At 32.7% G+C, this 115,343-nt stretch carries 104 protein-coding genes, 4 pseudogenes and 5 riboswitches (2 of these 113 running past the window's edge); of the genes and pseudogenes, 10 read left to right on the top strand and 98 right to left on the bottom strand.

Annotation, left to right across the window (positions count from 1 at the left end; all coding sequences use genetic code 11):
* The 13 genes from typA to HALSA_RS11090 all read right to left on the bottom strand — a co-directional run.
* Positions 1 to 690, bottom strand: the 5' portion of a protein-coding gene (gene typA / locus HALSA_RS11030; RefSeq protein ID WP_013406633.1) for a translational GTPase TypA. The gene continues 1,116 nt to the left of window position 1, outside the view; the window shows 690 of its 1,806 coding nt (coding positions 1–690); its start codon is at positions 688 to 690; the stop codon falls past the left edge of the window.
* 176 nt (positions 691 to 866) lie between these two features.
* Complete coding sequence (locus tag HALSA_RS11035) at positions 867 to 1,067, bottom strand: cold-shock protein (protein ID WP_202943528.1); 201 nt, start codon at positions 1,065 to 1,067, stop codon at positions 867 to 869.
* Positions 1,068 to 1,269: 202 nt separating this feature from the next.
* A complete protein-coding gene (locus tag HALSA_RS11040) occupies positions 1,270 to 1,473 on the bottom strand; it encodes a cold shock domain-containing protein (RefSeq protein ID WP_013406635.1) in 204 nt (67 codons plus the stop codon).
* A 95-nt stretch (positions 1,474 to 1,568) separates the two neighbouring features.
* A complete protein-coding gene (gene trpA, locus HALSA_RS11045; protein ID WP_013406636.1) occupies positions 1,569 to 2,360 on the bottom strand; it encodes a tryptophan synthase subunit alpha in 792 nt (263 codons plus the stop codon).
* Complete coding sequence (trpB, locus tag HALSA_RS11050; RefSeq protein WP_013406637.1) at positions 2,353 to 3,576, bottom strand: tryptophan synthase subunit beta; 1,224 nt, start codon at positions 3,574 to 3,576, stop codon at positions 2,353 to 2,355. The genes trpA and trpB overlap by 8 nt, the downstream gene beginning before the upstream one ends.
* A 40-nt stretch (positions 3,577 to 3,616) precedes the next feature.
* Complete coding sequence (locus HALSA_RS11055) at positions 3,617 to 4,255, bottom strand: phosphoribosylanthranilate isomerase (RefSeq protein WP_013406638.1); 639 nt, start codon at positions 4,253 to 4,255, stop codon at positions 3,617 to 3,619.
* A gap of 3 nt (positions 4,256 to 4,258) precedes the next feature.
* Positions 4,259 to 5,011: an indole-3-glycerol phosphate synthase TrpC gene (trpC, locus tag HALSA_RS11060; RefSeq protein WP_013406639.1), complete on the bottom strand. Its 753-nt coding sequence runs from the start codon at positions 5,009 to 5,011 to the stop codon at positions 4,259 to 4,261.
* Between the two features lie 2 nt (positions 5,012 to 5,013).
* Positions 5,014 to 6,030, bottom strand: a complete 1,017-nt coding sequence (gene trpD, locus HALSA_RS11065) for an anthranilate phosphoribosyltransferase (protein WP_013406640.1) — start codon at positions 6,028 to 6,030, stop codon at positions 5,014 to 5,016.
* Between the two features lie 27 nt (positions 6,031 to 6,057).
* The gene (locus HALSA_RS11070; RefSeq protein WP_013406641.1) at positions 6,058 to 6,630 is read right to left on the bottom strand and encodes an anthranilate synthase component II; all 573 of its coding nucleotides are present in this window, start codon (positions 6,628 to 6,630) and stop codon (positions 6,058 to 6,060) included.
* Positions 6,611 to 8,119: an anthranilate synthase component I gene (trpE, locus tag HALSA_RS11075; protein ID WP_013406642.1), complete on the bottom strand. Its 1,509-nt coding sequence runs from the start codon at positions 8,117 to 8,119 to the stop codon at positions 6,611 to 6,613. The genes HALSA_RS11070 and trpE overlap by 20 nt, the downstream gene beginning before the upstream one ends.
* 551 nt (positions 8,120 to 8,670) lie before the next feature.
* A complete protein-coding gene (locus tag HALSA_RS11080; RefSeq protein WP_013406643.1) occupies positions 8,671 to 9,414 on the bottom strand; it encodes a ZIP family metal transporter in 744 nt (247 codons plus the stop codon).
* Between the two features lie 100 nt (positions 9,415 to 9,514).
* Positions 9,515 to 10,258: a ZIP family metal transporter gene (locus tag HALSA_RS11085; RefSeq protein ID WP_013406644.1), complete on the bottom strand. Its 744-nt coding sequence runs from the start codon at positions 10,256 to 10,258 to the stop codon at positions 9,515 to 9,517.
* 239 nt (positions 10,259 to 10,497) lie between these two features.
* Positions 10,498 to 11,568, bottom strand: a complete 1,071-nt coding sequence (locus HALSA_RS11090; RefSeq protein ID WP_013406645.1) for a glycerol dehydrogenase — start codon at positions 11,566 to 11,568, stop codon at positions 10,498 to 10,500.
* A 271-nt stretch (positions 11,569 to 11,839) separates the two neighbouring features.
* Here HALSA_RS11090 and HALSA_RS11095 point away from each other — a divergent pair, with 271 nt between their 5' ends.
* Positions 11,840 to 14,125 (top strand): family 65 glycosyl hydrolase domain-containing protein, encoded by a 2,286-nt coding sequence (locus HALSA_RS11095; RefSeq protein ID WP_013406646.1) that lies wholly within the window; start codon positions 11,840 to 11,842, stop codon positions 14,123 to 14,125.
* A 77-nt stretch (positions 14,126 to 14,202) separates the two neighbouring features.
* Here the strand turns inward: HALSA_RS11095 and HALSA_RS11100 are convergent, their stop codons facing one another.
* The 6 genes from HALSA_RS11100 to HALSA_RS11125 all read right to left on the bottom strand — a co-directional run bounded on the left by HALSA_RS11100 (position 14,203) and on the right by HALSA_RS11125 (position 20,784).
* Entirely contained in the window at positions 14,203 to 14,925 is a 723-nt protein-coding gene (locus tag HALSA_RS11100) for an HAD family hydrolase (protein WP_013406647.1), read from the bottom strand.
* A gap of 15 nt (positions 14,926 to 14,940) precedes the next feature.
* Entirely contained in the window at positions 14,941 to 15,426 is a 486-nt protein-coding gene (locus HALSA_RS11105) for a GAF domain-containing protein (protein ID WP_013406648.1), read from the bottom strand.
* Positions 15,427 to 15,480: 54 nt separating this feature from the next.
* Positions 15,481 to 16,404, bottom strand: coding sequence for a LysO family transporter (locus HALSA_RS12680; protein ID WP_013406649.1), 924 nt, complete (start codon positions 16,402 to 16,404; stop codon positions 15,481 to 15,483).
* A 28-nt stretch (positions 16,405 to 16,432) separates the two neighbouring features.
* Complete coding sequence (locus tag HALSA_RS11115) at positions 16,433 to 17,506, bottom strand: alanine racemase (RefSeq protein ID WP_013406650.1); 1,074 nt, start codon at positions 17,504 to 17,506, stop codon at positions 16,433 to 16,435.
* Between the two features lie 194 nt (positions 17,507 to 17,700).
* The gene (locus HALSA_RS11120; protein ID WP_013406651.1) at positions 17,701 to 18,138 is read right to left on the bottom strand and encodes an Hsp20/alpha crystallin family protein; all 438 of its coding nucleotides are present in this window, start codon (positions 18,136 to 18,138) and stop codon (positions 17,701 to 17,703) included.
* Positions 18,139 to 18,339: 201 nt separating this feature from the next.
* Positions 18,340 to 20,784 carry a Lon protease family protein gene (locus HALSA_RS11125; protein ID WP_013406652.1) on the bottom strand — a complete coding sequence of 815 codons (2,445 nt, stop codon included), beginning with the start codon at positions 20,782 to 20,784 and terminating at the stop codon, positions 18,340 to 18,342.
* A 258-nt stretch (positions 20,785 to 21,042) separates the two neighbouring features.
* Between HALSA_RS11125 and HALSA_RS11130 the strand changes: the two genes are divergently transcribed.
* Complete coding sequence (locus tag HALSA_RS11130; RefSeq protein WP_013406653.1) at positions 21,043 to 21,684, top strand: redox-sensing transcriptional repressor Rex; 642 nt, start codon at positions 21,043 to 21,045, stop codon at positions 21,682 to 21,684.
* Between the two features lie 6 nt (positions 21,685 to 21,690).
* Here HALSA_RS11130 and HALSA_RS11135 read toward each other — a convergent pair whose 3' ends face one another.
* The 7 genes from HALSA_RS11135 to tnpA all read right to left on the bottom strand — a co-directional run bounded on the left by HALSA_RS11135 (position 21,691) and on the right by tnpA (position 28,755).
* Positions 21,691 to 23,082: an amidohydrolase family protein gene (locus tag HALSA_RS11135; RefSeq protein WP_013406654.1), complete on the bottom strand. Its 1,392-nt coding sequence runs from the start codon at positions 23,080 to 23,082 to the stop codon at positions 21,691 to 21,693.
* Positions 23,083 to 23,097: 15 nt separating this feature from the next.
* Positions 23,098 to 23,829, bottom strand: a complete 732-nt coding sequence (locus HALSA_RS11140) for an ATP-binding cassette domain-containing protein (protein ID WP_013406655.1) — start codon at positions 23,827 to 23,829, stop codon at positions 23,098 to 23,100.
* The gene (locus HALSA_RS11145) at positions 23,816 to 24,520 is read right to left on the bottom strand and encodes an ABC transporter permease (protein ID WP_013406656.1); all 705 of its coding nucleotides are present in this window, start codon (positions 24,518 to 24,520) and stop codon (positions 23,816 to 23,818) included. The genes HALSA_RS11140 and HALSA_RS11145 overlap by 14 nt, the downstream gene beginning before the upstream one ends.
* 58 nt (positions 24,521 to 24,578) lie before the next feature.
* Positions 24,579 to 25,409, bottom strand: coding sequence for an ABC transporter substrate-binding protein (locus HALSA_RS11150; protein WP_013406657.1), 831 nt, complete (start codon positions 25,407 to 25,409; stop codon positions 24,579 to 24,581).
* A 93-nt stretch (positions 25,410 to 25,502) separates the two neighbouring features.
* Positions 25,503 to 25,625: riboswitch (molybdenum cofactor riboswitch) on the bottom strand.
* A gap of 44 nt (positions 25,626 to 25,669) precedes the next feature.
* Positions 25,670 to 27,337 (bottom strand): glycoside hydrolase family 13 protein, encoded by a 1,668-nt coding sequence (locus HALSA_RS11155; RefSeq protein WP_013406658.1) that lies wholly within the window; start codon positions 27,335 to 27,337, stop codon positions 25,670 to 25,672.
* Between the two features lie 13 nt (positions 27,338 to 27,350).
* Positions 27,351 to 28,346, bottom strand: coding sequence for a LacI family DNA-binding transcriptional regulator (locus HALSA_RS11160; RefSeq protein ID WP_013406659.1), 996 nt, complete (start codon positions 28,344 to 28,346; stop codon positions 27,351 to 27,353).
* A 148-nt stretch (positions 28,347 to 28,494) separates the two neighbouring features.
* The gene (gene tnpA / locus HALSA_RS13375) at positions 28,495 to 28,755 is read right to left on the bottom strand and encodes an IS200/IS605 family transposase (RefSeq protein ID WP_041595834.1); all 261 of its coding nucleotides are present in this window, start codon (positions 28,753 to 28,755) and stop codon (positions 28,495 to 28,497) included.
* Between the two features lie 40 nt (positions 28,756 to 28,795).
* On the opposite strand from tnpA, the pseudogene HALSA_RS13380 reads away from it, so the two are divergent.
* Positions 28,796 to 30,113 (top strand): annotated as a pseudogene (locus tag HALSA_RS13380) (RNA-guided endonuclease InsQ/TnpB family protein).
* Between the two features lie 128 nt (positions 30,114 to 30,241).
* Here HALSA_RS13380 and HALSA_RS11175 read toward each other — a convergent pair.
* The 8 genes from HALSA_RS11175 to HALSA_RS11205 form a co-directional block, all read right to left on the bottom strand.
* Positions 30,242 to 31,528 carry an ABC transporter substrate-binding protein gene (locus tag HALSA_RS11175; RefSeq protein WP_013406660.1) on the bottom strand — a complete coding sequence of 429 codons (1,287 nt, stop codon included), beginning with the start codon at positions 31,526 to 31,528 and terminating at the stop codon, positions 30,242 to 30,244.
* A gap of 170 nt (positions 31,529 to 31,698) precedes the next feature.
* Positions 31,699 to 32,769 (bottom strand): IS30 family transposase, encoded by a 1,071-nt coding sequence (locus tag HALSA_RS11180; protein ID WP_013404838.1) that lies wholly within the window; start codon positions 32,767 to 32,769, stop codon positions 31,699 to 31,701.
* Between the two features lie 173 nt (positions 32,770 to 32,942).
* Positions 32,943 to 33,083, bottom strand: a complete 141-nt coding sequence (locus HALSA_RS12820; RefSeq protein WP_160143074.1) for a hypothetical protein — start codon at positions 33,081 to 33,083, stop codon at positions 32,943 to 32,945.
* 183 nt (positions 33,084 to 33,266) lie between these two features.
* Positions 33,267 to 34,070 (bottom strand): nitrilase-related carbon-nitrogen hydrolase, encoded by an 804-nt coding sequence (locus HALSA_RS11185; protein ID WP_013406661.1) that lies wholly within the window; start codon positions 34,068 to 34,070, stop codon positions 33,267 to 33,269.
* Positions 34,071 to 34,100: 30 nt separating this feature from the next.
* Complete coding sequence (locus HALSA_RS11190; protein ID WP_013406662.1) at positions 34,101 to 35,921, bottom strand: TonB-dependent receptor plug domain-containing protein; 1,821 nt, start codon at positions 35,919 to 35,921, stop codon at positions 34,101 to 34,103.
* A 30-nt stretch (positions 35,922 to 35,951) separates the two neighbouring features.
* Positions 35,952 to 36,722 (bottom strand): ABC transporter ATP-binding protein, encoded by a 771-nt coding sequence (locus HALSA_RS11195; protein WP_013406663.1) that lies wholly within the window; start codon positions 36,720 to 36,722, stop codon positions 35,952 to 35,954.
* Entirely contained in the window at positions 36,719 to 37,798 is a 1,080-nt protein-coding gene (locus tag HALSA_RS11200) for a FecCD family ABC transporter permease (protein ID WP_013406664.1), read from the bottom strand. The genes HALSA_RS11195 and HALSA_RS11200 overlap by 4 nt, the downstream gene beginning before the upstream one ends.
* 40 nt (positions 37,799 to 37,838) lie before the next feature.
* Entirely contained in the window at positions 37,839 to 38,846 is a 1,008-nt protein-coding gene (locus HALSA_RS11205; RefSeq protein WP_013406665.1) for an ABC transporter substrate-binding protein, read from the bottom strand.
* A gap of 104 nt (positions 38,847 to 38,950) precedes the next feature.
* A riboswitch (cobalamin riboswitch) is annotated at positions 38,951 to 39,167 on the bottom strand.
* A gap of 108 nt (positions 39,168 to 39,275) precedes the next feature.
* On the opposite strand from HALSA_RS11205, the gene HALSA_RS11210 reads away from it, so the two are divergent.
* Positions 39,276 to 40,040, top strand: coding sequence for a hypothetical protein (locus HALSA_RS11210; RefSeq protein ID WP_013406666.1), 765 nt, complete (start codon positions 39,276 to 39,278; stop codon positions 40,038 to 40,040).
* A gap of 31 nt (positions 40,041 to 40,071) precedes the next feature.
* On the opposite strand, the gene cobS is transcribed toward HALSA_RS11210, so the two are convergent.
* The 19 genes from cobS to HALSA_RS11305 form a co-directional block, all read right to left on the bottom strand.
* On the bottom strand, positions 40,072 to 40,833 hold the full coding sequence (gene cobS, locus HALSA_RS11215; RefSeq protein ID WP_013406667.1) for an adenosylcobinamide-GDP ribazoletransferase: 762 nt from the start codon (positions 40,831 to 40,833) through the stop codon (positions 40,072 to 40,074).
* Positions 40,830 to 41,423, bottom strand: a complete 594-nt coding sequence (gene cobU, locus HALSA_RS11220; RefSeq protein ID WP_013406668.1) for a bifunctional adenosylcobinamide kinase/adenosylcobinamide-phosphate guanylyltransferase — start codon at positions 41,421 to 41,423, stop codon at positions 40,830 to 40,832. The genes cobS and cobU overlap by 4 nt, the downstream gene beginning before the upstream one ends.
* Positions 41,424 to 41,450: 27 nt before the next feature.
* Entirely contained in the window at positions 41,451 to 42,506 is a 1,056-nt protein-coding gene (gene cobT / locus HALSA_RS11225; protein WP_013406669.1) for a nicotinate-nucleotide--dimethylbenzimidazole phosphoribosyltransferase, read from the bottom strand.
* A gap of 47 nt (positions 42,507 to 42,553) precedes the next feature.
* Positions 42,554 to 43,654 carry a threonine-phosphate decarboxylase CobD gene (gene cobD / locus HALSA_RS11230; protein ID WP_013406670.1) on the bottom strand — a complete coding sequence of 367 codons (1,101 nt, stop codon included), beginning with the start codon at positions 43,652 to 43,654 and terminating at the stop codon, positions 42,554 to 42,556.
* Entirely contained in the window at positions 43,599 to 44,534 is a 936-nt protein-coding gene (locus tag HALSA_RS11235; protein WP_013406671.1) for a GHMP family kinase ATP-binding protein, read from the bottom strand. The genes cobD and HALSA_RS11235 overlap by 56 nt, the downstream gene beginning before the upstream one ends.
* A gap of 69 nt (positions 44,535 to 44,603) precedes the next feature.
* The gene (gene cbiB, locus HALSA_RS11240; protein WP_013406672.1) at positions 44,604 to 45,569 is read right to left on the bottom strand and encodes an adenosylcobinamide-phosphate synthase CbiB; all 966 of its coding nucleotides are present in this window, start codon (positions 45,567 to 45,569) and stop codon (positions 44,604 to 44,606) included.
* 2 nt (positions 45,570 to 45,571) lie between these two features.
* Entirely contained in the window at positions 45,572 to 46,996 is a 1,425-nt protein-coding gene (locus tag HALSA_RS11245; RefSeq protein ID WP_013406673.1) for a cobyrinic acid a,c-diamide synthase CobB, read from the bottom strand.
* Positions 46,989 to 48,101, bottom strand: coding sequence for a cobalt-precorrin 5A hydrolase (locus tag HALSA_RS11250; protein WP_013406674.1), 1,113 nt, complete (start codon positions 48,099 to 48,101; stop codon positions 46,989 to 46,991). Before HALSA_RS11250 ends, HALSA_RS11245 begins: the two co-directional genes overlap by 8 nt.
* Before the next feature lie 13 nt (positions 48,102 to 48,114).
* Entirely contained in the window at positions 48,115 to 48,882 is a 768-nt protein-coding gene (gene cobK / locus HALSA_RS11255; protein WP_013406675.1) for a precorrin-6A reductase, read from the bottom strand.
* Entirely contained in the window at positions 48,879 to 49,622 is a 744-nt protein-coding gene (gene cobJ / locus HALSA_RS11260; RefSeq protein ID WP_013406676.1) for a precorrin-3B C(17)-methyltransferase, read from the bottom strand. The genes cobK and cobJ overlap by 4 nt, the downstream gene beginning before the upstream one ends.
* A 37-nt stretch (positions 49,623 to 49,659) precedes the next feature.
* Positions 49,660 to 51,189 carry a precorrin-4 C(11)-methyltransferase gene (gene cobM, locus HALSA_RS11265; RefSeq protein ID WP_013406677.1) on the bottom strand — a complete coding sequence of 510 codons (1,530 nt, stop codon included), beginning with the start codon at positions 51,187 to 51,189 and terminating at the stop codon, positions 49,660 to 49,662.
* Complete coding sequence (cobI, locus tag HALSA_RS11270; RefSeq protein WP_013406678.1) at positions 51,190 to 51,915, bottom strand: precorrin-2 C(20)-methyltransferase; 726 nt, start codon at positions 51,913 to 51,915, stop codon at positions 51,190 to 51,192.
* Positions 51,915 to 52,508 carry a precorrin-6Y C5,15-methyltransferase (decarboxylating) subunit CbiT gene (gene cbiT, locus HALSA_RS11275; RefSeq protein ID WP_013406679.1) on the bottom strand — a complete coding sequence of 198 codons (594 nt, stop codon included), beginning with the start codon at positions 52,506 to 52,508 and terminating at the stop codon, positions 51,915 to 51,917. Before cbiT ends, cobI begins: the two co-directional genes overlap by 1 nt.
* The gene (gene cbiE / locus HALSA_RS11280) at positions 52,505 to 53,155 is read right to left on the bottom strand and encodes a precorrin-6y C5,15-methyltransferase (decarboxylating) subunit CbiE (protein WP_013406680.1); all 651 of its coding nucleotides are present in this window, start codon (positions 53,153 to 53,155) and stop codon (positions 52,505 to 52,507) included. The genes cbiT and cbiE overlap by 4 nt, the downstream gene beginning before the upstream one ends.
* Entirely contained in the window at positions 53,148 to 54,278 is a 1,131-nt protein-coding gene (cbiD, locus tag HALSA_RS11285; RefSeq protein WP_013406681.1) for a cobalt-precorrin-5B (C(1))-methyltransferase CbiD, read from the bottom strand. Before cbiD ends, cbiE begins: the two co-directional genes overlap by 8 nt.
* Positions 54,279 to 54,280: 2 nt before the next feature.
* Complete coding sequence (locus HALSA_RS11290; RefSeq protein WP_013406682.1) at positions 54,281 to 54,901, bottom strand: precorrin-8X methylmutase; 621 nt, start codon at positions 54,899 to 54,901, stop codon at positions 54,281 to 54,283.
* A 35-nt stretch (positions 54,902 to 54,936) separates the two neighbouring features.
* A complete protein-coding gene (locus HALSA_RS11295) occupies positions 54,937 to 55,449 on the bottom strand; it encodes a cob(I)yrinic acid a,c-diamide adenosyltransferase (protein ID WP_013406683.1) in 513 nt (170 codons plus the stop codon).
* A 53-nt stretch (positions 55,450 to 55,502) separates the two neighbouring features.
* A complete protein-coding gene (locus HALSA_RS11300; protein WP_013406684.1) occupies positions 55,503 to 57,026 on the bottom strand; it encodes a cobyric acid synthase in 1,524 nt (507 codons plus the stop codon).
* A gap of 2 nt (positions 57,027 to 57,028) precedes the next feature.
* Entirely contained in the window at positions 57,029 to 58,585 is a 1,557-nt protein-coding gene (locus HALSA_RS11305; protein ID WP_013406685.1) for a cobyric acid synthase, read from the bottom strand.
* Positions 58,586 to 58,843: 258 nt separating this feature from the next.
* Positions 58,844 to 59,039: riboswitch (cobalamin riboswitch) on the bottom strand.
* Positions 59,040 to 59,399: 360 nt separating this feature from the next.
* Between HALSA_RS11305 and HALSA_RS13080 the strand changes: the two genes are divergently transcribed.
* The gene (locus HALSA_RS13080) at positions 59,400 to 59,855 is read left to right on the top strand and encodes a hypothetical protein (RefSeq protein ID WP_238524756.1); all 456 of its coding nucleotides are present in this window, start codon (positions 59,400 to 59,402) and stop codon (positions 59,853 to 59,855) included.
* Between the two features lie 424 nt (positions 59,856 to 60,279).
* Here the strand turns inward: HALSA_RS13080 and cobC are convergent, their stop codons facing one another.
* The 10 genes and pseudogenes from cobC to HALSA_RS11365 all read right to left on the bottom strand — a co-directional run bounded on the left by cobC (position 60,280) and on the right by HALSA_RS11365 (position 70,351).
* Positions 60,280 to 60,894, bottom strand: coding sequence for an alpha-ribazole phosphatase (cobC, locus tag HALSA_RS11315; RefSeq protein ID WP_238524757.1), 615 nt, complete (start codon positions 60,892 to 60,894; stop codon positions 60,280 to 60,282).
* Positions 60,895 to 60,915: 21 nt separating this feature from the next.
* On the bottom strand, positions 60,916 to 62,001 hold the full coding sequence (tsaA, locus tag HALSA_RS11320; RefSeq protein WP_013406687.1) for a tRNA (N6-threonylcarbamoyladenosine(37)-N6)-methyltransferase TrmO: 1,086 nt from the start codon (positions 61,999 to 62,001) through the stop codon (positions 60,916 to 60,918).
* 26 nt (positions 62,002 to 62,027) lie between these two features.
* Positions 62,028 to 62,789 carry an ABC transporter ATP-binding protein gene (locus tag HALSA_RS11325; RefSeq protein ID WP_013406688.1) on the bottom strand — a complete coding sequence of 254 codons (762 nt, stop codon included), beginning with the start codon at positions 62,787 to 62,789 and terminating at the stop codon, positions 62,028 to 62,030.
* On the bottom strand, positions 62,789 to 63,865 hold the full coding sequence (locus HALSA_RS11330) for a FecCD family ABC transporter permease (RefSeq protein WP_013406689.1): 1,077 nt from the start codon (positions 63,863 to 63,865) through the stop codon (positions 62,789 to 62,791). The genes HALSA_RS11325 and HALSA_RS11330 overlap by 1 nt, the downstream gene beginning before the upstream one ends.
* A gap of 12 nt (positions 63,866 to 63,877) precedes the next feature.
* Positions 63,878 to 64,951, bottom strand: a complete 1,074-nt coding sequence (locus HALSA_RS11335) for an ABC transporter substrate-binding protein (RefSeq protein WP_013406690.1) — start codon at positions 64,949 to 64,951, stop codon at positions 63,878 to 63,880.
* Positions 64,944 to 65,366 carry a nickel-responsive transcriptional regulator NikR gene (nikR, locus tag HALSA_RS11340; RefSeq protein ID WP_013406691.1) on the bottom strand — a complete coding sequence of 141 codons (423 nt, stop codon included), beginning with the start codon at positions 65,364 to 65,366 and terminating at the stop codon, positions 64,944 to 64,946. Before nikR ends, HALSA_RS11335 begins: the two co-directional genes overlap by 8 nt.
* Positions 65,367 to 65,533: 167 nt before the next feature.
* Positions 65,534 to 66,750 (bottom strand): annotated as a pseudogene (gene larC, locus HALSA_RS13385) (nickel pincer cofactor biosynthesis protein LarC).
* A gap of 50 nt (positions 66,751 to 66,800) precedes the next feature.
* Complete coding sequence (gene larB / locus HALSA_RS11355; RefSeq protein ID WP_013406692.1) at positions 66,801 to 67,571, bottom strand: nickel pincer cofactor biosynthesis protein LarB; 771 nt, start codon at positions 67,569 to 67,571, stop codon at positions 66,801 to 66,803.
* Positions 67,564 to 68,382, bottom strand: coding sequence for an ATP-dependent sacrificial sulfur transferase LarE (larE, locus tag HALSA_RS11360; RefSeq protein ID WP_013406693.1), 819 nt, complete (start codon positions 68,380 to 68,382; stop codon positions 67,564 to 67,566). Before larE ends, larB begins: the two co-directional genes overlap by 8 nt.
* 154 nt (positions 68,383 to 68,536) lie before the next feature.
* On the bottom strand, positions 68,537 to 70,351 hold the full coding sequence (locus tag HALSA_RS11365; RefSeq protein WP_013406694.1) for a YgiQ family radical SAM protein: 1,815 nt from the start codon (positions 70,349 to 70,351) through the stop codon (positions 68,537 to 68,539).
* A 129-nt stretch (positions 70,352 to 70,480) separates the two neighbouring features.
* Here HALSA_RS11365 and HALSA_RS11370 point away from each other — a divergent pair, with 129 nt between their 5' ends.
* From HALSA_RS11370 to HALSA_RS13415, 3 genes and pseudogenes are all read left to right on the top strand, one after another.
* Positions 70,481 to 71,386 (top strand): P1 family peptidase, encoded by a 906-nt coding sequence (locus HALSA_RS11370; RefSeq protein ID WP_013406695.1) that lies wholly within the window; start codon positions 70,481 to 70,483, stop codon positions 71,384 to 71,386.
* A gap of 30 nt (positions 71,387 to 71,416) precedes the next feature.
* Positions 71,417 to 71,632 (top strand): AbgT family transporter, encoded by a 216-nt coding sequence (locus HALSA_RS12825; RefSeq protein ID WP_274377490.1) that lies wholly within the window; start codon positions 71,417 to 71,419, stop codon positions 71,630 to 71,632.
* Between the two features lie 168 nt (positions 71,633 to 71,800).
* Positions 71,801 to 72,241, top strand: a pseudogene (locus tag HALSA_RS13415) (RNA-guided endonuclease InsQ/TnpB family protein); the annotation flags it as partial.
* 525 nt (positions 72,242 to 72,766) lie between these two features.
* Here the strand turns inward: HALSA_RS13415 and phoU are convergent.
* From phoU to HALSA_RS11490, 23 genes and pseudogenes are all read right to left on the bottom strand, one after another.
* Entirely contained in the window at positions 72,767 to 73,420 is a 654-nt protein-coding gene (phoU, locus tag HALSA_RS11380; protein ID WP_013406696.1) for a phosphate signaling complex protein PhoU, read from the bottom strand.
* A 122-nt stretch (positions 73,421 to 73,542) separates the two neighbouring features.
* The gene (locus tag HALSA_RS11385) at positions 73,543 to 74,583 is read right to left on the bottom strand and encodes a threonine aldolase family protein (RefSeq protein ID WP_013406697.1); all 1,041 of its coding nucleotides are present in this window, start codon (positions 74,581 to 74,583) and stop codon (positions 73,543 to 73,545) included.
* A 27-nt stretch (positions 74,584 to 74,610) separates the two neighbouring features.
* Positions 74,611 to 74,934, bottom strand: coding sequence for an AzlD domain-containing protein (locus HALSA_RS11390; protein ID WP_013406698.1), 324 nt, complete (start codon positions 74,932 to 74,934; stop codon positions 74,611 to 74,613).
* A complete protein-coding gene (locus tag HALSA_RS11395; protein ID WP_049773904.1) occupies positions 74,921 to 75,622 on the bottom strand; it encodes an AzlC family ABC transporter permease in 702 nt (233 codons plus the stop codon). The genes HALSA_RS11390 and HALSA_RS11395 overlap by 14 nt, the downstream gene beginning before the upstream one ends.
* A gap of 53 nt (positions 75,623 to 75,675) precedes the next feature.
* Positions 75,676 to 76,707, bottom strand: coding sequence for an ABC transporter permease (locus HALSA_RS11400; RefSeq protein WP_013406700.1), 1,032 nt, complete (start codon positions 76,705 to 76,707; stop codon positions 75,676 to 75,678).
* A 22-nt stretch (positions 76,708 to 76,729) separates the two neighbouring features.
* Positions 76,730 to 77,668 carry an ABC transporter permease gene (locus tag HALSA_RS11405; RefSeq protein ID WP_013406701.1) on the bottom strand — a complete coding sequence of 313 codons (939 nt, stop codon included), beginning with the start codon at positions 77,666 to 77,668 and terminating at the stop codon, positions 76,730 to 76,732.
* Between the two features lie 107 nt (positions 77,669 to 77,775).
* On the bottom strand, positions 77,776 to 79,314 hold the full coding sequence (locus HALSA_RS11410; RefSeq protein WP_013406702.1) for an ABC transporter substrate-binding protein: 1,539 nt from the start codon (positions 79,312 to 79,314) through the stop codon (positions 77,776 to 77,778).
* A gap of 42 nt (positions 79,315 to 79,356) precedes the next feature.
* Entirely contained in the window at positions 79,357 to 80,124 is a 768-nt protein-coding gene (locus HALSA_RS11415) for a gamma-glutamyl-gamma-aminobutyrate hydrolase family protein (RefSeq protein WP_013406703.1), read from the bottom strand.
* Positions 80,125 to 80,208: 84 nt separating this feature from the next.
* On the bottom strand, positions 80,209 to 80,520 hold the full coding sequence (locus HALSA_RS11420; RefSeq protein WP_013406704.1) for an XdhC family protein: 312 nt from the start codon (positions 80,518 to 80,520) through the stop codon (positions 80,209 to 80,211).
* Positions 80,520 to 81,296 (bottom strand): XdhC family protein, encoded by a 777-nt coding sequence (locus HALSA_RS11425; RefSeq protein ID WP_013406705.1) that lies wholly within the window; start codon positions 81,294 to 81,296, stop codon positions 80,520 to 80,522. The genes HALSA_RS11420 and HALSA_RS11425 overlap by 1 nt, the downstream gene beginning before the upstream one ends.
* 38 nt (positions 81,297 to 81,334) lie before the next feature.
* Positions 81,335 to 82,114, bottom strand: coding sequence for an ABC transporter ATP-binding protein (locus tag HALSA_RS11430; RefSeq protein WP_013406706.1), 780 nt, complete (start codon positions 82,112 to 82,114; stop codon positions 81,335 to 81,337).
* Positions 82,114 to 83,139, bottom strand: coding sequence for a FecCD family ABC transporter permease (locus tag HALSA_RS11435; protein WP_013406707.1), 1,026 nt, complete (start codon positions 83,137 to 83,139; stop codon positions 82,114 to 82,116). Before HALSA_RS11435 ends, HALSA_RS11430 begins: the two co-directional genes overlap by 1 nt.
* A gap of 14 nt (positions 83,140 to 83,153) precedes the next feature.
* The gene (locus HALSA_RS11440) at positions 83,154 to 84,194 is read right to left on the bottom strand and encodes an ABC transporter substrate-binding protein (protein ID WP_013406708.1); all 1,041 of its coding nucleotides are present in this window, start codon (positions 84,192 to 84,194) and stop codon (positions 83,154 to 83,156) included.
* Positions 84,195 to 84,270: 76 nt separating this feature from the next.
* Positions 84,271 to 84,633, bottom strand: coding sequence for a winged helix-turn-helix domain-containing protein (locus HALSA_RS11445; RefSeq protein WP_013406709.1), 363 nt, complete (start codon positions 84,631 to 84,633; stop codon positions 84,271 to 84,273).
* A 43-nt stretch (positions 84,634 to 84,676) separates the two neighbouring features.
* Positions 84,677 to 85,309 (bottom strand): nucleotidyltransferase family protein, encoded by a 633-nt coding sequence (locus tag HALSA_RS11450; protein WP_160143075.1) that lies wholly within the window; start codon positions 85,307 to 85,309, stop codon positions 84,677 to 84,679.
* 13 nt (positions 85,310 to 85,322) lie between these two features.
* Complete coding sequence (locus tag HALSA_RS11455) at positions 85,323 to 86,753, bottom strand: alpha-amylase domain-containing protein (RefSeq protein ID WP_013406711.1); 1,431 nt, start codon at positions 86,751 to 86,753, stop codon at positions 85,323 to 85,325.
* Between the two features lie 201 nt (positions 86,754 to 86,954).
* A complete protein-coding gene (locus HALSA_RS11460) occupies positions 86,955 to 87,155 on the bottom strand; it encodes a cold shock domain-containing protein (protein WP_202943531.1) in 201 nt (66 codons plus the stop codon).
* 109 nt (positions 87,156 to 87,264) lie between these two features.
* Positions 87,265 to 87,387, bottom strand: a pseudogene (gene nrdD / locus HALSA_RS12830) (anaerobic ribonucleoside-triphosphate reductase); the annotation flags it as partial.
* An 84-nt stretch (positions 87,388 to 87,471) separates the two neighbouring features.
* A complete protein-coding gene (locus tag HALSA_RS11470; RefSeq protein WP_013406713.1) occupies positions 87,472 to 88,164 on the bottom strand; it encodes an anaerobic ribonucleoside-triphosphate reductase activating protein in 693 nt (230 codons plus the stop codon).
* A 5-nt stretch (positions 88,165 to 88,169) separates the two neighbouring features.
* Entirely contained in the window at positions 88,170 to 91,400 is a 3,231-nt protein-coding gene (locus tag HALSA_RS12695; protein ID WP_013406714.1) for a ribonucleoside triphosphate reductase, read from the bottom strand.
* A 188-nt stretch (positions 91,401 to 91,588) separates the two neighbouring features.
* Positions 91,589 to 91,776, bottom strand: a riboswitch (cobalamin riboswitch).
* A 118-nt stretch (positions 91,777 to 91,894) separates the two neighbouring features.
* Positions 91,895 to 95,641, bottom strand: coding sequence for a DUF445 family protein (locus HALSA_RS11480; RefSeq protein WP_013406715.1), 3,747 nt, complete (start codon positions 95,639 to 95,641; stop codon positions 91,895 to 91,897).
* 164 nt (positions 95,642 to 95,805) lie between these two features.
* On the bottom strand, positions 95,806 to 97,656 hold the full coding sequence (locus HALSA_RS11485) for an HD domain-containing phosphohydrolase (protein WP_013406716.1): 1,851 nt from the start codon (positions 97,654 to 97,656) through the stop codon (positions 95,806 to 95,808).
* 31 nt (positions 97,657 to 97,687) lie between these two features.
* Positions 97,688 to 98,569 carry a cation diffusion facilitator family transporter gene (locus HALSA_RS11490; protein WP_013406717.1) on the bottom strand — a complete coding sequence of 294 codons (882 nt, stop codon included), beginning with the start codon at positions 98,567 to 98,569 and terminating at the stop codon, positions 97,688 to 97,690.
* 178 nt (positions 98,570 to 98,747) lie between these two features.
* Between HALSA_RS11490 and HALSA_RS11495 the strand changes: the two genes are divergently transcribed.
* Positions 98,748 to 99,929, top strand: a complete 1,182-nt coding sequence (locus HALSA_RS11495; RefSeq protein WP_013404695.1) for an IS256 family transposase — start codon at positions 98,748 to 98,750, stop codon at positions 99,927 to 99,929.
* A 439-nt stretch (positions 99,930 to 100,368) separates the two neighbouring features.
* On the opposite strand, the gene HALSA_RS11500 is transcribed toward HALSA_RS11495, so the two are convergent.
* Genes HALSA_RS11500 through purD form a run of 10 tightly spaced genes read right to left on the bottom strand, consistent with a single transcriptional unit; the run spans position 100,369 to position 111,796 of the window.
* Positions 100,369 to 101,748, bottom strand: a complete 1,380-nt coding sequence (locus HALSA_RS11500) for an ankyrin repeat domain-containing protein (RefSeq protein ID WP_013406718.1) — start codon at positions 101,746 to 101,748, stop codon at positions 100,369 to 100,371.
* Between the two features lie 42 nt (positions 101,749 to 101,790).
* Positions 101,791 to 103,368, bottom strand: coding sequence for a bifunctional phosphoribosylaminoimidazolecarboxamide formyltransferase/IMP cyclohydrolase (purH, locus tag HALSA_RS11505; RefSeq protein WP_013406719.1), 1,578 nt, complete (start codon positions 103,366 to 103,368; stop codon positions 101,791 to 101,793).
* A 1-nt stretch (position 103,369) separates the two neighbouring features.
* Positions 103,370 to 103,984 (bottom strand): phosphoribosylglycinamide formyltransferase, encoded by a 615-nt coding sequence (gene purN / locus HALSA_RS11510; protein WP_013406720.1) that lies wholly within the window; start codon positions 103,982 to 103,984, stop codon positions 103,370 to 103,372.
* A 4-nt stretch (positions 103,985 to 103,988) separates the two neighbouring features.
* The gene (gene purM / locus HALSA_RS11515; RefSeq protein ID WP_013406721.1) at positions 103,989 to 105,053 is read right to left on the bottom strand and encodes a phosphoribosylformylglycinamidine cyclo-ligase; all 1,065 of its coding nucleotides are present in this window, start codon (positions 105,051 to 105,053) and stop codon (positions 103,989 to 103,991) included.
* Positions 105,053 to 106,564, bottom strand: coding sequence for an amidophosphoribosyltransferase (gene purF, locus HALSA_RS11520; RefSeq protein ID WP_013406722.1), 1,512 nt, complete (start codon positions 106,562 to 106,564; stop codon positions 105,053 to 105,055). Before purF ends, purM begins: the two co-directional genes overlap by 1 nt.
* 56 nt (positions 106,565 to 106,620) lie before the next feature.
* The gene (gene purC, locus HALSA_RS11525) at positions 106,621 to 107,340 is read right to left on the bottom strand and encodes a phosphoribosylaminoimidazolesuccinocarboxamide synthase (RefSeq protein WP_013406723.1); all 720 of its coding nucleotides are present in this window, start codon (positions 107,338 to 107,340) and stop codon (positions 106,621 to 106,623) included.
* Between the two features lie 29 nt (positions 107,341 to 107,369).
* A complete protein-coding gene (locus tag HALSA_RS11530; RefSeq protein WP_013406724.1) occupies positions 107,370 to 108,761 on the bottom strand; it encodes a lyase family protein in 1,392 nt (463 codons plus the stop codon).
* Complete coding sequence (purE, locus tag HALSA_RS11535) at positions 108,751 to 109,281, bottom strand: 5-(carboxyamino)imidazole ribonucleotide mutase (protein WP_013406725.1); 531 nt, start codon at positions 109,279 to 109,281, stop codon at positions 108,751 to 108,753. The genes HALSA_RS11530 and purE overlap by 11 nt, the downstream gene beginning before the upstream one ends.
* A gap of 48 nt (positions 109,282 to 109,329) precedes the next feature.
* Positions 109,330 to 110,493, bottom strand: a complete 1,164-nt coding sequence (locus HALSA_RS11540) for a 5-(carboxyamino)imidazole ribonucleotide synthase (RefSeq protein ID WP_013406726.1) — start codon at positions 110,491 to 110,493, stop codon at positions 109,330 to 109,332.
* A gap of 28 nt (positions 110,494 to 110,521) precedes the next feature.
* Positions 110,522 to 111,796: a phosphoribosylamine--glycine ligase gene (gene purD, locus HALSA_RS11545; protein WP_013406727.1), complete on the bottom strand. Its 1,275-nt coding sequence runs from the start codon at positions 111,794 to 111,796 to the stop codon at positions 110,522 to 110,524.
* Between the two features lie 203 nt (positions 111,797 to 111,999).
* Positions 112,000 to 112,101: riboswitch (purine riboswitch) on the bottom strand.
* A gap of 427 nt (positions 112,102 to 112,528) precedes the next feature.
* Here purD and HALSA_RS11550 point away from each other — a divergent pair.
* Entirely contained in the window at positions 112,529 to 113,674 is a 1,146-nt protein-coding gene (locus HALSA_RS11550; RefSeq protein ID WP_013406729.1) for a PQQ-dependent sugar dehydrogenase, read from the top strand.
* 46 nt (positions 113,675 to 113,720) lie between these two features.
* Here the strand turns inward: HALSA_RS11550 and HALSA_RS11555 are convergent, their stop codons facing one another.
* Both HALSA_RS11555 and HALSA_RS11560 read right to left on the bottom strand, forming a co-directional pair.
* The gene (locus HALSA_RS11555; protein ID WP_013406730.1) at positions 113,721 to 114,875 is read right to left on the bottom strand and encodes a YibE/F family protein; all 1,155 of its coding nucleotides are present in this window, start codon (positions 114,873 to 114,875) and stop codon (positions 113,721 to 113,723) included.
* Between the two features lie 99 nt (positions 114,876 to 114,974).
* On the bottom strand, positions 114,975 to 115,343 hold the 3' end of the coding sequence (locus HALSA_RS11560; RefSeq protein WP_013406731.1) for an alkaline phosphatase. 1,176 nt of this gene lie beyond the right edge of the window; the window shows 369 of its 1,545 coding nt (coding positions 1,177–1,545); its start codon lies beyond the right edge, outside the window — the gene reads right to left on this strand; its stop codon occupies positions 114,975 to 114,977.

Genomic DNA, 115,343 nt, shown 5'->3' on the forward strand with positions numbered 1-115,343 from the left:
ACCCTGATATACTCGTCCAATCCCTATTCTTCCCAAATAATCATCATAAGCAAGGTCATAAACCTGCATCTGTAGGGGCTTATCATCAAGATCAGGATAAGTGTTAACACTTTTGATTATAGTTTCGAACAGAGGTGATAAATCTTCACTTTCTCCATCTAATTTATAAAATGCTTTACCTTCAACTGCAATTCCATAAATAACTGGAAATTCAAGTTGCTCATCATCTGCAGCAAGATCAATAAACAAATCAAGAATTTCATCACGAACTTCTTCTGCTCTTTGATTATTTTTATCAATCTTATTAATAAATACTATGGGCTTAATGCCTTTTTCTAAAGATTTTTTTAAAACAAATCTGGTCTGGGGCATTGGACCTTCTGTCGCATCTACAATTAGAATGGCAGAATCTACTGCTTTAATAACTCTTTCAACCTCAGAAGAAAAATCTGCATGTCCTGGAGTATCAACTATATTAATTTTTACCCCATTATATTCTATTGCACAATTTTTAGAATAAATTGTAATACCACGTTCGCGTTCAAGATCATTACTATCCATTACACAATCAATAATTTCCTGGTTTTCTCTAAAAACACCGCTCTGATTTAAAAATGCATCCACTAGAGTAGACTTGCCTGCATCTACATGGGCAATCACAGCTATATTTATTATTTCTTTTTTGTTCATTTTAAATTCCTTTCTCTTATAAAGTCAACTTAACTTCCTTATTTTTAAGTCCAATATTCAATTTGCTTTTAATAATATTGCAAAATATTCTTTTAGGGAGCTTTAATGCAGAAAAACCCTGACCACTTAAAAAAGCAATCAGGGCTTTCAATTCTATTATAAAACTTTTATTTGCTTTATAACTTTACAATGTTAGCAGCTTGTGGGCCGCGGTCGCCTTCAACGATTTCGAATTCTACTTCTTGACCTTCTTCAAGATTTTTGAAACCGTCTTCTTGAATTGCGGAAAAGTGTGCGAACACGTCGTCTCCATCTTCTCTTTCAATAAAGCCAAAACCTTTTTTCCCATCAAACCACTTAACTGTTCCTGTGTAAATCATTTAAATAATTCCTCCTATTTTTCACGATGGAATTGTTACTTGTATTTTGTTTTCCATCTAATACAGTTTAGCATGATAATAATCTCATGTCAACCATTATTTTATATTTTTTTCTTCCTTTAAAATCTGCGTGAAAAAGCCCTGAGCACTTAAAAAAGTATTCAGGGCTTTCAATTCTATTATAAAACTTTTATTTGCTTTATAACTTTACAATATTAGCAGCTTGTGGGCCACGGTCGCCTTCTACAATTTCGAATTCTACTTCCTGTCCTTCGTCGAGGTTTTTGAAACCTTCCTCTTCGATAGCTGAGAAGTGTGCGAACACGTCGTCTCCATCTTCTCTTTCAATAAAGCCAAAACCTTTTTTCCCATCAAACCACTTAACTGTTCCTGTGTAAATCATTAAATAAATTCCTCCTAGTTTTTAACGATGGAACTGTTTCTTATTTTTTTCTCCATCTCCCATAGTATAGCATTCTGATATCTCTCTGTCAACTATTATTTATAATTAGCTAAAACTTTTTTTATATTTCTTACGAATTCTCCTGCATTCTCCAGTTTTTCTTTTTCTGTTTGTCCGGCTGTAATAGCTTTTATTAAGGCACTGCCGATGATAATCCCATCCGGATAATCAACAATCTTTTTAACTTTTTCTGGACCATCGATTCCAAAGCCCAGTCCAAGGGGGATATCTCCTGCTGTTTTTCGAACTCTTTTTAAATAACTTTCTAATTTTGGATATGGACCTCTAGCATCACCGGTAGTTCCCAATAAAGCAACACAATAAAGAAAACCAGAGCTTAAACTACTTATTTCTTTTAAACGCTCATCTGATGTATTAGGAGTAACAAGCAAAATCTGATCTAAATCCGCCTCTTTTAAATAATATGATAATTTAGCTTTTTCATCAACCGGCAAATCCGGAATAATAACTCCGGAAACTCCTGCTTTTTTAATAGCTTCTACAAATTCTTTTTCCCCATAATTTAAAACCGAATTATAATAACCCATTAAAACCAGCGGAACCTTAACTTTATCTTTAATGTCTGTCAGCATCTCAATTAACTTTTTTAGAGTACATCCATTTTTTAAAGCACGCTGTGAAGCCTCCTGAATAACAGGGCCATCTGCAAGTGGATCAGAAAATGGGATCCCGATCTCTATAATATCAACCCCCTCATCCTGAAGGCGATAGATTAATTTTTCGGTCATTTCCAGACTGGGATCTCCTCCACTAATATAGGTTATTAACGCTTTTTTGTTTTTAAATTGAGCTGTTATTTTAGACATTTTCTTCTGCCTCCTTAACCTTTTTGAAATTATTGATATCTTTATCTCCCCGACCCGAGAGATTAACAACTATAATCTTCTCCTTAGATAGCTGAGGAGCTAATTTTTCCAGATAAGATAAGGCATGTGAGCTTTCAAGAGCTGGAATAATCCCCTCTTTTTCTGATAATAGTTTAAAAGCTTTAATAGCCTCAATATCAGTGGCAGAATGATATTCTACCCTTTCAATTGTTTTTAAATAACTATGTTCAGGTCCAACCCCAGGATAATCCAGACCTGCAGAAATAGAATAAGCTGGAATTATCTGTCCATCTTCATCTTGAAGCAAAAATGATTTACTGCCATGTAAAACCCCAACCCTTCCAGCAGAAAGAGTTGCTGCATGTTTTCCACTTTCAATTCCTTTACCAGAGGCTTCAATCCCGATCATCTTAACTTCTTTATCATTTATAAAAGGATAAAATATACCCATCGCATTACTTCCGCCCCCAACACAGGCTAAAATATAATCAGGAAGACAACCTTCTTTGGCTTTGATTTGTTTTTTGCATTCATCACCAATTATTCTTTGAAAATCTCTAACCATCATTGGATAAGGATGGGGCCCAACTACAGAACCGATAATATAGTGGGTATCTTCAACATTACGCACCCAATCCCTGATAGCTTCATTTGTTGCATCTTTAAGGGTTTGAGTCCCTGAATTAACTTCAGTGACCTTAGCTCCTAACATTTCCATCTTATATACATTAAGAGCCTGTCTTTCCATATCTTCTGCCCCCATGTAAATTTCACAATCTAAATTAAATCGAGCTGCAACGGTAGCAGTAGCTACACCATGCTGTCCAGCACCAGTCTCAGCAATAATCCTTTTTTTACCCATTTTAACTGCCAGTAATATCTGACCTAAAGTATTATTTATTTTATGAGCACCGGTGTGATTTAGATCCTCTCTTTTTAGGTATATTTTAGCTCCCCCATAATATTTGCTCAATTGTTCAGCATAATATAAAGCGGTGGGTCTTCCACTATAATCTGCTAAGAGTGATTTTAATTGTTTTTTAAAAGCAGGATCATTTTTATAGTGATTATAAACCTCTTCTAATTCATCTAGAACCGGTATCAAGGTTTCTGGAACAAAACGACCTCCAAATTCAGAAAAATAACCTTTATTTAAATCATTTTTTACTCTCAATTTTTTTGCCTGATTTCTCATAATCATTACTCCTTTCTAATCTGATACCCTTTTAATTAACTTAATGATTGTTTTTTTCAAAGGCTCTTATCTTTGCAATGGTTTTGTTTATAAGTACTTCATTTTTAATACCTGGAGAACTTTCCAGCTGACTATTTAAATCTACAGCTGCAGGTTCTAAGGTTTTTAAAGCAAGTTCAATATTTTGCGGCCCTAAACCACCTGCTAAAATGAAATTATTCTTAACAGCTTTATCTTTAAGCAGTGACCAGTCAAAACTCTGACCTGTACCCCCAATTTGTTCAGCAATTTTAGTATCAAATAAAAAATAATCCACAATATTTTTGTACCTCTTCAATCTATCCAGGTCTTGAGCTTCATTAATAGAAATAGCTTTAATTGTTTTAAGAGGTGTTTTTTCTATCAATAAAGGTGATTCATCACCATGAAACTGAATATAATCAAAAAGTCTGCTTGCCAGTATTTTTTCCAGCTCATTGTCCTGAGGATTTACCACTACAGCAACCCTATTAATAAATGGAGGTAGATCTTTAGTAAGTTCTTTTGCCTGGGCCAGAGTTATCTGCCTGGGACTTTTAGCAAGTATAAAACCAAGAGCATCAACTCCTGATTCAACAGCAAAGTCAACATTTCTTTTTAATGTCATCCCACATAATTTAATCATTACTCTAGAACTCATTTTCTAATTCTCCTTTTTGATACCCAACTCTTTTATTTTAGTTGCTGGGTCTTCAGCCCTCATCAGTGTTTCTCCGATAAGAACTCCATCTACACCCAGCTCTTTTAAATAACTTATATCTTCAGCACTTTTTATTCCACTCTCGGCAATAATATAATAGTTTTCACGTCGAGCCTTCTCTTTTAATAATTTGAGCAGTTTAGAAGTTGTCGATAAATCTACTTCAAAATTATTTAAATTTCGATTATTGATACCAATTATTTCTGCATCACTTTTTAAGACCATTTCTAATTCTGACTCATTATGAACTTCTACTATTACCTCAAGTTTTAATTTTTCAGCAGTACTTAAAAGTTCTTTTAACTGATCTAAATCTAAAACAGCTGCAATTAACAAAATAACATCAGCGCCAATAAAGAAACTTTCATAAACCTGAAGTGGATCAATTATGAACTCTTTACGTAAAATCGGTAAATCGGTTAATTTTCTTAAGGATTCTAAAAGTTGATTACTTCCCTGAAAAAATTTTTGATCTGTCAGAACAGAAATTGCTGAAGCTCCACCGGCCTGATAAGCCATTAATTGTTCAACAGGTTTAAAATCTTTTCTAATCAGACCTTTACTGGGTGATGCTTTTTTTATTTCAGCTATTAAACTTAACTGCTCTTCTTTTAATTTTTGCTTTAAAGAATGTCTGCCTTTTTTTAGTGCTTTAACTTCTTTTTCTTTTTCTTTTATTATCTTATCTAAGATCATCGCTAAACCACCGCATTACTACAACTGACAAGTTCATTCAATTTAGCTTTTGCTTTTCCAGAGTCAATGATTTCAGCTGCAAGTTCTACTCCTAATTTTAGCTGTGAAACTTTATTGTGGACCAAAAATGCCGCTGCTGAATTAAGGAGAACCACATCTCTTTTAGGGCCGTTTTTACCATTTAATATATCAAGAGTTATCTGTTTGTTTTGTTCTGGTGCTCCACCCAGGATTTTAGTTATTGGAGCAAAACTCAAGCCTGCATCTTCTGGTGTGAAATTAAATTCTTTTATTTCTCCATCTTTTAAATAAGCAGTTTTGTTTAATCCTGCCAGAGATAATTCGTCAATCCCACCTGCACCATGAACTACCATAGCAGATTTTAAACCAAGATTTTTTAGCACATGGGCCAGGGGCATTACTAGTTCCTCCTTATATACACCAAGAATCTGATAATCTGCTCGAGCTGGATTTGTAAGTGGTCCCAAAATATTAAATATAGTCCTTAAGCCAAGTTCTTTACGAGGCCCAACAGCATATTTCATCGCCTTATGAAAATAGGGGGCAAATAAAAATGATATTCCAATTTGGTCAAGGCATTTTGCGGCTGCCTCAGGACTTAAATCAATTTTTACTCCCAGTGCTTCTAAAAGATCAGCACTTCCACTCTGAGAAGATACTGAACGATTACCATGTTTAGCAACATTTAACCCACCTGCTGCCATAACAATCGCGGTTGTGGTAGAAATATTAAATGTACCTTTTTGATCTCCACCTGTTCCACAGCTGTCTATTAAATCTACAGCAGAAGTATTAACTTGAGCAGCTTTATTTCTCATTACACTTGCTGCCCCTGTAATTTCATCTATGCTTTCACCTTTCATTCTCAAAGCAATTAAAAAGGCTGCTAACTGACTATCTGTTGTTTTACCTTCCATTACCATTGACATCGCATCTTCCATCTCAGCTAAGCTTAAATTCTCTCTGCTAACTACCTTTGCTAAATGTTTATTAAACATTATCTCTCCTCCTCTATACTATCTACTCTAATTTTTATTGGTTATAAAATTTTCTAAAATTATTTTTCCTGCTTCTGTCAAAATAGATTCCGGATGAAACTGAACTCCATATACTGGATAATCTTTGTGTTTAATAGCCATTATTTCTCCTTTTTCTGTTTCTGCTAATATATTTAATTCTTCAGGCAGATTTTTTTTGTTGACTAAAAGCGAATGATAACGAGTTGCAGAAAAATTATTATCGATTCCTGCAAATAATAGATTATCCTTATCAAGCAGATTAATCTTGGAAACTTTACCATGAACTAGCTCATCAGCTATTACAACTTCAGCTCCAAAAACCTCAGCAATACACTGATGGCCTAAACAAACTCCTAATATCTCAATTTTATCTTTAAAATAGTCTATTATTGTTTTAGAAATTCCTGCATCATCTGGCCGGCCAGGCCCAGGAGAAATAACTATCTTATCAGGTGCCATAATAGCAATATCTTCTACTGAAATTTTATCATTACGGATAACTTTTACCGTATCAAATTCTTCCAAAATATGAACCAGGTTATAGGTAAAAGAATCATAATTATCTATTACTAAAATCACGGATACCATCCTCTCTAACTACTTTTAGTGCATCAAATAAAGCTCTCCCTTTATTTAATGTTTCCTGATATTCTTTCGCTGGATCAGAATCTGCAACTATACCTGCACCAACCTGTAGGTTGAGTTTCCCATCTGTCAGCGAAAAAGTTCTAATTGTTATACAGCTATCAAGATTACCATTAAAACTTAAATACGCAACAGTTCCAGCATATACTCCTCTTGCTTCTTTTTCCAGGTCATTAATTAATTCTATAGCTTTTATTTTAGGTGCTCCAGAAACAGTACCAGCTGGGAAAACTGCCTTAAGAACATCAAGACTGTCCAGCCCTTCTTTTAAGTCAGCTTCTACCTGAGAAACAATATGCATCACCTTTGAATAATACTCAACTTCCATCAATTCTGTTACCTCAACACTGGAAGGAGCTGCAATTCTACTTAAGTCATTTCTACCTAAATCAAGCAACATGGTGTGTTCAGCCTTTTCTTTTTCATCACTGAGTAGATCAGTTTCTAATTCAAAATCTTCTTTTTTGTTTTTTCCTCTGGGCCTGGTACCTGCTAAAGGACGCGTCATAACTCTATTGTCTCTAACCCTTACTAATACCTCTGGTGAAGACCCAATAATTCTTGTTTCAGGAAAGTTCAAATAAAAAGAATATGGTGATGGATTTACTGAACGAAGAGCCCGAAAAATTTTAAATGGAGGTAGGTCATTTTCTATAGAAAATTTTTGCGAGAGAACAATCTGAAAAATATCCCCCTCTCTAATATGCTCTTTTGCTTTTTTAACCATTTCTTCAAATTCTTCTTTACTGGTATTTGATATTAATTCAGCTTTTTCACTACTGTATCTTTCACCAACAACTGCCATTTTGCTTTTAGTATTTTCAATTTTATCTTTTAGTTTTTTAAGTTCAAATTGAGCCTGAGCATATAACTTTTTCTTTTCTTCTAAACTCAAATCTGCCTCTAACTGCAGATTGTTGATTATCTTAACTGTATTATGCAGATGATCATAGGCTAAAATCATTTTAGTCATGACTAAAATACTTAATGGCTTATCATCTTTTATCAAACTTTTACCCTTTTCAGCATGGAATATATCTTCCCATTTTTCTATCATTTCATAATTAAAATAGCCAACAAACCCTCCTGAAAAAGGTGGGAGTTTTTCATTTTGATATACACTAATATTATTTAAATAATTTTGTAAATAAGAAATTAAATCTTGATCACACTTTTTTTCTATTTTACCCTGTTTTAGGATTTCAAAATAGTCTTTGTGATTTTTAAAAACTGCTGCTGGTTCTAAACCAATAAAGGAATAGCGATCATTTTCTGAACTTTCCAGTAGATAGGAATAATCTTTATCAGCTGCCAACTTTTTGTAAAGAGAAATTGGTGTTTCAGTATCAGCTATAAATTCATCATAAATAGGAATAATATCATATTTTTCTGCCTGTACTAAAAACTCTTTTAAATTTATCATTTTTACCTCCCTGGACGAGAACCCAATTGATTTATTTAGAAAACAAAAAACGGCCAAAGCTTATATAAAGCCTGACCGTAGAATTTAAAATTTAATATTATTGAGTTATAGACAGATTATTTTTAGTTTAATAGTTTAAAAAGCTCTAAAAAAAGTTAAACTGCTCCCTTATTTAAACTAATTATCTAAACTAAAAAAACAAAAACCACGCTGTTATACCAGCCTGGCCCCTCTAAATAATCTATCTGCTCATCTAATCTCAACTAAATCTCATCTCTACTAAGCTGGGCTCTTCTCATCTCTAATTTTTTTAAGTATATAAGATTATGATAATCTTGTCAAGAACTTTTGCAAAAGCAAATTTTAATTATTTTACTGATTTAACCCAACTTTGCAGTAATTGAAACTGAAAATTCCCCTCTTTGAACTAAAGAAATTCCCCCTCTAAGTGCTGCTTTTTTACTCAAAGCAAATGCCTTACCACCAATAATACCAACTATTATTTTACCTATTATGGCCCAGACAAGTAAAAAGACTAAAGGAGAATTTGTTTATAGGATCATAAATCCCATTAATATTCCAATTAGTATTCCTGCATTAGCAAAGTGACTGTGTATATTATTTGACTGGGGTATTAGTTCATCATTCACTATATAAAGCATAGCACCAGCTGCAAAAGCCAGTGAAGCTCCTACAAACAGGGCAGAAATATTGAAAAAGAATTGGGCTATTATAGTACCTAAAGGTATCATAAGCCCAGCAAATAATGTAAATAATAATATTTTAGTATTAGAAGCTCCTCCAGATTTTAAAGGCCCTGCTATTGCTAAACCTTCCGGTATATTGTGCAGTCCAATTGCCATTGCAATATACATTCCTGCTTCTGGACTTGATTCAAAACCTGCTCCAATAGCCAAACCTTCTGGTAAATTATGGAGAGCTATCCCCAAAAAGATTAAAAAACCTGTTCTTAGAAGTGGAGACTGTACTTTCAATTTTTCTGGATTTTCTGTTACTAAATGGCCAGCAGAAGACAGGTGAGAGTGAGGTAACAATTTATCAAAACTGTACATTAGAAGCGCTCCTAAAATAAATGCCACAACCGTATTTGTTAATGATGATAATTCAAGTGCTTCCGGAAGCAGTTCAAATACTGAAATTGCCGTCATAATACCTGCAGCAAAACCGATTAAAATCGCTAATATCTTTTCACTTGGCTCACCAAAGATCATCAATATTACTGCTCCAAGCGAAGTTGATAAACCAGCTAAAAAACTATACATTAAAGTACTCATCTTTATACCTCCAGAAATAAATAATATTTGCTAGAAAAAGGGCTCCTACTGCGATTAAAACCAATACAGCACCAAAAGCCCTTTTGTATTTACTCGATTCCTATAATATTGTAAAGCCCATTAACAAACCACCAATCATGCCTGCATTGGCAAAATGACTGTGCATATTATTTGACTGAGGTACTAATTCATCATTTACAATGTAAACCATCGCTCCAGCTGCAAAAGCCAGTGAACCTCCAACAAATATCGGTGATACATTAAATATAAACATTCCAATCATGGTACCCAAAGGTGTCATAAGACCAGCTAAAAGAGTAAATCCAAATAACATAGCTGTTTTAGTACCACCAGATTTTAAAGGTCCTGCTATAGCAAGTCCTTCCGGAATATTATGGAGAGCAATTGCCATTGCAATATAAATACCTGCTTCTGGACTTGACTCAAAACCTGCTCCAATCGCTAACCCTTCTGGTAAATTATGGAGAGCTATCCCCAAAAAGATCAAAAACCCTGTTCTCAGCATCGGATCTTTAACTTTTAATTTTTCCGGGTTTTCCACTTCTAACTTTTCCGAAGATGAAAGATGAGAATGAGGAACAATTTTATCAAGGCCAAACATCATAAATGCACCCAATAAAAACCCGATTAACGCTATCCCAAGTGAACCAAGCTCGACCGCTTCTGGCATTAATTCAAATACAGAAATCGCCAGCATAATACCTCCAGCAAATCCCAGCAAAGATGCTAATACTTTTTTGCTCGGTTCACCAAATATAATCAATACAAAAACTCCAAGTGAAGTTGATATTCCAGCTAAAAAACTATACATTAACGTGCTCATTTCTATACCTCCTGTTTTAATTTTTTTCTGAATTATATATATATATTATTTTAATTGCTTAGATAGTTAAAAATTTGATTTGAAACTGACTCTCAATTAATATAATTATATATTAGTCATCTTTTTTTTGCAAACTTAAATAATTAAAAAATATTCCCCTCAAAATCATAAAAACCCGCAAATATTAAAATTAATACTTGCGGGTTTAATATCATAGTTTGTTTTGTTTAAGAGTCTTTTTAGAGATTATTAGCAGCCAAAATAGCATCTTTAACCATTTCTGCATCTACTTCAAATGGCATATTGTGGATTGTTTCTCCTTCGGCAGTACTTGCTTTTGCAACTTCTAATATTTTATCTTCACTAACCTCAGTTACACCAAGGTCAGCCAGAGTTGTTGGTAAGCCAACTGTTTTGCAAAAAGCAATAGCTCTTTCAATTTCTACAGGATCTCTATCTTCTAAAACCATCTGCACTATAGTAGCAAATGCTACTTTTTCACCATGGGTATTGCTGTGAGTTTCTTCTAATACAGTCAAACCATTGTGAATTGCATGAGCTGCAGCTAATCCACCACTTTCAAAACCTAAACCACTTAAAAGTGTATTTGCTTCTACAACTTTTTCAAGAGCTTCTGTAACCACACCTGCTTCTGCTGCTGCTTTAGCAGATTTGCCGTACTTTAATAAGGTGTCATAGCTCAATCGAGCAAGACTTACAGCGGTCATTGTCTGGCTTCCACCAGCAATTGTTGGAGCTTTAGTTAAATCACAGGCAGCTGCTTCAAAATAAGTTGCTAGAGCATCCCCCATACCAGAAACTAAAAATCTAACCGGAGCATCAGCAACAATTTGAGTATCAATAATTACAACATCAGGATTTTTTGGTAAAAATAGATATTCTTCAAATACTCCTTTTTCTGTATAGATTACAGATAAAGCACTACAAGGAGCATCAGTTGCAGCAATGGTAGGGACAATAACTACAGGAAGATTAGTGTAGTGTGCAACAGCTTTAGCAGTATCTAAGGTTTTTCCACCACCGACTCCAATGACCATCTCTACCTCTTCGTCTTCGGCAATATCTTTTAACCTGTCAATTTCCACCTTAGAACATTCACCATTAAACTCTTCCATTACTACTTCTTTTCCTTTTAAACCTGATTCTAGCTCTTCTGAAAATAGTTCATCTACAACTGGATCAGCAATAACCAGCACTTTTTCTCCAAAATCCTGAAGATAATCTGCCATTTCTGCTAATACATTTTTTCCCTGAACATATTTGCCAGGAGACTGTAATACTCTTGCCATAAACAACCACTCCTTAATATGAATTATTTTTCACAAATCTTCTCTTGTTAATATAAATTAAAGATTTATCTTTGTTTTCCTGCCTCAAAACATAATTATTATATTATTGGACAAAAAATTATTGGATAAAAAGCATTGTTTTATTTTCTGGTATTTTTTAGAATTTTTTACTCTAAAATACTTTTGCAGCTTTTCAATATATATATTCATCGCAAATACTTTTATTAAATAGTTATTTTTGATATAATTTTTAGAAAGGTAGGTGTTGAATTTGAAAAAATACTTTAAAGTTGATGACTGGAAAGTTATAGAAGAAGGTTTTGATAAAAATTATAATAGAGTAACAGAAAGTATAATGAGTTTAGCTAATGGACATATGGGATTAAGAGGTAATTTTGCTGAACAGTATAGTGGTGACAGCCTTCAGGGAACATATATTGCCGGTGTATATTATCCTGACAAAACAATTGTAGGCTGGTGGAAAAATGGTTACCCGGAATATTTTGCGAAAATAGCTAATGCAACAAATTTTATTGGTATTGATTTGAAAATAGATGACACTATAATTGATTTAGCGCAAGTTGAATTTAGTTCTTTTAAAAGAGTCCTGAATATGAAAGAAGCTTATTTAGAAAGGTCTTTTATCGTTAAAGTAAACGATGATCAGCTTGAAATTAATGAAAAACGATTTTTAAATCAAGAAAAAAAAGAAACTGCCGCAGTTAAATATTCAATTAAAGCACTTGAAGGAAACCATTCGGTACAGTTAACTCCTTATCTAGACGGTAATGTAAAAAATGAAGATGCAAATTATGGTGATTTTTTCTGGAAAGGTGAAGAACAGCTTAATAATAAACAGCAGTCATTACTAAGCATGAAAACTAAAAAATCACATTTTAAAGTAAGTACTGCTATGGAATGGAAAATAAATAAGGAATATAATCGGCTTGAAAAAATAAATGAAGAAAATTACATTGCCGATAAAATAACTTTAAAGCTAAACAAAGGAGAAAAAATTAATCTCGAAAAATTTATTGCTGTCTGTACAAGTCGGGATTATGAAAAAAATTTAGTTAATACTAAAGCGGTAGAAAAAGCTGCTGAGGCTGTATCACTGGGCTTTGATAAACTTTTTGCTGAACATAAGAATGCCTGGGCAAAAATCTGGCAGGAAAGTGACATTAAAATTGAAGGGGACCTGGAAGCTCAACAGGGCATTAGATTTAACATTTTTCATTTAAACCAAACTTATACAGGCCATGATCCCCGATTAAATATAGGGCCTAAAGGTTTTACCGGCGAAAAATATGGTGGTTTAACCTACTGGGACACAGAAGCTTACTGTTTACCATTTTATTTAGCTACCCACAGTCAGAAAGTTGCAAAGAATTTATTAATCTACAGACATAATCACCTCCAAAAGGCTATAGAAAATGCAGATAAACTTGGTCTTAAAGGTGCTCTTTATCCAATGGTAACCATCAATGGAGAAGAATGCCATAATGAATGGGAAATTACTTTCGAAGAGATTCATCGCAATGGAGCAATTGCCCATGCAATCAAAGATTATATTGATTACACAGGTGATCAGGAATATATTAGAGATTATGGTTTTGAAGTTTTAGCAGAGATTTCTCGTTTTTGGGCTGACCGCGCTCATTACAACCCCCGCAAAGATAAGTATATGATTATTGGGGTTACAGGGCCTAATGAGTATGAAAATAATATTAATAATAATTGGTATACCAATAAAATAGCCGCCTGGACACTTAAATATACTTTAAAAAACAGGAAATATTTAAAAGAAAATTATCCAGAAGCTTACAATGATTTAATTGATAAACTTCAATTAAGCGAAAAAGATTATCAGCTCTGGCAGGATATGATAGAAAAAATGTACTACCCCTATCTGGAAGAATATGATATTTATGCCCAACAGGATGGCTATTTAGATAAAGAACAAAAGCTGGTTTCTGATTTAAATGAAGAGGATATCCCACTTCACAAAAACTGGTCCTGGGATAAAATTCTTCGCTCTCCATATATAAAACAGGCTGATGTTCTCCAGGGAATTTATTATTTTGAGGATGAATTTGATCAAGATAGTATGGAAAGGCATTTTGATTTTTATGAACCACGAACTGTTCATGAATCTTCTCTATCACCCTGCATCTATTCTATTATTGCTGCAGAAATAGGTAGAAAAGAAAAGGCCTATCAGCTTTATCTCAGAACTGCTAGATTAGATCTTGATAATTATAATTATGATACAGATGATGGACTGCATATTACCAGTATGGCAGGAACCTGGATGTCAATAGTTGAAGGCTTTGCTGGATTTGAAGTTAAAAATAGTCAGGCCCAGTTTAGGCCCTTCCTACCAGAAGCATGGAACTCCTATAATTTTAAGATAATGTTTAAGGAAAGAAGAATTAAAATTGAAGTTAATCAAGAAAAAGTCGTTTTTGAACTAGAGAAAGGTAAAAAGCTTGAAATAAAAGTTTATGATAAAGAATATAAACTTAAGCCTGAACAAAAATTAATAATTGAAAACTGAATATGATATGATTTTCTCTTAAAAAAAGGTTGTAATTAGAAATTCTCTTTTGAGAAGTTAATTACAACCTTTTTTAATTATAGTTGGCTTTTTATTAAAGAATAAAATTCATCTAAACTACCCTGCCAGACTAAATCCAGATCTTTTGCTTCATTTTCAATTAAATGATTATTGATTATTAAAGTTGGAATACCAATATCCTGGGCTGCAGTATCATCTTCCAGATCATTACCTATCATTAAACAATTATTAGGACTTGCCCCAATTTTATCGAGTATCTCCTGATAATAATTAGGATTTGGTTTCGCATAACTCATATTTTCATAACTACTGATAAAATCAAAATCTTCTGCTGCTATTCCGGCCCAATTTAATCTTTCCACAACAGCCTGTCGAGGAAAAAGCGGATTGGTTGCCAGGACAAGACTTTTATTTTTTTCTTTTAGATAAGAAATAATATTAGCTGGAGTCTGTTTATCTATTTCAAAATCTTTTTCTAAAGAAGGAAAAACATTTTGATAAAAGTCGTGGAAACGTTTTTTTATTTCTTCTCGATCTTCTCCATTTAAATGAGCTAAAAAATCTTCCATAAATACCTCGCGGTTGGTCTTTTTACCATCATTTTTAATCATTTTTTGGGTTGAAGCCATCAAGTTAGAGATAAATCCCTGTTTATCTGGATATAGATCATCAAACTCAGCAGATAAAGCAGCAAAATAACGGTTTAAAAATTTATCAATATTAATTGTTAACAAAGTCCCATCTAAATCAAATAAATATCTTTGTCTATTCTTTAACACATTTAAGACCTCCAATTAAAATTTCTCCATTAAGGGTAAAAAATTAGTATTTTCAATCAATATATCAGTAAATTCTGCTAAATATTTACGCTCAAGCTCTCCGAAACGAGCTAATTTAGGACTATCAATATCAAGTACTGCAATAGCTTCTCCTGCCACAATTATAGGTAACACGATTTCTGATTTAGAAAGAGGATCACAAACTATATGACCGGGAAATTCACTGACATCTTTAACAACTAAAATTTTGCGCTGGGTATATGCCTTTCCACAGACACCTTTATCTTCATCAATCCTCACACAGGCAGTTTTGCCCTGGAATGGGCCTAAAATTAATTGATCATTTTTCCAGATATAATAACCTGCCCAATTAATATCATCCATAAATTGAGATAAAATAGCTGTACTATTAGCAAGATTTGCCAGCCAATCAGCTTCAGATTCTAGTAAGGCTTTAAAGGCTTTATTCATCTCTTTTAATTTTTTTTCTTGCTTATTCATAATTTTCAACTCCTCCAGAAAATTTACAAAAACCATTATTATAAGCAGCTTAAGTTAGAACCCCAAAAAAAATGGTACTAAAATAGGAACTAAAGTTGACAGTACAGCTCCACTAATAAAAGCTGGGATTACAACAGATTCTCCTCCTGCTTCTTTAATTAAAGGTAAAGTAACATCCATTGTGGTAGCTCCTCCAGGTGCAATTGCAGCCAAACTACCAAAATATTTTGCCACAATTGGGATTAAAATAACAGTTAGTAACTCCCTAAAAACATTTGTCAGAAATGCTAAGGAACCAAGTTCTGCTCCATGTAAATTTGAAATCAATACCCCAGAAAGACTGTACCAACCAAAACCAGAACCGACTGCAGCTGATTCTCCTACAGCAAAACCAAGCAAAACCCCAATTAAAACAGAACCTATTAAAGTTCCTATTGCGATCAATAAAGGAATTGCTAGAATCTTCCACCCTAATAATTTAAGATCTTCTAATATTTCTCTGCTGGCACCAATATCAACTCCTACCCCAAATAATAATAGGGCTAGCGAATAATTTATTATTGGTGCTAAAAAGCTATAAAAATCTTCTCCAAGCCAAAAACGTCCAATAATAATACCGGAAATGACCGAAATGAATATTAAAAAAGTCATATTGCTTTCATTTTTTTGTGTGTCAGGATGTTTTTTAAAGTCTGAATTAAAGCTGTTACCAGCGATCAATTTAGCAAAAAAATAGATTAACATTACACTAAAAACAATAGTAAAAATAGCAAATAATAATGCCTGCAGTCCAATCCTACCTAACTGTCGATAAATTTCTTCATTACTACCTAAATCCGCCCCCATTGCAGCCAAAAGAATAACTAAACCCAGTTTAGTTATTTTATCAGATAGCTTAAGAAAATAATTATCTTTATTTACCTTCCAGCCCAAAAAGATACCGCTGAATAGAAAAAATAAGATCAAATAAAAATCCAAAAAAATCCCTCCAAAAAAGGCCAGCTAATTATTTGTTTAAATAATTTTTTTTAACATACACAGAAGTCATAGCTCTTAACATTGCACTATAATTCATTTTAAATGTTAAGATATCTCCCACAGCTATTTTCCTCTTTAAATCTGTTACATCCATTATCAAGTGATCACTGCTTGCCCCAAGTACTTCTATTCCTTTATCAAGCGGGTATAAACCATGATAATCAATGTCCTGTTTTCCAACTGCTGCTATTGCCCTTTGCCTGAGCCCTTGATCTTTTAAAATCTGATTTCTACCCTTACCACCAAATGCCATCTCACCTTCTGGGTTAGAAGGTTTAGCCTTTAGCTCTATTATTTCTGCCCGTAAACGAAAATTATAATGATTTAAATTGTTAAATAACCGCTCATTAATAATATCAGTTCCCAGCAAAATACCTTCGCCAATCCGCAAGTTATTAATTGAAGAGCTAAGTTCATTGTTATTTAACAAAATAGTAGTAGCGGTATTACCGGCAGAAATTCTATTTATCTTAATTGAAAATTCTTTTTCTAATTCTTTCTTATATTTTATAAGTTCTTTTGTGTTTTTTTCATCTGGTAATACTCCAGCAAAACAACCTAAGTTAGTGCCAATTCCGTCTAATTTAAGACCATCAAGTTTTATTATCTCTGCAGCCAGCTCTTTTAAGTTTTCAGCTAAAACCCCTTCTCTCCTGTCTCCTAAATCAACCATAATAATAACCTTGATTTCTTTGTTTAATTTAACTGCAGCTTTAGCAGCTGCTCGAGCAGTTTCGATCTCACTGATCAGAGTTGTATCTATGTATTTTACTGCTTCTTCAAGTTCAGAACACATAGGAATTCTAAGCATCATTATTTCTCCCTGATATCCTGCCGCCCTATATTTTTTTATGTTCTGTAGTCTAGAGTCAGCAATACTATTGATAGCAGCTTTTTGAAAACAGTTAAAAACTTTTAAGTCACCAGCAAAACCTTTAACTACTGCAGTCAAATTAATATTATTATCGTTTAGCATTGCCTTCATCTGCAGTGCATTTTCTTCTATTTTATTTAAATATATATCAATAACAGGAAAGTCCAAGTAAATTCCTCCTAATTTAATATTCTCTAATATAATTTATATCATATTTGACAGATTATATACAGTAATTTCATAAAAAAATGGTAGATTAAATATCACATACTGCTTAGTTAACAAAATAACCCGGCAGTAAACTGCCGGGTACTCAATTAATGACTTATATTTTATTTTATAAAACTTTTATCTCTGCAGAGTTAATTTATATCAATTGTGCGTTTCTTAACAACTTTTTTCTCTACTTTTGGCAGATCAATGGTTAAAATACCATCATTATATTCTGCAGTTATTTCATCCTGTTTAACATTTTCCAGATAGAAACTACGAGCATATCTGCCATGCCTTCTTTCACGACGAATATAGTTTTCATTTTCTTCTTTTTCTTCTTCTGTATGATCTACAGAAATTGTTAGATAATCATCATCAAGTTCGAGCTGAATATCTTCTTTATTAATACCAGGCATTTCTGCTTCTATGATATATTTATCATCAGTTTCTTTAATGTCAGCTCTGAAACTACGATCAGCAAAGTCCATCACTTCATTAAATAATCCTGATACCATGTTAAATGGATCATCATCATGTTCAGCAACACTTCTACGCTTGCAGTTTCTAAATGGTACTAAATCAAACATAAAAACACCTCCGGTATTTTTTATATAATTATTGTTAATCTTTATTCTACTTATATTATAGGACTAAAGTCAGAGAAGGTCAAAAACGAACAGGGCTTTTAAACTATTGTTATAGCATATTATAAGCGATTAGAGATGTTTAAGTCTTTAAATCACAGTAAAACTGCCCTTTTTATTTCTAAACTTATTAAAGAATATTTTCTATTCAATTTCTTCTTCATCATCATTATCTTCTTTTCCATTTTCCTTTTCATTTTCCTCGTTTTCTGTTTCAGAATCTGCTGAATAATTATCAGCTTCAAGTTCAGCATATCTCTGCAGTTTATCCTGAACAGCAGAATGAACTGTTTCTGCTTTTTCGCCTAACATTATTTCTAAAATTTCATCAATATCTTCTACAATATATATCTGAAATATATCATTTCTAACTGCTTCGATAATATCATCATCTAACATTAGGTTATCAAGATTTCGCCTGGGAATAATTACACCCTGTTTCCCTGTTAAACCTTTAGATTCACATACTTTAAAGAAACCTTCTATTTTTTCATTAACACCACCAATTGGCTGTACAACACCCTTTTGATTCATAGACCCAGTGATTGCAATATCCTGCCTAACTGGAATTTCTGATAGTGAAGAAAGCAGTGCTACAACTTCTGCACAGGTTGCACTGTCACCATCAACTCCACCATAACTTTGTTCAAAAGCAACTGAAGCTGTTAGACTCAAAGGATAGTCTTGAGCATATTTACCACCTAAATAGCCAGTTAAGATCATTACTCCTTTACTGTGTATTCTTCCGCTCATTTTTGCTTCTCGTTCAATATTGATTACTCCCTCTTTACCAAGATAAGTTCGGGCGGTAATTCTTGCTGGACGACCAAATGTATAATTGCCTGCCTGATGAACCGACAGGCCATTTATCTGTCCAACTTCTTTTCCACTTACATCAAGTAAAAGATGATCCCTATCAATTTGTTCCTGTACCTTCTCCTCTAAGAGATTTGCTCTAATTTCTTTTTCTTCAATAGCTTTTCTAACAGACCTGGCTTTTACTCTTGCTTCTCCAGCCTGATCAGCCCAGACATCAGCTTCAAATAATATTTCAATTATTTCATTAAACTTCGTGGATAGTTTTTCGCGATCTCCTGTTAAGCGCGAACTAAAATCGATCATTGCTGCAACAGCTCCGGCAGTAAATTCTCTAATCTCATAGCGATTAATAACTGAAGAAATAAAATCTGCAAACCTATCAATATTTTCTTTGTTTCTTTCCATTACAGTATCAAAATCTGCCTTGATTTTGAATAATTCAGAAAATTCTTCATCAAAATTATAAAGAAGGTAATATATATATGGTGTACCAATCATAATTATTTTAAGATCTAATTCAACCGCTTCTGGTTTTAAAGTGATAATTGGTACACTTCTATATTGTTCACCAATATTTTCAACTGTTATTTCCTGATTTATTAAAGCTCGCTTTAATGTATCCCAGCAAAAAGGATTTCTCAAAAGATCTTTAGCATGTAAAATTAAAAATCCACCATTTGCCCTGTGCAATGAACCACTCTTTATCATGGTAAAGTTCGTGGTAATGGTTCCAAACTGACTTCGGCCTTCAATTTTACCAAATAAATTATAGTAAGTTGGATTTTTTTCGTATATTACAGGTGCTCCCTCAGTTTTACTGTTATTTACAAAAACATTTATTTTATAACGATTAAAAAAGTCCCCATCTTCATCTCTTTGAATAGGCATAAAACTTCTTTTTTTACTTTCTTCATCATCATTTCTAAAACGATCTATATGATCTACAATATCTTCCTGTACTTCCTGTAAATATTCTAATATAACTTCTGATTCATTATATTTTTCTTCAAGATGACAAATTATAGGTTGAACAACTGATAATCCAATCTTCTTCTCAAGGGCAGATAGTTCCTCCTGAGCCTTTTCTTTTATAGATCTAATTTCTCGCATAACCTGAGAAATTTCATTCTGGATTTCTTGACTAATTTCTCTTATTTTTTCTCTTTTATCTTCATCCATTTCTTGAAAATCTTCTCGACTGAGAGGTTCACCATTTTCATCTACTGGCACAGGCACTAATCCCTGTGAAGTATTCTGCAGCATAAATCCTTTTTCTTTAGCAGATTCTTCAAATTCTTTCATAATCTTGTTCGATTTAGGTTGGTATTCATTAATTATTTCTTTTCTTTCTTTATCATATTCTTCTCCCTCAAAAGCTCTAGGTATTTCTTCTTTTAGTTCTTCTACAATTTTTTCCATATCAATTTTAAGTTCACTACCTGTGCCAGCTTCAACTTTCATTACTCTTGGCTTTTCTGATTCAGAAAAATTATATACATATAATATATCCGGTGGCTTTTCCATTTCAGCCGATCTTTCTTCAGCAATATTTTCAGCATAGGTTGATTTCCCAGTTCCAGATTCACCGGCCATAAAGATATTATAACCTTTTTTTTCAACTCTCATCCCAAAACCTAAAGATTTAGCAGCCCGATTCTGGCCCACAATTTTTTCATCAATCGGTGACAATTCTTCAGTACTTGCAAAATTAAGTTCGCTTTCTTTATAGCTATAGTCTAATTTAGAAATCGGAATTTTATATTTATCCATTTTAATCCTCCTCAACACATAAAATATTGGTTTTCTTGTTTATCTTATATATACTTAATTCTTGAAAAAAATTTTTAATCCTGCCTTTTTTAAAATTCTTAAATTATTAATGATTTCAAAAATCGAGATAATATTAAATAGAAATATAGTAATTTAAAAGAAAATTGTGTAAATATATTTGAAAAGACTAATGAAATAAGATAAAATAGAAACAATAAGTTATTTTTTTAACAAAGTTAATAAAAAGGGGTTTTTACTATGGAAAAAAACTCAGAAACCATTCCAGATATTATTGTAAAAAGACTTCCAGTATACTTTAAGCATCTTAAAAAACTTAAAAAAAGTACCAAAGAATACATATCTTCCTATGAATTAGCAGAACTCACTGGCTTTAGTAGTTCTTTAATTCGAAAAGATCTCAGCTATTTTGGTAATTTTGGTCGTAAGAGTTATGGCTATGATATTTATTGTCTTTTTCAGGAATTAAATATTATTATGGGTTTTAATTATACAAAGAAGTTAATCATTGTAGGGGCCGGACATCTGGGCCAGGCATTAATATATAACAAGGGATATCAAGAAAGAGGCTATGAATTAAAAGCAGTTTTTGATAAAAATCCTAAATTAATCGGTCTTTATATAAATGAATTTGAAATACTAAATATCGAACAAATGTTAAAGTTTGTGAAAAAAGAGGAAATTGATATTGCAGCATTAACTGTTCCTCAGGGAGCAGCTCAAAAAATTACCAATCTGCTTATAGAGGCTGGAATTAAAGGCATCTGGGATTTCACCGAGGTACCCCTTAAAGTTCCAGAAGATGTTTTGTTAGAAGAACAACATATAAATGAGGGGCTCTGTAAATTATCATGCAAAATTAATCAAAATATTGAAGAATAAAAACATTTAAGAGAAAAGAGAAGATGTCTGAGCTGGGATAAAGCGTCCACTACCTTTTTCAGCCCTACTTTTTTTAGAAAAGATGATTTCACCTCTTCTAATAGTTATAACTGGATAACCTTTAACCTGAAAATTGCTATAAGGACTATATTTAGCTGCAGAATGTAAGTTATCTGCAGTCAATTTTTTTTCTAAATCTGGGTCAAAAATAGTTAAATCAGCATCACTACCTACCTGTAATGATCCTTTTTGAGGATATAAGCCAAAAATTTTGGCAGGATTCACACTCAGCATTTCAATCATTTTCTCTAGAGAAATATAATTTCTACCAACCCCATAGCTATACATAAGAGCTAAAAGGGTTTCTGTACCTGGAATCCCTGGCAGAATATCAAAAGCACTTGCTGACTGAAATTTTTGTTCTTTAGTAAAAGCACAATGATCAGTAGCAAAAATTTGAATTTCATTTCTGCTTACAGCTTCCCATAATTTTTGATTATCATAACTGCTGCGAAGTGGTGGAGTCATAAAGTATAACTGAGAATCTTCGCCTTTTAATAAAGAATTATCAAGCATTAAATAATGGGGGGCAGTTTCTGTGTAAATATCCACACCTTTTTCTCGCAGATACTTTACAGCCTGATTTCCATCCGCTGAAGATAGATGAACTATGTAAATAGGAATATTTGTCTTTAAAGCAGCATCGCCAAGTTCAATTACAGCTAATTTTTCTGCTAAAGAAGCTCTTACTGCAGGATGAACCGCCGGTTCAGTCAGATTTCGTTTTTTATAAACCGCCTCTAATTCCTGAATTAAAGCATCATCTTCTGCATGTACTGTTGGCAGAATCTTTAACTCTTTAAGCCTTTTAAACAGATCAGCATAAAGCTCTTTATCAAGCATATAACCGGCCTTTTTATATGTAGTAAATATTTTAATACTTGCTAAAGCAATTTCTTTTAAATCTTCTAATTTTTTAGAGATATTCTGATCAAAATCTTCTATTACCTGATGAAAGCTGTAATCTATGATAGAATCTTCTGCTTGCTTAGAACGCTCCTTAAAAGCCCTTTTAAAATCTCCATCTTCAGGAAAATCGATATAATCAATTATAGTTGTTACTCCACCTGCAGCTGCAGCAATACTTCCCTTATAAAAATCATCAGCACTCACAGTTCCTCTAGAATATAAAGAATAATGGGTATGCGCATCAATAATACCGGGGAATAAATATTTACCTTGCAAATCTATAAACTCAAGCTTACTATCTTTTTCCAGCGAGGAAAAAGATCCTCTTTTTTTGCTAGCTACAATTTTTTCTCCTTCAATAAGGAGGTCATTTTTGTAAATACCTTTATCATCTACCAATTTACCGTTTTTAAGCAGTAATTTATTCATATTTTCCACCTCTCATTAAACTATTTCTTCTATAGAGCGGCAAATACCTTCTCCTAATTGATTAAAATCAAAATCTTCTACTGGTCTAGAAGACAGAATCCTGCCTTTTTTGAGATAAGCTATTCTATCAGCCAGCTCTTTTATCTGTCTTCTGTCATGGCTGACCATTACCACAGTCATTTCATCAGTTACAAGATCAGCAAAATGAGAGTTAAAAAAATTGATACTCTCTTCATCCAAATTAGTGGTTGCTTCATCAACAAATAAGATTTCCGGCTCAGTAATTAATGCTCTAGCAATGGAAACTTTTTGTCTTTCTCCACCTGAAAGTGTGTAAACTGATTGCTTAAGCAAATTTTTTATCTCTATTTTATGACTGATATCTTTTACCTTTTTATTTATAATATTTTTATTAAAACCTCTTAATTTAAGTGGTAGAGCAATATTATGATATACATTACCCCTATATAGATAGGGTTCCTGCCAGATAACAGAAAATTTTCTCCTCAGCTCACAATTAATTTCCTTTTGGCTAATTATTTTTCCTTTATAATATATTTTTCCCTGATAATCATTATCTATCATACTTAAAATATTAAGTAGACTTGTTTTGCCAGAACCGTTAGCACCTATAATAAAATTAAATTTCCCCTTTATCACAGAGTATTTTTTTATCTTAAGAATCTGTTTATTGTTAATATTTTTATCAATATTTTCTACCTTAAGTATTTTATTACCTCTGTTCATAATGTTCTCCTTCCTGGAGAAAATATACTAAAAAATTAATAGTAAAAGAAAGAATAAGTAATATTATTCCCAAAGCAAGAGCAAAAGAAAATCTTCCTTTATTGGTTTCTAGTGCCATTGCTGTTGTCATTGTTCTAGTAACCCCTCTGATATTTCCTCCCAACATCATAGAAATACCAATTTCTCCTAATACTCTACCAAATCCTGCTATAACAGCTCCAATAATCCCATACCTTGCTTCCATAATCAATAATTTAAACTGCTGCTTTTTTGTTGCTCCCAATGATTTGGCAGTTTTATAAAGCTTTTCATCTAAAGAAAAAATAGTGTTTCTTACAAGAGCGGTAATCAAAGGTAAAATCAAAATTGTCTGGCCCATAATAATTCCAAAAGAGGTAAACAATAATTGATATTCACCAAAAACACCTCTTCTGGAAATCAATGAATAAACAAATATCCCAATAACAACTGTTGGTAAACTTAAAAGAGTATTTAAAATTACATTAAAAAATTTCTTGGCAGAGAAATCTTTTCTGGCTATTATTACTGCCAGAGGAATGGCGATAGTTGAAGCAATTATTGTTGAAGTTGTAGAAAGTCTAAGTGAAGTAGCTATAACATTTAATAACTCTTGATCCATTGCTATAATAAGATTAAAGGCTTCGCTAAATGCTTCAGTATAATAATTCAAGTTTTATCCCCCTGTCAATTTCACCGAACTAAATAAAGTTTAAAACAAAATAAAAATTTTAATCAATTAGCTTTTCTGCACTAATAGCATCTGCAAAAAATAATTGTTCTCCATAACTGCTAAAACTATTAATTATGCTCTGACCTTCTTGAGAGGTTAAATAACCTACAAAAGCCATTGCCATTTTATAGTTTACATGGCTGTGATAAGCAGGATTAACAGGTATTATACCATAAGAATTAAATAAAACAGGATCTCCACTGTTTAAAACCTCCAGGTCAATTTCTCCACTATAGGCTAAAAAAGTTCCCCGGTCAGCAAGTATATAAGCTTCTCTCTCATCTGCCATATTAATACTTGCTCCCATTCCCTGACCACTCTCTATATACCAGCTTTGATTTATGTCTATTCCTGCTTCTTCCCAGATAGATAATTCTTTTTTATTGGTACCTGAATCATCTCCCCGGGAAATAAATTCTGCTTCTGAATTTGAGATTGCTAAAAAAGCATCTACTGCCAACTCTATTTCAGAAATACCTGCAGGGTCAGCTGGTGGACCAAGAATTACAAAATCATTATACATTACATCACGGCGGTTAACACCATACCCGCCCTCTATAAATTCTGCTTCAGCTTCAGGAGCATGAACAAATATAATATCAGCATCACCATTAGCACCCAACTCTATAGCTGCTCCAGTACCAACTGATATCACATCTACTCTAATACCAAAAGTTTCTTCAAAGGGTGGTATCAACTCATCTAATAAACCGGAATTTTCTGTGCTGGTAGTGGTTGCAAAAATTAATCTATCTTGTGCAACAGATGATGCTGTAAGAGCAAGAGTAAATATTAAAATCAAAAATATAGGTAAATATATTCTTTTCATCATTCTCCTCCTTTATTAACAATACAAAAAAATAAACTTCCAGTTTTAAATAAATCAACCGGAAGCATTGAAGGTAGAGTAAAATTAATATAAATCATTAAAAATAATACTCCTTTCCATTCCGGGAGGCCAATCCGTTTCCAAATTGACCCTATCGGCATATTTCCCATAATAACTAAATTACTCAGGTAAATATACTCGGAGTTTTTTGATTATTTCAAATATAATAATATATTTATTTTAGTATATTGTCAAGCTATTTACTGAAAAAGGTAAATCCTTGCTTCATATGGGTTAAGTTGTGATTTTGATCTAAATTCTGGCTCATTATTATAATTATTTATGAGCAGTTCAGCATTCTGAATTTCAAGCTCATCTTCTAGATCAACTTCAGCTAACTGCTCACTAAAATTAAGCATTATAAGTAGATTGTTTTCTTTTCCTTCTCTAATATAGGTATAGATATTTTGGTCATCTTCTAATAATATTTTATATTTTCCATAAACAAAAACAGGATATTCTTTGCGAAGTGAAATCAACTTTTGATAATATTTAAAAACTGAGTCGTCGGACTTTAGATCTCTGGCAACATTAATCTCTGGATAATTATCATTCATTTGAAGCCAGGGTTCTACATTGCTAAAACCTGCATATTTAGAGTCATTCCAATGCATAGGTGTTCTCGCATTATCTCTACTCCTATAATTGGCCATTTTAAGCATCTCTTCGTTTGTCATCTCGCCTTTTTTCTTTAGATCATTTAAATAACCTCTGGTTTCTATATCATCAAAATCATCTAAGTTTTCAAAACTAACATTAGTCATCCCTATTTCTTCTCCCTGGTAAATAAAAGGGGTTCCTCTTAGAGTATGCAATAATGTGCCAAGCATCTTTGCTGATTCTTTTCTGTATTTACCATCATCTCCATAACGCGAAACAATTCTTGGCTGGTCATGATTGCAGAAATAAAGACTTGTCCAACCATTATTTTCCTGTAGTTTATACTGCCATTCAGTCATTAAATCTTTTAATTCACTTAACTGCCAGTCAGATATTTTTTCCCAGCCCTCTTTGCGGTCAAATTCTACATGTTCAAAAGGGATAACCATACTGAATTCCTGGCGTTCTTCTTTAACAAATTTTATTGCTTCATCTTTATCTACAAAAGGAGTCTCACCAACTGTCATTGCATCATAATTATTGTATGTCTTTTCAGCCATTTCCTGAATAAATTCATGAACCCTTGGTCCATTAGCAAAATGTTCATGACCACAAAGACCATTTTCTTTTCCATCTGGAAAATCCTGATTTTTAGAAATAAGGTTAATAACATCAAGTCTGAAGCCATCTATTCCTTTTTCCAGCCACCAATTTATCATATCATAAAGTTCTGATCGCAGCTCTTTATTTTCCCAATTTAAATCCGGCTGTTTTTTAGAAAATAAATGGAGATAATATTGGTCAGTTTTTTGGTCATATTCCCAGGTTGAACCACCAAAAAAAGACTTCCAATTATTTGGTGGACCATCATTTTTTCCATCTTTCCAGATATAATAATCACGATAGGGATTATCTTTACTTTTAGCTGATTCTTTATACCAGTGATGCTCATCAGAAGTGTGATTTATCACTAAATCCATAATTATTTTTATATTTCTTTCTTTTAAAAGAGCTATTAATTCTTCTAAATCTTCCATTGTACCAAATTCATCCATGATAGCTCGATAATCACTAATATCATAGCCATTATCATCGTTTGGGGACTTATAAACCGGGTTTAACCAGACTGCATCTACCCCTAATTTATCAAGATAATCTATTTTTTCTATAATTCCTCGTAAATCTCCTATTCCATCATCATTACTGTCATTAAAACTGCGGGGATAAATTTGATATACTACCGCTTCTTTCCACCATTGTTTTTGCATATATATTGCCTCCTCAAGCTGTTTCTCTTTTGATTAAACTTAAAGCTAATTCTTTTTCAAAGCGCTCTTTTAGTTCTCCTTTGATTTCTTTAAGAAGAACCTCTATTGTTAACTGACCAAGTTTATACATCGGCTGCCAGATCGTAGTTATTTTTAGATATTTGGCCAATTCTATATTATCATATCCTATTAATGCAATATCATCAGGAGCTTTTAAACCTCTTTCTTCTATTGCCTGCAGAGCACCTATGGCTTGATTATCAGATGCTGCAGAAACAGCACTTGGCCATTCAGATTGCGGCATTTCTAATAATTCCTGCATAGATTTATAGCCATCTTCTGTATAAAAATCACTAGCTTTGATATATTTATCTTCAATTATGAGTTGATGTTTTTTTATTGCCTTTTCTACCCCTTTTAGTCTTTCCTGAGCATTGTAATGCTCAAGATTCCCATTTATAAAAGCAATTTTTTGATGCCCGGAATTAACTAAATAATCAACTGCCATTTCTGCTCCTTTTATATTATCAAAATATATAGAATTGAAATTTTTAGATTTTTCATCTGCTAAAACAACCGGCATCTCGCTTTGCAGAAGTTCCCGATAATTACTATTTGAAATATTCATTGTAACAGCTGCAATTCCATCAACCTTACGGCTGTGGACTATATCCATAATCTTAGAAATCCTGTTTTCATCTACATTTATTTTATATAATATCAGATCAATCTCTTCTTTTTCCAGGGTATCCTGGATCCCCTTTAAAACCTCAACAAAAAAATGATCGACAAAACTGGGTAAGATAACTGCTATAGCATTTGATTGTTGTTTTGCTAGATTTTGAGCAACTTTACTGGGTCGATAATCCATTTCGTTCATTACCTTAATAATTTTTTCTCTTGTTTCTTCTTTAACATTCTCACTATTATTAATAACTCTTGAGACTGTTGCAATTCCGACCCCTGCTTTTTTTGCTACATCATAGATATTTGTTTTATCTTTAGCCATAATAGAATTATCCTTTCATAAATTCTATAAAAAATCACTTTAAAAATCAGGACCCCGTAATGAGATCCTGATTTTAACTATTAAGTAATTTATCTAAAACTGCCAAGAAAACTCCATCCAAGCTATGCATTGGGTGGAGATGAATTGGCTATTTATTCTGATTTTCAATATACTTTTTAATTGTCTCAATAGTAGCACCACCAGTAGACAAAATGCAGTAGCTTCTAGACCAAAAAGCAGGTTTCCAATAATATTTTTTCAGATGGTGTTCATATTGCTTTTTGATAAGTCTTGAAGATACTGTTTTTAATATATTAACTAACTTAGATAATTGTACCTGAGGTGGAGTTTCAAAGAGGATATGCACATGATCTTTTTCTCCTCCATTTTTTCTTTTACAAGCAAACATATGTATGATATAATTATAGTAGGATGGAGGTGAAAAATCAATGCGATTATCATTTAAATTCAACCCTAAATTAAGCCATAAGCAATTAGTAATAATTAATGAATTAGCCTGGCATTGCTCTAAATTATATAATACAGTCAATTATCAGATTAAAAATAATAAAGATGTAAAAGCTGTCTATACTGAATTAGAAACTAGATATAAAAATAACTGGCATAATGACTACCTTCACTCCCATAACAGACAGCAGGCATTAAAGCAGTTAGCTCAGGACTGGAAAAGTTTTTTTAATTCTCTCAAAGATTATAAAAAGAATCCTCAAAAATATAAGGGTCAGCCAGGATCACCTAATTTTAAACATATGAACAGTAATCCCTGTGAAATAATTTTTACCAATTTAGCTGTTAGAATTAGAGATAACAAATTACTCTTATCCTTATCTAAAAAGATACAATCTAAATATAATGTGAAGGTCACTAAAGCTTTTAATTTATAATACGCAAGGAAAGCTTTAGTATGACCGTATTCGATTTGGCCTCCTTAATTTTGAGCTGCCTGAAGCAGTTCAAAGCATTATAGATTTAGATGCTTTACAGCAGATAAAGGTTAAGCAGGACCGTATTTCTAAAAGATGGTATCTACTAATTATCTATACGACCGAGGAAATAAAAGGAAATAATAACCCTAACATAATGGCAGTTGATCTAGGTCTTGATAATTTGGCTACTTTAACATTTAAAAACAATTCTGATTGTTATATTATCAATGGTAAAACTATTAAATCCAAAAATTCTTATTTTAATAAAGAAATTGCCAGACTACAAAGCATTAGAATGAGGCAGTTAGCTACCAGTAAAATTAGAGATACTAAACGAATAAAATATCTGAGATTAAAGAGAAGAAATTATATTAGAGATTATCTCCATAAAGCTAGCTGCAAAATAGTTAATTTAGCAGTTGAAAATCAAGTAGAAACTATTGTAATTGGAGATATAAAAAATATTAAACAATGCAGCAAACTTAAATCTTTTGTCCAAATACCGATCCAGAGATTAAAAAAATTAATTGAATACAAAGCTAAACTAAAAGGTATCAAAGTTGTTGAAATTGATGAAAGCTATACTTCTGGGTGTAGTTCAGTAGATCTGGAAAAAATAAATAAAAGTAACTATGATAAATCCAGAAGAATTACTAGAGGTCTCTTTAAAACTAACGAGGGCCTATTAATTAATGCTGATCAGAATGGTAGCTTTAATATACTTCGTAAATACCATAACGATAAATGTATTCTCAGACCTATCAAAGAGGCGAGAGATAATGGATTTGTGGACAATCCTTCAAGATTAAGGGTATCCTAAACTATTAGGAGCAAAACTTAAAAGCCAAACATCTTGTAAACTGACCTAGTAATATAGGTTGAACTTTAATCTATATGAAGCAGTTAGAAGCTCCCTCTAAATCTTGGTTTTGATTTAGGTGGAGAGGTTCACTCAATTGCTCTAGTTTCAAAGCCCAAAAGATCTTCTAAATCTATTTCTAAATACTCAAGCGAAGTTCTTGCTCCAATATCACCGTTTAAAGCTAAGTAGATATTCTCAGAAATAAATGAAGAAACTTCATTATATAGTTCTCCTGTCTGACTGGAAGGACGTGGTACTGCATTTTCGAAAACTTCATACAAATCTTCAAAAAATGGATTTGCTGCTAAGACCTCTTCATCTTCATAAAGTTCTTCTATAGTTGGATTAAATGCACCTTCTACAGCTCTCATCTTTTGAATTCTAGGACTTGCCATAAACAGTGCTAATTCAGCTGCTAGTTCTTTGTTTTCACTGAATCTGCTGACAGCTAAATTCCAGCCACCTAATGCTGCTGAACTTTCTCCTTCATCACTGGCAGGTAATGGAGCAAGATCAAATTTGCCAGCAACAGCTTTCTCCTCTTCTGAAGCTAATGCATATACATAAGGCCAGTTGCGTAAAAAGGCAGCATTTCCAGCTTCAAAAATAACTCTTGAGCTTTCTTCTACCAATCCGGTTGTTTCTGGTGGAGAAATCTCTCCAATCCAGTCAGCTGCTCTACTAACTGCTTTGATTGCCTGTTCATTGTTAACGGTAATTTCTCCATCTTCATTAATTATTCTTCCACCAGCATGAGAATGAATCCATTCTAGAGCATTACAGGTTAAACCTTCATAATCATATCCCTGCCAGACATAACCCCAAAAGTCAGGATTATCTTCTCTTTCTCCTGCTTGAATAACTTCAGCCATTTCTTCTAATTCATCCCAGGTTTCAGGTGGAGCGCTAAAACCATATTCTTCTAAAAGATCTGTCCTATAATAAAGCAATCCTGCATCTGTAAACCATGGTATAGCTACCAATTTACCATCTATAGTATTATTTTCTATCATTGCATCAAAATGTTGATCAGCTATATCATCAGCCCCATATTCATTTAAATCAACTAAAAAATGACTGAATTCTCCAGGCCAGATTACATCAATTTGATAAACATCAATATCAGGACTTTCCCTATCTAAATGCTGTAAAAACACAGATCTTCTTTCATCAGAAGTTTCAGGTGCAGCTTGAATATTTACCTTAACACCTGGGTTTTCTTCTTCAAAAATTTCTGCAGCTCTCTGAGCTAATTCCTGCTCAATACCAACTGTACCTACAGCCATGGTGATTTCCACTTCTTCTTCAGCCAGAACTAATGGGTTAAAAACAAAAATCATTAAAATAAAAACTAAAAATATTGTCTTTTTCATTTTACCCCCCCTGGAATTACTAAATTTTTGGAACCGCTTCCATAAATCTAGTATATCAAGCAAAAAAAATATTGTCAAAAAAATATTAAAATTTTTCTGACAAGGTGAATTGCAACATGCAATGCACGCTTTTTTAATCTTTCTTAAAATCACCTGTACCTTCATTACTTCTAGACACTAAAGCTTAATTTCTCTTTAAATAATTTATCTGAGTTTTCATAGTTAAACATTTTTCTAGGATAAGTATTTATAAAATCCTGAATCTTTTTTATCAGTTTTCTCTTAATACCTTTAAAACTTGTGCCTTTAGGTAAAAATCTTCTGATAAACTTATTAGCTACTTCATTTGATCCCCTTTGCCAGCTACAGTATGCATCACAATAATACAAACTAGTTCTAGGTATACTGCTACCTGTATATGATTGTTCTATACCTTCATAATCTGCAAATTCTGAACCGTTGTCTGTAGTAATCGATTTAAATGTTTCCCTAAAATTAACAACCCCAAATCGTCTTTCTATACGATCAAGTCCTTTTACCACTGACTTTGCTTTTTTGTTTGGTATTTTTTCTATGATTTCCTGCCTAGTTTGTCTTTCTGTCAGCACTAGTAAGGCAGGTTCATCTTTTTGTTTTAACCCTTCTACTAAGTCCATCTCCCAATGCCCAAATTCCTCCCTGGTATCAGCTCCTTCAGGCCTATCTCTAATTGTACGACCTTCCTTACGCCTCGTAGTGCTTTCACTTTCTTTTGGTCTGTCTTTCCCAGTTTTATAATTACCATGTGGGAGATCGCTTCTGTCTATATTCAAAACACCTTTATCTATGTAATTATAGATTGTTTTCCAGTGTAATTGAATTTCAAATTTATCTGATTCTTCAATGTCTTTTGCCACTGCTGCAGGAGATCTTAATTCCTTGATTTTTTCTTCTATAAATTCTGCTAACTCTTTATTTTTATCGATTTTTAAATCAGGGCCTTTATTCGAATTATTAAATTCATATACTTTCTGTGCTATCTCTGGTACATATTCTTTTCTGGTTGTTCCATCACCATTATCAAGTTCTACCTCACCTTTTTTTATTTCTCGACTGATTGTTGTTCTATGGCAGTTTAATTCTTCGCCTATTTCAGTATAATTTTTTTCTTGGACATTATATAAATGTTTAATTAATTTGCGATCATCAAAATTCAGGTGTTTTCCTTTGCTTCGTTTTGTGTTACAATTACTTTGACACATATTCTGTACCTCCTAATGTTTTTGTCGCTATTAACATTATACAAAAGGTACAGGTATGTGTCTATTTTTTTATCTAATCACCGCGTGCATTTAATTATACAATTCAAAAATTTTTCTGACAAAGAAAACCAGGGTTTAAAAACCCTGGTTTTAGTCTTTATTATTCTTTTTGATTAGTAGCCACTGAGCATATAATAATCAATCATTGCCCTGTTTTTAATCCTGTCATGTCTAAGATCGGTGTCAGAATTAGTGCTCACCTTAACCTCTGCCCTGACCCTGCAATTTTTCTTTTTCTTAAGAAATTTTTTCACGATAATGCCCCCCTTAATAAAATAGTTTTATTGAGGGAACATACTCGCTACACAGCTGCTTTGTTCCAAAACTAAGCCACCGACCTAATAAATCACTCTGCTACTAATGCTTCTGTCGGTTCAACTTGATTATATTACTAAAAACATACTTTTGCAAGAGAAAAATGAAAATATTTTAAATTTTCAGTATTCATATTTTTTATATAGTTCTGGTCTCCTGTGGGCAAGAAAATAACCCATTTTTAAGTCTTTAATTCTGCTGATTTTTTCAGACTTTAATAAAGACACAGCATAACTTTCCTCAGCGGCACCGCTTTCAGCAATGACCCTTCCTTTAGGATCGATAATTAAGGCAGCACCTTCCATCGAGCATTCCTGATTAACTAGATTTGCTGCAACAATATAACAGCTGTTGTCATAGGCCCTGGCCCTTAGATATCTTAACAAACGCTCTTTTTTACTCAGATAATCTCCTCTAGGAGTGGCAAAGGCAACAAATATTACTTCAGCACCTTTTACGGCTTGAATAGTACTGAGCTCGGGGAAATGACTATCATAACAAATTTGCACAGCAATTTTAGTATTCTTTACTGTAAAAACCTCTATTTTCTGGCCAGCAGAAAATATTTTGCTTTCATTTGGACTTAAATGACTTTTTCTATATTTCCCAATAATACCATCTGGAGAGATTATAAGCTGGCTAATATAATAATTAGCAGCTTCTTTTTCAGCTAAGCCGACTATTATAATTTGCTGATATTCTTCAGCAATTAAGAGAAGTTCCTTAACCGCTGAAGAATTAATATTGAGAGCATAATCTTTTATTTTAGGCTCATTAGTATAGCCGGTTACTGCCATTTCGGGAAAAAGAATTATATCAACCTTATCCTGCAGTTTAGCTGTCCACTTTCTTATATTCTTAATATTTTTTTCGATATCAAAAAGTACTGACTCAAAATTTACTGCAGCAGCTCTCAAATCTTCCATTATCTTTAGCTCCCTTCAATATATAGCTATTTAAAATCTCCTGCTTATTTCAAAGCCATAATTTCTTCCTGGTGTTTCAGTTCCAGCTGAACTTTCATATTCTTCAGCAAAGATATTATTTATCGATATTTTAAACTGCGTATCTCTAAACACCTCTCTGCTTAAGGTTAAATCACTGACCATATAGCTGTCTAAAATAACTCTGACTATATTGTCATCATCATCTTCATATTCATCTTCTCTTTCACCAACATATTTATTATCAAGCCGCAGATTAAAATTATTACCACTGTAATCAAAAGCCAGGTTAAGACTGTGTTCAGGCCTTAAAGGAAGCTTTTCACCACTTTCTTCATCAACTGCATCCAAATACATATAGCTGAGATCAAGATTAAGATCAGAAGTTATTCCATAGGCTAAAACAACTTCTCCACCCTGTACAGTTGCTTCACCAATATTTTGATAGCGTTTAACCCCTTCTTCAACAAATATTAGATCAATTAGATCTTCAATATCTTTTCTAAAGAGATTTAATTCTGCCCTTGTTCTACCTTCTATATATCTTAGGCCTGTTTCATAATTGCGCGATTTTTCTGGATCTAAATCAGGATTACCTCCTACTATATTTACCATACCTGCATCTGGTAGATATAATTCTCTATAATCAGGTGCTCTAAAGGCCTCTCCAGCTGAAGCAAAAAAGCTTAAATTGGGATTTAATAAATAATTTATTCCCACTTTTGGACTGAACTCTGAACCAAATTCATCATGAATATCATAACGGCCACTTAAATGAATTCTGGTTTTATCATTGAGCTGCCAGTTATCCTGAACAAACACTGCCCCATCTATATTGCTCTGCTGATCATATGTGTCACTATCGATGGAGCTCCTGGCAATATTAAAACCATAACTTAAATTATGATCATCATAATAATTCCTGCGGTTAAAGTCCAAATAGATTTTATCAGTATCATGAACTCTCCGGCCGCGAATTCCAGAATCATCAGTATAAGTATTTTCATGATAAGACAGTTTTAGGCTCTGCTCCCTATCTTCCTGATTAAGATCCCAGTTAAAGTTCAAATTTAAATCTTCATAATTTCTATCCCTTGGGTCACCTCTATCAGTATCAGTATATCTTAAAGAAGCACCTATTTGAGAATGGTCATCTAATTTATAATCAAATTTTGTAAATAGAGAACTCTGTTTTTTTTGATCTTCATTAAAGCCATCACTCCGATAATTTTTAGCCATTAAATTGTAACTTAGATTCTCAGAAAAACCAAAATGATTCAGATTATAGCTTTGAGTATTGTAGGAAGCGAAGTTTGTTCTTAAATTTGTCAACTCCAGATCTTCTTCACCACTTCTGGTAGTAATACTTATCAAACCACCGACTGCATTTGCTCCATATTGAGCTGAAGCAGGACCTTTGACTATCTCAATATCTTCAATCAGCTCTGCAGGGATTAATGATAGGTCAAATCTACCTGTTCTTAGATCATTTAAGGGTTGGCCATCAACCAAAACTAAAACCTGATTGGGAGCTGAACCTCTAATGGTAGCATTTTCTTCTGCTCCTTCTCGTCCATCACCGATATTAATATTAACTCCGGGAACATAAGTTAATATATCAGCTGCAGTTTCGACATTTCTTTTTTCTATATCTTCTCTTGTTATAATTTCTACTGAATTAGAAGATTCTAAAAGCCTTTCTCTATGTCTTAATGCCCTAACAACGATCTCATCTAGTTCTAAAACATTTGTGTTTTCTTCTGCCATCACTACTGCTGCAAATGAAGTTATGATTAAAAACAATATTAATAGTGTTATTGTATATCTTTTCAATTTATACCTCCTGTGTTTTGTCTGTAATTATTAATTGCTTAATTCTACAGGCATAATTAACAACCCATTAGAACTTTCCAATATTTCGACTTTTACTCCATATGTTTCTTCCATATTTTTTTCTGTAAACACCTCCTTTGGTTTCCCGGAAATATATTTGCCTTTTTTAGCTATTAAAAATATATAATCAGAAAATCTAGCTGCCAAATTCAAATCATGAATTGCCATTACTACTGCTGCATTTTTTTCTTTAGCCAGCTCAGTAATGATTTTCATAACCTCTAATTGATGATTTAAATCTAAATTTGAAGTTGGTTCATCAAGTAAAAAAATTGATGGGTTTTGAGCCAAACTTCTGGCAATTGCTACCTTTTGCATTTCTCCACCACTGAGATTATTCACCTCCCTTTCTGCTAATTTTTCAAGATTTAATTTTTGCAGAATTTTTTCTACAATCATTTTATCTTCTTTTCTTACCTTCCAGTTAAAATAGGGTTTTCTGCCCAGCAAAATACTTTCATAAACACTAATCGAAAAATTATTTTCTTGAGTTTGAGGTACATAACTCAGTTCTTTAGCAAGTTCTTTGGCTTCTATAGAAAGAGTGTTTTTGCCATCTAGGTAAACAAAGCCTGAATCAGCTTTGTATATATTTGATAAACATTTAATTAAAGTAGATTTTCCAATTCCATTCGGACCGACCAGAGAAATAATCTTCCCCTTTTCTATTTCCAAAGATAATTCATCAAAAACTGCAGTATCTTGATAGCAAAATTTTATTTTGTCAGCTTTCATTTTCATGACCAATAGCTCCTTCGCTTTTTAATTAACATATAGATAAAAAATGGGGCTCCAAAAAATGAGGTGATAATTCCTACTGGTAATTCTGCAGGGCTAATTATCAACCTGGCAGCTGTATCTGCTCCCAGTAAAAATAATGCTCCAGCTAGACCTGAACTGATCGTTAAAAACCTATTATCATTGCCAATAATCATTCTACAGATATGAGGAGCAACCAGGCCAACAAAACCAATAATCCCAGTAAAAGCAACTACAGAGCTTGTTAAAAATGCTGCTGTTACTGTTCCCACTCTACGCAATTTAATAATATCTATTCCCAGGTTTTGAGCAACTTCTTCCCCTGCTGAAAGGGCATTTACATCCCATGATATTTTTAAGAGTATAAGTAGAGATATAATCAAAATTGGGGTTAAGATAAATATATCTCTCCATTCAGCCTGATAAAAACCTCCCATCAACCAGATTGCAAGTTCACGCAGCTGTTCATGGTCAGTTATATATCTCAAAAAAGATACACCCGCTGAAAATAAATAACCGAGGGCAACACCTGCTAAAATTAGCATTGCTGATGTTCCTTCTTTTAAAGATACAATTAAATTAATAACAAAAATTGTTAGCAGACCAAAAGAAAATGCACCTAATATAATAAACCAGGAACTATAAGCACTAAATAAGCTTTTAAAAATAAGATCACCTAACACTATTGCTGCTGCAGCTCCAAAAGCAGAACCAGAGGCAATTCCTAAAGTATATGGGCTTGCAAGAGGATTTTTTAAAATAGACTGCATAATACTACCTGAAGATCCTAAAGCTAAACCTGTTATAACAGCAAGAGCTATTCTAGGTAATCTTAGATTCATAACTATACCTCTACTAAAACTAGAATACTCTCGACTGCCAATTCCAAAAATCTCTCCTAAGAGGACTTTGATCGTATCCATAAAAGAAATGCTTGCCACCCCTAAAGTAATAGAAAAAATGATTACTATAACTAAGAGAAATATTAAAAATAATAAAAATATCATTCTTTTCTTAAAAGCTTTATCATAATAATCTTGATGTCCGATATTCTGCATATAATTACTGCCTCCTAAGTCTACAGCTTGCTAGCTAAAATTACTGGGCTGGATAAACTGCACTATCAAATTCATCTTGCTCAAAAAATCTATTTAACATTTCTTCTCTGATTGAGCCAGGATCAATATCAGCAAAAATATCAGGATGAAAAAATTTTGCATAATATAATTTACCTATTATAGAAAATACTCCATTCTGTACATCCCAGGATATGATATGAACCCGATCATTTTTGACTGCATTTGTATCTTTTAAAGCATCTCTATCCATTAATTCATCTCTAGAATTTTTCATATCAGCTAAAGAATCATCTCTACTTGCCATTTTTACAATAACATCAGGGTTTTCTTCCCAGACAAATTCACTTGAGACAACTGGATAACTTCCCTCTAAATCATGGGCAATATTTATGCCTCCAGCAAAGTTTATTAACGGATCAACTGTTGCTTTTGAAGTCCCTGTTCTATACTTACCTCTCCATTCCCAATAGACCAATGGTCTCTCTTCACTATCTATCTCAGCTAATCTGTTTTTAATTAAATCTTCATATTCAGCCATAAAAGATTTAAGTTCCTCCGCTTTTTCTTTTTTGTCTAAGATTAAAGCAAAGTTATCTATTACCTGATCCAATCTATCAGGGTCGGAGGTGCTCTCAACAACAACCTTTATCCCAAAAGATTCAAAAATTTCTCTGTTCCTATCACTAAGCATGGTATCAGCAATAATCAAATCGGGCTCTAATTCAAGTACAGCCTCAATTTGAGGCCTGTTAGAAGAGCTACCCACTACTGGAATGTTTTGAGCAGAACTCAGCAAATCATCATCCATTTCAGTTCTAGCAATAATCTTTTCTTCTCCCTCTAAAATTATTAGTATTTCTACCATCGCTGGACTCATACAGACAATTTTTTCAACCGGTTTTTCTATTTCAACAATCTCACCCTGATAATCTTCAATCACTATTTTTTCTGCTGCAACCGGAGAAAAAGACAATATTGAAATAATGAGAAAAAGCATTAAAAACACTAATGAAATTTTTTTAAGCAAGCTTATCTACCTCCTAAAATAATTTAAAAAACCCTTATCTTTTCGGCAAGATAAGGGTATAGTTTAAGCTATATAATAACCTTACTGTTCTTGTGACCGAAGAGACAGTATAAAATAATTCGGCAGGTCTCCTGGCTTCTGCTCAAAAAGACTTATACCTTCCCTGTTAATTAAAATTAACAAGTGGTTAAAAAAGTCTTTGCAAATAATCACTTAGATGATTATTTAAACAGTTACAGTGGCGGGCCCGCTCAGGTTTTTCACCTGATTCCCTATTCTCCCTTAACTATAGTTAAGGGCACCCAATTATTAGCAAATATTTAGTTTTGTGTTCAAAGAAAAAAATAATTCTTGATTTATAATAAAATAGTAATACAATATAGTTAGAAAAGCTCTTTTTTGCCTTTATAAAAGAAAAGGGGGAAAATCATGAAAAAAAATCTTACTTTTACTAAAATTGCAAACAGTATAGCTTTCTTTTTAACCCTTCTCATTAATTTTCTTGCAAATTATTTGCCTCTAAACAATATATCTACCGGAGAAGTTTCTGCAAATTACCAAAATCCATTTACACCAGCGGGTTTTACTTTTTCCATCTGGGGGTTGATATATCTTCTTTTATTCTTATTTATAATCTTTCAATTCAAAAACAGTGAGCAAATTAAAGAAGGTTTTTCAACCGGTCCATATTTTGTGATTGCTTCCCTGGCTAATATTAGCTGGTTATTTCTCTGGCATTATCAGTATATTTATCTTTCAATGTTGGTTATTTTAATTTTACCCTTGTCTTTATTTCAAATATTTAAAAGAATTCATAACTATGATAATTATTCTCTTAAAGAGTATCTTAGTCTAAAACTTCCCTTCAGCATTTATACTGCCTGGGTTTGTATTGCCTCACTTGCAAATTTGATGGTTACTCTAGTCTACTTTAAATCTGATTGGCCACCTAACTTTTTAGTGATAGCTGCTGCCACAGGAATTTTAATAGGACTATATTTAACAATTACTATCTTAGATAAATATCAAGATATTGCTTTTTCTTTAGTAATTGTTTGGGCCTATCTTGGTATTATTGCTGCTCAATTATCTGCCCGGCAACCTGCTATAGTTGTTATTATTACTGCAGCTTTAGCAATAATTATCATCACAACAAAAAATATTCCATTACTTTTTAAAAGATACTTTAATTAGTTTTTATTTTTAAATTTTAATTCACATATTTTTAAAACATTACTGCTGTCATTAAAAATGCTATTTCACTTAACTCTATAATAGTTCCACAGAGATCACCACTTATTCCACCGATTTTTTTCTTTGACCAATTTGCTAAATAATAAAGTAGTCCGATGTTAAAAACTGCAGCTATAAAAATTATTTTTATATATTGGCTACCAAAAATCAGAACAATAAAGCTTAGTATTATTAGACTCACTAAAAATGCCTGTATAACATCTTTTTTCCCAATCTTGGCTTCTACACTTTTAGCCCATACACTAGCTTCAGCAGCTTTAAAAAGGCCCAGAGCTAAAGCAGCATAAAATCTCGCCATAACTCCCATCATCAGCAAAAATTCAATCTGCGATTTGAACAGCAATTCTTTGAAAAGTAGGTATTTTAAAATTAAAACTAAAATCAATGCTACAACTGCATAAATTCCTGAATTTGAATCATGCATTATTTGAATGGTTTTTTCTCGATCTCTATCTGCAAAATATCCGTCAAAAAAATCTCCTAAACCATCTAGATGAAGTGCACCGCTTAAATAAACATAGAAACTAAGCAGGAGTAAAGCAGTTATCTCTATGGAGAAAACAGCTGCAAAAATAAAATGACTTAAATAAGCTAATAAAGCAATGATCAAACCGGCTATAGGAAAAAACACTAATTTCATTTCTGCAGGATATTCTACTTTGACAGGGATTCGGCTCAAAAAGCTCATTGTGTTTAAGAAATTATTCCAGGCTTTGTTTAAATTACTTCTCAAAGAACTTTAACCTCCTCACCTTCACCAAGATAATTTTTTATTATCTTAAGACCCTCTTTTTTTATTTCTTGAGGCAGGCCAGCACTTACTTTATAAACTAATTCTGCATCTTGAGCACATAATCTTGCTGCACGTCCAGATATGTCTCTAAAATACCTTCCCAGCTTATAAGCAGGTATAATACCCTGCCCAACTTCATTGTGCACAATAATCAAATTTAATTCTTTTTCTTTGGCTAGCTCTATAATTTTTTCTACCTCAGATAAAAGCTGATATTCAATTTCTTGATATTCAGCCTGCTCATATTCTAAAAGTAAATTACTCAAATAAGTAGTTAAACAATCAAAAAGCACAGTTTTGCTGGAGGGTATTTCTTTAATTTTAGTGCTGATATCAAGAGCTTCTTCTATAGTCTCCCAACTGTCAGGACGCTGTTTTTGATGGGCTTTAATTCTAGCCTTCATTTCTTCATCAACTGCCTGACCACTGGCTAAATATATAACATCATCACCAGCTATTTTTTTTGCAATTAATTCTGCAAAAGAACTTTTACCACTTCTTGCTCCACCCAGTATTAAAATTATCCCCATTCTATCCACTCCCATCAGCTAATCTTTTTAGTCGTTTTCTTTACTAACACCGGCCTCTTCGAAAGTTGCCATATCTCTTATAATATTAACTGCTTGATCAAAAAATGGCAGTGCAAGTACTGCACCTGTTCCCTCACCAAGTCTCATCTGGAGATCGATATAAGGTTCAAGATTAAGTTCCTCATAAATCTTTATATGACCGGGTTCCGCTGATTTATGAGAAGGAAATAAATATTTTACAACTCCGGGGCATAATTTGTAGGCTGTTAGTGCTGCTGCAGCTGAGATTAATCCATCAATAACTACTGCTTTTTTCATTGCTGCTGCTCCCAGCATTACTCCTGCCATACCAGCAATTTCTAAACCACCCACTGAAGCTAAAACATCCAGAGCATCTTCTTTGTCAGGCTTATTATAATCAATTGCTCTTTGAATTACATCAATTTTATTTTTTACCCCTTCTTCGTTAAGTCCGGTACCTTTACCCACAACTTTATTTAAGTCTAAACCAGTAAATACAGCCAGAACTGCACTGCTTGGGGTTGTATTTGCAATGCCAACCTCTCCTGTAGATATAATGTCTGCACCTTCTTCTACAGCTTTTTTCGCCTGTTCAATACCTACTTCCAGAGCTCCTACAGCCTCTTCTCTTGTCATGGCAGGTCCTTTGGTCATGTTTTCAGTACCAGCTTTGATTTTAGCTTTGACTAAAAGATCATTATCAATATCTTCTATCATACCGATGTCAACAATTTTCAATTTTGCACCAGAACCTTCTGCTAGAACATTTATTGCTGCTCCATTTGCTAAAAAATTATGTACCATTTGTGTTGTTACAGATTGGGGATAAGCACTAACCCCTTCTTCTGCTACTCCATGATCACCTGCCATAATTATATGAACCTTGTTTTGTAACTCAGGAAAAAGTTCACCATAAATCCCTGCCAGTTTTATAGCCATTTCCTCCAGCTTACCCAGACTCCCCTGAGGTTTTGTAAGTTGATCTAACCTTATTTGAGCTTTATCCATCATCTTTTGGTCCAGTTCATTAATTTCATTTAAAGTTTTTTCAAGTGTTTTCATTCTGTACCTCCATTAATTGTTTTTAATATAGCTTAGTTTAGTTTAGTTTAGCTTTGATTTAATATTTTCTTTAAATTATTAATTAAAAGCTCATTATTTTTACGGTCTTTTATAGCAATCCGAATATAATCATCTTCTAAACCATTATAACTATCACAATTTCTGATCATTATTTTTGATTCTAATAATTTATTCTGCAATTTTTTTGCACTAAGTCCTGTCTCACTAATATCTATAAATATGAAATTAGCATTTGCCTTAAAAACTTTTAAATCCTCAATTTGCTGCAGATTCGAATATAGGTAGTTTTTTTCTGCAGCTATTTTTTTAAAACTTTTTTCAAGGTATTGTTCAATCTCTTTTCTTTCTGTAAAAATAATTTCAGCAGCCAGTTGAGCAAAGTAATTAACAGACCAGGGATCTCTATTTTTTTCTAAGTCTATACTTATATCCTCTGCTGCCAGAGTATATCCCAAGCGCAAACCGGGTAAAGCAAATAATTTAGTCAGCGAACGCATAATAATCAAGTTAGAATACTTATCTAAAAGTTTTAAAGCTGTATAATCTTCAGCAGCCGAAAGAAAGTCTATAAAAGCTTCATCAAGCACAAATAAAATATCTTTAGCACTGGCTGCAGCAAGTATCTCTTCAATTTTATTTAAATTTAACAAAGCACCAGTTGGATTATTTGGATTACAGATAAAGATTAAATCTATGTCTTCAGAAAGCTCTGCAATAACTTTTGTGCTGTCAATTTTAAAATCATTTTCTTTTTTAAGCTTAAAATGACATACTTCTGCACCTATGCTTTTTGCAGCTAGTTCATATTCAGAAAATGTAGGATCTACAACCATAACTTTTTTTGGTTTTAGCACTTTTGTAATCTGATAAATTAGTTCTGATGCTCCACTGCCAACTGTAACACTCTGTTTACTAAGCTGATGATGCTCAGCAATTAATTTTTTAATTCTTTTGGCATTAGCTTCAGGATAATTTTCAATTCCTTTAACATTTCTTTTTATTTCGTCTAAGATAATTTCTGGAGGCCCCAAAAAATTTATGTTTGCACTAAAATCAATTAATTCTTCAGGTTCAAACCCACTCTTTTTTGCAGCTTTGATTAAGTTTCCTCCATGAAGATGTTCCATTATCAACCCTCATTTCTATACCACCTGAAATCAGTTTAACTCTATTTAAAAATTTTAGTTCAGGTAAATTTTCTTTTATTTCTAATAATAGTTCTGTTTCTATAAAATTCTTTGCAACCAGAATTCCAATCAATGTTCCGCTGTGAGCAATATTAACCCCATATATCCCCTCTTTTTGATCAGTTATTTCAACTAATTTTGCAAGACTCTTTTTGGGGAGAATATGCTGATGGGCAAAACTGCTTAATGTTGACGCTTTACCTATCAATCTACAATCTTCTTCTCTAATTCCTTTTTTAAGAATAGAAAGAGCTTTTTTTATTATATCTTCTTTGTTTTTATTTAAAAAAGCAAGTTTTTTGTTTTTATTAAATTTTAGAGAGTCTACCAACCCTGGTTCTTTAAAAAGCATTATATCCATTTCCGGTGCTTCCCCTAAATATTCAGCATCTTTACCACTGCGGTGATTAAAGATATGAAGACCATCAAGAAATACACTGTCACTAGGCTCAATTTTAATCGCAATATTTGTTAATAAATTTATATCTATTTCTCCCTTTAGCAAAATCATTATCGCTGCGAGAGAAGCCGTAATATCAGCTGTAGAAGAAGCCATTCCAGCAGCATTTATTAAATCTGTGTTAATATCTATTTTTATTCCTTTTTTGGGTAGTTCATACTTTTTTAATAAAAGCTCTACAGCTTGTTGGGTTCTAGGTGCATATTTATTTATTTTTATATTTTCAATTGTCTGATCAAAATGAACATTAACCCGACTGTATAGATTAATTGGACAGGATACTAAAAAATCATTGCCATCGATACTGCCTTGAATAAGTTCTCCACAGCTGCCTGGAACTCTAACTCTTACTCCTTGCACAGAAAATCTCCTTTCTGCTTAAAAATACTGATTTTAATTTAATGATGATTTAGAGTTATACTTAAAATATTATAATATCAATAGCTGAATTCCTGTTTTTACAATTGCTGAAACAGCTATGAATATCAAAACTGAAAAATAGATTAATTTATTCATTCTTAAAATATCATTAATCTCAAATTCTTTAATTTTGTCTCCCAGATAAGCTCTAAAACTTTGTTCTCCCTGATAATAATTATAGCCACCAAATCTTAAAGAAAGTGCTCCTGCTGCAGCCGCCTCGGGATAACCAGCATTTGGGCTGGGATGTTTTCCTGCATCTCTTCTCATAATCTTAAATGCGGCTCGAAAATCATAGGCAAAGATAATAGAAGCCGCTATAAAACTAAACCCGGTTATTCTAGCTGGAAAATAATTAAATAAGTCATCTAATTTAGCAGCAGCTCTACCAAAATTAATATATTTCTCGTTTTTGTAACCGAGCATAGAATCAAGAGTGTTAACAGCTTTATAGCTTACCGCAAGTGGAGTTCCTCCTATGAGATAAAAAAACATTGGAGCTATAATACCATCAGAAGTGTTTTCTGCTAAACTCTCTAAAGCAGCTCTTATAACATCTTCTCTACTTGAACTGCTGCAGTCTCTACCTACTATCATATTAACCTTTTTCCTGGCAGTTTTTAAGTCATCCTCTTTTAAGGCAGAATATACTTTTTTACCTGAATCAACAAGTCCTTTTAATGCTAAACAGGAACTTAAAAGCAATAAATTAACGATGTAGGCAAAATAATAATTTAAGAACAAAGCTCCCCTGATAATCAAAGCAGTTATGATATAGCTGCTAGTAATTACAATAATCACCAGAATCAATCCCCAAATTTTTTGGGTTTTTTTGCTTTGATTATTTTTTCTTAGTTTATTTTCCAAAAATTTTATAAGATTACCTATTAAAACAACCGGGTGTGGTAAAAAACTCGGATCAGAAATAATAAGATCAATAATTAGGGCTGCAATTAATAAATATATAGAGCCCATTTTCAAACCTCCCGCTTCTGCTTATATTTAACTGCACTCTGCAGAATATTTTCAACAATTTTAGGATTGGAAGCAAAATGCAAATGAAGATAAGAAGCCAAGACATTGTCATTTACACTGTAACCACCTTTTGAAGCTTTATATTGATAATTTAATTCCTGTTCATTGATAGGGCCAGATATTTTTGAATAATGAAAAACATGTCCTCTAGCTTTTTCACCTTTTTTAAATAATATATTATCACTAATTGATTCAATCTCTCTATAGCCCATTTCCTGCAGACTATCTTCCATTTCAACCTCTAAAGGGAGAATTGAAGTCATAGCATAGCTTTTCCCATTAAAGTTTTTGATACTACTGCATAAATACATCAAACCACCACATTCAGCATAAAGCGGCAGACCAGAATTAACTTTTGAAAGTAAATCTTTTTTAAAAGCTGAATTTGCTGAAAGCTCTTCTAAAAAACTTTCGGGAAAACCACCACCCAGATAAAGAAAATCAACTTCGACTAAGCTTTTATCGGTAATAGGGCTAAAATATATTATTTCTGCACCAGCAGCTTTTAACATATCTAGATTGCTTTGATAATAAAAATTAAATGCCTGATCATATGCAACACCGATTTTTATTTCATTTTCTAATACCCTATTTTTGAAATCATCAGAAATAAAGGACATATCAGAATTTACTGTAGTGATATTTTGCTTCTTTAATTCTGCTAAAGTTAAATTTTTTGCTGAAGAGGCTAAAAGCTTTATCCTCTCAAGATCAATATATTCTTCAATCAAAGAGCTTAATTTTTCGCCATAATCAATAACTCCACTGCTTTCGCCAGCTGGAACTAAACCCAGATGTCTTTCGGGAAGTTCAATTTCTATATTACGGGGCAGATAGCCAAGCACTTCAACTCCGACTTTCTCAGCTTCAACTGCTTCTTTTAGTAATTTATAGTGGCGTTTGCTGCTTATATTGTTGATGATTACACCTTTTAAATTCAATTCAGAATCATAATTTTTATAACCGTAAACAACAGCTGCAGCACTTTGAGCCAATTTTCCTGCATCTATAACCAGTACAACAGGGGTCTCAAGTATTTTGGCAATTTCAGCTGAACTGCTCACAGAATCAGCACCCTTACCATCATATAATCCCATAACACCTTCAATTATAGAGATATCAGCTTCTGCTGATTTTTTTAAAAAGATTTCTTTTACACCTTTTCTGCCTAAAAAATAACTGTCAAGATTATAAGAATTATTTTCACACATTATGGTATGGAAACCAGGATCAATATAATCTGGCCCTACTTTAAAGGGCTGAACATTGAGACCTCTGTTTTTTAATGCTCTCATAATACCCAGAGAAATAGTTGTTTTGCCGACTCCACTTCTGCTGCCTGCTATCAACAGCCTGTTTCTATTCATTACCGAATTCCTCCTCAAATACTGCAAGTGTAATCCCTGAAAACTTTCTCTTATCCATAATTAAATTTCCTTTTCCAGAGCTTAATATTGCTGCAGGTGCTGCTGCTGCAGCAATACCTGTTATTTTTTTTACGAATTTAGATTTTTCGATATTTAAATCTGCTTCTATTTTTTCAATTTCAGTTCTATCAACTATCTCAATATCTAATTTATTTTTTTCTGCAAAATCGAGAATACCCTTTTCGTCTTTTTTAAGATCAATAGTGGCAATTTTTTTAATGCTTTTTTTGTGAAGCTTTAATTCCTGTAATAAATCATCTACAGCTTCAGTGATTTTAAGTTCAGGTACATTTTTTCTGCAGCCAATACCAATAATAATATTTTGAGGAATCAACTGTAATTCATCTTTTTGCAGCTTGAGCTTTTCATTAGAGATGACTACACTAAACTCTGCCTCCTGGCAACTATTATTCATTTTATTTTTTTTATTTCTGCAGTCCTTTTTTTCTCTTAACTTAAGCGGAACAATATTTATCTGCTCATTAGTTTCAATTTCTAATTGATAATCAGTAAATATATTTAACTTCTTTCCATTTACAAGAGCAGCATTGGCATATTTAAGCCTGGTAAATGGTTGGATTTCACAACCGATTCTTTGAGCAAGCAAATCGATTGCTTCTAAATTATGGCAGTCTGTCGCAGTTGTTATTACTGCATTAGCTCCTATTTTTTGAGCAATATCTAAACTTAATTTATTTGCCCCACCTAAATGGCCAGAAAGTGTACTGATGACATTATTGCCTTTTTCATCAATTGTGACAACAGCAGGATCGCTTTTTTTACTCTGCAAATGGGGAGCTATCATCCTTATAACTATCCCAAGTGCCATTACAAAAACAAGCCCATCATAGCTTTTAAAAAGTTCTGCCGTTAAATCCTGAAGTGAACTATAATAATTGTAATTTCCACTCTTTTCTTTCATTTTTTCAGGTAGATAAATTTCAATACCATCCATTTTTTTTAGCAGGTTAAGCGCTAAGTTTTTTCCACCTGAAGTTAAGGCAATAATGGCTATTTTAGTTTCAGCTTTATTGAGCTGCCCCATCAGCTACACCTCCTTAATTATTTTTAAGATACTCGATTAAATTATTAATCTCTTCGAATTTTTGTGGATAAAGAATTTCTGGCCTTTCGATAATTATAATTGGTATATTAAGTTCAAGGGCTGCTTCAATTTTTGTTTTCAGGCCACCCCTATTTCCACTGGCTTTAGTAACCAGCACATCTGCTTTATATTCTTTAAACATGGCCTGATTAAATTCTCTACTAAAAGGCCCCTGTAAAGCAGCTATATTAGCAGGAGTTAATCCTAATTTTATTAATTTCTTAAGGAACTTTTCAGCTGGCAGTATTCTAAAAAAAAGTCTTTCCGTAAAATTATCAATATTCTCTACAAAGATATCTGCAGTTTTAGAACCTGTGCTTAAAAAAATCCTATGAAATTTATCAGCCTCCTCAGCAGCTTCCAGATAATTTTTTACTTTTATCAAAGCTTTATCTGGATAGATGCTTAAATCAAGGCTTTTCCTTTCATAACGCAAATATACTATCTCGCTTTTTTCTGCAGCTAAAATTGCATTTCTGGACAGCTCTTCAGCAAAAGGGTGGCTGGCATCGATTATGTATTTGATAGCATGTTCATTTATGAAATCCTGCATTTCAGCTTCACTTAATCTTTTTCTGATAGCTTTGACTGCAAATTTTTCATCCAGTAGCTTTTTACCATAATCAGTAGCTGCAGTTGCGATTATATTAATATCGATATTCTCTTTTAATTTTTCAATCAGCCGATAACTGTCTGAAGTACCAGCAAGTATCCAGATCATATTTTATAACCTCTTGGTGTAATTATTTTATTAGCTGCAACATAGGTATTTGAATTACCAATTATAACTGTTGTCAGCATATCAACTTTTTCTAAAGGTAGCTCACTAAGGGTTGTAATCATAAGTTCTTCTCCATCTCTGCCTACACTTTTTACAATACCAACCGGTGTGTCTGGACTCCTATGTTTAAGGAAAATTTTCTGTGTTTCTTGCAGCTGCATTTTTCTTCTGCTGCTACGAGGATTATAAAGGGTGGTAATAAAATCTGCTTCTGCAGCAGCCTTTAGTCTTTTTTTTATCTGATCCCAGGGAGTTAAAATATCACTTAAACTTATCACAACATAATCATGCATCAGGGGAGCACCCAACACAGCAGCTGCAGCATTTGCAGCAGTTATACCTGCTATTACTTCAACCTCAATTGCAATATCATTTTTTGCAATCAGTTCAAATGCCGGTCCTGCCATTCCATAGACTCCAGCATCACCACTACTGATAAGAGCTACCTTTTTACCTGCAGCAGCCAGCCCAACAGCTTTTTCGACTCTTTCCATCTCTTTTCTCATTCCAGTAGAATAAAGCTGCTGTTTTTCTCTTGTTAGCTCTTTTATACATTCAATATATTTTTTGTAACCAACAATAACATCTACTTCATTTAATACTTGATAAGCCTTGCGGCTAATATCTGCTAAATTACCCGGTCCAATTCCAATTATATATAAGTCTTTATTTAACTGCATTTAATCATCCTCTCTGCTAGCAACACTTTAAAAAATATCATTCTGAAAGTAATTTATTTAACTTTTCTGTATACTTGTTTTGTACTCCATCATATTCTCCGAGGCCTTTAAGTTGTATTTCTACCTCATAACCTGCGTTTTCTAAAATATTTTTCCAGCTATCATTAGCTTCTCCAGCCATATCATTTTGCGCATGATCTCCAGCTACAAGCATGAGAGGAGCAAGCTTTACTTTGTTGTAATTCTTTTTCTCAAGTTGTTCAATCACTACCTCTATCTCAGGGTAACCTTCTACAGCTCCAACATAATAATTTTCCATACCTCTTTCTTTTAAAACATAATCTAGGGCAGCATAATCTGAATTAGCCGCATGAGAACTGCCATGTCCCATTAATACAACAGCCTGGTCTGGCTGAACATTTTCTATTTCATTTTTTAGTATTTCTGCTAGCTCAAAATAATCATCAGTTTTAGATAAAAGAGCATTTCCCCATTTCAATGTTCTAAAATTATTTTTAAAAGTTTTTACAGTCCGAATAAGCTCATGTAGTTCACTGCCATTAATAATATGAAGTGGTTGAACAACTACTTCCTGATAGCCTTCTTCATACAATTTTTTTAAAGCGATCTCAGGATTATCAATTATTATTTCATCCCTTTTTTGCAATTTATTAATGATCATCTGGGAAGTAAAAGCCCTTTTTAGATCATATTCTGGAAACCGTTTTGCTATTTTTCTTTCACATGCCTGAATAGTTTTTTCTCTTGTTTCATGATAACTTGTACCAAAACTAACTACCAGAATAGCTTTTTTTTCAGCTCCTGCAGATCTATACTCATGGGCAAAGTTTTTATCATATAGTTTTGATTTTGCATATTCTGGGTCTAAAAAATCTCCAACCATAATTAAAGCAGTTTTTTTAATACCTGCTGATTTTACTTTGTAAGCAATATCTGCTAAAGTGCCACGAATAATCGATTCATCAGGCCAGGAAGCTTTGGCAACAACGGCAGCAGGAGTATCGTGAGTATATCCTTCTAAAAGTTCAGCAACCACTTCTTCTATCATCTGCACACTCAAAAAAACAGCCATTGATGCCTGATGTTCAGCAAGTCGAGAAAGCTTTTCTTTTTCAGGTACAGGGGTTCTTCCAGCCTGTCTGCTGAGAATTACTGTCTGTGATACCTCCGGTAGAGTAAGCTCTGCAGATAATGCTGCTGCTGCTGCAAGAAAGGAACTAACACCTGGGATTATCTGATAATCTATATTGTTTTTCTCTAATAAATCTATCTGCTCTTTAATTGCTCCATAAATGGAAGGATCTCCGGTATGTATTCTGGCCACATTTTTATTTTCAGCAGCTGCTTTTTTTATTATCGAAATCACTTCTTCAAGACTTAAAGAAGCACTATTATGAATATCTGCTTCAGGATTATACTCTAAAATTTCAGGATTAACCAGAGAACCAGCATAAATTATAATCTGAGAATCTTCTACCGCCTTTTTACCCTTAATTGTTATTAATTCGGGGTCACCCGCTCCTGCACCAATAAAATATACTTTCATCTAAATCCCCTTCCTTTTGACAATCATTAAAGTTAAATAGTCAATTTCCTCATTATTTAGTACTTCTATATTAGTTGTGTATTTTTCTTCTTTTAAACCACATTTGCTGCCAATAAGCACTTTGTCTTTTAAATTAAGTTTCTGCAAAACCGGATAAACTTTAGCAAAATTTCTGCTTAATTTTAAGATAACTACTGTATCAAAAATCGAAAATATTTTTTCAAGCTGTACCTCATCTTTTAGATTAGAAATTATAGCTATATTTTCCTTTCCTTCAGCAAGAGGCAGATTTTGAGCAGATGTACAGGCTGCTATAGAATTGATACCAGGAATTGTATTTATTTCTACTCCAGGCTGCCATTTTTGAATTTTTTTCATTATATAAGTATAAGTGCTGTATAAAAAGGGATCTCCAAGGGTTATAAAAGCTACTTGATTATCCTCTGTTAATTTTTCATTAATTCTCTTAGCTGCTTTTAAACGTGATTCTTTTAATTTTTTAAGGTCTTTTGCCATTTCAAAATTTAAATTTATAACTTTATTTTCTTTTTGCAGCAGAGAATCTTCAAATAAAGTATCAATAATATTTAAAGCATTACTCTCTGTGCTTGCAGCAGAAACAGGAGTAAATATGTAATCAACTTTTTTTAAAGTTTCTAGAGCTTTTAGAGTCAATAATTTTGGATCACCAGCTCCAACGCCAATTCCGTACAGTTTTGCAGACATTATTCTTCCTCCTTTTGAGCACTTATAATATAGACTGGATTTAGGGCTTTAAACATATGATAATCCCCTACTTTATTGGTTTTAGTCACAGAAACATTGCTAATATCTATTTGATAATTTAGCTGCTCAAATTGAGATACGGCAGTACTCAGTGTATTTACAGTTATAGCTGTTAAAATAATTTTCCCATCTTTTTTTAAGTTTTTATCTGAATGAGATATTATTTCTTTTAAAAAACCACCACTTCCACCAATAAAAATTCTGTCAGCTGGTGGTAATTCTTCAAAACCTTGAGGAGCTTCTTTTTCAATTATCTTTACATTGTTTAACTTAAATTTATTACAATTCTTTTTTATTAAATCAACTGCTTTTGCTTTTTTTTCAACTGCATAAATCATACCAGTTCTTGCTTTAAGTGCTACTTCAACAGTTATGCTGCCACTTCCAGCACCAATATCATATACAATATGGTTTTTCTGCAATCGCAATTTTGATATTACAACAGCCCGAATTTCTTCTTTAGTCATCGGCACTTCCCCCCGAACAAAATCTTTATCAGGTATGCCGGCAGTTATATACTTCCATTCACTCATTGTGATTCACCTTTTTCTGTATTGTCTAAAATTATCATCACTGTTAGTTTAGAAAATGATTTCTGGCTGATTTCTTTTAAGCTTCCTGCAGTTATTTTTTCATCTGCATAGGATAAATTTTCAAATACATATACCTGTTTCTGTTTAATACCCATTTCCAGCAAGTATTTTGCAATTTCTGAAGGAGGAAATCTATTATCAGTAAATAGTCCAACCTTAGGATTATCCCTAATTAATCCCAGGACTATCTCTTTGTTTTCCGGACTACCATGCAGACTGCTGATCTGCAAATCATTCCAGCTCAACTTTATTTTTGCAGCAGCAATCTGTAGTGAACTAATGCCTGCTATAACTTCAAGTATTTCAGACCCAAGTTCTCGCTTAAGGTAATTAAGTAGACTATAAAGACCTGGATCTCCAGATACGAGAACTGCAATACTTTTGTTTTGATAATTTTCTAAAATATATTTTTTTATTTTATTGAGTTCAGAACTGATTTTGATTTTTTGTTGTTCAGGATCATTAAAAAGTTTTAAGGCTCTTTTACCTCCGATCAATACATCAGCTGCTTCTGCTATTTTTTCTGCTTTTTTAGTTAAATAATCTCTGTGTCCTGGTCCTATACCTAGTACATATATTTTATTCAAAATCAAAGTCCTCCTCTGCTCCTTTAGATACTGCAATTATCCCATCTTTGAAAGTAAATATAGCAGCATTAAGTTCTATTTCTTTATCTATTTTTTCTGCTGCCCTTAAAGCAACAGCTTCAACTATACTATTTAAAACATATTTCATTTCTTTTTTTATCAGATAAGCAGCTGATTCTTCAGCAGTATTTTGGGCAAATATATCCTTGATAATTTGCTGATTAGCACCAGATAGTGCTGCATGAGCAGCAATTATTTCTTTGCGGCCATCCGCCTTTTTGCTATGGGTGTTAAATATACCACCTGCAACTTTAACGATTTTTCCAATATGACCAAAAATAATGATCTCTTCTAGGTCAAGCCCGGAGCTCTGCTCAAGCATAAAACCAACAAAATTACTCATCCTTATTATCTGTTCTTCTCTCTTACCCAACTCAAGCAATCTATCTCTACCATTATTACCAAAAACAAAATATAATTTTTTCTCTCCTAAAGCAGCAGATTGTTTTAATTCAACAGCTAGTGATTCTTTATAAGCTGATTCTGACATTGGCTCAACTATTCCACTGCTGCCAAGTATAGAAATCCCTCCTTTGATACCTAGCCTGGGATTAAAAGTTTTTTCTGCCACCTCTTTACCACCCGGAACAGAAATCGTAAGTTTAAATTTGTTTTTCTGAGGGAAGACTTCCCTAACTGCTTTTTTAAGCATTTTTCGAGGAGTGGGATTAACTGCTGCAGAACCTACGGGTAGTTGTAACCCTTTTTTAGTTACTATACCAACACCCTCACCAGCAGCAATATTAATAATGCTTTCTCCAAGATCTTTATCATAATTCAATCTCTCTAATAAAACATATATTTTCAAACCATCTGTTACATCAGGATCATCACCGGCATCTTTAACAACAGCTGCTTGAGCTCGCTCAGGATTATACTCGGCATCAAAAACATCCATTTCCACCTGTAGTCCATAAGGAGTATTTATTACTACTTGAGATACCTGCTCTTGATTAAGCAACATCAAAGCGGCAGCTTTTGCCGCACCTGCAGCAGCAGTACCGGTAGTATAACCAAGTCTGTATTTTTTTCCTCCTTTAGTGATATACTTTTCAAAAGTCATCCTTAATCTCCCATCATATATAGAATAGAATTGACAATTGAAGCAGCAATAGCACTACCTCCCTTTCTACCTTCTAAAGAAATATGAGGAATATCGCTCTGCATAAGTTCTTCTTTCGATTCTGCTGCCCCAACAAACCCAACTGGAGTTCCGACTATAAAATCTATTTTTAAATTTTCTTCTTCATTTAATCTAAGCAGTTCAAATAGTGCGGTTGGTGCATTACCTATGGCAAATATCTTTTTACCAGGTAATTTAGCCGCTTTTCGGACAGCCATTATCGACCTTGTCAGACCGGTTTTTTCTGCTGCCTCCATTACTTTTTCATCTCTAATAAAACATTTAAGTTCCCCACCATATTGGGCCAATTTTCGTTCATTTATTCCTGATTTAAGCATTGTTACATCTGTAATAATATCTGCACCTTCTCTGATAAGCTTTTGAGCTTTTTCAGCAGCTCCCGGTGAAAAACTCACCTTAGTTGCTAAGTCAGTATCTGCAGATGCGTGAACTACTCTTTTGATCGTCTTTCTTTCTGCCTCTGTACAGTTTAAATTTCCAATTTCTTCATCAATCATTCTCATGCTTTTAGCTTCTATTTCTCTAGGATTATTTTCTTCCATCATTTACCTCCTTTAAAAGCAGGGGTTTTTTTACTTTATTTTTCAATCCCCTTACGCGCTTTAATGCCTTTTTTAAAATAATGTTTTATCTCTTTCATTTCTGTAACAAGGTCTGCATATTCGATCAATTCTTCTGCTGCATATCTTCCGGTGATTACAATCTCAATATTTTCTCGGCTTTTTTCTAGAACAGTAATTAATTCACCAACAGAAAAAAGATTATAGTGAACAGCTATATTCGCCTCATCAAGTATTATAAGATCATATTCTCCTTTTTCTAGTAGTTCTTCTACTTCTTTTAAACCCTGTCTAGCTGCTGTTTTATCTTTCTTTGAACTCTTTCCTTTTATAAAATAATTATGGCCGTACTGTTTTAAACCAATGTTTTCAATTTTTGATATACTTTTTAATTCACTGTACTGCATTCCTTTAACGAACTGGGCAACAAACACCTTTTTATCAGCTCCTATTGCTCTAAGAGCTAAGCCTAAGGCAGCTGTTGTTTTGCCTTTCCCACATCCAGTATAAACATGTACCATAGCTTTCATAAATTGATCCTCCTTGGGGCATTGCAGGCAGAAATAAATTCTCTCAAATGCTTTTAGTTCTCAAAGATTATTTTATAAAATGATTCCATATCAATATATTTTCTAAACATATCTGCCAGATAATTATAATTTTCTTCTCTAATTTCTAAGGCGCTTTTGTTATCACCCTCAGGACGACTTAAGCCTTTCTTTTTAAAAAGATAGATTATTAAAGCTTTTCTAAATTCATCATTTTTGAAAATATCATGAATATATGTACCCCAAATATTACCTTTTTCATTAATCGCACCATCAGACTGGCTTTTTGATTCAAAATCTTTCATTTTTCGCTGAAGTCTAAAAACAGGTTTAACATTAGAATCTCTGATAGTTCTACCCTGATGAATTTCAAACCCACTTAGATTTTTAAAGACAAAATCAGTTTCGAAAGGCAAATTCTTTGCTGAACTAGCTGTTATCTGATTTGTCACTTTTTCTGCTGCTAACACTGTTTTAATATTAAGCAGATTCAAAGCTTTTATACTCCTTGAACTTATTTCAAAATTTTCAGGATCTCTAATTTCTTTACCAAGCATCTGATAGCCACCACAGATCCCGATTATATCTTTACCTTTTCCGGCAAGTTCCTTTATTTTATCAGCCATTTTTGAGCTGTAAAGATATTTCAAATCTTTAATAGTTGTTTTGCTCCCAGGTAAAATGATTAAATCAGGGTCAGCAATTTCTTCTACCCTTCTGATATAGCGGAGCTGCACTCCTTTTTCAGCCTTAAAATAATCGAAATCAGTAAAATTAGACATCTGAGGATAGGCAACCACTACAATATCAAGCTGATCATTTGCACTGTTAAAAACATTGTTTTCTAGGCTATCTTCAGCCGGAAGATCTAGATCTTCTAAATATGGCAAGACACCAAGTACCTGCTTAGAAGTGTGTTCTTCAATAAGTTTTACTCCATCTTCAAACTTTTTAGGATCACCTCTAAATTTGTTAATTATAATCCCTTTGACTCTCGCCCTTTCTTCTTCAGTTAGGAGTTCAAGAGTTCCAATAACAGAAGCAAAAACTCCTCCCTTATCAATATCTGCAATTAAAATCACAGGAGACTCTGCAAGTTCAGCAGCCTTCATGTTAACCAGATCTTTATCTCTTAAGTTCACTTCGGCAGGGTTCCCACCACCTTCAAGTACTATCACCTTATAATTATTCTTTAATACAGTTAGGGATTCTTTTATTATCTCAAGCAATTTATCCTTAGAGGCAAAATAATCGGCTGCATTCATGTTTTTATATAGTTTTCCCTGCAATATTACCTGTGAATTATTATCTGCATTTGGCTTTAAAAGAATTGGACTCATCTCTACAATTGGCTCAACCTGAGCAGCTTCTGCCTGGACTGCCTGGGCAACCGCTATTTCTTTAGCATCTTTTGTAATCCAGGAATTTAAAGACATATTCTGTGATTTAAATGGTGCCACAAGATATCCATCCTGAGCCAAAACTCTACAGGCTGCTGCTGTAATTATACTTTTCCCGGCATCTGAGGCTGTACCCTGAAACATAATCGCTGCTGTCATAATTAACTCCTTTTGCTTAATTCTAAAAGTTTATCTACATCTACCTTGCTTTCCACAACATCTGCTAGCCTTTCAAGTTCTTTCTGTAGGTTTTCTTGATAAGAATTTTGAGAACCTGTATTTGCTTGATCTAAAAAAAGATTCTTCTTATCTTTTAAATAATTAATTAAAGATCTGCGAAAACCATCATTGTCAAACAGACCATGCAGATAACTACCAAAACAGTTGCTTTCAATAGCAAAAGCACCATCCATTATTTTTAATTTTTCTCCAGAGCGTTTCTGCAGCTCAAATAATGGCTTGCTCTTTTCTAAATATTTTGTGATTCCCATATGAATCTCATAACCCTTTAATTTTTCATTGAAATCAAAACTAGAGAAAAAATCTGTTTTTTCTAAATTCTTATTCAAAACTGCTTCAACCTGGTGGGTTGTTTTACTTGCTAAAAATTCTGTCTCAATAGGAAGCAAATTTAAACCTTCCATTTTTTTGCTGCCACCTTCTGTCTGCTGTTTATCATAAAGATTGCGGCCAAGCATTTGGAAGCCTCCACAAATACCCATAATCAGTGTACCTGCCTTGGCAGCAAGCCTTATCTCTTTAGCTAAGCCTGAACTCTTTAAAAAATCTAAATCTTTAGTAGTTGTTTTAGTACCAGGTACAATAATCAAATCAAAACTATTTAATTTTTGGGGTTTTGCTATATATTCTAAGTAAACATCAGCTTCCATTTTCAAACTATTAAAATCACTGAAATTAGAAATATGAGGCAGCCTTATTATTCCAATTTTTATCTTATCATTACTATTTTTTTGATTTATTTTTTTAAGAGATGCTGAATCTTCTTCAGGAAGATTCAAATCTTTTAGATAAGGAATTACACCAAGAACTTCTTTGCCAGTATATTCTTTTAAAAAGCCAAGAGCGGGTTTTAAGAGCTCAAAATCTCCTCTAAATTTATTTATTAAAAGTCCTTTGACTAATTTTTTTTCTTTTTCAGAAAGAAGCTTTAAAGTTCCTACCAGGGAAGCAAGTGCTCCACCTCGATCAATATTGCTGATCAACAGGACAGGAGAATTATAGATTTTTGCTGTAAACATATTTGCAAAATCTGGGCCACTGCGGTTTATTTCAGCAGGACTACCAGCTCCCTCAATAATTATAAGCTCATTTTCCCGGCTCAATTTCTGCAGAGAATTTGTGATCGTTTCTGCAAAAATTTCTCTATAATCTTCTTTTCCTTGAGAGTAATAAATATTTTTATCTGCTTTTCCTCTGATTATAACCTGGGTCTGGCCATCACCCATGGCTTTGATCAAAATTGGCTGCATATCTACCTCAGGCTCCCGCCCGGCAGCTTCAGCCTGCAGTGCCTGGGCAATACCTATTTCTCCTCCGTTTTTTGTCACATATGAATTAAGCGACATATTCCAGGCTTTAAAAGGAGTAGTTTTTATTCCCTTCCGATTAAAAATCCTGCATAAAGCTGCTGCAAAAAGGCTTTTACCAGCATCTGAGGAAGTAGCTTGGATCATTATTGTACCTGCTCTGTTTTTCACAACAATCTTCTCCTTTAGCTATACTTATAATAAGATTTGTTAAATCTTTCACCTTTATTTAAGTGAATTACCAAGCAATTTAGATAAAATTAGAGTCATACATTATGGAAATTTTCTAAAAACTAAGAGAAAAATAAAAAAACTCAACCCTAAGGTTGAGTAAAATGATAGCTAATCATAAAAAATATGATTTGCAAAGAAAATAAAATGCTTATAATTAAACTTTATGAGCACTATTAATTCCTGTTTCCCGAGGATTAGATAGAAATACAAAAGGCAGGTCTCCTGACTCCTGACATTAACAATTAAATTTATATCCTTCCCCAGTAAATACTGAGTGGATGTATTTAAATTTAATCTGTCAGTTACAGTGGCGGGCCCGTACAGGTTTTTCACCTGTTTCCCTATTCTCTTTCAGCCGTAACTGAAAGCACCTTGATGTATTATTATATTTGATTTTTTGATATACTAGTAGAAATATTATTAGAAAAATTATTGTTATCTATTTTACTTTATTCAATGCTTTTAATAAATATCCTGCAAAAAAAATCAAATTTATTTAAAACTGCCAAGAAAACTCCATCCAAGCTATGCATTAGGTGGAGATGAATTGGCTATTTATTCTGATTTTCAATATACTTTTTAATTGTCTCAATAGTAGCACCACCAGAAGATACAATAATGATATTGTAGACTATAAACAGAATGATAATTGTTATTTAAGTCTCTATCCATAAAAATCAAACCTCCATTTTTTCTTTTACAAGCAAACATATGTATGATATAATTATAGTAGGATGGAGGTGAAAAATCAATGCGATTATCATTTAAATTCAAGCCTAAATTAAGCCATAAGCAATTAGTAATAATTAATGAATTAGCCTGGCATTGCTCTAAATTATATAATACAGTCAATTATCAGATTAAAAATAATAAAGATGTAAAAGCTGTCTATACTGAATTAGAAACTAGATATAAAAATAACTGGCATAATGACTACCTTCACTCCCATAACAGACAGCAGGCATTAAAGCAGTTAGCTCAGGACTGGAAAAGTTTTTTTAATTCTCTCAAAGATTATAAAAAGAATCCTCAAAAATATAAGGGTCAGCCAGGATCACCTAATTTTAAACATATGAACAGTAATCCCTGTGAAATAATTTTTACCAATCTGGCTATTAGAATTAAAGATAACAAATTACTCTTATCCTTATCTAAAAAGATACAATCTAAATATAATGTGAAGGTCACTAAAGCTTTTAATTTATAATACGCAAGGAAAGCTTTAGTATGACCGTATTCGATTTGGCCGCTGTTCAGTAGATCTGGAAAAAATAAATAAAAGTAACTATGATAAATCCAGAAGAATTACTAGAGGTCTCTTTAAAACTAACGAGGGCCTATTAATTAATGCTGATCAGAATGGTAGCTTTAATATACTTCGTAAATATCATAACGATAAATGTATTCTCAGACCTATCAAAGAGGCGAGAGATAATGGATTTGTGGACAATCCTTCAAGATTAAGGGTATCCTAAACTATTAGGAGCAAAACTTAAAAGCCAAACATCTTGTAAACTGACCTAGTAATATAGGTTGAACTTTAATCTATATGAAGCAGTTAGAAGCTCCATCCGACGCGAAGCTAGTATCTCTTTTGATGCAAATCTTGGTTTTGATTTAGGTGGAGAGGTTCACTTAAAATTATTAGAGTATAAAAGATTTAGCTTTGTCAAAACAGCTACTTCTCCAGTAAATTTAATTTCTGTCAGAGAATTATTCTCAATCTGAAACTGCCAGAATCTCTTTTTTGGTACTGCCATTATTTCTGTTAAATAAGTTTTAATAACTCCACCATGGGTTACTACAATAATTTTTTTATCCCTGTGTTTTTTTAAAACACTTTTAAAAAAGCGATTTACTCTCTCAGTAAAATCACTTATCTTTTCTCCTCCAGGAGGATTATTTTTTAAAAAATCTTCTTGCCAGGCCTTAAATTCATCAGGATATTTCTCTTCTATTGATTTAAAGTCAAGTCCTTCCCATTTACCAAAATCTAATTCGCGGATTTCTTTACTTTCAATTATTTTTTTATTCAGCTTATCTGCGATAAAACCAGCTGTATCTTTTGCCCTTTTTAGATCACTACAATAAATATAATCATAGTTGAGATCTTTTAACAATTCTGCATTTTTCTTAGCATTTTTTATACCTTTTTCGTTTAATTCTGTATCGCTATGCCCTTGAAAAATCAATTCTTTGTTCCAATCTGTTTCTCCATGTCTAATTAAAAGCATTTTTGTTGCCACTATTTTCACCCTTTGCTCAGCTTAATCAAATTTTTTTACAGTTAAACCACTTCCATCAAGCTGTATATATTCTGCCTGAGCACACTTTTTACAATAATCCTGATTCTCTTTTTCTACTGCTTTTACTGCCATGATTTTTTCTCCACATTCCTGACAGTATTTATCTTCAAAAATTGGCGCATAATCAGGAACTTCAATTTCAATATCTCTTTCTACTTTAAAATATTTTGCTATATCTTCTTCAATTATTTCAAAAGCTATTTTTTTCCATAGTTCTTTTAACTTCTTTTCTTCAGCTCTGCTGCCTTCTCTTCTAGCAACAACTTTTTCAAAAAGTTCTTTTGCTTCAGTATAATCTTTTTCTAAAAATTTATCATTTTTAAGATAATAGCGGAGATTTCCACCCTCTCGGCTGACAAAAGTTACTGCTGTTTTACCAAGATCTCTGTAGATTAAAGCATTATTAGCAAAAGTTGCTCCACTGACAACTTGTATACCATCACTAAAACAGCTATTTGTTTCTACAACTGCAAGTAATTTTTCCATTCCTGCATCAGCTTTTTGCATTCTTTTTAAAGCATCAGCTGCTGCCAAAACTCCCAGGGCCAGAAAAGGACAATAATGACCATGAAATTCCCCTGCTTTTAATAAAAGCTCATCTATATTCTGATATCTTATCATTTTCTCTATTTTATAGCGAGGATTATTTTTCTGAAGTGATATAGAGGCTTCATCCATAAAAGAAGCATAAGGCTTAATATCTACCACCGGGGTTCCATCTATAGCATCAAGTCCATATACATATAGTTTATTCCCTTCTCTTTTTAATAGTTCTACAGTGGTAATTCCAATCCCACTTGCTCGGCGAGGACTTCGAGAAGCAAAAAGTCCTTTTTCTCCCCCAATTCTTCTTTTACTGATCAAGTCATATCCCTCTGATTTGTGAAAATAGAATAAAACCTGCAGATATTCATGTTCCTCAATTCCATATAGCCCATCTTCAAATTCTTCTTTCACTTCAATAATACTTTCGGTTTTTTTCATTTTATCAGGCCCAATCGGTTCTTTATATTTACTTTTAACTTTTGCAATCTCTGTTAAATTCACTCTACACCACCCTTTATTTATTAATATTAAACAACTACTCTTTCTGGTATTATAACATGACTGCCATTGTGTTCTTTAAGACTAACTTCTACTCCATAAACAGAATGTATTTTGGCAGCAGATAAAGAACTTTTATCACCATCAGAATAGATTTCTCCATCTTTAAGCATAATAATTCTATCACTAAAACGGCTTACAAGAGAAAGATCATGCATGGTAACTATTGCAGTTTTGCCTTTATCAACCTCATTTTGAATAAGCTCAAAAATTTCAAGTTGATGTTTTAAATCCAGATTATTGGTAGGTTCATCCAATAAAATAAGATCAGCCTGTTGGGCCATCATCCGACCTATAAAAACTTTTTGCTTTTGACCTCCACTTAAATTATTTATATTTGTACAGGAAAAATCACCTAAACCAAGTTTAGCTATTACTTCAGCAGTAATTTCTTTATCTTTTTGACTGGCCCTCCAGCTGCTGTGAGATTTTCTTCCCATCAAAATAGTTTCAAAAACAGTAAGAGGAAAGCTGTAATTTTCCAGTTGAGGTATATAAGCAATAATTTCTGCCAGCTCATTTTTACTGTAAGAGGCTAAATTTTTAGCCTTGATTTTAATATTGCCCTGCTCAACTTTTAAATATGAATTTATGCATTTTAAAATAGTACTTTTGCCAGAGCCATTGGGACCAATTAATGTAATTAATTCTCCCTTTTTAGCTGCAAAACTAATATTTTTTAGCACTTCTTCTCTACTATAACTAAAGCTTAAATTTTCAACTTTTAGCATCACCAGTACTGCCTCCCTTTTATAACAAGATAAATAAAAAGTGGTGCTCCTAAAAATGCAGTTAAAACCCCAACCGGTAAAACCACCGGTCTAAAAGCTGTTCTGGCAAGATTATCAGATATTATTAAAAGCAGCCCACCAGCAAGAGCTGAGTTGATAAAAAACTGTCTCTGACTGCCAACGGCTATTTTTCTGATAATATGAGGTGTAACAAGACCAATAAAGCCAATAATCCCCACAAAAGAAATAATTACCGCTGTTAATATAGAAGCAGCTGTCATTGCAGTTAAACGCATCTTAGCAGAATCAACTCCTAAGCTGGAAGCAACCTCATCTCCAGCATTTAAAATACTGTAATTCCAGCTGTTATAAATAAAATAAGCAGCAATGAAAATAAAGACCAGTGTTATAATCAGCAGTTGATTCCAGGTAGTTCTACCTGGATCGCCAAAAGTCCAATAAATAACAGAAGCAAGTTCTAAATCATCAGCAAAAAACTGTAAAGCAGTAGTTCCAGCTGTAAAAAGAGATGAAAGAGCTATCCCTGCCAGAACAATTGTTTCGGCGGTTGCCCTGTTTTTTCTACTGATAAACAAGACTATTACAACTGCAATCTGAGAAAACAAAAATGCTGCTACTGATGGTAAATATATCCCTTCTAGAAAAGCAAAACTTTCAATTACTGCAGAAAAATCGAGTACAACTATAGAAAAAGCTGCTCCAAATGCTGCCGCATGAGAAATACCGAGAGTAAATGGAGAAGCAAGAGGATTTTTTAGAATACACTGCATTACTGCCCCGGAAAGGGCCAGGCCCATTCCAGCTATTAAAGAAGTCAAAATTGAAGGCAATCTAATATTCCAGATGATATTATAAACCATTCCTCTGCTTCCTGCAAAAAAAACACCGTAAATATCACGCCATTCAATTTGGGCTGAACCTATGAAAAGACTATAGACTGCAGCTGCAATTATTAATATTATTAAACTAAAAGTAAGTAAATATATTTTTTTATTATTTTCCTGTTGCTCAGCTAATATTCTTTTTTTCTCCTTATCATAAAACTCTTTACTCATATTATAGCCTCTTTAATCAAAACTTATATTTTTAAATCCACCAAATATTTCTGCCATATCTTGATAGACTTTCTCTCCAAGAAAAAATTGATAAATCTCATCCGCTTTTTCAGCTGGATCTTCTTCAATAAAATCATCACCAAAGATAACCTGACCAATATAATAAGCATCTGCCAGTACAGTAGCAAAATTAGTAGTATAGTGATTATATGGAAGTACTCCATATAAATTATAATTAGCAACTGCCTGTAAATAAGAATATTCAGCTCTGTTCAAATCATTTCTTACTAATTCAATTCCACCCTGATCAATAAATATAATTTCCGGATCTCTAAGCAAAAGTTCTTCTCCGCTAATAAATATATTGCTTTTGTCACCCTGTTTAAATACATTCTCTAAACCCAAATATTGAAAAGGAAGATAATTAGTTTCTGTTGATCTAATTCCTTGAGCTCCGCGATGTCCAATTCCACCAATATAAAGCTTTTTCTCTTTTAAGCTCTGATCATACTCTGCTGCCCTATTTATTAGATCATTTTTATACTCTTGATAGCCATTAACTAATTCTTCAGCTCTATCTTCTTTATTTAAAAGTGGTGCTAAAAAATTTAAAGCAGCGGTTAATTCGTTTTCACTCATTGAACCTGCTGACTCATCATTAATTAAGACAACCGGAAGTGAGGTTTTGGCTGCCAGATTATCAGCTTCTGTTTTAGATAAATAAGAAGCAATAATTAAATCAGGCTCTGCCGCTGCTATTAATTCAGCATCTCCACCAAATTGAGGCCCAATTACCGGTAACTCTCTAAGTTCAGGCCTGGCTAAATTATAAGGTCGATTATTATCCCTTCTTTCAAATTCTTCTATACCGATAACCATCGAATCTGCTTCTAAATAAACTACAAGCCTTAAAGCTCCAGGACCTACTGCAATTATTTCGTCAATCTCGTCTGGAATCATAAGCTCTCTACCTGACAGATCAGTTATAGCCCTTCCATAACTATTAGTGCTGAAAATACTTATAAAAAAAATGAATATTAAAATAATTAATAGCCTTTTCTTTTTATTTATGAATTTTTCAAGCATTATTTTCCACCTCATTTAAATTGCTAACAACTAATCTGCCATGTTTTACACCTTTTAAAGCCCTTATTTTAGAAGTTATTTCTTTTAGTTTCCTGTAATTTCCCTCAACCACTATTACCTCTAGACAGTAATCATGATTTAAATGAAGGTGTAGATTAGATTTAAATAAGCAGTGATAATCATGCTGAAGTTTGATCATCTTATCTGTTAAACCCTTTTTATGATGATCATAAATAAGGGTTAAAGTACCAGCTACTTCTGTATTTTCCTCTTTATTTTTTGCTTCCATTATTTTTTCCCTTATTAAATCTCTAATTGCCTCAGAACGATTATTATAGATTCCAGCAGTAATGTTATCAAATTGATTTAAAAGATCTTGATCTATAGAGACCCCGAATCTTTTTAGTTCTGACAAAATCGCACCTCCTTAAAAATAACACGATATTTTAATTCGTGTTACTATAGTTCTTTTTAAGAACTCATTATCCTGCAAAATAAATAGTTTATTTTAAAAAAATTATTTTAGATCAAAAAATCCCTGCCGATTAGCAGGGATCAAAAAAATACTTTTAATTATGATGCTTAAAATAATTCTTTGCTTGCTTCATTTTTAATCAATTCCATAACATCTTTTAGAGGCCGATCTTCTTTTTCGGCAATCTTTCGGCAATCTTCATATTCAGGAGCTAATTTTAATAATTCTCCCTCATAATAAGCTGCCTTAATTTTTACCAGGCCAATAGAAGAATTGAAATCATAGAACTTTCTTTTTAAGCAGCTTCTTTTGATTTCTTTCCTTCTGATACCAAGAGTTGTTGTTTCTCTGTAAATTATCTTTTCTATCGCTTTGCGATTCTTTTCTTCACATAATACACTTAATTTTTGGGCAGGTCTGTTTTTTTTCATCACAATATTTGTTAGATAAAGATCTTTTACCCCTGCCTGCAGTAATTTAGGAAAAAGATAAGAATATATTTCTCCACTCATATCATCAATATTTGTCTCTAATATTAAAAGTTCTTTTTCAGTTTTTTTTTTGCCTGATAAAGCCTAAGCACATTAGTGCTTTCTAAATCTTTTTTACCAGCACCATAAGCTATTTTTTCTATTTCCAGCTCAGGTAGATTAATAAAATCTTCAGCTAAAGTTTTAATTATCGCTGCTCCAGTAGGTGTTACAAGTTCGCTTTTTACACAGGTTGAATAAACTGGTACACATTTTAAAATTTCTATGGTTGCCGGAGCTGGAACCGGTATTATTCCATGGGCAGCTTTAACAAATCCACTCCCCAGTGATAATGGTGATGCATAGATATGATCATATTCAATCATATTTATTAATATCGCTGTACCCACTATATCAACTATAGAATCAATAGCACCAACCTCATGAAAGTGAACTTCACTAATATCTTGAGCATGAACCTTTGCTTCTGCCCGAGCAACTTTTTCAAATATATCAATACTTAATTTTTTGATTTTTTTATTTAAAGTACTTTGATTAATTAACTCTTTAATATCATTAAAATTTCTATGATGATGCTCAGCAACTGAAGACTGCTTATCTTTTTGAGAATCTTTATTATCATGATCTTCAGAATGATGTTCATGGTCTCCATGACAGTGATCATGAACTAAAGATCCGGTATCCTCAATAACAACTTTAAAATCTGTAGCTTCTATACCGTTTTTTTTCACCTTAGAAATTTCTATGCTGTAACCCTCAAGTCCCAACTTGTCTAATTCAGATAAGAACTTATCTTGATCAAGACCAAGGTCTAAAAGAGAAGCTATTGTCATATCTCCACTAATACCAGAATTAACTTCAAAATATAGTATTTTTTCCACAACTACCCTTCCCTTCTTGCTTTTTCTATCTGCAAAATAATAGTACTGGCCAGATAAGCAGCTCCAAAACCATTATCGATGTTAACCACTCCAACACCACTTGCACAGCTATTTATCATGGTTAAGAGTGAAGACAGACCACCAAAATTAGCTCCATAACCTACACTAGTAGGGACTGCAATCACAGGTTTATCAACCAAACCTCCTACTACACTAGCTAAAGCGCCCTCCATACCTGCAACAACGATTATAACTTCAGCTTCATCCAATTTTTCTAAACTACCTAAAAGTCGATGCAGTCCTGCAACTCCTACATCATAAAGTGTGTCTACTTTAGTCCCCAGAGCATTTGCAGTAACAACCGCTTCTTCTGCAACCGGCATATCAGAAGTTCCACCACTTACAACCAGTATTTTTGATTTGGTTTTTTTTAATTTATTTTTCTCTATGAAAACCATTTTAGGCCGCTCATGATAAACTGCATCAGGAGCTATTTTTTTAATTCTCTCATAAACCTCTTTACTAGCTCTACTGGCCAAAATATTATTATTATGTTTAAGCATTTCAGCTACAATTCCTTCAATTTCATCCAGAGATTTACCTTCACAATAAATAACCTCTGGAAATCCATTTCTAATACTGCGGTGATGATCTACCCTGGCATAACCAAGATCTTTATAGGGCAAATCTTTTAAAGAATCAGCTGCTTTATCAACTTCAATTTCTCCACTTTTTACTTTTTTTAATATTTCTTTTAAGAATGATTTATTCATCATCTACCCCCAATATTTCTTTATTCATGCTACCACTTTTATATGCTGATAAATCAAGTGTAACATATTGGAATCCTAATTTAATTAATTTAGAATGAATTTTATCCATCAAATTTAAATCTAAAATTTTGCTTCTTTCCTGAGGAGCAATTTCTATTCGAGCCAGGTTATTATGATCTCTTACCCTGAATTGTATCAAGCCATTTTTTCTTAATAATTCTTCTGCTAAATATATTTTTTCTAATTTTTCTTCAGTAATCTGGTCATTATAAGAGATACGGGTTGCCAGACAGGATAAAGTTGCTTTATTCCAGGTAGATAAATCCATTTTTTTCGATAAACTTCTAATCTCTTTTTTAGTAAAACCAGCATCTAAAAGAGGACTTTTTACCTTTAACTCTTTTAATGCCTTCCTTCCAGGCCTATAATCTCCAGTATCATCCAGATTAGACCCTTCTATAATTTCCCTTTCTCCAGCGTATTCTTTAATTTTTGAAAAGATAATTTCTTTGCAATAATAGCAGCGTTCTGGCGTATTTTCAAGAGCTTTTTCTAACTCAGAAAGTCCAATATCTAGTTGCCTGTGTTCAAATTTAAGCTCTTTTACCAGTTCTTTTATCTCATTAATTTCTCTTTGCGGAACAAAAGGTGTATTAACAGTAACAGCTTCAAATTCTACTTCTGCATCTAAAGCTGCTGCAGTAAGAAAAGTGCTGTCTACTCCTCCCGAAAATGCCAGAATAAAGGGTTCTAAGTTTTTTAAATTATCTAATAAAATGCTGTATTTTTCTTCTTTAGTAACTGTACTCAATTCTTTAACCCTCCTAACTGAGTTAATAAATTTAAAAGCATAGTTTTATATTCGCTTAATTAAATATATTCTTTAATCTTAAACAAAGTCCTGCTATTTAAATATAAAAGCTTCGCAATTTTCTCTATATTAAAATTAATCTGCTAAAATTCGCTTATTTATCAACTGGTGGAACAAGGGCTTTTTTGTGAAAACCAATCAAATCTCTTCGACCTGCCATTTTCAGAGCTTTTCTAACCAATTTATGGTTTCTTTTTTTATGGTACTGCAGCAGTGCTCTCTGCATTTTTTTTGCTTGTGAAGACTTAGCAGTATAAATCTCTTCCATACTATCTGGATCATATCCACTGTAGTACATTGCAGTTGATTTTGTGCCTGGAGTTGGATAAAAATCCTGAACCTGTTCGGGATGATGGTCAATATCCCTTAAATATTCAGCTAATTTTACTGCATCTTCAAGAGTGCTTCCAGGGTGGCTAGAAATAAAATAAGGAATCAAGTATTGTTCTTTATCAATTTGTCTATTAATTTGATAAAACTTTTTTCTAAACTTATCAAAAACATCTATTGAAGGCTTACCCATATATTTTAAGACTCGTTCTGAAACATGTTCTGGAGCAACTTTTAACTGACCGCTGACATGGTTTTGGGCCAATTCTTTAAGATAACCATGGCTTGATTTATCCTCTAGTAAATAATCATAGCGGATTCCGGATCGAACAAAAACTTTTTTGACTCCGGGCAGCCCTCTAATTTCCCTTAAAATATCAAAATATTCACTGTGATCAACCTCCAATTGGCTGCATGCTTCAGGAAAAATACACTCTTTATTTTTACATAAACCCTGAGAAAGCTGTTTGCTGCAGGATGGTTTTCTGAAATTAGCTGTAGGCCCACCAACATCATGAATATAGCCTTTAAAATCATCCATTGCAATTATTGTTTTGGCCTCTTCTAATAGCGATTCTTTTGATCTAGCAGCCATCATCTTGCCCTGATGAAAAGTAATGGCACAAAAAGAACAGGCTCCAAAACAGCCCCTAGAACTTATCAAACTAAATTTAACTTCTTTAATTGCTGGAACCCCTCCTTCTTTTTCATAAATCGGATGATAATCTCGCTGATAAGGCAGTGAATAAACATGGTCTAATTTTTCCTGACTCAGTGGTTTCACAGGTGGGTTTTGAAGCAAATATTTATCATTATGTTGCTGAACCAAAATTTTACCTCTAATAGGATCCTGCTCTAAATATTCTAATTTATAGGCATATGCATATTGTTTTTTGTTTTTCCTCACTTCTTCATAAGAAGGCAGCAGCTGATAATCAGCCATATTTTCTAAGTCATCTGCTACATAAGCAGTCCCGGGCAGATAATTAACATATTGAATATCAATGCCTGCCTCCAGATTTTCTGCAATCTTTAAAATTTGTGTTTCTCCCATTCCATACACCAATAAATCTGCTCTACTGTCAAACAAGATTGAACGACGTACACTATCATCCCAGTAGTCATAATAGGCAAAGCGCCTTAAACTAGCTTCAATCCCACCAATGATAATTGCTATATCTCCATAAGCCTCTCTTATTCTATTGCAGTAAACAATAGTTGCCCTATCCGGTCTGAGTCCACTTTGACCACCAGGAGAATAATTATCATAACTACGTCTGTGTTTGTTTACTGAATAATGATTAACCATTGAGTCCATATTTCCAGCTGTAACCAAAAAACCATAGCGAGGTCTACCTAGTTTTTTGAAATCTTTAAGATCATGCCAGTCAGGTTGAGCTATGATACCAACCTTATAGCCGGCATCCTCTAATACTCTAGCAATAACGGCAGTCCCAAAGGATGGGTGGTCAATATATGCGTCACCACTAACTATAATAAAATCTAATTGATTCCACTTGCGTTCTGCCATGTCTTTTTTAGAAATAACCATAAATCTATCTCTATTTATTTCAACCATAATTTGTCTCCTCTTGTTTTTAACTTTTTAATAATTTAACAATGTAGAATTTCTTGCTTATTTAATTATAGCAGTCAGACTCTTTTAATTCAAAATAATAATGATATACTTGTAATGAGGTGATCAAAAATGAATAATGATTTAACAGCTGTCAAAGGTATAAAAGTTGGGAATGCAGAAATAAAAGATGCAGGGACAGGCTGTACAGTAATTTTAGCTGAAGATGGCTTTACAATAGGAGCCGAAATCAGAGGTGGGGCTCCAGCCACACGAGAAACTGCTTTAATTAGTTCTGAAGCTGTAGTTGATAAAGCAAATGCTGTGTTTTTAACCGGTGGCAGTGCTTTTGGACTTGATGCAGCCGGTGGTGTAATGCAGTACCTCTCAGAAGAAAAAATAGGTTTTAAAACAGGAGGTGGAATAGTACCTATAGTACCTTCTGCTGCAATTTATGATTTAGAATACATATCTTCTCAAAAACCTGACCAGTCTTTAGCGTATCAGGCCTGTAAAAATGCTAATTCAAAAGCTTTAAAATCTGCCAGTCTGGGGGCAGCGGCCGGAGCAGTTTGTGGTAAAATTAATGGTATGGAATCAGCCAGTAAAACTCTTTTAGGACATGCTTCTCATAAAAATGGGGATCTTATTGTAGCTGCTTTAGCAGTTGTTAATGCTTTTTTTGATATAACAGACCTTAATAATAATATACTGGCTGGTGCCAAAAACAAAGAGGGAGAATTTATTGATAGCCAAAAATATATACTAAATACTCCCCGGGTAAAACTCGGGTTCAGCAGAGAAAATACAACTTTAGTAGTTGTAGCTACAAATGCCATTTTAAATAAAAATGAAGCAAATAGAATTTCAATGATGGGCCATAGTGGGTTTTCTAGAAGTATTAATGGTGTTCATACAATGCTAGACGGGGATGCGGTTTTTACTGTGGGCACTAATAAAGTTAAAGCAGATATTAATCAGATAGGTATTACTGCAGCAGAAGTTGTTAGAAGAGCTATCGTTTCTGCAGCTGGATAATGATTTGCAAAAATTAAAGAGGATGTTGATATAGGCACAGGCACTTTGATTTATACTATGGTACTATATTCTATTGCTTTTATGATCGGCTGGACCATATTATTAATTATCTGGTTTATGTTTAATCTACCAATTGGTCCAGGTGGTGTTTTATTTTATCTAAAACTGCCAAGAAAACTCCATCCAAGCTATGCATTGGCTGGAGATGAATTGGCTATTTATTCTGATTTTCAATATACTTTTTAATTGTCTCAATAGTAGCACCACCAGAAGATACAATAATGATATTGTAGACTATAAACAGAATGATAATTGTTATTTAAGTCTCTATTCATAAAAATCAAACCTCCATTTTTTCTTTTACAAGCAAACATATGTATGATATAATTATAGTAGGATGGAGGTGAAAAATCAATGCGATTATCATTTAAATTCAAGCCTAAATTAAGCCATAAGCAATTAGTAATAATTAATGAATTAGCCTAGCATTGCTCTAAATTATATAATACAGTCAATTATCAGATTAAAAATAATAAAGATGTAAAAGCTGTCTATACTGAATTAGAAACTAGATATAAAAATAACTGGCATAATGACTACCTTCACTCCCATAACAGACAACAGGCATTAAAGCAGTTAGCTCAGGACTGGAAAAGTTTTTTTAATTCACTCAAAGATTATAAAAAGAATCCTCAAAAATATAAGGGTCAGCCAGGGTCACCTAATTTTAAACATATGAACAGTAATCCCTGTGAAATAATTTTTACCAATTTAGCTGTTAGAATTAAAGATAACAAATTACTCTTATCCTTATCTAAAAAGATACAATCTAAATATAATGTGAAGGTCACTAAAGCTTTTAATTTATAATACGCAAGGTAAGCTTTAGTATGACCGTATTCGATTTGGCCGCTGTTCAGTAGATCTGGAAAAAATAAATAAAAGTAACTATGATAAATCCAGAAGAATTACTAGAGGTCTCTTTAAAACTAACGAGGGCCTATTAATTAATGCTGATCAGAATGGTAGCTTTAATATACTTCGTAAATACCATAACGATAAATGTATTCTCAGACCTATCAAAGAGGCGAGAGATAATGGATTTGTGGACAATCCTTCAAGATTAAGGGTATCCTAAACTATTAGGAGCAAAACTTAAAAGCCAAACATCTTGTAAACTGACCTAGTAATATAGGTTGAACTTTAATCTATATGAAGCAGTTAGAAGCTCCATCTAAATCTTGGTTTTGATTTAGGTGGAGAGGTTCACTAAGTTTAAATATTTTCACTCAATAAAAAAGGTCCGGCAGATGCCGGACTTTTTTTATCTATTATTATTAAAATTTAAAAGATTAATTTCAAAATTATTATTTATTTAATTTAATATTTAACCCTTTTCCCTGTAGCAATAAAGATTGTTTCTTCACCAATATTTGTTGCGTGATCTCCAACCCTTTCGAGTGATTTAGCCAGGTTAAGATTTTTAACTATCTCCTGAATATTCTTTTTCTCTTCTTGGTCTCCCAGCATTTTAATCCCACGAGAATAGATTTCTTCATATAAATTATCAGCTTGTTCATCTTTACGACAGGCTGCTTCTGCAAGATCAACATTTCTAGTTGTAAAAGATTCTAAGACAACATCAAGCATTTCTGTTACAATATCTGCTAATTCAGGGATCATGACCATAGGATTTGTAATACCATCATGTTTTAACTCAAGCATTATTTCGGCTATATTTGTAGCATGATCTCCTACTCTTTCTAGATCTCCAGCTATTTTAACTAAAGAAATACAAAACCAGGTATCAGCTGCAGTAGGTTGATCCAGGGTTAATAAGCGTGACACTTCTTCCTCAATAGTGATTTTATAATTATCTAAAACATCATCTCTATTAATTATATCTTTAGCTGTTTCTACATCCATATTATCCAGAGCTTTAATAACTTTCTGTAACATGTCATCTGCTACCTCACTCATATCACTGAGATCATCTAGAAGCTGTTCACGCTTTTTTGCATACACCTGCTCCATTGGACTATCACTCTCCTCTTTTAAATTTAAATTAAATTAAACTTTTTTTTATTGAAGTCATACTTAAATATTCTTGACATCTTGCTAAAATCCTTCCTTTTTTTAAATATAATTTTTCTAATTTATTCAGGAAAAATTTGATTTGCTATTTTTTCAATGTTTTTAACGGCAAAACGAATATCATCTCTGCCTACATCAAGATGAGTTACTGCTCTTAGTTTTCCATTTAATCTACTAACCCTTATTCCTTGTTTTAAAAGTTCATCAGCAAAAAGTTCAGTTTTATTATCTTTGACAGAAAATAGTACTATATTAGTTTCAACTGTATCAGGATCAATCTCTAAACCCGGTTGATCATCTATAGTCTTAGCCAACATCTTAGCGTGCTCATGATCTTCTTTTAGTCTACTTACATTATGTTCTAAAGCGAAAATTCCACCAGCAGCAATAATACCTGCCTGTCTCATTGCACCACCAAGTCTTTGTTTCCAAAAGCGTGCTTTTTCAATAAATTCAGCCGAACCAGCCAGTACTGAACCTACAGGTGCGCCCAGGCCTTTACTTAAATCCAGCCAGATAGAATCAAAATATTGCCCATAATCTAAAGGAGCAACTCCTGCTGCAATTGCTGCATTAAGCATTCTGGCTCCATCCATATGCATTTTTAAATCATTAGCAGCAGCTATTTTTGCAATTTCTGCGATTCTTTCTAAAGGCCAAATCCTGCCACCACCTAAATTAGTAGTTTGTTCAATAGAAACGACTTTAGTTTGCGGACTGTGATAGTCATAACCTCTAATTGCTGCTTTTAGATCAGCTGCACTGAAAATACCTCCTTCACCAGCTAAAGCTTTTATAGAGGCTCCAGAAATAACAGCAACAGCACCTGCTTCATAGTGAATTGGATGAGCAGTTCGGTCCATAATTATTTCGTCACCAGGATTTGTATGAACTGCATAAGAAATCTGGTTCGCCATTAAACCAGAGGGGAGATAAATAGCTTCATCTTTACCCATCATTTCAGCAGCCATCCTACAGAGTCTATTAACACTTGGATCTTCCCCCAGTTGTTCATCCCCCACTTCAGCCTCTGCCATAAATCTTCTCATATCCTGAGAAGGCCTGGTTCCTGTATCACTAAATAAATCTACTTTGATTTCCATAATGATCCCCCATTTTAAATTAATTTATTATAAAATTATATCTAAAAAAAGATAAAAAAACATTCCACCACTAACGGTCAAAAATATATTTTTTGTTTTATAAGCTATTAACAAAGTTGGAAAAAAAGCCAGTAAAGCTATATTATCCAGTGCGATATAAAGGCCACCCTCCTCCATCAAAATAGAAGGAGCCAGCAGAGCAGAAAGAACAGCTGCTGGTATATAACTAAGCCAGCTGATAGCTTTTTGGGGGAGTTCTTTTTTCCCCAAAAGCATCAAAGGTAAAAAGCGAGGTAAAAATGTTACAATCAGCATTCCTGTAATCATTAATATGTATTTATCTGTTTCCATCTAAATATACCCCCAAAAATGCCGCTGCCACTGTAGCTAAAATTATATTCCAACTACCCTCAATAGTCAAACTAAAAATCAGGGATAAAAATCCGGCAAACAGTGCGACTGTAATTTCTATTTTATCATTAATCTGCATTACAAGAAGAACTATAAACATTGCCGGTAAAACAAAATCCAATAGACCAGCATCAGTAAAAGGAATAACCGCTGTCAAAAAGGCACCAATAGCAGAACTAAAAACCCAGCCTAAATATGCAGTTAATCCAAGTCCCAAAAAGTATCCCTGCGTATTTTTTACGTTTTTTAGTTTAGTCATTGCTACTGCAAAAGACTCATCTGTTATTAAAAAACCTAAAAATGGATAATAATATAATGGTAAGTCCCTTAAGTGAAGACTAAGAGAAGCAGACAATAGCAGATGTCTTAAATTAACTAAAAAAGTCATGGCAATAATTGCAGTTACTGCTGCACCTGCTGCTATCATTTCTATTGAAACTAGTTGAGCTGAACCTGCAAAAACAAAGATGGACATTGTGGTAGTTTGAACTGGTGTCAGCCCCTTATTAACAGCCAGCATTCCGAATGCAATTCCAATTGGCAAATAGCCTAAAATTATTGGTATGGCTGCTTTAATTCCTTTTTTAAAAGCATGAACTGCAGAATTCCCCGTTGTATTTTTTTTCATCAAATAAAATCGTCCTCCCCAAACAAAATAAAGCTTAACTAAAATATTTTAATTTACTCTAATTGTCTTGGATCAAGTGCATCTCTAAGTGCATCTCCTAATAGATTAAAACTTAAAACGGTAACAACTATTGCTAAACCAGGAAATATGGACATCCAGGGAGCCTGAATTAAATAATCCTGTCCTCTATTCAACATTGTTCCCCAGGCTGAAGTCGGAGGTTGGATCCCTAAACCAAGAAAACTCAAACCAGCTACTATCAAAATTGAAATCCCTATTCTGAGGGTAGCTAAAACTATTAAAGAAGAAATAGAATTAGGCAGCACATGTTTTATTAAAATTCTTCTGTCACTTGCTCCCAGAGCTCTAGCAGCTTCTACATACTCCTTTTCTTTTATCTGAAGAACAATTGACCTGGTTAAACGAGAAAAGTTAATTAAACCTGTGACCCCTACTGCTATAATTAGATTAACCATTCCTCTACCCAGTGCAGAAATAATTGCTAGTGCCAATAAAATAAAGGGAATAGAGTTCCAAATTTCTATGATTCTCATAATAATCATATCTGCTTTCCCACCATAATAACCAGCCAATAAACCAAGAGTAACTCCTAAGGTTGCATTTACCAAAACAGCAGCAAAGCCAATACCTAAAGCTATTCTAGCTCCATATAAAACTCTTGAGAATATATCGCGACCAAAATCATCAGTTCCAAACCAATTATCAAGTGAAGGTGGTGAGTAAGTCATATTACTGTAATCTATAGCAGTTGGTGAATATGGTGCAATAAAAGGAGCCATGAAAGCAGCATAAAAAATTAAAAAAAGCATAACTACTGCAATTTTACCCCCAAGGTTTTTATTGAATTCATGCCAGGTTTTTAAAAATAAATCATTTTCCATTAAAAAACTAAACATATTTTTATTAAAAATTAACAATAACAAAAGAGCAGTTAAAAAAATAGAAAAGACGGTAGCAACCCTAAGTTCCAATCTGTCCCAGGCCTGACCTTTTAAAAACCAATTTTGATAATTTACATATAATTGAATTATTAACAGTATAATAAATAATGCTTTTTTCTTCAAGTTTTACACCTCAATTCTACCGCTAATCATAGCTTATTCTTGGATTAATAAGAACATAAAGTAAATCGATAACAAGATTGCTTATTACAAATAAAGTAGATAATATTAATATAGAACCAAATACCAGTGGTTGATCCCTATACTCAACTGCCCTAACTGCTAAACGACCAACCCCGGGCCAGGCAAAAACAGATTCTATTAAAATTGCTCCTCCAAACATCATTGCCAGTTGATTTCCTATATTAGTTAAAACAGGAATTAATGCATTACGAAAAGCATGTTTTAAAATTATAGCTTTTTCTTTAAGACCTTTAGACCGTGCAGTTAACAGATAATCTTCTTTCATAACATCTAGCATTGATGATCTTGTTAATCTGCTTGTGCTGGCAATCATAACTGTACTTAAAGCTAAAGCAGGCAAAATTAAATGTCTCATCCCATTTAAAGTATAAAAGGGACCTCCATAACCTGAGGAAGGGAAAATTCTAAAACGAACAGAAAAAAGATATATAAAAATAATTCCAGTAAAAAAAGCAGGCACCGAAATACCTATTGTAGCAAAAAGCATACTCACAAAATCAAAAACAGAATTTTTCTTTACAGCAGCAATAACTCCGGTTGGAATTGCAACCATTACAGCAATAACTAAAGATAATAAACCTAACTCAATAGTTGCAGTCAGCCTTCTTCCAATAATGCTTATAACCTGATCATTATAATAAATAGAATTCAACTCACCTGTCAAAAAATTTCTTAACATTAAAAAATAGCGGACATGAAAAGCTTCATTAAATCCAAATTTTTCATTTAATGCTTCAACTGCCGCAGGTGTAACATTAGTACCAAGCATAATTGTAGCAGGATCACCAGGGACAAGCTCCATAATCCCAAAAAGAATTAATGAAACCCCTATTAAAACTGGTATCAACCAGAGCATACGTTTTAATATATAAACAAACAATAAATTCACCTCTTTCTAAAAAAGAGTATGCAGATAGCTGTAAAATCTACCTGCATACTTGATATTTTAGTCTAAATTTAATTTTATGAAGTTTTTATTTTTAACTTCTACTCTTTATATACATTAGCAGTTGGGGTTACAAGTGGAATTAATAAAGAATTCCCGGGTTCAAGCCCAACTACATTATCCTGCATTACATAAATCTGGGTTGAATGTGCCATTGGGTAAAAAACTATATCTTCGGTTAACACTTTTCTTAACACATTGGTATATAGTTCTTCTCGTTCTTCTTGAACAGAAGTAATCCGAGCTGCATCTAACCATTGATCAACTTCTTGATCTTCATAAAAAGCCCTATTTAAAGCTCCATCAGATTTAAAAAATCTATAAAGCCAATAATCTGGATCAGGATCAGAAACAAATCTTAAGAAAAAGAAGCCTATTTCTCCTCTACCCAGCATGTCCCACATTGTACCGAATTCCATGGCATTTACTTCAGCTTTTAAACCAGCTTGATTTAAAGCTGTAACCAAAGCTTCTGCTACCTTAACCTGATCTGGTCTGCTGTTAGAAACAAATACTTCAGCAACAAAATTATTAGGTATAACTCCTTCTTCTTTTAATCTATCAAAAGTATTACTAGCAGTTTCAGGATCAAATGCAGGTAAATTAGCTGCTAAATATTCACTATCATCTGGCCAAATAGTTGGAGGTAACATAGAATATGCTCGTTCTCCTAACAAACCAAAAATTTGAGGAATTATTTGGTCAAAAGGAACAGCCTGGATTATAGCTTCTCTAAATTCTCTATTGTTATAAGGTTCTATTCCAAAATTAAATCCTGCAAAATTAATTCCTGCTCCTGCAGCAGATTTAACTTGAAAGTTTTCATCCTCAGCAAAAGTCTCTAACTGACCAACATCTAAGTTTACACCAAAGTCAATTCCACCACTACGCAATTCCATAGCCTGGGTTGAAGATTCCGGTATAGATCTAATTATAACTTCTTTTAAATTAGGCTCTGTTCTCCAGTAATCTTCAAAAGCAGATAAAACGATTCTATTCCCGGCATCCCATTCTTCCATTTTAAAAGGCCCTGCTCCCATCGGATTACGCCCTAAATTTTCTGCACCAACTTCTTCTGCATAAGATTTAGAAACGATGCCAAAGGTCATACCTAAAATAAGAGGGGCATAAGGTTCACTTAAAGTAAAACGAACTGTATAATCATCAAGAGCTTCTACACTTTCTACTGCCTCTATCTTAGCTTTAAGCCCTGAACCAAAATCAGGATCTAAAATACGCTCATAACTAAAGACCACATCTTCTGCTGTTAATTCTTCTCCATTATGAAATAATACACCTTCTCTTAATTCAAAAACATATTCTAAACCATCTTCAGAAATCGTCCAGTCATGAGCAACACCAGGAACTATTCGGTTATCTTCACCATATTGTACTAAACCATCAAAAATTAGAGAAGCAACTCTCTCATTAACGGAAATAATAGTATTACCAGGATCAAGATCACTTACTTCATCTTCAATCCCCATTACAAATCTATCATGATTTGCTGCCTGTACAACACCAAAAACAGACACCAAAAGAACTGCTGTCAATAAAAATACAAATATTTTATTTTTCATATTACTTCCTCCTATTCTGTTTTAAAATAATCAATTCGCCAACTACCCATTTTTATAAGCATCTACAAAATCAACAAAGTTTTTAAAAATTTCAAACTGTTCTTTTTCTTTAGCCGCCATCATTTCTGGATGCCACTGGACCCCCAATAGATAAGGATAATTAGGATCCTCAACAGCTTCTACAACACCATCAGGAGCAACTCCAGAAACAACTAAACCTTTTCCAACTTCTTTTACTGCTTGATGATGATAACTGTTTACAGCTATATCTTCTTTCCCGAAAATATCTGCTAATCTGCTTTCTTTCTTTATTTTTAGTTTATGGGTCTTATAATATTTAGGTACCATTAAAGCCATATGAGGAATTCTGCTTTCTACATCACTTCCACAAACATCTACTTTAAGAGAACCTCCATAATAAATATTTATTAGCTGAAAACCACGGCAAACACCTAGAATAGGTTTTTTTGCTTCCATTGCCAGTTTCAATATTTTAAGCTCCCAGTGATCACGTTCAGGAGAAATTTTACCCAGGTTTTTTTGCGGATAAGAATCATAAAGAGCAGGGTCAATATCACTTCCACCCGGAAGTACAATACCATCAACTTCATTTATAACTTTTTTGATGTATTCTTCATCATTCTTTCTTGATTCTAAATAAGGAAAAATCATTGGTAATGCACCAGCTCTGCTCAATGCTTCTGAATAATCCTGGGTGATTAAAGAAAATTCTAAACCACTTAAATCATATTTATCTCCCATAACTTCTGCCGGTATTTTATACGCCGCAATTAATATTTTGGGATACATACTTGGCCTCCAATATCTAAACAATTATTTTAATCTATTAATATATAGGAAAATTTATATCAATCTTTAGTAAGCTTGTCAACTTTAAATTATCTGTATAAATACTTCTATTTGTCCACCACATACCCAGCCAATATCTGCTGCTTCCTTACGGGTTAAAGATAGTTTTATTTTTTCTGATCGCTGTTCATCTATTAAGTTAATCGCTTTTTCAATTATAGTTTTTTCATCAGTGCCACCACCAATTGTACCAAAGGTTTCTCCATTCTCAGTAATCAGCATCTCAGCACCAACATTACGGGGAGAAGAACTTTTAGCTTTAATAATAAATGCTCTAGCCAATTTAATTTCTTCTTTCTTAAGTTCAATAATCTTTTCTAAATAATTTTTTCGCACTATTTACCCCTCCTGAGAGCGATTATCTCTGCTGCAATTGCAACCGCAATTTCTGCAGGTGTTTCACCGGCAATATCAAGTCCTATTGGCGCCTTTACTTCTGATAATTCTTTTTCAGTAAAACCGTCTTCACGAAGCTTGTCATAAACATTTTTTATTTTTCTTGAACTACCTATCATACCTATATAACTTGCTTTAGAACGTATAACATTTTTTAAAACCTGATAATCATATTGATGACCCCTCGTTATAATAACCAGATAATCATTTTCTTTAATTTTACTATTTGCAAAAAATTCTTGATATTTAAGCGCTAAAAGTTGATCTGCACTTGGAAATCTCTCAAAGTTTAAAAAGTCTTCTCTGTCATCTACAACTGTAATGCTAAAATCAAGCAAACTGCAGATTTTTACAAGTGGTTCTGCAATATGTCCGGCTCCAAAAACTATCAATCTGGGTATATCCATTACTGGCTCCAGAAAAAATTCCAGTGTATTATTTTTATCAAGTTTAATTTCTTTTAATTCTGCATCTGTTTTTTTAGCTTCCACTGGAGTTAAAAGTTGACTTTTAATATCTTCTTCTAGCATAAATTTCTGCATTTCTTCTTCTAAAACATCTGAAGAAAACTCAATAATCCCTTCTTCATCAAACAAAAACATTTCTCCAAGTAAATTTTCTGGTATTTCTTCTCCATCAATTCCAGTCAAAACAGCAGTTATAATTTTTTTTGAATCTTTTAATTCTTCAATCATTTTTTTGAAAAAATCTCCCATAATTTCCACTTCCTTTCTAAATTCTAACTAATTAGTGCTTATGCTTTCTTTTTGAAAGTTTGTGCTGGTTTAAATTTAAGCGAAAAATCAGGTTTTGATTTTTGAATATTAAAATCATATGCTGAAGATAAATTTGCAGCTGTCATTACTTTTTCAACCGCCCCTGCAGCTAAAATTTTACCTTTTTTTAAAATAATAACCTTATCCGAATAATTATATGCTAAATTAGGATCATGGAGTGCTGTAATTATAGTTTTATTTTTATAACTCAAATCTCTCATGATTTCCATCATTAAATGAACATTTTTAAAATCAAGATGTGAATTAGGCTCATCTAAAAGCAAAATATCTGTCTTCTGCATTAAAGCTCGGGCAATCAAAACTAACTGCCTTTCTCCACCAGAAATTTGATTGTAATTTTTACTTTTGAGTTCTTCTACACCTAAGTGCTCTAATATTTTTTCTGCCTTCTGATAATCAGCTTGAGAAGGATGTTCTGTAAAAGAAAGCCAGGGGTTAATACCCATAACAACCATATCAAGCACCTCATAAGCAAAAATATTTTTGTTTTCCTGTGGGACTACAGAAATTTTTCGAGCAATCTCTTTTTTAGATAGTTGTATTATATTTTCTCCATCTATAAGTATTTTCCCTTCTTTTGGAGTCAATAAACCCTGTATACATTTTAAAAAAGTTGTTTTTCCAGATCCATTTGCCCCTAATAAAGAAATGAACTCTCCTTTTTTTGCTTGAAAATTTATCTTGTTTAATATTTTATCTCTATTATAATAAAAATCTAGATTTTTAATCTCTAACATTAGCTCCACCCACTTTCTCGACCTGATATTAATAAATATGCAAAAAACGGAGCACCAATCAAAGCCGTGATAATACTAATTGGAATTTCTGCTCCGCTTATAGTCCGAGCAAGATTATCCATTAGCAAAAGCAAAAAGGCTCCAATTAAAGCTGATGCTGGAAGTAAAAATTTATGTTTAGTACCAACTATAAATCTGGCTATATGTGGTACAACCAGTCCAATCCAGCTAACCTGTCCAGCCGCAGCAGTTGCTGCTGAAACCATCATCGTAGAAAATATAATTACAATTACTTTTATTTTCTCAGTATCTACTCCAAGAGAAGCAGCCTGGTTTTCTCCTAAAGAGAAAATATTTAACTGCCAGCGCAAAAAAATAAGTACAAAACCTCCAATAATAACTATCGGTAAAATTAAATAAAATTCTCGCCAGGAAACACGAGTAAATCCACCCATTAAATAAAAAACTATTCCCGGAAGTTTTTCCAGAGGATCTGCAGTATATTTTAATAGTGATATTAAAGCATTAGCAAGTGAGGCAACCACTATTCCAGCTAAAACCATAAACATACTGTTGTTTCTACCACTAATTCTACTCAAACAATAAGTTATAAGAACAGCAGTTATGCCCATCAAAAAAGCGAAAAAATAAACATATAAAATAGATCCTTCTGTATAAAGTAGTCCTAAAGCAACTCCTAAACCTGCTCCAGCCGATACACCAAGAATATCAGGAGAAACCAGAGGATTTCTAAATATATTTTGATAAGCTGAACCACTTAAAGAAAGAGCAGCTCCCACCAAAACTACCGTTAATATTCTGGGAAGCCTAATATAATATAGCACAGACCAGGCTGGATTAGCATTTAACTCTGCTCTACTACCATTCAAAAGTTGTCCAAAAATCACCTTTAAATCTCTGCTGGAAAGCGGATAATTACCTATCATAAGTGAGATTATTATTAGAAATAATAAAAGCGTAAAAATCAAAGTTAATTTTAACTGAGAGGAACTTTTATTTTTCATATATTGCTCCTTTATTAAAATTCTCCACCTAAAGTGCTAAAACTTTTCTCATATAAACTCTTATAAAACTGCTCTACTTCAGCCTCATAATCAAGATCATCATATTTCTCTGGGTATGTTTTTACTGCAAGCCAAAGTTGAGCTATATATGAAGATGGTGACGGGAAATCCCAGGGTTCCAATTGAGAAGGGAAACGATAAACATCCCCATTTTTAAATGCTTTGAGAGATTGAAATTTGGGATCCCCTGAAATTTCAACTAGATTTTCATTAAAAAATTGAGAAACAATAATTAAATCAGGATTCCATCCTATTAGTCTTTCAGCAGAAATATTTAAAAATCCACTTTTCAAATCTGCTGCTGGATTGACTGCTCCAGCATTTTCTATTAGAGAAGTCTGCATCATATCAGCCCCCACGGAACTCATTAGTTCTGAATTAGCAAAATAAATTTGTTTTTTTTCCTCAGTTTTAATTTGAGAACTTCTAGCTGTAAGGGTTTCAATTCTATCATATGCATTTATAATTTTTTCACCCTGTTCTTCTTTATTAAGTATACTGGCTAATAAATTAGTAGTTTCTCTAATCTTAGTAAGACTTTCCGGATTGATTATTATAGATTGAATACCCTGAAGTTCAAGCTTTTCAGCAGTATCTAAAGAATCCCTATGGGGATAAAGTATCACCAAATCTGGATTAACTGAAACAATTGTTTCAATATTAACTCCATTTCTTCGAGATCCTACCTGAGGTAATTCAGCTAATTCGGGATTTAGTTTCATAAATAATTGCTGTTTTTCTGTTTGAATTGGTACAGCTTTTAACCTGTCTCCTGCCTGTAGAGATAATACGAATTGAGTTGCTGGTTTATACGTTGTTACAATTCTTTCTACCTGATCAGAAATTATTACTTTTCTTCCCATCATATCTATAAACTCTCTTTGTGCTGATGAAGAAAAAGTACATAATAAAATTATAATTATTAATATTACTGTTATATTTAAAAAAGTCAAAAGATTATCCAAATAATTGTTTTTATATATTTTCTTTAACACACCTAACCTCCATTTCCGTTATGCTTAACCTCACATAACGCTCATATAATAAATTATATAACAAATAACTAAACAATTAAACTTTATTTTTCTTTAATTTTTGTTGGAAATCTTGATCAAAATATTTTTCTTCTAATTTTTTTAAATAAACTTGAGCTTCTTTTCTAAAATCTGAAAATCTTTTAGTTAAAAACCGTCCTTTTTCAGTTAATTCTGATCCTCCTCCACTACTTCCACCTATTTGTTTGTTAAGTAGTTTAAAGCCCAATCTTTTCTCGAGCTTATTAATTAATTTCCAGGCCTGACTGTATGACATGTTTATCTCTGCTGCCGCCTGTCTTAAAGAACCAAGTTGATCAACTAATTCTAAAATATGGCATGGTCCATCTCCAAAGAGTCTCTGCTCTTCTTCCAACCAGAGCTTATAATTGAGCCGCATAAGATCATCCTTTCTCTTCTGTTTTTAAATAGTTTAATATTAATTATGGTTTAAATTTGAAATCATTATTTAAATAAAACAAGTAATCTTTTTTATAGTCTATATCTTTTAAAATTTCTGGATATGAGCAGCTGTAATTATAAACTTTTTCCGGCATCTGTTGAAAAAGATTCTTTAGTCCACCTCTACCTTCTAATTCAAATATATTACTAATTAAATAGCTTTTGATTATCACAGGGTGTCCTTTTGCACCTTTATATTTAGGAAGTAATATATCAGGATTTTTATTTAAAAACTCATTATATATCTCTTTATAAATTTGAGCACCTATAAACGGTTTATCAGCTAAAGTAAATAAGATATGTTCTGTATCTAAAGAAAGATCTTCTAAAGAAATTTTTACAGAAGTCAAAAGTCCATCTTCATATAATGAGTTATCGATTATAATTATTTTATCAGAATTTAGCTCAGATTTATATTTATTATTTAAGTATCCATGAATTTTTTCTTTTTCAGCTCCCACGATTATTCTAAGTTGGTCATCAATAATATCTGCAGCTAAAAGATTATCTATTACCCTGCCTAAAATAGTATTGTTTTCTTCCCAGGTCAAAAGTTGCTTTAACTCACCCATTCTTTCTGCTTGACCTGCCGCTAAGATAACTGCTGTTAACATAATAATAACCCCTTTAATCTTGCTTTTTAACCCAAACTGAATAACCATCTGCCATTGTACCTTTGACAAAAAATTTACCATTACCATCCTGATCTGTTTTTACTTCTTTTTCTACATGACCGGTGTAATCATAGTATAGCGTTTCAGCTTCCCCTGTATTAATAACTTTTTCTATTAACTCACCATTATCATGTTGAGTTATCATCATTACCAGTCCACTTCCAGGGTGATTATCATCACCTGTTCTGATATAGGAGTATGTATTTTTATCATTTGATTCGCTTTCATATGGCTCACCATGAGCAAATTTTTTGCGTGCCTCTATTAAATTATCAAGCTTTTCTTTAAGACCATGATTATGATAATCTTTCCAATATATTGTAGGTACTCCTTCACGGCGCATAAGAATATAACAGTAAGCCTGAAATTTACGATCCATTATTGGCTCAGTTCCATATTCATTATCCCCATCTCTATCTGTGTCATGATTATCTACAAAGGTAATTGCCCGATGACCATAACCATCTTTGTTAACAAGTCCTTTTTCCCCAAGCCATCTCATGTCTAATTTACCATGCATTAAATCGATAAAGTTTTTGCGGAGAGGAAAATCAAAAACATGTAATCTATCCTGACCCACAGTTTCTAGATAATCGATCAATACCTCAGCATCATTAACCCAGGCTTCACCAATATAAAAAAGCTCTTTGTCTGTGCTTTGAGCTGTCTGCTCAACAAAATCATATATCATTTGATTATCTACGTGTTTGCTAGCATCTAAGCGAAAACCATCAAAACCAATTTCATTGACAATCCACTTACCCCAGTTTAGCACATCTTCTTTAATAATATCATTTTGATAATCCATATCTGCTCCCATTAAATAATTCTCTCCATATGAATCATCCCATTCTTTGGTATGAAATAAAAATTTTTCCGCTCTCTGAGTTCTCTCATCCCAATCTACTCCATCAAAACATTTCCAGCCCAATTTTAAAGAACTATAATTATCACCCCGTCCCGGAAAATTAAATTTTGTCCAGACTTCTGCTTCAGAACCATCTTTCAACTCTACCAGCTGTTTTTCATCAGCACCTAATCTATGGTTTAAAACAGCATCATATAATATTTTTAAATCATTTTTGTGAAGTTCTGCTATTGCTAACTCTAATTCTTCTTTAGTCCCATATTTTGTTCTGACACTTCCTTTTTGGTTAAATTCACCTAAGTCCCATAAGTCATAAGTTCCATAACCAACATCATACTGGCCAGCTGCCCCTTTATTTGCCGGGGGAAGCCAGACAAAATCAAATTGTGATCTTTTAATTTCTTCAGCACTATCAGCAATAAGAATCCATAAATCATTTTCTTCTGGGTACTGCTCAGCATATTCTTCAGTTCCCATTTCCCAGTAAAAAGCCTGTAAAATTATTGGGTTTTGCATTATTTAGCCTCCTAAATTTTGGCTGTGTTATATTTCTTTTATTAAAATTTTAAATATTTGGATATTTTTATTTTATCATATATATAGAAAAAATAAATTAAATTGAGCAAAAAAAAGAAAAACCCTCTAAAAAAGAGGGTTGATTTAATAAGCCCCGACTATAATGTCGGGGCAGGTTGTCAGTTTATACAGTTTTAAACTCTATAACTTTACAACGTTTTCAGCTTGTGGACCACGATCGCCTTCAACGATTTCAAATTCTACTTCTTGTTCATCTTCTAGAGTTTTGAAACCTTCGTCCTCAATAGCTGAGAAGTGTACAAATACATCGTCTCCATCTTCTCTTTCAATAAAACCATAACCTTTTTTCGCGTCAAACCATTTTACTTTTCCTGTGTAAATCATATTAATTTATTCCTCCTAATGTTAATTCTATATGGGTTAATCATAATTATAATCGACCCATTGCTGAAATTATACCATAAGCAAAATTGTATTTCAAGCGAAAAAATTAACTGCTTTTTTCTTCACTCTCAAAAGTTTGCCTATCTTTAAACTCCTCCTTTTTCCCCCTGTTCCACTCTGATACAGGTGAAAGATAACCTACAACCCTTGAATAAACCTCGCATTTTTGTTTTTTAGCCATTATTAGCCTCCTTTTATTGGTAAAGTTACATCAAATCCAAATATTTCACTTCTATGGTTAGTTAAGGTTTTTTTAGTTTCTAATTCTAACCACCGATAAATATTTTTCAGCTATTTTTTTAAAGTTCTTTAATTCAGCAGGAGAAAAAGATCTTCTATTTTTAAGTTTTGGGTCTAAAGTGTTGACTGCTTTAAAATTTTGAATATAATATCTATCTGCCCCCTGAATGATTTTAGCTATTTTTTCAATTTCTCTTTTATCATGCCAACCTGGAACAACAGTTGTTCTAAATTCATAGTTGACGTTAGAGTTTAAGATCAAAGAAAAAGTCTTCTTTAGTTCAGGTACTATTTTTTCTGAACTTAAATCAGAATATTTATTCCAGCTCTGTTTAATATCAACTGCCAGATAATCTATTAAATCTTCTTTAATTAATTCTGCAATTGTTCTTTGGTTACTGCCATTACTGTCCAGTTTGATTTTTAAATTATGTTTTCTTTTTATTTTTTTAATAAAATTCTTTAAATCAGGCTGTAAAGTTGGCTCACCACCACTAATTACAACTCCGTCTATCAACCCTTGTCTTTTATCTAAAAAATCAAAGAAAATTTCTTCAGGCATATTTTCTTTTTCTGCTTTATTATTGATTAGCTGACTGTTATGGCAATATCCACATTTAAAATTACATCCCCTTGTAAAAACAACTGCAGAAATCAGATCTGGATAATCAATCAGTGAGGTTTTTTTTAACCCAGCCAGTTTCAATTTTATCAAGCCTCCTGCTCAGATTCAGATTCTGCTTCACATTTGGGACAGTAATAATGTTCTCCTGCTAAATATCCATGTACTGGACAAATACTAAAAGTTGGGGTTATTGTATAATATGGAAGTTGAAAATTCTCGGCAATTCTTTTAACCAATTTTTTGGTGCTTTTTATTGATGGCATTTTTTCCCCTAAAAATCCATGTAACACTGTATTATGAATAAAAACTAGAGTGTTTTTACCTGCTAAATAATTATGATTCAGCTGGGTTGTAAGGTCATAAAATTGATTATCTTCAACGTCAATTTTAGTAATCTCTTCGACCATTACAACAGGTAATTGACGTTTTATTTTTTGAGCAAGTCTATCATTTGACTGTTCAACTTCGTTATTTTGAATTTTTCTTTCTAAGAAATCAAAATGAGGAATTGTTATACTGTAATGATTTTTCTTTTGCTTTTCACAAAGACTTTTTTGAATCATAATCCCAGCCATTGTGAAAATTTCCAGAATATCATCTGCCATTTTTTCTGAACAGCTTTCATATCGGGCACTGCCATTAACTGGATCTACTTCTCCTCTTCCATCTATCAGACCAAAAAGTAAGCTATAGACATTTTTTTGTGTCAACTGTTCTGTAATTGTTTTAGAAATACCTTTATTTCTTTCTTTTGCTCCTTCATTAAATCCATAATCAAAAAGGAATTTAACCGCTTTTTCTTCTTTTGTAGTTAAGTGATATCCATTATTATTTTTTCTATAATTTATAATTTCACTATCTGCATCAAAATATTTTTCCATGATTTGTAGAACTTTTAAGATTATTTTTTTGTCATCAGCAAAAATATTTATTTGATATTTATTACTTCTGTTTTCAGCTTGAGAAGTTGATTTACAAAGGCTAATTACACCTCGATCATAAAAATAGCCTAAAAACCACATCAAATCTTGATCCAATTTAGAATAAATATCCGGGTAAATGTTATAGTGATTTTGTAATATATAATCTCCCTTTTTTAACTGATCTGCTCTTTTTTCTGTAATCTTATATTTTTTATCTAGGTTTTCTCCACTTAAAAATAATTTATTGTCGATATCTTTAACTAAGATTTCATTATCATCTGCAGATTTTAAATTTGCTAAAGCTACCTTTTTTTCTGTTATAGGCTCCAACACAAAAAATGGATGCCAGTCACTTGTAGTAATATCAAGATCTTTTTCAGCTTTAATTCTAATTTTATCATGTCTGCTAACATCTATGGCAACTGCATCAGTAATTAAATCCCATTCTGATCTATGATACTCTTCATTATAACTTAAGGCCATAATAGGCTTTAAATTTTCATAATTTTTAACGATCTCTTCTATTTTCATTAATCCTTTATCAGTTAAAACCTTATTTCCTTTCTCAATACAGCCTCCTGTATATTTAGACTGCAGTTCATCCTGTAATTCAAGGGCAGTAAATATATCATCTGTCAAATTTACAGGTAACTGAGTAGAGTTTGTATAATAAGGATCTGCACCTTCGTTAATTACCCTGTCCTCATTTGCAGAAATAATGCTGTCACCAAATTTTTCTTTATCAAGTCTGGCAAACCTATATGCTGTTCCCTCAGCAGGAGTAGCTTCTAGATTATATAAATTATCAGTTTTTTCCTGATATTCCTGTAGTTTATCCCGCATTGCATCCATCACTTCTAAAGCAAACTTTTGTCCATCCTGGGAAGCTATATCTTTATCCATAAAATTAAGTAGAGCCTCATTCATTCCATTTAATCCTATTGTGTTGAAATGATTTTTCCAGTATTCATCAAAACGTTTTTTAACATCTCTTAAATAAAATTTAGAATATGGATATAACCCCTGTTCTGTAAGATTTTCAAGTACTTTTCTTTTGATTTCAAGACTGTCTTTAGAAATATCCATTAATCTATAGACACGATTGATAAAATCAGCTTTATCTGCCGCCAAATATCCAATTCTTGGCATATTTAAAGTAACCACTCCTATACTTCCTGTCATAGGATTAGCGCCAAATAAACCTCCCCCTCTTTTGCGCAGCTCTTTATTGTCAAGACGTAATCGACAACACATAGAACGAGCATCTTCGGGATTCATATCTGAATTGATAAAGTTGGAAAAATAGGGAATTCCAAATTTTGCAGTCATCTCCCAAACGGGATCAAGCACCGGATTATTCCAATCAAAATCATCTGTAATATTATAGGTAGGAATAGGGAAAGAAAACATTCTGCCTTTTGCATCACCATCCATCATCACTTCCGCAAAAGCACGGTTAAACTTATCCATTTCCTCCTGGAATTCTCCGTATGTTTTTGATTTATATTCTCCTCCTATAATTACTGACTGTTCTTTTAAATAATTAGGTACTTCAAGATCCATAGTAATATTTGTAAAAGGAGTCTGAAATCCAACCCGGGTAGGGACGTTCATATTGAATAAAAATTCCTGCATTATTTGTTTAACTTCTTCATAATTAAGATTATCATAAGCGATAAATGGTGCCAGATAGGTGTCAAAATTTGAAAAAGCCATTGCCCCTGCAGCCTCGCCCTGGAGCGTATAATAAAAATTTGTGATTTGGCCTAAAGCTGTCTGAAGATGCCTGGGTGGAGAACTTTCAATTTTTGTTGGTACACCTCGAAAACCTGTCCGTAAAAGATCTTCTAAATCCCATCCACAGCAATAGACACTCAGGTTTCCTAAATCATGAACATGCAAATCACCGTCTTTATGTAATTTCTCTATTTCATCTGAATAAATTTGCTGCAACCAGTACTGACCTGTTACCTCTGAAGCAATAAAATTATTTAAGCCCTGCAGAGAATAGCTCATATTAGAATTTTCATTAACTTTCCAGTCACTTCGATCTAAATAATTATCCATAATATTTACAGCATCTGCAAATAGTTTTTTGGTATCACGAAGTTTAGAGTGCTGCTCTCGATAAAGTATGTATGCTTTTGCAACATCGGCATAACCTTTTTCTATTAATACTTTTTCTACTAGATCTTGAATTTGTTCAACCTCAACTATCCCGCCATCTTTGAAAAATATTTTAAGATAAGAAATAACTTCTGAACAAATTTCATCTCCAATTTTATCATTATTGCTTTCTACAGCTTCTGCTGCTTTAATTACTGCAGCTTTAATTTTATCAGAATTAAAATCTACTTTTTTGCCGTTTCTCTTTTTTACATATTTTAAGGCCATCCTTATATCCCCCTATTTATAAAATAAACATTTGTTTACAATGACTGTAATATTTACTTATTCTTGACAGAATTAATATTTCCTGCGTCAAAAACAAAAAAGAAAATCCCTTCCGAAAAATATCGCAAGGGAGTCATAAGAGCAAAACTGAATTTAATTATCTTTCACCCCTCTCATATCCCGTGAGTATCTGGTGATTAAATATGGCAGGTCTTCCGGCTTGGTTTGCAAAGCAGACCCTCTTCCCGGTTTCCCAGTGAGATAACAGTCTTTTTTTAAACCTTACGGCGGCGGGACCGCAGAGGACTTTAACCTCTTTCCCATTTTAATGCAATTATTAATTTTCGTTTTAAACACCAAAACAATAATTACAACCTATATTTAATAATATTAAATTTTTAATTGTTAGTAATTTCCTAAAATTTCTTCCAACTTATCTATATCTTATAATATTTGTTATCTAAAAAGCAAATTAAGTTTGCTTTTTTAAAAAATTATAAGATAAATGACCTTAACAATAATTGAAGTACACCAAAAATTCCTCCAAACCATCCATATTGTTTTAATTGATTAAAATAATGGCCGGCAAAACTATTAAAAGTGCTTTCAATTTCAGCAGGATCCATTTTTCTTATTTCAGCAGAAGTTAATTCTTTTAATTCTAAGCTCTCAACAATTTTTTCAGAATTAACAATTAAACTATCTATTCCACTCTGCAAAAATAGTTCTAATAAATAATTTAAACTTTCTCTGTCCATTTCCTTTTGTAAATGACTTATGAAATCAGACACTAAAGCTATTGTTTCTTCAGCTATGCTTTCGAGCGTTTCTTCTTTTTCCAAAATTGCACTCAAGTTATCTATAATTTCATTTATTGATTGAGATGATATAAAATTTCTTTCTGCAAAATTTAAATTCTCAGTAAAATTAAGCCATGTTTTTTCTGCTTTTACAAATTGATTATTATTAATCAGGTATTTAAATTGATTTTTTATTTTTTGATCTGAAAAAATATTTTTTAGATCAACTAAAAGTTTTAATTTTTGTTCAAGGCTGAATTGATTTTTTATAAATTTTTCTAATTCAATTTTGTTTACTTCAAAATTAAAATTAAATAGCTCTTTTTCTTCACCTTTAAGCAAAGCTTGACTAAGTTTTTCTATTTCAGTCTCATTTAAAAATATAAATGTATTTAAAAAATCTTCACCTTTAGCAGAATTAAAGAAATAAGTTGCTGAAGATGAAAAATCAAAGCTGCTTAAACTCTCAAAGCTTTTCTGCTCGAGATCTTTTAGATAGCTTTCTAAATCATTTTTTATATTTTCATCTTCTTCTGCAAAGAATGCTGGCAAATAATGATTAAAAATTCTTTTCCCAACTGCATCAATAAAGCCATCCAAATCAGCCATTAATATTGCTCCAGAGATAAGAGTGTTTTTAAGAATCCCACCTTTTTTAGCTTTCTCAAACTCTATTAACTCATCTTTTTTAAATTTTAGTTTCTGCAAAATATTCTCTTCCTCTTTATATAAAAACTCTGTGGCTGTTCCAAAGAGATCATCTTTATTTTCTTGTAAATAAGAAAAAATAAGATCATTTAAATCTAGCTTTAAATCAGTTCCAAAAAGTTGTGGGACAAGATATTTGGCAAAAGGAAAAATCTTTTTATCACTGATAATTTCTTTAAAACGATGAGAGCTTAAACTCAAAGTATATTCCCCTGCCAAAGCAGTAGATACTTTCTCTAATGAAAAAATATCCTGTCCTATCTGAGCAGTGGAAAAATTAATATTTTCTTCCTTTTTATTTAAGAATTCAAGGCTTTTTTCCTCTAAACTGATAATTTTAATTTCATTTTCTAGAACATTAGCAAGCTTTGTATTGATATATTTTTGCAAATCTGCGTTTCCTTTGGCTTTAGGAATTTGCTCAAGCGAAAAATTAATTAACTGTTCTGCTATTAAACTATCCTTGTTTTTTAACAGGCTGAACAAAAGCCGATAATCCTGCTCTTTAAAATACTGCAATCCTTTATCGGTTATTTTAGCCCTATTATTTTCTAACAATTCTGCAGCAGAGTTTGCCTTAAGAAGTTCTTTTTCTACAAAAGATCCCATAGAATCAGCAAATCTATTTCTATTTTTAGCCACTACTCCTGGGGTAAAAGGCATTTTAAAAGAAGCAATATATTTTTCCTGATAGGGGTTAAAAATCATCCAAATAGCTAATACATTTGTCAACCAACCAACTCCACCATATAAAACAGCAGAAGATACATAATCAACCCAAACTGGAGATGCAGCCATCAAAGCAGCCTCAACACCTGTTAGGTTGAATATCATTCCAGCTGCAGCCCCAAGTAAAGCTCCTAAATAAGTGATAGGTTTCAGTTCTTTACCCATGAATTCCTCAATTGCTTTTTGTACTTCCTGATCAGAAAGTTGATTAAGATTTGCAGAAGCTGTTTGAGCTATACTCCCTTCAACTATTTCTGGTAGATAATTGTATAAAAAAGCACATAGCTCATCAGTTAGTTTAAGAATATTTTTTTTATCTTTAGAAAAGTCTTTATATAAATCTCTAAGCTCCTTATTTTCTATTTTACTTTCTAAATCTAAAAATCTGTTTTCTAATTGCCCAGAAATTATTTCAGTATTATTTTTAATGAATTTGTTTAGATATATCAAGGCATTTTCATTAATATATTTAAATAAAGAATTAATAAATTCATAATTATTTTTCAAATTTTCTAAGATCAAATTTTCAAGATAATCAGCTTTTAGAGAAAAATCTTCTGCTTTAATTACCTTTTCTAAAGGCAAACCAAAAATATTTTCTATAAATAGCTTTAATAATTCTGGATCTGAAAGGGTGTTTTGGATAAATGTAAAAAGCAGATTAAATAATTTACTTTCAAGATTCTGGTTTTCAAAAAAATCTTGAGAAAATATTTCTTCTAAAGATTTAGTGTTATTTTCTTGTAAAAAGCTAAAAAAATAATTTTCAATTTTTTCTGTTATACTATTTACTTTGATAAAACTGCTAAATTGAGATAATTTTTTATTTTTAATTTCCCGGATTAGTTTTTCACTAAGACTATTATCTTTAGAAATCGAATTATTTATATAATTTATTATTAATTCAGTCGGACTTCCATATTCATCCATGTTTTCTTGATATTTATTATAGATAGCAGAGCGACTCATTGCTTTGAATCCACTATTTAATTTAATTTCTTCTTCAACTGCTGTAAAAATCATTTCTTCAATTTCATTTTCATGATTTCTAATAAACTTAATTATTTTTGCTTTGCTATGAACAATGATTATATCAAGATCTTCTTTTAAGCTTTTCTCTAGTTGTGGAGATATTAAATCATCTATTATTAATTCGGATTTTTCTATTTCGATTTTCAAATTAATAATAAATTCATTAATAATATTTTTGAATTTATTTTCTGTAAAAAAGTTTTCAAGGCTTCTTTCTTCTTTAAATATTTCTTCTATTTTTATTTTCTTTATTTTTTTAATCAAATTATTGCTTAATTTATTTAAATCAACTAAACTTTTAAGGCTTTGTTTTAAATCAGCTTTATCCTGATCAGAAGCATATGCTCTATTTAATTCTAAAGAAAATGCTTTTAAAAAATCACTTAATTCTGCTTTGCTTTGTTTTGTTAATAAATCAGATATTTTTTCTTCTTTTAGTTCTTGATAAATATTAATTAATACTTTTTTCAATAGATTTTTATCTTTAATTTCTTGAATAAAATCAAAATAAAAGTTCTCAATAATTTCATTTAAGCCCTCTTGACTGAGCAAATCATCTATTTGATGATTCTGGGCCAGCTCTGAAGTTAAACTAATAAAATATTGGGGAAGCTTTTCTGCTAAATACTTTGTGCTAAGCTGATAATTATTTTTCCAGGCTGGAAAATCAGATAATTTTTCTTGATTGCTGCGTTGATAAAGATGGAACTTAAGTAGATCTTTAACTGTTTTATTTAAATTTTTTTTAAATTCTGCTTTAGAAAATTCTTCTTTTAAAGTGTCATGATTAATAATATCTCTTTCTACTAACTGCGAAATACTCTTTATAAATTCATCTCTGGTCTTTATAACTACTCCACCAAAAGGACCATATTTTTTAAAAATCATTTTCAATGCTAAATTATTTGTTAAATAACCAGTAACAGCACCCGTACTTGCTGCAGCTAATATTGCTGGAATATCTAAAAGCATAATCATATCCTCCTGTAATGATAATCATTTTTGATATCCACAATTCTGGATAAGTTGTTAATAAGTTCTTGGTTTAATCCACAAAATTTGTTGATTAGATGTTGACAACTGTGGATAAAACACCTGTTTTGTTATTAACTTGTGGATAACCTCGCTTTGTAAGCTTATTTATCCCCTAATATAAGCTTTTTAATGAATTCATCGCTAAGCTCAGGATCAAAAATCTTACCCTTATAATTTTCTATTTCTTCAATTATTTCTCTGTTCGTTAAAGAAGCAAAATAATATTTTTCTTTTGTAAAAGGATAATAAAGGTGGTTTTTAAGAGCATCGAAAAAATTAACAAGCACAAAGAGTCTATTTAAATAAGAAATATTTTTGCCCGTTAAACCGTCAGGATATCCACTTCCATCAAAATGCTCATGGTGATGATAAATCAAATTATAGCTTTCTGCTAAATCATGATATGAAGCAACAAAAATTGCTGATTTATCAACATGTGTTATATATTGTTCCCACTCCGATTTGTTTAAAGAAGATCCTTTTTTTAAAATATTTTTATTAATTGCCAGTTTTCCAATATCATGAAGTTGTGCTAAAAGCATAAATTTTCTACTTTCTTCACTGTTAAGATTAAATTCTACTGCTGTTTTTTTGCTTAATTCCAATAAATTACTACTGTGATGTAGATCATTATAATTATTTTTTTCTACAAAATTAAGGTGGCTTTTATAAAAAACACTTTTTTGACTATTTCTCATATTGTAGTCAATACTTTTTAATTTAATAATAGTGCTATTAAAAATATCGCTTAAACTTTTTTGGTTATTATCATTGCATTCTATTAATACTGAAATATCAAATTCAATGTGATCTAATTTTATTTTTGAAAATTCTTTTTTTAATTCTTCAACTACTGAAATGACTTTATTCTTAGAAGTGCTTTCTAAAAGCACTGCAAAATAAGCATTTTCAATAAAGACTTTAAGAGTACTACTTTTTAAAATTTTATTGATTATTTCAACTAATTCTGTCAATAATTTTTCTGATTTTTCAAATCCATAAAAATTTTTATATAAATTAAAAGAATTAATATTAATAAATATTAATGAAAAACTCGAATCTTCTTTTTGCTCCAAATGTTTTAATTTCTTAACAAAATAATCTTTGTTATAAAGGCCAGTTAAAAGGTCATGCTCTAAACAGTATTTTAATTTTTTCTTTTGTCTCTCTATTTCACTGATATCAGTTAATGAGCCCACTATTTGCTTTACCCTATTATTTTTAATAATAGGATAAAGATTTATATCCCAAATTCTTCGTGAACTAGAAAATACTAAACTACTTTGAAAGTTAACTTTTTCTTTTTTCGTTGCACAACGTTTAATGTTTTCTTTTAACTGATCTGCTATTTCTGATGAAAATATGTCATCTGATTTCTGTTTTTTAAGATCTCTGTTATTATAACCTGTTAATTCCAAACAGCTTTGATTCATTCTTTTATAATAAAAATTATTTTTTTCATCTAATTCAAGTAGAAAAATAGCATCATTATTATAATCGATTATTTTTTGATAATCTTCTAATATTTTTCTGTTTTCAGCCAAATTTTTAACTTTTTGTTTTTGTTTTATAGCAGTCATTCTTAAAGAATTTATAAAACTATCACTATTTGAAACCTTTGTTAATACAGCATTAAGATTATTTAATTGATATTCCGATAAATTCAAATTATCATTCTCTTCACTGATCAATATGATACTGGAATAAGAAAACTCTTTCTCAGCAAGCAAAGCAAAATCTAAACCCGAAAAAATTCCACTTAAGTAATTTTCAATAATTAAAATATCGATTTTCCGGTTTTGATAAAGAAAATTGATAGCTTGAGAACTATTATTAAACTCAGCTACCAATTTAAATTCAAACTGCTCTTGAGAGCTATTAATCTTGTTTAAATATGATTTAACTTTTGCCCTTTCAATTAAATCATTTATAATTATAACTACTTTAAGCACTCTGAATTCTCCTCAATAATTAGATTTTAAATCAGTGAACACTATTAGGATTGACATGAACCAATACATCTTTTACATCATCATTTTCTGAAATTATTTTTTGTTTTACATCTGCTGCAATATTATGTCCCTGTCTAACTGTAATTCGACCACTTACAACTATTTTTAAGTCTACTATATACCGAGGCCCGTAACTTCTGATTTTAATATCAGAAACATCGATTACACCTTCGATGGTCTTAGTCGTTTTATAAATTATATCTATTTTTTCTTTTGATGGTCTTCCATCCATTAATTCATAAGAGGTTGTTTTTAATATATCATAACCTACTTTAAATATTAATACTGCTACCACTAAACCAGCTAAAGGATCCAAAACTGTAAAACCCATTCTAGCTCCAGCTATACCAATTAAAGCTGCAATAGAAGATAGTGCATCAGAACGATGATGATGAGCATCTGCAATTAAAGCTCTACTATTTATTTTTTTACCTATAATAATTGTATAACGATATAATAACTCTTTAGCAACTATAGAAATAAAAGCTACTATAAGCGCTACAAATCCAGGCTGAGAAATTTCTCCACTGATTAAGGTTAAAAATGCTTCACGACTAAGAAACACAGCGGTTATAATTAAAATAACTGCCAGAAGATTTGTCCCTAGAGCCTCTGCCTTTTCATGACCATAAGGATGGTTTTTATCTGCAGGAGTTTCAGAAAGTTTAATGCTAATTAAAACTATTAAAGTTGAAGCCATATCTGATACAGAATGAAATCCATCTGCAATCAAAGCTGTACTACCTGCAAAAAAGCCCATAGAAATTTTTAGAATTGCTAATAATATATTAGCTATTAAACTAATATATGAAACCTTTTTTCCTTCTTGATATCTATTATTTTTTTCAAGCACAAAATCACTCCCAGTTGATTATACAACTATTTATATTTTTTCTTTAATTTGTTATTTTACAAAGTAGTGTACAATAAGTTGTGTAAATAGATTTTTTTCAATAAAAAAAGAGGAATCCTTCTTTGAATGGTTGAAATATTTATTAGCGAAATAAACTCAACCCAAAGGAGGACTCCTCATGAACAGTATACCCGAAAAAAACAGTGATGGTCAAGTTGAATTTCACGATTTAATCATTGAACTCATCAAAAATTTTCTCGAGAATTTCCTCAAGGCTGAATTAACTGAATTTCTAAACTATGAAAAACATGAATACTCAGGTAGAAACTCTGGCAATAGTCGTAATGGATCTTATCTTCGTGATTTCTTAACTCAGTTTGGCAGTATTAAAGGCTTAAATGTTCCTAGAGATAGAAATGGTGAATTCCAAACTGAACTATTCCAACCATATAAACGCTATGATAACTGGCTTGAAGAAGCTATAATAAACATGTATGCTAATGGCCTTTCCACCCGCTATGTAGCTGATTGGATAGAGCAGATGTATGGACAAAAATATAGCCCTACTACTATTAGTAATCTAACTAATGTTGCTCTTGAAGAGGTTAAAAAGTGGAAAGAAAGACCACTTCAAAAACGGTACAGCGTTATTTTTATTGATGGCATGAGCATAAAAGTCAGACGAGATACTGTTGCAAATGAATCTGTATATATTATCATTGGTATCAATGAAGACGGCTATCGTGAAATACTTGATTTCTACATTGGTGCAACTGAATCTGCTGCTTTATGGGAAGAAGTACTAAGTAATTTAAAAGAACGCGGAGTCCAGGAAGTCCTACTAGGTGTTATAGATGGACTCCCAGGACTTAAAGATTCTTTTCTAAAAGTATTCCCTAAAGCGGATGTGCAGCGTTGTATAGTTCATAAAGTGCGTAATACAATAGTCAAAGTTAGAAAAAAAGATACTGATGAAATCGTTAAAGATTTAAAAAAGATCTATAGATCTCCCAGCAGAGAGTTTGCAGAAAAAGCTTTAGAAGAATTTGATTTTAAATGGAGTAAAATCTATCCTAAAGTTACTCAAAGCTGGTACGTAGATAAAGATGAACTATTAACATTTTATAAATATCCAGAAAGCATACATAAAGCCATATACACAACAAACTGGATTGAAAGAGCCAATAAAGAAATCAAAAAAAGATTAAAGCCTATGAATAGTTTGCCTAATGTACAAGCAGCTGAAAAAATAATTTATTTAAAGATTATTGAGTACAACTCAAAATGGTCTGATAGAAAGATGAGAGGATTTTTAGCTGCAAAAGATCAGCTCCATCAACTATTTAAAGAACGATACTGATTTATTTACACAAGATTCTTGACGTTATCTTTTACAAAGTCAATTTATTATATCAATTAAAACAATTAATCGCAATTATCATTATAATAAAATATAGTTTTTTCAAATAATAAAAGACTGCTCTTTAAATTAACCATTTAAAAGGCAGTCTCAAGTTTAATTGTTTTTTAAGCTTATTAATTATTTAATTAAGTAGATTTTTTTCCTATTGCAAACTCATTAATTAATTCTAATTACTTTTTAATCTTTTTTTAAAGTAAATCTAATCTTTTCCTGCTATTATGTAATTAAGCTAAAGAAATACTTGCACTTCCCTTTTAAAGCTGCAAAACACAGCTATTAATATAGATAAGAACTTAAGTACTTTTCTCCTTGTTTTTCCCGCTCTTTTCCCGGGGCGGGTTTTTATTTTTGCCCACTCTTAAGTGAGTGGGTTTTTTTATTCAAGAAATTTTTGATTAAATTCTTCAGCTTTCTGATTATAATCAATTATTTCTTCATTCAATTTTTCTGCTTCATCTAAAGAATCAATAACTTCAAATACTTTTAGAACAGCAAAGACACTCAAATAAGAATTTCTATTATCACTATCATTAATTGCTGCTCCAATTAAAGCTCCTTCTCCAAGTAAAAAAAGTGCTCCTTTTGGCCACCAACTCTCTGTATATGCATGGCCTGCTGAAGGGATTACAGTAGACATTAAAGCAGCCTGAAATTTAGACTTCAATTCTATGGTCTCTATTTCTCTTTTATCAGGTTCAAGTTTATGCAGTTCCCAATAAACATCACTACCCCTTAAAGATCTATTTTCTTCCAGATAATCTACAACTCTTTTCCCATTATTATCTCTAGCGGTAGGATCTGCATTTTTAGCCAATAGTAACTCAATAATTTTAGGATTAGAATTATTTTTTGCAGCTGACATTAAAACACTTTTGCCGCTGTATGACTGTAAATTTACAAAAGCTCCATAAGATGTTAAAAGATTTAAATAAGCAGGATCTTCATGTCTTCTTACAGCATAAAAAAGCACAGTTTCTCCTTTGTGATCTTTAAGATTAACCCTAGCTCCATTCTTTAATAAAAAGTCCAGAGCGTTTAAATTATTATCAGTTACAGCATAAAAAATTGCTGTTTTACCATTATCATCTCTCAGATTAATATCAGCTTCATTTTTAAGCAGATAATCTAATTCAGAAATATTTCTTCGGGCTGAAACAGCGTAAGCCAGTACAGTTTTACCATTATTGTCCCTGGCATTAACATCTGCTCCCCAATCAATCAGAGTTTTGATTAAATCATGATTGCTTCTAGCTTGATAAGCAGTCATTAAAGGTTTAACACCTCTATTATTACCCAGATTCGGATCAGCTCCAAACCTTAATAAATACCAGATATTTCCCCTTTTATTATTTTCTGCAGCCAAATGAAGAGCCGTATTACCAGCTTCGTTTTTAAGATTTAAGTTTCTATCAAATCGCATTACTTCTCTTAAAATTTCAGGATTGTTATTATAAGCTGCAGCATACATTAAAGCAGTCCAACCAGAGGAATCACGATAATAAATATTTGCTCCTTCTCTTCTCAGTAATCTAATTACTGCAGGATAAGGATTTTCTGCTGCAGCTGCCAGATAGGGAGTTATACCATCTTCGTCAACCATATTAACATCTGCTCCCTCAGCAATTGCGTCTGCAGCTTCATTTACTCCAGCATTTTTTATCAACTCAATAAAGCTTAGATCTTCAGCTATTACTGGATTAGTTATTAATAATGAAACTATTATAAAGAATATGCTTAAATTTATTTTAGTTTTCATATTAAAATCCCTCCCTGCAGTTTATACATTTTTTATGTTATTTTAATGGCGGAAATGTCTTTTTCCTGTAAAGACCATTGCGATCCCTAATTTATCACAAGCCTCTATAACTTTATCATCTCTAATTGAACCACCAGGTTGAATTATTGCTTTAATCCCCAACTCAGCTGCTTTTTCTACAGCATCAGGGAAAGGAAAGAACGCATCTGAAGCAACAACACCATCACGTTGACGTCCTTCTGCTTTACGACCAGCAATTATCATAGAATCAACCCGGCTCATCTGACCTGCGCCTACACCAACTACCATTTGTTCCTTAGCCATAACTATAGCATTAGATTTAACATGTTTAACTACCTTCCAGGAAAATAATAAATCTTTAATTTCCTCTTCTGTAGGAGCTTTTTTTGTTACAACTTCGAGCTCATCAGCAGTAGTTTGTCCCAGATCTCTGTCTTGAACCAACATTCCTCCCGTTACTTTTTTCATACTATAACCAGGTTTATCATAATTTATTTTTAATTCACCTGTTTTTAAAATTCTTACATTATCCCAGCGTTTTTTAAGAATTTTAAGTGCTTTTTCTTCATAATCGGGAGCAATCACTACTTCTACAAATTTATCATCTTTTGCTATTTCAGAAGCTGCTTCTGCAGTTATAGTTCTGTTTGACGCAACAATTGAACCAAAAGCAGAAAGCGGATCACCTGCATGTGCTTTGAGAAAAGCATCTTTTACATTATCTCCTAAAGCCATACCACAGGGATTAGCATGCTTAATTACAGCTACAGCTGTATTATCTTCAAATTCTTTCACCAGTTCTAAAGCTCCATCAGTATCATTAATATTATTAAAAGATAGTGCTTTACCATGTAGTTGTTCCGCAGTTGAAATTGAAGGTTCATTTGTTTTTCGTTCTAAATAAAAAGCTGCTTTTTGATGAGGATTTTCTCCATAACGAAGATCCATTTTTTTATCATATCTATCAAGTCTAATTTCTGGCATTTTCTCTTTCTCTTTATCTTCAAGAGCCAGGTCAGATAAGAAATCTTGAATTAACTGATCATATTCTGCTGTATGTCTAAATGCTTTATAAGCAAGCTTAAGCTTTTTAGATTTATTTAAAGCACCTTCAGCTGCTTTCATCTCATTTAAAATATTGTCATAGTCAGCTGGATCAACTACAACAGCTACATCCTGATGATTTTTTGCAGCAGAGCGTATCATAGTAGGTCCACCTATATCAATGTTTTCAACGGCTTCTTCTAAAGTAACTCCTTCTTTTTTAATTGTCTCTGCAAAGGGATATAGATTACAGACCACCAAATCAATCGTTTCAATATCTTGAGCAGCAATTTCTTTTAAGTGTTCTTTATTATCTCTAACAGCCAAAATTCCACCGTGAACTGCTGGATGAAGAGTCTTTACTCTACCGTTCATCATTTCCGGAAAATTAGTCACTTCACTAATATCTGTGACCTCAAGTCCACTTTCTTTTAGCAAACTACCTGTTCCACCTGTTGATATAATTTCTACATCAAACTCTTTTAATCCTTTAGCAAAATCTACAATTCCTGCTTTGTTTGATACACTTATGAGAGCTTTTTTGATTTTAGACAAATTATTTCTCCTCCTTCAAAATTTTAACCTTTCTTCCCTCTAATTTAATCCTGTTTTCTGCAATTAATTTTACTGCTTCTGGATAAATTTTATGTTCTTCTTTTAGTATTCTAGCTGCCAGATCTTCAACTGTATCATCTTCTTCAACCTTAACAACAGCCTGTAAAATGATCGGTCCAGTATCCATTCCTTCATCTACAAAATGAACTGTACATCCACTATATTTTACCCCATAATCTAAAGCCTGTTTTTGAGCATTTAAGCCTTTAAATGCAGGTAAAAGTGAAGGGTGTATATTAATAATTTTATTTTTGTATTTTTTTACAAATAGAGGTGATAAAATTCGCATATATCCTGCTAATACAATTAAATCTATTTCTGCCATTTCTAAGATATTAATTATTTCTTTTTCATATTCAATTTGATTTTCAAAATGCTCTGGATTAATAAAAATATTTTCTATTTCTTCACTTTCAGCTCTTTTTAGAGCACCGGAGTTTTCTTTATCACTCAACAAAACTTTAACTTCAGCTGGAACTTCTCCTCTATTAACTGCATCAATTATTGATTGAAAATTAGAGCCCCTTCCAGAAGCAAATACTGCAATTTTAAACACTCTATCACCCCATCTCTATTATCTCACCGGCTATTTTTATCTTCATACCATAATCTTGCGATTTCTCAATCTCTCCAATTTGATAAGGACTTTCCCCCTGTGCTTTTAATTCTGACATTATTTCTTTTTTATCTGAAGGATCTATAATCAAGACCATTCCGATCCCCATATTGAAAGTTCTTAACATTTCAAAATCATCTATTTTTCCTGCTTCCTGGATAATTTTAAATATTTTTTGTTGCTCCCATTTTGATGAATCTATTTCTGCTGCTAATTGCTCTGGTAAAATTCTGATAATGTTTTCTATTAATCCTCCTCCAGTAATATGAGCAATTCCATTTATGGAAAGATAATAATCTTCCAGGGTAGATAGTACAGATTTCACATAAATTCTGGTTGGCTTGAGCAATTCTTCTCCCAAATTATTTTCTAATCCAGGTATTTTTTCCTGATAGTCATAGCCAGCTTTATTAAATAAAGCTGCTCTGGCCAGGGTAAAGCCATTACTGTGGAGACCATTTGAAGCTAAGCCAATAATTAAATTACCTTCTTTAATATTTTGACCTGTAATAATCTTGGACCTGTCTACTATTCCAACTGCAAATCCTGCTAAATCATATTCTCCATCTTTATAAAAACCAGCCATTTCTGCAGTTTCACCACCAATTAAAGCAGCTGAAGATTCCTGACACCCTAATGCTATTCCCCTAACAATCTGAGCGGTCTTTTCTGGCTCCAATTTGCCTGTTGCTAAATAATCGAGAAAAAATAATGGCTTTGCTCCCTGGGCTAAAATGTCATTTACAGACATTGCCACTAAATCAATCCCAATACTATCATGTTTATCAAGTTTAAAGGCAAGCTTAAGTTTTGTCCCAACTCCATCTGTACCGGATACCAGAACAGGTTTTTCATATTTACCTAAATCTAACTGAAACAGCCCACCAAAACCTCCCAGAGAATTTAAAACCTCTGGTCCATGAGTTGCCTCAACATCTTTTTTCATCAAATTTACAGCCTTTTTCCCGGCATCAATATCTACACCTGATTCTTTATAATTAAGGCCCACTAGTTTTCCTCCTCAATTAAATATTTATTACTAATTGGATAATCACCATCAAAACAGGCAGTGCAAAAACCTAATTTTTTATCAGTATTAATTGCTTTAAGCATACCTGTTTGAGAAAGATAATGAAGACTTACCGCACCTATGCTTTCTGCAATCTCTTCAACCGTATTTCTACTGGCAATTAGCTCCTGTCTACGAGAAGTATCTAAACCAAAATAACATGGGTGTTCTACCGGAGGTGAAGAAATTGCCATATGGACTTCACTTGCTCCAGCTTCTTTTATTCTTGAAATAATTTGTTTGCTGGTTGTCCCCCTTACAATTGAATCATCAATCAAAATAACCTTTTTACCCTCAATAATTTCTTTGATAGGAGCTAATTTAAGCCTTACTTTAAGATCTCTAATTGCCTGAGAAGGCTGGATAAAAGTCCGCCCTACATAACGATTTCTTAATATTCCCTGGGCAAATTCTATTTCTGATTCTTCGGCAAAACCCAGTGCTGCAGGAATTCCTGAATCTGGAACTGGTATTACTAAGTCAGCTTCTAAATCCATTTCTTTTGCAAGTTGTCTTCCCATTTCTTTTCTTGCTAAAAGAACATTTTGACCCTCTATATTACTATCAGGTCTGGCAAAATAAATATATTCAAATACACATAAACTACTTTCCTTAGACCCACTATATTTTCTGCTTTTTAAACCATTTTCATTAATTATTACAACTTCACCTGGTTCTACATCTCTAACGAATTCTGCGCCAACTATATCAAAAGCACAGCTTTCTGAAGCAACAATATAGCTGTTACCAGCTTTTCCAATTGAAAGAGGTCTAAAACCCTTTGGATCTCTTATTGCAACAAGACTATCTTTGGTCATTGCAACAATACTAAAGGCACCTTTAAGCTGGTGTAAACTTTGGATTAGAGCTTCCACGATATCATCCTCTAAAGCCCTTGCTACTAGATGAGCAATCACCTCAGTATCTAAAGTGGAATGAAATATTGAGCCATTCATTTCTAAATTATACCTAAGTGTCTCTGCATTAGCTACATTACCATTATGGGCAAGAGCAAGATCTCCTTTAATACTATTTATTAATAAAGGCTGTGCATTTGCTAAATGACTGGAGCCGCTAGTTGAATAACGAACATGCCCAATTGCCATTTCACCTTTCAAGTTCAAAAGATCCTCTTCATTAAAAACATTCTCTACTAAACCCATTCCTTTATGAAGATCAAACTCTCCTTCGTGATTTGCACAAATGCCTGCACTTTCTTGGCCTCTATGCTGAAGTGCAATTAAACCAAGATAACTCAAATCAGCTGCACTACTTTTTCCATCAGCATTAAAAACACCAAAAACTCCACATTCTTCTCTCATTTTGTCTGCTCGATATTTCATTTCTGAACTGCAGACTTTTTTCTTTTGTTTATTTTGTTTGCTTATATAACTGTTATTTTTATTGGATAATTTAATTTTTAAATTAGAGAAGTTATTTATTTCTCCCATTCTTATTTTCAGCCCCTTAATTAATATAAAAATTGAATCAAAATATCTGTTGAATGTTAAATTTTATTTTTCCCAGTAATTCTCTGTAGCATCTCTATATAGCCTGACTCTACATCACCAAGATCTTTCCTAAATCTATCCTTATCAAGTTTTTGTTTAGTATAAGTATCCCAAAAACGACATGTATCAGGAGAAATCTCGTCAGCTAAAATGATCTCTCCAGAACTAGTGATGCCGAATTCTAATTTAAAATCAACCAGATCAACTCCCTTGCTTTTTGAAAAATCTCTTAAAACTCTATTGATTTTTTTCGCTTTTACTGTTATTTCATCAAGCTGTTCATAATCTGCCAGTTCTAAAATTTCAATATGCGAACGATTAATCAAAGGATCACCAAGCTGGTCATTTTTATAGTAAAATTCTACTATAGGTTTAGAGAGCTCAATACCTTCTTCAATCCCCAACCTTTTAACGAGACTTCCTGCAGAAATATTTCTAATCACAACTTCAATTAAAATTATATCAACTTTTTTAACTAAAGTTTCTCTTTTATTTAATTCTTTGATAAAATGTGTTTTAATTCCTTTTTTTTCTAAAACTTCAAAAAAGGCGTTAGATATTTTATTATTTATAATTCCCTTATTTTCAATCTGCCCTCTTTTTTGACCATCAAATGCAGTTGCATCATCTTTAAAGTAAACTATTAACTCGTCTTTGTTATCTGTTTTAAAGATCTTTTTGGCTTTACCTTCATATAAGATTTCTTTTTTCTCCATTTGACTAACCTCCTGCCAGTTAAAGCTTTTTAATTTAAATTAAATTCTGCACGCCAGTTATTGACTATTTTTTCTGTTTTTTTAGCTGCTATTCCCGTATATTTAGCTGGATTTAAGATTAATTCTTTTTGTTTATCATTAAAATTCTCCCAGTAACCTTTTAAATCACTACTTTCTGCAACTAAATCTTTTAAAGAAAGATCTGTGCTCTGAGCCTTAAGAGTTAATTTCCTGACTGCTTCATGAGCATCTGGATGACCTGCAGCAGCTAACAATATATAAAGTGGTTCAGCTACAATCATCCTTTTGTTTTGTTCAAAGTTCTTTTTAATATTTTCTTGATCAACCAACATCTTTTTACTAACTCGATTTAATCTTGCTGCTGCAGAAATTAAAGCTGCAATTAATTCTGGAACAAAACGTGAAGATGCTGAATTGGTTAAATCTCTCTGATGTTCAGAAAGCTGATCCATATAAATGGTATTCATTTGAGGCATAAAAGCTTTCCACATGCTTTTTACATTCTCATAGTTAATTGGATTTCTTTTGTGAGGCATAGTAGATGATCCAACCTGTTCTTCAGCAAAATGTTCACCTATTTCTGCTATTTCTGAACGCTGTAAATGCCTCATATCATCGGCAAAAGCAGCCAAAACTCCAAATGTTGATACAAGACTATGAATAAAGTCAGTAATTGCTTCTGCAGCAACAATCTGGGTAGAATGTTCCCCAGCTTTAAGCCCTAGTTCTGCTAAAACTTCTTTTTCAAATTCTTCTGGATCATCAAAAAAGATACTGCTAGCATTATATGCTCCAACTGCTCCAGAAAATTTCCCGACTAATTTTTGAGCTTTAGCTTCAACCTCTTTAATTCTCTCACCGAATCTGCTCACATATTCTGCAATTGTAAAGCCAAAAGTTATTGGTACTGCATGTTGACCGTGAGTTCTGCCGATCTGAACCCTATCTTTTTCTCTTTCGGCAATTTCTAACCAGGTCTTTTCTAATTCAATAAGTTGGGGAAGAATAAGGTCTTCTGCAGCTTTTTTATAACGAAGTGAATTTGCTGTATCAACAATATCATAAGATGTAGCAGTAAAGTGAATATATGGTCTTGTTTCTTTGCTAACTTTTTTTTGAATACAATTAACAAGTGCTCTTATATTATGCCTTGTTTTTGCTTCTTCTTTATAGACTTCTTCAGTATTTAACTCTTTAATGGCTTTTTCTACTTCTTGAGGAGCATCTTGCGGACAAATACCTCGTTGGGCCAATACTTTTACTAAAGCTAATTCTACTTCTGCCTGAAAATAAATAGTGGCATTTTCAGAAAGATACTCAGATAATTCAGAAAAACTTTCCCCTCTAGAGTAGCGATGGTCAAGTGGACTTATATTGGCAAAAATATCTCTAGTCTGCAAATTTTTCGCTCCTCTCAAAATATTCTTTATATCCTAATTCCTCTAATGAGGAAGCTGTAGCTAAAACTTTATTTTTCATTTTTTCTCTATATTCTTTCTGCTTTTCTCTTAATTCAGGATCTTTTCTGGCTAAAATCTGTACTGCCAAAAGTGCTGCATTTTTTGCACCATTAATAGCCACAGTTGCAACTGGAACCCCTGGAGGCATCTGAACTATTGAATAAAGTGAATCCAAACCATTTAATTTGGAGGTCTTAACCGGAACTCCTATTACCGGAAGATCAGTCACAGCTGCTGTCATTCCTGGTAGATGAGCTGCACCACCTGCGCCAGCAATGATTACATCAAAATTATTTTTCTCTGCATTTTCTGCATAATTATATAACCTTTCTGGTGTACGATGAGCAGATACAACAGTTAGTTCATATTCAACTGCGAATTCATCTAATATTTCTGCGGCTTCTTTCATTACCGGTAGATCAGAATCACTGCCCATAATTATCGCTACTTTAGAATTCATAAAACTCTCACTCCTATTTAGACTTGATTTTAAAGATTATTTAAAAAATTAAATTTCACCTTTTATTTCAATCAATTTGCTCGCTTCTAAAGCCCTTTTTTCTGCCTCACTACGATTTTCAGCCAGCACACAAAGATGGCCCATTTTTCTTCCGGGTCTTGCTATATTTTTATTGTAGATATGTACTTTCACTCCTTCAACTGCAAGAGCAGCTTCTAAACCGACCACTTTTGCTTTCCCTTCACTTCCACTTCCTAATATATTTCTCATTACTGCAGGCCTCAGCAGAGTAGTTTCTCCCAGTGGTAGAGAGGTGATGGCCCTTATATGTTGTTCAAATTGAGAAGTTAAGCAGGCTTCAATGGTATAATGACCAGAATTGTGGGGGCGAGGTGCTATTTCATTTATTAAAAGATCATCGGATTCAGTCACAAACATTTCTACACAGAACATACCTATTCCAGTAAATACCTCTAGAACTTCAAAGGCTAATTTATCAGCTTTTTCTTTTAAGCTAGCCGCAATCGAGGCGGGAACTTTTGTTTCATATAAAATATTATCTTTGTGCACATTTTCTGCAATCGGAAAAACTTTCATTTCTCCATTCAGACCTCTACAGGCTAGAACAGATATCTCTTTTTTAAACGGTATATATTCTTCCACCATTAATTTTGCATTATCCCCACCTAATTGCTGATAACTTTTTTTTATATCCTTTGGGCTATCAATAACTATATTTCCCTTACCATCATAACCACCTGTACAACTTTTTAACATTAAAGGATATGAAAATTTTTGAGCTGCTTCTTTAATATCATCTATACTGCTGACTTTTATAAACTTAGGCACGGGAATATTATTCTGACTGAGCATATTTTTTTGATGAAATTTATTTTGTATTATTTCTAAACTTCTAGCCGTAGGATAGATCTTATGACCTTCACTTTCTAAATCTTTTAAAACCTCTACTCCTATATGTTCAAATTCATATGTCAATATATCAGATTTACTAGCAAGTTTTCTAATAGCAGCTTTATCATCAAAATCAGCTATGATATGCTCATCAGCAATACTGTCAGCCGGACATTTTTTAGTTGGATCAAGTATAATAACATAAAAGCCCATTTTTTTTGCCTCTAAAATCATCATTTTTCCAAGCTGACCACCACCGATAATCCCGATCTTTTCTTTGATCTTATCTTTAATCTCCATTATAAACCTCCTAATACAAAATAACTAATTATACTCTTTGCAGGGCTTTATATCCTATATCATGTCTAATATGAAAGTCTTCAAATTGGATTTTTTCTACTCCTTTATATGCCTTTTCAATCACTTCTGTAAAGCCATCTGCTAAAGCTGTAACAGCCAAAACACGGCCTCCATCAGTAAATAATTCTCCATTAACAGCTTTTGTACCTGCCTGGAAAACTATTAAATCATCTCTTTCTTCGAACATTTCTATTCCGGTAATTTTTTTGCCAGTTTCATATTCTACAGGATAACCACCTGAAGCCATTACAACACAGAGAGCTTTTTTAGTAGACCACTCAATTTTTAGATCTCCTAATTTATTATTTAAAACTGCTTCAATTATTTCTAATAAATCGGTTTTTAAAAGTGGCAAAACAACCTGTGCTTCTGGATCTCCAAAACGAACATTATATTCTAATACTTTAGCTTTATTATTTTTTATCATCAAACCAAAATATATTATACCCTTAAAATCAATTCCTTCTTTCTGCAGGGCTTTTAAAGTAGGCTCCATTATCTCTTTTTTTATTTCTGACATCATTTTTTTGTCAACAACAGGTGCTGGCGCATAAGCTCCCATACCACCTGTATTTGGACCTTCATCTCCATCATAAACTGGCTTATGGTCTTGAGAAGGAATCATTGGTACTATACTTTCTCCATCACAAAATGATAAAATAGTTGCTTCTTCACCTTCCAGGTACTCTTCCACAACTATTTTTTCTCCTGCCTGACCAAACTTCTCATCAATCATAATTTTTTCAACAGCATTTAGAGCTTCTTCTAGATGCTGAGCTACTATAACCCCTTTACCAGCTGCCAGACCTTCTGCTTTAACAACAATAGGTACTCCTTTTTCTTTGATATATTTTCTGGCATCTTTGGGATCAGAAAAACTCTTATATTCAGCTGTAGGAATATTATATTTCTGCATTAAATTTTTCGCAAAAACTTTACTGCTTTCTAATTGGGCAGCATCTTTTGTAGGACCAAAAACCTTAATACCATGTTCTTTAAATAAATCAACAATGCCGGCAGCTAAAGGAGCTTCAGGCCCTACTATGGTAATATCTATTTTTTCTTTTAGGGCAAACTCCAGTAAACCCTGATGATTATTTTCTTCAAAATCAAGGTTTTCACCAAATTTAGCAGTCCCTGGATTACCGGCTGCTATATATAGTTCGTCAACCTTATTACTTTGTGCGAGTTTCCAAGCTAGTGCATTTTCTCTTCCACCACTTCCGATGAGAAGAATATTCATTCTATCCACCCCTAGTTTGATTTTTTCTCAGATATCCTAAAATGAATTGTAGAATAACTGGATAATTGTGTACTAAATAAAAAGAGCCCAGGTCAGGAAGACTCTACATTAATTGAGTAGAACCTCCCCGCCTGGGCTTTTATCCCTTCGGTGTGATATATCAATATCTGTACCGCTCGGACCAGCCAGCCTTAGCTGCGGAAACCTAGGTACACTTCCCTCATAGGCAAACTGTTTAAGGCAGTTCGGTAGAGACTTGTGAGCCATATTCTCACTATTATATGAGGTACAAATTCAGTTTTGACTTTAGTTCATACATGTCAATATTAACAGATGAATTTTAAGAAGTCAAGCAGTAATTAAATTTTTAATTCTTCAGAAATCATTCTTAAATCATGGAAAAAGCTAAGCACTTCCGAATGATGCTGCGCTAAATCGGGATTATGGAAAGTATAAACACCTTCGGCTTGAGCAGCTTAAACCGGAGCAACTCCTATGATAATAGAAAAAAGCATTGTTGTAATCATATCAAGATCATCTGTAACCTTAATTCCGACTGCTTTTGTTTTCGCTCTCATTGAAGTTCCATGTTAATAATTTTCTGAAAATGTTAACTGCTTTTTAGATTTTATGACAATATTATTATAAAATTATAAATAGTATAAATAAAACTCTTTTACTGCTTTCACTATTAGATTTGACGTAACACATAAAAAATTGGAGGTATTAAACATGAAAATTAAAGTTTTTTGGCTGGTCTTAGCCGTAACCTTAGTATTTTCAATCACAGTTCAGGCTCAAATTAGAGTTGGTAGTTTTCCTCAAGAAGTTGAAGATCAGTTTATGAGAGAACCTGACGGTGTAATTGTTGAAAGCTGGGTAGAAAATCTTAATATACCCTGGGAATTAGTGTTTTTAAGTGAAGAAAGAGCATTAGTTTCTGAAAGAGATGGGAAAATAAGATTGATTAAATCAGGAGAATTACAATCAGAACCGTATCTAGAAATAAATCTTACTGCAATTGGAGAAGGTGGTTTAATGGGAATGGCAGTACATCCAGATTATCCTGATGAAAACTATCTATATGTTATGTATACCTATAGAGGTGCTGATGATAATGTTTTAAATAGGGTTTCTAGATTTGAAACAAAAGCCGAAACTGCTACAAACGAAGAAATATTAATCGATGAAATACCTGGTGGCAGAAATCATAATGGTGGGAGAATTGCTTTTGGTCCAGATGAAATGCTATATATAACAACAGGTGACAGCTGGAATAGAGAAATTGCTCAAGATTTAAATATTCTAGGTGGAAAAATATTGAGACTTACTGCTGAAGGAAATATTCCAGATGATAACCCCTTCGAAAACTCTCCAGTTTACAGCCTTGGTCACCGTAATCCTCAGGGGCTTAGCTGGCATCCAGAAACAAAAGAGCTCTTTATTTCAGATCACGGTCCTTCTGGAGAAGATAACTTACAAGCTAAAGATAGAATTAAGCAGGTTAATGCAGGTGACAATTTTGGCTGGCCTGAAAAAATCGGTTATTTTGAAGATTGTGAATTTGCGAACCCGCTGATCATGTGGGAAGATGCTGTTCCTCCATCTGGTATGACTTTTTATAATGGAGATCTCTATGTTGCTACTTTGCGCAGTCAGGCCCTGGTGAGAATTGTTTTAAATAATAAGAAGAATTATGAAGTGGAGACTATAGAAAGATGGTTTAAAGAAAAAGATGGCCCTTCTACTTTTGGCAGGTTAAGAACTGCTGTAAAAGGACCAGATGGATTTCTATATCTTCTCACAAGTAATAGAGATGGTAGAGGCAATCCAATTGCAGAAGATGATAGAATTATTCGATTAAAAATTGAAAATTAATATTTCGCTTCATTAGATTGAGAGTTTCTTGTTAATAGCTCTTAATCTAATGATTTTTATTTTTAAAAAATTTTCTTTTAATTCCATTAAAGTCTATCTCTACAGTAAAAAGCCAGGCAGCAAAAATGGTAGTTATCGGTGCAACAAGTACTATACCAATGCTTCCTACCAATATTCTTAATATTTCCGATACTATAATCCTTAGATTAAATATTCTTCTATATGTTGTTGTTCTTGTCATAAATGCCATCATCAAAGTTAAATATCCACCTGAATAAGCCAAGAGAAGGGTTGTTGTCATTGTACCTATTACATCACTACCAACATTAAACCCAGACTTTGTTAATCCTTTCATGTCAATATCTGGTCTTCGAGCTTTAAGTTCTTTAATCGTAGTTGCCATATCCATGGCTATATCCATTGCTGCTCCAGAAGAACCAATCACAACTGCAGCAAAAAATATATCTCTTACATTTAGATGCATATACCCTCCTGCCATTAATTCGCCTACATAAGGAGAAGACATGCCATCTAGGGCAAGCATTGAACCAAAGAACATTGTTAAGCCAATAGTAATAAAGAGACTACAGGTAGTACCAAAAAAGGCTGATAACCCTTTTTTCGTAAAACCAGCTATAGAAAATAAGATTAAGGCAGATAAAATTGCCAGAATAAAAGCTGTAAACAAAAGTGGATTTAACCCGTTTAGCAAACCAGGTATCAATACCTGCCAGATTAAAATTATACTCGCAATAAAAGAAAATAGAGCTTTTAAACCAATATATCCAGCATATAATAACAATAAAGTAATAAAAACTCCGAGTAAAACTAACAGCCAACCCTGCCTGTATATATCTAAGGCTAAAGCTGAAGCTATCTCACCATCTTCTGTTTCAGATATTGCAACAAGAATTTCATCCCCTATTTCAAAACGATAATCCCAGCCCAAATTACCAGATAGATTATTGGCAGCATTAACTTTTTCTCCACTAAATTTTCCTTCTTTTATTTCTACTCTTACTCTTTGAACTCCTGTTCTGGATATTCCAACTCCTCTAACATCACGCTCATCAACTTCTAAAACATGAGCTCTAAATTCTCTAGAATCTTCATCAATCACACTTAAATTATTAATTAATAAAAATAAAAAAGTAATTATTAAAATTGCTAAAACTAATCTTTTAATTGTTTTTTTCTGCATTTTTCCCCTCCAGAAAAAATATAAATAACAGGTGAGGTTATATAACCCCACCTGTTAAGTAACCTGATAATTTTAATCAATTAACTTTTGAAGTTAATTTTATAGTGCTGGTACTTCAACATCTAACTCTAGACCTAAAATAGCACCTGTTAATTGTCCTACATCAGTATTATCAAGAGCAGCATCAAAGTATTCTGCATTTACTCCATGGGCAGACATTGGAATAGTTGAACCTGTATGTGATGAAGTACTCCAACCAATTTTTGATCTTCTTGAAGTTATATGAGCTATTGTTGCTTGAGTAGGACTAATCCAGGGTGCCTGTGGCCAATAAGCTCCAAAATCTGCTACATCAGCTTCTACACCTTCTGCATCTTCTAAGTCCATAGCATTTTCAAGCATTTCTATTTCAAAATCTTCAAGATCATCTATACCAAAAATATTTTCCATGTCAGCATAAAGTTGATC

It is taken from the genome of Halanaerobium hydrogeniformans, from assembly GCF_000166415.1.
GTDB lineage: Bacteria > Bacillota > Halanaerobiia > Halanaerobiales > Halanaerobiaceae > Halanaerobium > Halanaerobium hydrogeniformans.

Bases quoted from the DNA above. Each gene is read 5' to 3' on its own strand.
- HALSA_RS11040 (WP_013406635.1), bottom strand. From the start codon at position 1,473: ATGATTTACACAGGAACAGTTAAGTGGTTTGATGGGAAAAAAGGTTTT.
- trpA (WP_013406636.1), bottom strand. From the start codon at position 2,360: ATGTCTAAAATAACAGCTCAATTTAAAAACAAAAAAGCGTTAATAACC.
- trpB (WP_013406637.1), bottom strand. From the start codon at position 3,576: ATGAGAAATCAGGCAAAAAAATTGAGAGTAAAAAATGATTTAAATAAA.
- HALSA_RS11055 (WP_013406638.1), bottom strand. From the start codon at position 4,255: ATGAGTTCTAGAGTAATGATTAAATTATGTGGGATGACATTAAAAAGA.
- trpC (WP_013406639.1), bottom strand. From the start codon at position 5,011: ATGATCTTAGATAAGATAATAAAAGAAAAAGAAAAAGAAGTTAAAGCA.
- trpD (WP_013406640.1), bottom strand. From the start codon at position 6,030: ATGTTTAATAAACATTTAGCAAAGGTAGTTAGCAGAGAGAATTTAAGC.
- trpE (WP_013406642.1), bottom strand. From the start codon at position 8,119: ATGATAAATTTAAAAGAGTTTTTAGTACAGGCAGAAAAATATGATATT.
- HALSA_RS11080 (WP_013406643.1), bottom strand. From the start codon at position 9,414: ATGAGTACTTTAATGTATAGTTTTTTAGCTGGTTTATCAACTTCGCTT.
- HALSA_RS11085 (WP_013406644.1), bottom strand. From the start codon at position 10,258: ATGAGCACGTTAATGTATAGTTTTTTAGCTGGAATATCAACTTCACTT.
- HALSA_RS11090 (WP_013406645.1), bottom strand. From the start codon at position 11,568: ATGGCAAGAGTATTACAGTCTCCTGGCAAATATGTTCAGGGAAAAAAT.
- HALSA_RS11105 (WP_013406648.1), bottom strand. From the start codon at position 15,426: ATGAATAAGCAAGAAAAAAAATTAAAAGAGATGAATAAAGCCTTTAAA.
- HALSA_RS11120 (WP_013406651.1), bottom strand. From the start codon at position 18,138: ATGTTTGATTTAGTACCATTTAGAAACTGCAAGCGTAGAAGTGTTGCT.
- HALSA_RS11125 (WP_013406652.1), bottom strand. From the start codon at position 20,784: ATGGATAAATATAAAATTCCGATTTCTAAATTAGACTATAGCTATAAA.
- HALSA_RS11130 (WP_013406653.1), top strand. From the start codon at position 21,043: ATGGAAAAAAACTCAGAAACCATTCCAGATATTATTGTAAAAAGACTT.
- HALSA_RS11135 (WP_013406654.1), bottom strand. From the start codon at position 23,082: ATGAATAAATTACTGCTTAAAAACGGTAAATTGGTAGATGATAAAGGT.
- HALSA_RS11140 (WP_013406655.1), bottom strand. From the start codon at position 23,829: ATGAACAGAGGTAATAAAATACTTAAGGTAGAAAATATTGATAAAAAT.
- HALSA_RS11150 (WP_013406657.1), bottom strand. From the start codon at position 25,409: ATGAAAAGAATATATTTACCTATATTTTTGATTTTAATATTTACTCTT.
- HALSA_RS11155 (WP_013406658.1), bottom strand. From the start codon at position 27,337: ATGCAAAAACAATGGTGGAAAGAAGCGGTAGTATATCAAATTTATCCC.
- HALSA_RS11160 (WP_013406659.1), bottom strand. From the start codon at position 28,346: ATGGCTAAAGATAAAACAAATATCTATGATGTAGCAAAAAAAGCAGGG.
- tnpA (WP_041595834.1), bottom strand. From the start codon at position 28,755: ATGTTTGCTTGTAAAAGAAAAAATGGAGGAGAAAAAGATCATGTGCAT.
- HALSA_RS11175 (WP_013406660.1), bottom strand. From the start codon at position 31,528: ATGAAAAAGACAATATTTTTAGTTTTTATTTTAATGATTTTTGTTTTT.
- HALSA_RS11180 (WP_013404838.1), bottom strand. From the start codon at position 32,769: ATGTGTCAAAGTAATTGTAACACAAAACGAAGCAAAGGAAAACACCTG.
- HALSA_RS11185 (WP_013406661.1), bottom strand. From the start codon at position 34,070: ATGGAAGATTTGAGAGCTGCTGCAGTAAATTTTGAGTCAGTACTTTTT.
- HALSA_RS11195 (WP_013406663.1), bottom strand. From the start codon at position 36,722: ATGAAAATGAAAGCTGACAAAATAAAATTTTGCTATCAAGATACTGCA.
- HALSA_RS11200 (WP_013406664.1), bottom strand. From the start codon at position 37,798: ATGCAGAATATCGGACATCAAGATTATTATGATAAAGCTTTTAAGAAA.
- HALSA_RS11210 (WP_013406666.1), top strand. From the start codon at position 39,276: ATGAAAAAAAATCTTACTTTTACTAAAATTGCAAACAGTATAGCTTTC.
- cobU (WP_013406668.1), bottom strand. From the start codon at position 41,423: ATGGGGATAATTTTAATACTGGGTGGAGCAAGAAGTGGTAAAAGTTCT.
- cobT (WP_013406669.1), bottom strand. From the start codon at position 42,506: ATGAAAACACTTGAAAAAACTTTAAATGAAATTAATGAACTGGACCAA.
- cobD (WP_013406670.1), bottom strand. From the start codon at position 43,654: ATGGAACATCTTCATGGAGGAAACTTAATCAAAGCTGCAAAAAAGAGT.
- cbiB (WP_013406672.1), bottom strand. From the start codon at position 45,569: ATGGGCTCTATATATTTATTAATTGCAGCCCTAATTATTGATCTTATT.
- HALSA_RS11245 (WP_013406673.1), bottom strand. From the start codon at position 46,996: ATGAATAGAAACAGGCTGTTGATAGCAGGCAGCAGAAGTGGAGTCGGC.
- HALSA_RS11250 (WP_013406674.1), bottom strand. From the start codon at position 48,101: ATGGGGCAGCTCAATAAAGCTGAAACTAAAATAGCCATTATTGCCTTA.
- cobK (WP_013406675.1), bottom strand. From the start codon at position 48,882: ATGATCTGGATACTTGCTGGTACTTCAGACAGTTATCGGCTGATTGAA.
- cobJ (WP_013406676.1), bottom strand. From the start codon at position 49,622: ATGCAGTTAAATAAAGACTTATATATAATTGGAATTGGACCGGGTAAT.
- cobM (WP_013406677.1), bottom strand. From the start codon at position 51,189: ATGAAAGTATATTTTATTGGTGCAGGAGCGGGTGACCCCGAATTAATA.
- cobI (WP_013406678.1), bottom strand. From the start codon at position 51,915: ATGTCTGCAAAACTGTACGGAATTGGCGTTGGAGCTGGTGATCCAAAA.
- cbiT (WP_013406679.1), bottom strand. From the start codon at position 52,508: ATGAGTGAATGGAAGTATATAACTGCCGGCATACCTGATAAAGATTTT.
- cbiD (WP_013406681.1), bottom strand. From the start codon at position 54,278: ATGACTTTTGAAAAGTATATCACTAAAGGAGGAAAAAAATACAGACTT.
- HALSA_RS11290 (WP_013406682.1), bottom strand. From the start codon at position 54,901: ATGGAAGAAAATAATCCTAGAGAAATAGAAGCTAAAAGCATGAGAATG.
- HALSA_RS11295 (WP_013406683.1), bottom strand. From the start codon at position 55,449: ATGAAAGCTATGGTACATGTTTATACTGGATGTGGGAAAGGCAAAACA.
- HALSA_RS11300 (WP_013406684.1), bottom strand. From the start codon at position 57,026: ATGACAGCAGCGATTATGTTTCAGGGTACAGCCTCAGATGCCGGGAAA.
- HALSA_RS13080 (WP_238524756.1), top strand. From the start codon at position 59,400: ATGCGATTATCATTTAAATTCAAGCCTAAATTAAGCCATAAGCAATTA.
- HALSA_RS11325 (WP_013406688.1), bottom strand. From the start codon at position 62,789: ATGCTAAAAGTTGAAAATTTAAGCTTTAGTTATAGTAGAGAAGAAGTG.
- HALSA_RS11330 (WP_013406689.1), bottom strand. From the start codon at position 63,865: ATGAGTAAAGAGTTTTATGATAAGGAGAAAAAAAGAATATTAGCTGAG.
- HALSA_RS11335 (WP_013406690.1), bottom strand. From the start codon at position 64,951: ATGCTTGAAAAATTCATAAATAAAAAGAAAAGGCTATTAATTATTTTA.
- larB (WP_013406692.1), bottom strand. From the start codon at position 67,571: ATGAATAAATCATTCTTAAAAGAAATATTAAAAAAAGTAAAAAGTGGA.
- HALSA_RS11365 (WP_013406694.1), bottom strand. From the start codon at position 70,351: ATGGTTGAAATAAATAGAGATAGATTTATGGTTATTTCTAAAAAAGAC.
- HALSA_RS11370 (WP_013406695.1), top strand. From the start codon at position 70,481: ATGAATAATGATTTAACAGCTGTCAAAGGTATAAAAGTTGGGAATGCA.
- phoU (WP_013406696.1), bottom strand. From the start codon at position 73,420: ATGGAGCAGGTGTATGCAAAAAAGCGTGAACAGCTTCTAGATGATCTC.
- HALSA_RS11385 (WP_013406697.1), bottom strand. From the start codon at position 74,583: ATGGAAATCAAAGTAGATTTATTTAGTGATACAGGAACCAGGCCTTCT.
- HALSA_RS11390 (WP_013406698.1), bottom strand. From the start codon at position 74,934: ATGGAAACAGATAAATACATATTAATGATTACAGGAATGCTGATTGTA.
- HALSA_RS11395 (WP_049773904.1), bottom strand. From the start codon at position 75,622: ATGAAAAAAAATACAACGGGGAATTCTGCAGTTCATGCTTTTAAAAAA.
- HALSA_RS11410 (WP_013406702.1), bottom strand. From the start codon at position 79,314: ATGAAAAATAAAATATTTGTATTTTTATTGACAGCAGTTCTTTTGGTG.
- HALSA_RS11415 (WP_013406703.1), bottom strand. From the start codon at position 80,124: ATGTATCCCAAAATATTAATTGCGGCGTATAAAATACCGGCAGAAGTT.
- HALSA_RS11425 (WP_013406705.1), bottom strand. From the start codon at position 81,296: ATGGGAGATTTTTTCAAAAAAATGATTGAAGAATTAAAAGATTCAAAA.
- HALSA_RS11430 (WP_013406706.1), bottom strand. From the start codon at position 82,114: ATGTTAGAGATTAAAAATCTAGATTTTTATTATAATAGAGATAAAATA.
- HALSA_RS11435 (WP_013406707.1), bottom strand. From the start codon at position 83,139: ATGAAAAATAAAAGTTCCTCTCAGTTAAAATTAACTTTGATTTTTACG.
- HALSA_RS11445 (WP_013406709.1), bottom strand. From the start codon at position 84,633: ATGCGGCTCAATTATAAGCTCTGGTTGGAAGAAGAGCAGAGACTCTTT.
- HALSA_RS11450 (WP_160143075.1), bottom strand. From the start codon at position 85,309: ATGTTAACAGCAGTTATCTTAGCGGCAGGTCAAGCAGAAAGAATGGGT.
- HALSA_RS11455 (WP_013406711.1), bottom strand. From the start codon at position 86,753: ATGCAAAACCCAATAATTTTACAGGCTTTTTACTGGGAAATGGGAACT.
- HALSA_RS12695 (WP_013406714.1), bottom strand. From the start codon at position 91,400: ATGGCCTTAAAATATGTAAAAAAGAGAAACGGCAAAAAAGTAGATTTT.
- HALSA_RS11480 (WP_013406715.1), bottom strand. From the start codon at position 95,641: ATGCTTTTAGATATTCCAGCAATATTAGCTGCAGCAAGTACGGGTGCT.
- HALSA_RS11495 (WP_013404695.1), top strand. From the start codon at position 98,748: ATGAACAGTATACCCGAAAAAAACAGTGATGGTCAAGTTGAATTTCAC.
- HALSA_RS11500 (WP_013406718.1), bottom strand. From the start codon at position 101,748: ATGAAAACTAAAATAAATTTAAGCATATTCTTTATAATAGTTTCATTA.
- purF (WP_013406722.1), bottom strand. From the start codon at position 106,564: ATGGGAGAAATAAATAACTTCTCTAATTTAAAAATTAAATTATCCAAT.
- purC (WP_013406723.1), bottom strand. From the start codon at position 107,340: ATGGAGAAAAAAGAAATCTTATATGAAGGTAAAGCCAAAAAGATCTTT.
- purE (WP_013406725.1), bottom strand. From the start codon at position 109,281: ATGAATTCTAAAGTAGCGATAATTATGGGCAGTGATTCTGATCTACCG.
- HALSA_RS11540 (WP_013406726.1), bottom strand. From the start codon at position 110,493: ATGGAGATTAAAGATAAGATCAAAGAAAAGATCGGGATTATCGGTGGT.
- purD (WP_013406727.1), bottom strand. From the start codon at position 111,796: ATGAATATTCTTCTCATCGGAAGTGGTGGAAGAGAAAATGCACTAGCT.
- HALSA_RS11550 (WP_013406729.1), top strand. From the start codon at position 112,529: ATGAAAATTAAAGTTTTTTGGCTGGTCTTAGCCGTAACCTTAGTATTT.
- HALSA_RS11555 (WP_013406730.1), bottom strand. From the start codon at position 114,875: ATGCAGAAAAAAACAATTAAAAGATTAGTTTTAGCAATTTTAATAATT.